Origin of the sequence: Pseudoalteromonas sp. PPB1, from assembly GCF_015356275.1 — a bacterium.
GTDB lineage: Bacteria > Pseudomonadota > Gammaproteobacteria > Enterobacterales > Alteromonadaceae > Pseudoalteromonas > Pseudoalteromonas rubra_D.
Map to the genome: position 1 here is coordinate 403701 of NZ_JACEQV010000001.1, position 115343 is coordinate 519043.

A 115343-nucleotide genomic window follows, 5' to 3' on the forward strand; every position below is an offset into this window, starting at 1 on the left:
GAAGTAGGGCTGGATGCTAGCCGTTTTTCTGCCACCAACGGCAAGCAGCTGCCTGAATCAGAAGTAGCAACCTGGTATGACCAAGAAGCTAATTTGCAACGCTATCACAGACACCTGACACCAGGTGAAATTGGCTGCTACATTAGCCACTATCGTATCTATGAAAAAGTAGTCAACGAAAACCTGCCTTATGCGCTCGTACTTGAAGATGATCTTCATATTGAAGACAGCCTGGCATCATTATTGGCTCTCATACCAGACCTGAAAGGCTGGGATATGATCAAATTATCCGATAATCGCGCCAACCCTTTTATTGATACGCGAGCGCTCAATGAACAATTTACCCTAGGTAACTACAAGAAAGTACCAAACGGCACTCAAGGCTATCTTATCAGCCTGGCTGGCGCTAAGAAATTACTCAACCGCAAGCCTTTTTATCGACCTGTGGATGTCGACCTGCAATTTCACGGTGAAATCGGACTACGCGTAGTCGGTATCAAACCGTATCCCGTCTCAGAAGATATTAGCTTCGAAAGTGAGATTGCCATCCTGAACAAAGGGCAACATTCCGGCAGAAGCACCTTTACTCGGAACGCAAAGCACCGGATCAGATTATTTTTGCAAAGACAATTTCGCTCAGCGACATTGAAGGATATTCTCTGATATCCGCTGAGTAACGACCTGCTTTGGCATCTAGTCACGCCTCTCCCATTAGGCTAGTCCCCTCATTAGGATACTGGCGCTAAGTTTATAAACTTTGCAAACTTAGTTACAGCATCCTACTTTGGCTACCCACTGAACATGTGTCGCAAATCCAACTGCGATACGGATATAAATACGACTATGAACTGGCGGAGTGTGATAACTTATTTGCACTTCGTTATCTGAACTATTTTAGCCCTATGTCATTCTAATGAACGCTAAACTGGGATGTTCAGTTACGACATTGCCAAAATGAGCATTTTCATATCTAATGACAACCTTGTGCAAAGCACAGGTACAATGCAGCAGCATTCACATCAATATCAGGGGAAAACACTTGAAAAAAGCAATATTTACATTGGCCATAGGTAATAACCCTATGTATCGTGCTGCACTTAAAAGCTTCGAAATATATGCTAAAAAGGTAGGTGCTGATCTCATCATTTCAGACTCATTGCGCTACCCCATCAAAATAGATAACCCACGATATAACGCCAGCCCGGCCTGGACTGAGAAGTTAAGAATTGGCGCGCTCCTTGAGGAATATGACAGAGTGCTATACGTTGATGCCGACGTGTTGATCACGCCTCATGCAAGGGATGTGTTTGAACTTTACCCTGATACGAGTAAAGCGTACTGGTTTAACGAAGGGGTAAAACAAGAGCGAGCGCCTGATATTGAGATGATCCAGCAGGAACTCGGCAAGGTTAACTGGCCACAGCAAGACAATCGCCCAGTCTACTACAATGCCGGAATCATTCTTACTTCAAAACAGTGCGAACTTTTCAAAAAAACTGAATTGAATGACTTACAAAAAATCTGTAACAAGATCACTCACTATGACCAAAGCTATTTTAACTACACTTTGCATAGACATAACATTGCTCATGAAACACTCGACAGGTCATTTAATCGTATGGATATGTTCGGTCATGATGACTACCTTGAAGCTGATTTTATTCACTACGCAGGTAAAGGCTACGCAAAAAATAACCGCCGTCGGGATGTACAGTTTATCCGGGACTTCGCTCAGTTCTACAAGGGGATCGTAGATGACGCAGAAATAGCGACACTAAAGGCACACGCCTGGACTCTTTACCTGGAAAAGATCCACAAGAAGTACCCACTTCCAAACTTCATTTTAACTCAACTGTGTCAATGGTATGTACCCAGATAATTGGAAACAAGGCATTTTTATTGCCACTCCCGGTCATAGTGATTAAGCAATTTGGCTCTGATACTTGCGCGTTTTATTTAGTGACGAAAGCATGACTTAGACAGAGCGGACTATGTGGGGTCACTGAGAAAAGTAACTTCACAGTAAAAACAGTGCTGTTGGCGAAAAAGTATAGAGTATCATGCTATAGAGCCACGGTGCCGGCATGTTCACTCTGTTTATGATGTGAGTATATTGATAAAAGGGCAGTTGCGGATCACTAAGTCACAGAGAATACAACAACGCCAGAAAACAATAATGAATACAGGTAGGGCAAGAATGAGTACGGGCAATACGCCCATACTCATTACTTTAAACTCTTGTCGTTACTTACAAGAGCCCGATGTTACTCGAATAGAGGAAGCTTCATCGTTAAAGTTGTATGCGCGCAATGTCGGCGCGTTTTTACCAACCTTTTTACTTGCACCTCTGAAATGATGATCTCTGTACAGTGTAACACATGAGTTAATGCCAACTTTTATAGAAGAAACCACATCATTTGCATGCCACTCTTTGTGCCAGTATGTAGCATCGTGTCCCTTGTCCAAATCACGAATGAAAGAATTTGGTGGTAATGAGAAATGTCCGCCACGTGTATTGTAGTCACCATGGTTGTAGAAGTGAGTCATGATAGCACTGTCACAACGGTGGCTTTTAAACACTTGAATTGACGTGGTTTCATCGTTAAAACGGTAGTCAACCAAATCTGCATACTCTCCGCCAGAAAAGTATTTCGCAGTTGAGCTGTAACCTGCATTCTTATACAGAACAACACAAGTACCGTGATCTACTTTTAAGGATGAGACACTGTCATTCGCGAAGATACGACGCTTATTCAGCTCATCAATCATTTCCCCATTGCCAATGTAACTTGACTTACCTTTAAAGTAACCGTGCTCATAAATTGTTGCGCCTGCGGTCGCACCAAAAGACAGAGTCGCCAACAAAGCTACCAATGAATATTTCATTCCATGTTTCCTTTATTACTACAAATTGGGGGCGCAATTCTAGAGAACGCGTACCCATATTGCAACATCAATATGATTATTTTTATATTAAATAAAAAAACCAAAAAATGTATTTTTATGGATTGAAATTAAAAAAAGGTAAAAACCATCGGATTTTATATCTATATTTTTATCATTTCACTGCGCAATGGTGCCAGCCTTGAGAGGACGTGGTTTTGCGTAGTATGGGCTATTCCGGCTTCGGTCATGGCGTTGATCAGCAACTCAACCACACGGTTAAAATCAGCTTCAGTGATCTGCATGCCGGTATGGATCTGGACCATAGAATCGCCCTGATACTCACAGGGCCCATCAAGGGTATCGCATAAGTGAGTGATAAAACCCTGGCGAAAATGGCTCACATTAGCTTTGGCAAAATAAGGCAGAATGGCTTTATCATGCCCTATCTGCTGAATGAACAAATCGACCAGGCGTTCAAGCCCGGCTTGACCGCCAACCTGCTGATACAGGGTTAGCTTAACGCTGGCCTGACAGCCCATCAGAGATAGACTGGCCAATATGATAACGAGTCCGGACAGAGAGTGACAAGCGTTGCGCTTTACTCCATTCAACATCACGCCTCCTTAAAAGTATCCGGTAACAGACACATACCAACCGGTTTGACCCGGCTGACCTGCGATACTGCCCAAATCCAACCAGGCTGCGGTGATATTGACCTGCTTATTGATAAACCAGGCAACAAACACATCCTGCCACTGTTGCTCGCCCAATCCGAGGTTGTCAGGCTTTTCACGATATTCGTAGCCCAAAGCCAGGTGCTGGCTAAGAAAAATGGCCGTACTGGCTTCAAGGTAAATGCGTTCACTGCCGTGCTGACCACCGAAACCCAGCAGACCCAACTGATTGGCCTTCGTATGACGCGCCGTGATATTCCAAAATGCATTAAAGCCGCCAAGCGCTCCCAGATGCAGCTTGCTGGCAGCCAGATAGACATCGGTGCCGCTGTCTTCCTCGGCGCCCAGCAAAGCGGCAACAGCATCATCTTTGAGTGATTTATGTTGCATCCCCAGACTCAACTGTGGCCAGGCACTGTAGACGATATCCCCATACAGGCGTACTTTAACGCCGCTTACCGACTGCTCGATCTCAGTATTGAGTGCTGGTACGTCAAAAGTTTGCTCAGCATAACTCAGCTCTACGCGGTCAAACAGGTTGGCCTGAATACCGCACACATCCAGTCGGTAATCATCGACGCTGGCGCGGCTGCAAAAGCCGCCAAGACTCCATTGCTCGTCACTGGCATACCCTGCCAGCTGAGCCCAGGGCACAATGCCCCCACCTGCGCTGCCTTCTACCTGAGAAACACCGGGTGTGGCCAGTAACTTACCGGAACCAGCCATGCAGGTGGCACTTATTCCTAATGCGCAACCTGACAAAACCACTAAACACGGATTAACCCGCTTCATGATACTGGCCAAGCCATTGTGTCAACAGCTCCGCCTTCAGTGGTTTACTCAAATAATACCCCTGAGCATAATCACAGCCCATTTCTTTGAGCAGCTCCAAAGACGCTTTATCTTCTACCCCTTCAGCAACCACAGAAAAACCAAGTTGATGACCCAGGCTGATGGTGGAACGCACAATACACTGATCCTGATGCGTTTCGGCCAGCTTCAGAATAAACACCTTATCCAGCTTGAGCTCATCAATCGGTAGCATTTTTAAGCGACCCAATGAAGTCTGACCGACACCGTAATCGTCCAGAGAAATATGTACGCCAATCTCTTTGAGTACTTTAAGCGCAGCAATCCCTTTCTCTTCGTTCTCGATCATATCCCGCTCTGTCAGCTCTATGGTGATCAAGGAAGGCGATATCTGATAGCGATCCAGCATGGCTTCCAGGTGGGGCACAAAATCGGGATCCGCAATATCCTGTGCCGACACATTGATGGCCGCTTTCATGGTGATCCCCTGCTCGACCCAGTTGGCAACCTGCGCCACCACCGTTTTAAGCACCCACTGTGTCAGCTCGACGATCAGACCTGACTGCTCTGCCAAATCAATAAAAAATTCAGGCGAGACCCACTCGCCATTGCGTCGCTGCCAGCGGATCAGTGACTCCACCTTATCGACCTGCTGACTGTGCATGTTGAGCTTAGGCTGATAGGTCATAAACAGCTGGCCGTCGTCACTTTGCAGTGCGGCTTTGAGCTCATCAATGATCAACAAGCGCTCCAGGTAGGCTTCGTCTTCACCGGTTTGGTAAAAATACACCGAATTACTGCCCTGCTGTGCCGCGTTGTCTGCTGCAATCAAAGCACGACGTACCAGATCTTCCGGATCGTCTGCCTGCTCGGGGTAATGGACCACCCCCACACTAAAACGCAGGTTGATCTCCAGTTTCTGTACCTGGTAAGGCTGATTCAGCGCACTCAGAAACCCAGCGACACACCCTTCCATTGAGCTGTCCTCTTTGGCTGCCAGCACAGTTAAAAACTCATCTCCACCGAGCCGGGCATTCAGTCCTTCAAAACTGGCACCGATTTGTTCAATCCGCTGTGCAACGGCCTGAATACAGCTGTCACCCACACGTGGGCCCAGCTTATCGTTAATGTGTCTGAGGCCTTTTATGTCCACAACCAGCAGGTAATAAACGCGACCATCTTGCAACAAGCGGGTAAGCTTCTCCATGGCGGCTGCGCGATTGTAAAAGCGTGTCAGACCATCGTGGCTGGCCTGATAGCGAATTTGTTTTTCCCGCGCCTGGATGTCATCACCCATTTCATGAAAAGCATCCACCAGCTGACAGATCTCTTTAGTCGGTCGTGACTCGTGTACGGTGGCTTCGTAGTCACCCAGAGCAAATCGACGCGCCATCACCGTTAGCTGCTGTAACGGGGTAGCCAGGTTCCGTGCTAAAAAGCCACTGGCCACAAAGCCAAACAACATAGTCACACAGGACGACAAAATAATGGTTAACACCAGCTGATCGAACTCCTGATAGTCTTTGGTCATATCGGCACTTAATACCAGGCTAACCGGAGAAGAGTTTAACGCGGGCAAAGCAACCTCCGCATTAATATAAACCGGAAACTCGCTCAGCCAGCGGGTGATTTTTTGCTCATGCAGATACGCGAACAGATCCTGGGATTCGGGTAAACGCAACGAGCTGGCCTTGATCTGCTCACCATGGCCAATAAAGCTCATTTCCATCCCGGTCAGCTCACGTAGCTGCCCTGCCACTTCCGTATCAACCGCAAAGCCAACAATCGCAAAAGCAATGGTACGCGGTGCCTTCACGGGCAAAATAATCGCCTGATACAATTGCTTATCCAGGCTGACAAAAGCAGACTGTTCGGTATGATTTAACAACTCTCTGAGCAACGGGCGCAGATCTTCAGCCAGCTCAATTTCGGCCTGATTGGCAGAGATCAGCTGACCGCGCACGTCCAGCAGCAACATCAGATCAGCGTCGATACGCTGACTATGATTAAACAGCACACTTTCAATGGTCGGTGCATCGCGTGTTGCAACCGCCTGTTTAAAGCCAAAATCTTGCGTCAGTACCGTGGCGGCGGTCACCAGCAAACGCTCTTTGGCACTGAGATATTGCTGATAGACATTTTGCGCCGTCTGAATATCCTGCTGCACCTTGCGCTCATTGAACTGGCTGGTAGACCACCAGAAGCTGGCTAAGCTGGCGACCGCTGTCAGCAGTACCAACCCGACGCACAAGGCGATAATACGATTTTTAAAACTAGTGCCCATGATGATCCTTAAACATCTCTGAGAATGTGTTTCTGGGTGCCGGTGCCTGTGTTTCTACAATAGCAGACCCGGATTGTTGTAATTCTGTCACCGTCACTATCCTGCGAGTGTCGATATCCTGTGTTTGTAATGCATGCCAGATAGCCACTTGCTGCGCATAAGCAGGTAACTTCACTGTGCCCGATTGATCGCTGGTAAGCACGTCTTTTGATTGAGAAACATAGATATAGCCCACCATTGAATCATGAATATTACATCCTAGAACAACGACACCCGGTTGTTCAAATCGTATCGGTTGAATAGGTGTACCCGCATATAATTTAAGCTCAAAACGCTTGGTCTCAGAAAAAGAATAGACATGATGACGAATATCATCACTGTTGGGAAAGCTCACCGCCTGACCCTGCATTATGGTCAGTAGTCTGGGATGGAATTGCTTATTGACCTGATCCATTACGGCGACTTGCTGCACCTGACCCGCACGTAAGGGGGCAACCACTTCAACCACCACATCGGATAAGGGTTCACCGTGCTGATCACGCAATTGAAGGGTGTATCCGTTACCGGACCCGTTACCGGACCCGTTACCGACACCCTTACCAGCACCATTGTCGAGTGCATTATCAGCCCCATAAACAGGACCACCTAAGCTGGCAAGTATCCAAGCGTACACTGGCCAGGCAAAAATACGCACGCCAACTATCTTTCGTGCACACCCCAGCGCTCGCCTGATCAAGATCAGGTGCCCTTGTGCGATCCTTACCGGGTTATGCCCGCTGACGTTCATGGAAATTTGCCTGAGCCACTTGCTTACCTTAAGTAAAAGTGACGCTGAAAAGAAAAGCAAGGACGAATACACATTCACGCCTGCATCCAGCGGTTAAACAGCCATAAAAAAAGCGGCTTATCGCCGCTTTCTTTATGTTTTTCAGACTACTCAGGCGTCAATCAGGCCATACTCTTTATCCAGTACGGCAATTACCTCATCACGTGGGTTCTGAGGAATACTGAGCTGTTGGCCCACAATTTTACTGGCGATGCCCACGTACGTATCTGACACCGACATCATCACCTGCTCAGGCAACTTATAACTGGCAGCCAGCTGTTCGCGCTCGCTCATGCGGTCTTTGTTCAGCAATACATCGCTATCCGGTACATTGTTGATCAATAACTGACGGAAGCCCTCTTTAGAGTTCTCAACAATTTTACCGTCACGGTATGCCGGGCCATCCCAGATCCGTGATGAATCTGGCGTGCCTACCTCATCAATGTAGATTAGGCGTTCACTGCCATCTTTATCTTCTACGTAACCAAATTCAAATTTGGTGTCCACAAAGATTTGATCCAGCTTGGCCAGCTCTTTAGAGATCAACGCAAAGCCCTCGCTCAGCAGCTGCTCATAACGGGCCACATCGGCGTCTGACTTAAAGTTAAACGCATCCAGGTTATCCGTGATATTGCGGCGTGTGATATTCACATCATCGACTTCCGGCACATCTGGCAGGCCACGAATGATCCCTTTTGTTGACGGCGTGATCAGCACATCATCAAGCTTTTGATGCGCAGTCAGGCCTTCTGGCAAATTGATCCCACAGAACTCACGTACACCTTTGCTGTAATCGCGCCACATGCTGCCGGTGATATATTGGCGGGCGATGGCTTCGACGCGCACGGTGCTGGCTTTGCGCACGATCCACACGTATGGGTGAGGTATATCCACAATGTGATTACCTGCCAGACCCGCTTCATCGAATAGTTTAAACCAATGGGCGGCGACACTGTTCAGTGCGATACCTTTGCCCGGTACACCATTGAGGCCATTTTCGCCCTGCCAGATGCAGTCAAAGGCCGAGATGCGATCCGAGATCACCATGATCGCCAGCTCTGTTCCGGCAGGCACATCATAGCCTTTTTCTTCGATCAAACGGGCACTGTCCTGGTCGGTTAACCAATAAACTGAACGTACTTTACCACTGTGCACAGCACCTTTGGTGCGAATGGGTAGATCGTCATTGACGTCTAGAACTTTGTAGCTACTCATTGTATCTCCATAGAGAACGGCTGCGTCTTGCTAAAGGACGCAAAATACAGAGGGGGTTAGAGCGGTGTATGATAGTCGAGCAGCCAACAAATCACAATTGCTTTACCGCACTGAACGGCGATATGCCGCAGGTGGGTTTAGCTTGCGGCACAAGTATTTTATGATGCGGGCGTGATCCGCCATTGATGTGAGACTATGTTAGAGATTAACGACCTGATTTTTCGCTGGCCCGGTGCAGCCGACGCCACACTCAACATACCCAAACTTGAAGTTGCCGCCGGTGAGCGGGTCTTTTTGCATGGCCCAAGCGGCAGTGGTAAATCAACGCTACTGGGACTGTTGAGCGGAATTAACAAGCCAGAAGCCGGCAGCATCCGCTTGCTTAACAGTGATCTGGCACAGCTCAGCGATGCCGCCAGAGACAAATTCAGAGCCGATCACATCGGCACAATTTTTCAGAACTTCAATTTACTGCCTTACCTGAGTCCGGTTGAAAATGTCATGCTCGGCTGCCATTTTTCCCGCAGCCGTACCGACCGCATTAAGGCGTCGGGTAAAACCCTGGCTCAGCAGGCCGAGCTGTTGTTACAGGAACTTGGTCTGGATGCCAGCATCATGTCACGTTCTGTGGCTCAGCTGAGTATTGGCCAGCAACAACGTGTTGCCGCAGCCCGGGCCTTTATTGGTCAGCCTGAGTTGATCATTGCTGACGAGCCCACCTCCGCACTGGATGCCGACAATCGCAATACCTTTATCGAGTTACTATTTAAAGAGGCCAGCCAATATGGCGCAACCATTTTGTTCGTCAGTCATGACAGCAGCCTGGCCCCTTTGTTTGACAAACATCTGAGTCTGGTTGAATTAAACGGAGCAAGCCAATGAGGTTAATCAGTCTGGCGAACAAAAGTATGCTCAACCGCAAGGCCAGCGTGCTGCTGACCCTGTTCACCATTGCCATCAGTGTGATGCTGCTGCTGACCATTGAAAGGGTGCGTCAGGAAGCGAAAAGCAGCTTTAGCAATACCGTATCAGGTACCGATCTTATCGTCGGTGCCCGAAGTGGCGACATCCAGCTGCTGCTCTCCAGTGTCTTTCGCATTGGTCATGCCAATAATAGTGTAAGCTGGGACAGCTATCAGGATATCAAGGCGCAGCGAGGTGTGAGCTGGACTATTCCCATCAGCCTGGGCGACAGCCACAAAGGTCATGCGGTACTGGGCACCGACAGCGCTTACTTTGAACACTTTCGCTATGGTAAGAAACAAACGCTGGCTTTCACCGCAGGCCGCGCTTTTGTTAATGCACAGGAAGTGGTGCTGGGCAGTGACGTAGCCCAAAAAATGCATTATCAGCTTGGTCAGCAAATTGTGATTTCACACGGTATGGGCAATACCAGCTTCCATCATCACGATGATAATCCGATGACTATAGTTGGGATCCTGGCACGACCGGCACACCGGTCGATAAAACCGTGCATGTGCCACTGGCGGCCATCGAGGCCATGCATAGCCAGCCTAAATCAACTCCCCGCATGCTAGGTAAGCCAAAACAGCCAGCTGGACACAAGCATGACCATCAAGATGAACATGGGCACCATGACAGCCATGACCACGGCCATGCAGATGAACATGGGCACCATGACAGCCATGACCACGGCCATGCAGATGAACATGAGCACCATGACAGCCATGACCACGGCCATGCAGATGAACATGAGCACCATGACAGCCATGACCACGGTCATGGACACGATAAACCCGACACCATCGCAGTTGCGGTACCAGCCCCCGCAGATCTGCATGGCGATCTGATTGGTGAACCCAAACAGATCACGGCATTTTTAATGGGGCTGGACTCCCCGCTATACACCTTGCAGATCCGCCGTAATATCAATAATTACAAAGCAGAGCCGCTGCTGGCCATCATGCCCGGCGTCACCTTACGTGAGCTGTGGCGCATGCTGGGCCTGGTAGAAAAGATCCTGCTGCTATTTTCTGCCGTGGTGGTCTTAATCAGCCTGCTGGGCATGCTAACCACCTTGTTGGCGACGCTGAACCAGCGCCGCCGCGAACTGGCCATTTTGCGCTCTGTGGGCGCGCGACCACGACACATTTTCACTCTAATGAGCAGCGAAGCTATCTTAATTACCGCAGCAGGCTGCACATTAGGCATTGCCTTGTTTTACGCCCTGATTGCACTGGCACAAGGCACGCTGCAAAGTCAGTTCGGAATTAGCCTGATCATTTCACTGCTCAGTCACTATGAACTCATGTTGATCGGGGGTATTATGGCGGCCGGCACACTGATGGGCATATTGCCTGCAACCCGAGCCTATTTCTATTCGCTCAGCGATGGCATGAGCATCAAGCTATAAGAGGTTTTGAATGACACCATTACGCACTATTTTCTGGCTTTGCACAACGCTGATGCTGTTTTGCGTGCAGGCGCAGGCAGCACCGCCTAAAGAAATTTTCTGGGATGATCTGATCCCAAAAGGCCATGTCCAAATCAGCAATCAGGACGCCGCGGCCAGTCATGATGGCGATCAGCAAAACTGGGTACAGCCGGATCTCGATGCCCCGGTTGTTAAAAGCTTAGATGGTAAACAGGTGAGCTTACCCGGGTTTGTAGTCCCGCTTGAAGGAGACAGTGAAGTGATCACTGAGTTCTTACTGGTGCCTTACTTCGGAGCCTGTATTCACGTGCCACCACCGCCGCCCAACCAGATCGTGCATGTCAAAATCAAGAATGGGGTGCCCATCGACAGCCTGTATGATGCGATTACCGTGACGGGTACTATGAAGGTGGCCACCTGGAAAGGCGATCTGGCACAAACCGGTTATAAAATGGAAGCAGTTGGCGTCGCGCCGTTTGAATTATAAACGTCGGTTATTAGTCTGAAAGTGGCTCAATGATGAGCCACAAGATAGTCAGTCCAGCCTTAGCACAGACAGCTTCTGAAATGATAGGTATCGCATATAACAGCAATCGTGTTACACGAGTCACGCTCAGTATAACGCACGCCACCGGCAACCTGCGGTGTTTGTGCACCATCCAGTAAACGCGTCTGGCCACCCAACTGCTTGATCGATTTTTTGTTTAATTGTAATTTCATAGTGTATTTCCTTATTGTTGTCTTTAAAGATGTGCTGTTTAGCACCTTTCCACTTTTGCACACATTTTAGTCAAATGTAAAGTTACCTCTGAGCCAGCTGCTGACAGAGGATATACATCAATGTGGGGTCTTCCTGCATCAATGTTTTCAGTTTATCAACCGGGATCCACACCACTTCACAGGGCGTTTCAGCCAGATAATCCAGAGCAGATGACCCAGTCAGTAAAGCCGTTATGCCAAGTGTCTCGCCCGGCCCTCTGACAACAACCTGGCTATTACCCTGCTTACCGGCAACCACTTCACGTACACTGCCCCGGTAAATCACCCCCAGTTTATTCAGCGCTTTACCTTGCCTTATCAACACCTGACCCACATCATAAATACCGCGCTCCTGGCAGCTGCTGATCTGTTCGCGGGTGCTCTGTGTGACGCCGTGTAACCAGGGGATCTGCTGATCCAATTGTGCCGCCTCCGTCTGGCGAAAAATCGATACCTGTTGCAGCGCCGCCATACGTTTTTCGACATCTTCCAGCAACCGGCTGGCTTCGGGTTTGTCGAGCACCGCCAGCTTGAGCTGCTCTTTAATCACAGCCCGCTCACGGTTCAGCAGTAACCGGATTGCAGCCTGTGACTGAAGCGCCTGTACTATATCCGGAAACGTTTCCTGAAGCTCATTGATCCGCGCGATGGTCTGAGCCATATTATCCTGCACCTGCTGGCGCACCTGTGTCGCTATCTGTGCATTCGGCGACAAAGTATCAATATGACTTTCCAGCGCTTCCTGCGCCTGAATAAAGCCCCTGGCCACATCATACCCCACTACCAGACGCTCAAAATACAACCGTAATAACGTCCGCTCTAACCAGGCGATACCCCGCATTCGCTCTAGCCAGCCGGGTACTTGCCAGGTTGCCAACAAGCTATCACGCTGACCGATGCAGGGCTCACCATCCAGTGCCAGTTCAACCGCTTCAACCAGCAAATTGGTTGCCCGTTTACCCAATGTGCCTTGCTCAAACTGAGTCCAGTAGTGTTTACGTTCGGTTTCCAGTAAACGACGCAAAAAAGCCGTGTCTAAGTCCGACTGATCGATCGGCGCATCTGCATCTGTTTGTGCCATAGCCCCGAGCTTGACCTGGGTTTTCACCTGCTGCCAGTCAGCCCCACGTAAAAATGGGCTGTCCATCATAGTCGGCAGCATGGTTTGCAGGGTATTAGCCACTTGCTGATTGGCTTTGTCAACCGTAGCCTGTTTGGCTGGAGGCAGGCTGTCGAGGCGCAGGAACTTCAGCAACATGCCCATAGTGCCCCCATTGATTAAAATCGTCAGAACCACAATCCCAGCACATAAAAACAACATGCGATCACTGATCTCTTTTGGGATCGCCTCGCTCGCAGCCACCGTCAAAGCCAGCGCCAGTGATACAGCCCCTCGCAACCCGCCCCAACATAAGACACTGGCTTTTTCAAAAGTAATACCGACCCCTATGCGGCTCAACAGCGGTGTAAACACAGTGATGGATGTCGCGCGGATCAGCATGATCCCAACATATAAAATGCCCAGGGTCTGCCACGCCTGTAGATCATCCAGCGGCACCCGAATGGCCACCAGGATCCCCACCAGCAGAAAAATACAGGTATTGGCAATGTGCGCCATCATTTCCCAGAAATGATGTAAAACCCAGCTACTTCCGGGCTGATCCGGGTTCGCCCCACACTGGCCAGTACCAGCGCGAGCGTCACCACAGCCACTACACCGGAGACATGAAACGATTCTGAAATGAAAAACGCTGAATATGCCGCCGCGATGGTTAGCGTGATCTCTATCATAGGATCGTTAAACACCCTATCGATCCATATAATGCATAACCCACCCAGTACCAGACCTATCGCCAAACCGACCAGTACCACACCGGCAAACTGCCCAACAGCTTGCAGCGGTGAAGCCATCATGGCTCCCTCTCCGCCGCTGCTGGCCAGCACCCAGACATAGAACAAACTGAAAAACACGATGGCGGTACCATCATTGAGCAAAGACTCGCCCTCAATCAGGGTTTCGAGGCGTTTACGCGAACTCACTTCCTTCAGTAAAGCCACCACAGCAACCGGGTCGGTAGCACTGATCAGGGCACCGAACATCAGGCACATGGCCCAGCTCCATTGCCAGTGCTCAGGCACGCTCATATGTAATAATTCGGCCGTCAGCCAGATGGCCAGCATCAGGCCAGGCACGGCCAAAATAGCAATCTGGGTAAACATGCGGCGGAATAAGTGCACTTCCATCGCAAAAGCGCTTTCAAAGATAAGCGTAGGCAGGAATAAAAATAAAAACAGGTGCGGGTCAATGTCGGCAACCAGGGCTAAGGTATCGCCGACCATCTGAGTGTCACCACTAAAGACATCGCCGCGCTGTGCCAGACCAATACAGATCCCAATCACCAACAGCGCTACGGTATAGGGGATCTGGGTATTTTTCAGGACATGCCGGGTCAGCGCCCCTATAAACAGGGCCAGGATCAAAAAAACCAGGACCAGAATGCCAGATTCAAACTGCATACCAGCCACCTTAACCGATAGGCTCAGAATGCAGTAAGCTTAGTTCACTCAGGCTGGCCCTGTTAGTTTATGGGCAAAAAACTCAGTCCTCAGCTTTGCCTGGATAGTAAATCGTCACTGGCTGCGAGTAATTAGGCACATCATCATAGCTAAACACCGCATAGTATTTAGCAATATCCGGCGTACCAAAATTATCCAGGGTATAGTTGTCCCGACCGCCATACAGCTTTACGCCATCAAACGGAGAACGTGGCGGATGGAAGCGGTTACGTACCACGAAAAAGCCCACCAGATCCTCATCCTCTTCATTGTCCCAGGTCAGTTTCACCACGCCGTTTTCGACCTGAGTTTGCAGATTATGTGGTGCAGCCACCGGATGTTTGCGTCGTGCGATATAGTCTATTTTCAGCTGCGCGGGTTGCTGATCCTGACAGTTGGTCCAGTTTACCAGTGCATCCGTTGCCTGCGACTCCGCCGTGGCGCGAATAATAAAGTAAAAAGGCGTCTGTGCCTGATGCAAACGCTCCAGCTCCTGCAAGCTGTAGCTATCGAAAATAAAGTGATGTTCGGCACGCTCTCTGAGTTGTTCGTTGCTGACCTCATAGCCGATATACTCTATTTTCTGGCGTTGTTTAACGTGTTGATAATCCACGTCCCGCAATTCCACCAATTCTATGGTAAAACGCACGTCCCGCGCGGACGCGATGGAATTACAAGAACGCACAGTCAGGCAGGCATTGGTGAATACCGTGCGTTCCACAGGTAAATCCACATTTAAGTCAAACGACATCTGTCCGTACACAATATCGCCTTCGGTATCGAACCCGGATGCCAATTTGTCCGCCACTACTTTGTCTTTGTAAATGGTATTACAGGCCAATGGACTCAGGACCAGTTGCTGTTCGGGCAACTGATAAACCAGCTCCAGATTGGGCCGATAATGTAAGCCGCTACCAAATGGCCCATAGCCAATATCGAACTGCATCACCTGAGAGTCTTTACCCAGCGGCAATTTTTTAGGCCCCTGTAACCGCAGTAACAGACGCTGCTGTTTTAAGAGTTTGGCCAACAAGCTACGCTCAACGCCATTAAACTGCCATTTCAGCCAGATCCCCTGAGTCAGTTTGTCAGACTCAATGGTTTGCCCCAGCGTATGCAAAGGCTTAGCCTCTGCAATGGCAGCGTAGTCATAGATGTCTTCAATCTGATCAGCATCAAGGATCGCCACCGACCATTCACCATATTTTTCAATTTTGGCCGCCACCCGGTTCATGGGATAAATAAAGAACTGGGCGCTTAAGATCTGCGATCCTGCGTTGATACTGCTGAGATCAAACTGCACCACGCCCATGCTAACACCACGCTTCTTATCAACCCCGATAAACATAGAGTTATAACCAAAGTGTTCTTTATTTTTGACCTGATTATTTTGCGATAAGTAGCCCACCGACTCACGGGCAGGGAATAAAGTACGGGCGCTTTCGGTTCGTGCCAGACGGGTTTTCAGACGCAGCTCCGGGCTGAATGGCGACTTTATCTTAGTCACCTTGTCCACGGCACGAATGTTGTAAAAATAACTGTGTCCGCTGAGCAGCTGACTGTCCGTAAAGCTCAGCGTTTTAGTAATGGCGACTAAGGTCTCTTCGCCACATGGGTTTTTGTTATGCTGACTGCGATAGACTTCAAAATAGATGTCATCACGATCCTCATATTGCCATTCCAGCTCAACACTGTCATGGGCCACTGATTTGATGGTAAAGCCTTCCACTCGTTTGGGGGCCAGCGGCGAGTAATTGATTGCCTCACTCAGCGCATATTGCACAGCCGGAATATTCTCGGCCACACTCTCGGACATATTTTTCATATAATCCGGAATATTACGCGTGCCCACTTCCACCACGGTGGCAATGATCCCCTTGCGATAATAGTACTCTCGGCCACTGCCGTGGATCAGCTGAGCCGGCGGTTTGCCCCGGTGGATCCCATACTGGCGGCCAGTCACCTTTTTGATCTCGTGATTCATATTGGCGCACAGCACATTCAGATCGGTCCCTTCGATTTCTACTTCATGATTGAATTTATGCGCCGGAAAAAACACATTGCCCTGGGAGTGATAATCCAGTGCGATACGAATGTTCTCGTGGCTTTCTACAAAATCACGAATGGCACACGTTTCTGGCTCAGAAAACGCGTGAGGCCCGCCATAGGTATTCGATCCTGTGTTCTGATTACGCATAAACTTCGCATCAAAATTGCGGTTTAAGTCCACCCCAAACGTCCCATCGCCATTGTTACGCCGATTCTTGCGCCAGAATGAGAAATGGTTACGGGAGTACTCAAAACCATCTGGATTCAGGCACGGCACCATATACAAAGTATTACGGGTCAAAGCATTTTGCAGCTTCGGGTTGAAACGATAGTTATCAATCACATACTGAACAAACTTTACCGCCAGCTCATTGCCAATCCACTCCCGCGCATGGATCGATCCGGTATACAGTAACGCAGGTTTATCATCGGCGTAGGTGACATCCAGCGAAATAGTCACCAGCATGATCGGTCGACCTTCCCAGGTTTCACCTATGCTCTGTAAACGGATCAAATGGGGGTGCGCGCTCATGGCGCTTTGCAGGAACTCTATGGTGTCCTGATAGGACGCGTATTGGATTTTCATAGCGGTTGCTCAGTTGCGGAAAACGAAAAGCTATAACCCGGATCAGGCCAACCTGATCCGGTACAGCAAGAAACACTAATGTGTGGTCATTCCAGACGGCATGACCTGTTGCCAGTGTGCAACGATCTTTTCTAATTTTTTGTCCTTAAGGTTTTTCACCACACAAAGTTGTTGCGGTTCAGTGTTTAGCGCTTCAACGACACCATGTGCACCAAAGGTCGACATGATCTCATCGATCATCTTGTCACCAATGCCTTTCACCTGTGCCAGGATCTCCCGGATCTGAGCATCATCGAACATCGGCGCGGGGTAACTATTCAGCTCCAGACCAGCCTGCTCATCACTGCCAGGAATGGGCTGACAGGCTTTGGCTGCGGCGGACTTAGCGTGCAACACAAAGTTGTCCTGCAAATTCCAGATCTCACTTGGCCACTCTTCAAGACGCTGATACTGGGTATCCAGGATAGGAAAATGTTGCTCATCCATACCATGAAATACCTCGCCACAGTCCTGGCTTGGTGTGTAACTGGAAAACCCGATATGACGCATCGTACGCAGCAGACGTGAATCAATTTTGCCAAGCTCTTCCCAGTTATACAGCGGGATCGTTGGCTTGCGGAAGTGACCATCCGAGAGCAGCCACATCAGATACTGGCCTATCCAATCTCGAATGTAAGGGAATGCAGCAAATGCCGTGGCACACTCCAAAATGCGTAGTTTGCCATCTTTGCCCAGCGCAATATCACAGGCCCAGTACTCCGCGTTAGCTGCCTTTGACGCTGCGGTCGCCAACTTAAGTACCGACTTAGGGACTGCCTGATAATCCATGCTGCCACCCTGGCTGGTGTTGGTTAACCACTCTCCTTCAGGAGGACGACGCCAGAAAGCACATACGGGTTTATGACCCACCAGCATGACACGAATATCTGCTTCCATCGGTACAAAGTCTTGTACATAAGCCGGGTAGTATTTTTTCTCCGTCAGCAATGCCATCGCTTCATCGTAGTTATCCACTTTATGCACAAAGTAGCCGCCGTAATTGGACGGACCATACGAGCGCTTGATGATCTTAGGATACGTGGCCTGACTGAGATAACGCTTTGCTTTTTCAGGTACGTAAAAAATTTCGGTATGCGGTGCCGGTAACTTGTACTTACGGCAAAAGTGCGTCACGTTCTCTTTTGACTTATTGGAAAACTGGCTGTCCAGCGAGGGCAAAAAGCGCACATGCGGCAAGGCACGTGCAATTTCGCGGAACGTTTCATAAGCCGTTGCGGGTATATTGCCAATCAGCACATCAATTTGCTTTTGTTTCACTTCGGCAATAAAGCGCGCTTTGTCATTGCCCCAGTGATATACCACAGTTTCGATTTTATCTGGCCAACCTTTGAAGTTGGATTTATCAAAAAAACGTAACACGTAATCCAGATAGAGAAGTCCAATCTTTGGGAGTTTGGGTTTTGCAGTCATTGCTCGGGCCACCTTGGCAAAATTAATGGGTTAGTAAAATGGGTCAGTAATTTGGCCATCAGGCCACTTTGTGCGTATGCAGGGCATGCTTTTGAGTCGCAGTGCGCTCAATCAAATCCACCATGGCGTCGATCTTGGCCTGGTTAAAATTGATCCCCAGTGCTTCTTGCTCAGGTGTTGCGAAAGCCGGTATGGTATTCACTTCCAGCACCACATATTCCTCCCGCTCCCGATCGTAGATCAGATCAACGCCCGCTATCTCCAGACCTAATGTGTTCGCGGCGCGGATAGCCAGATCGACCACTTCGTCGTCTGGCTCACGGACAAACACAGAGCCACCACTGGTGATATTGGTTTTCCAGTCATCCTTGGGCGCTTTTCGGCCATAACAGCCGACAAACTTGCCATCCACCACATCGATACGGAAGTCGGTATTGTCGTAGTCAATAAACCGCTCAACATAAAAGTAACGTAAGTCGGTACGACTCAGAAATGGCAACAACATGTCCAGCGCCTGCTCACTGTCGATTTTGACAATGCCGACGCCACCCCAGCCATCTGTGGGCTTATAGATCAGCTTGCCACCAAAGTCTCTGAGTGCGTGCTTCAACCCATCCATGTCGTTTTTGTGACACAGACGATAGTCTGCGGTGCAGATCCCCTGGCTGTTGAGTAGGTGCGAGGTGCGAAATTTGTCTTCGGCAAGCGCAAACGCATCATAGTTGTTTAACGTGGGAATGGCCTGGCTCAGCGCCTGATAGAGATACACCTGAAACTGGGTTTGCTGGCCGGCGTTGTAACTCAAAAACGTATCCAGCTGTTCCATCACAACACCATTACAGGTTATCTGGCCATCTTTTGCCCGGGCATCTCGTAAATTGAGCCCGGTACTGATTTGGATCCCACGCTCTGCCAGAGCGTGAACCAGGCGCTGCTCAATCTCGCGCCCTCCACCATTTTCGTACATCCAGATGCCAACGTGCGGCGCCGCAACAGAGCGTGTCATAAAGTGTCTCCTTGGTCCTTGAACAGGTGCATAAAATTTGGTCAGGAAGGCTATTCTACAGGGCACTGTGTGACAGATTTTTGATCGTTCCTCTGTACCTCCCGGGATCCAAAAACTGTTCATAATTCCGTCACCCAACTGTCATCGAAAATCGCCACGATGGGCCCAAAATTACCGCAGGGACCTGTTATGGATAGTCTTGACTTTAATGAGCTCGCGTCTTTAATTCGTTGTAATTCTTACAGTAAACACAAACCCGGTGTCGATGCACACGGCGAGCAGATGATTGAACTGGCCGCCCCTCTGGGCTACACACTGACTCGATATCAAAGGGAGCATATTGGCGATCATCTGTTATTGCGTGCCCCCAGAGGCGCAGGCAAACAGATCCTCTTACTGGGCCATCTGGACACTGTGTATCCGCCAGAAACGTTTGTTGAATTCAGCCAGGACGAAGAATGTGTTTATGGCCCCGGTGTCTGTGATATGAAAGGCGGCAACTGGGTTGCACTGAACGCATTGCGCCAGCTTAAACGCACATATGGCAAGCTCCATAACATTGACTGGTTGCTGGTCAGCGATGAAGAAATTGGCAGCGATGACAGCAAAGCACTGACGACAAAAATCGCCAAGCAGTATGATGCCTGTCTGGTCTTTGAAGCTGCAGGTAAAAATCATGAACTGGTTGTGGCCCGCAAAGGCATTGCGACCTTTACCATCACCATTACTGGCAAAGCTGCTCATGCAGGTAACCATTATCGGGATGGCATTGATGCCAACTTCGCACTGGCAAACATGCTAATGGAAATGTCCGCCCTGACCGACCTGAAACGAGGCAGCACGGTCAATGTGGGCAAAATCCAGGGGGGCATTGGTGCCAACACCATTTCACCTTCTGCCACTATGGTCGTCGAAGCCCGCTTCACCAAAGCTTCTGAACAGCAACGCTTACTCGAAGGCATAGAGAACATTTGTCTGGCCATTGAAGTGACCGGTGTATCGGTTAAGTTAGAGGGCGGGTTGCAACGCGGTGTGATGGCACCAACGGATAAACAATCCGCTTTACTGTCTGAGATCAATGAGATCCTGGGATACGAATTGCCAGTGGAACATCGCGGTGGGGTATCCGACGCAAACACCGCAGCCGCAACAGGGACGCCAACCCTGGATGGTTTTGGGCCCTACGGCGATGGCGATCACACCATCCATGAGCGGGCACTGAAATCCAGCTTTGCACTGCGTATTGAACAAGTAACACAGATCCTGGCCAGCCTGTGCTATCAGGCCGAGCCAGAAGCTGCACTAAGCGACAACGATTAACGCTGGCACTGTGGGCAATATACCGTGCTGCGTTGACCCAGGCGGATCTCCTTCAGGGTTGTTTCGCAGCTGACACAAGGTTCGCCCTTGCGTCCATAGACCAGTAACTCTTGCGCAAAGTAGCCCGGTTTACCGTCACTTTGCGCAAAATCCTTCAGGGTGGTGCCACCTTGTTTTATGGCACTGGCCAGGGTCTCCTTAATGATGGGAGTTAAGCGCTGGTAGCGCTGCAATGACACTTTACCGGCTTCCCGTTTAGGGTGGATCCCGGCCTTAAACAAAGATTCATTGGCGTAGATATTACCCACCCCAACGACGACATGGTTGTCCATAATGAACTGTTTAATTGCCACCTTTTTACCACGACTGGCTGCATACAAGTGATCGGCGGTAAACGCTTCCGTAAGCGGCTCCGGTCCCAGTTTTGCAAATACGCTGTGTTCCTCAGCAGCCCCTTGCCACAGGCAGGCGCCAAAACGCCGCGAGTCATTCAGGCGCAGTGCCAGCCCATTGGTAAAATGAAACTCAATGTGATCGTGCTTTTTTAACGGCGTATCCTGCGCCACAACGCGCAGGTTGCCCGACATGCCGAGGTGTAAGATGGCCGTGCCCAGCGGGCTTTCCAGCAGTAAATATTTTGCCCGGCGTTTCACGGCACTGATGACTTGCCCTTCTAACAGGCTTACCTGCTCAGGGACCGGCCAGCGCAACTGACGCTGATGCACAATAACTTTACTGACACCCTGGCTCAGGATATGGGGTTCAATGCCTAAACGGCTGACTTCGACTTCTGGTAATTCTGGCATTACTTCAACTCAATTGGGGCAAATAGCTGTTGCGCCTGTGCTTTACTGATACTAAACCAACGCTGTGATTGTCTGGCAAAAAGATAATAGCTTTGTTGCTGATGATACAGCTGAAAACCGATCGGCAGTTCACTGCCGGCCAGCCAGAACTGAGCAACACTCAGTGCAGCGCTGGCTGGCAAGCCTGGGTTATCAGTGACAGTCAGCTCGCTTTCCTGCCACTGGGTGATCAACGCCTCTAAGGTACTCGGTTGCGCCTGCCAATCGGCCTGAGCATCGGCACTCAGTCGCCAGGATGTACCTATACGCTCAATCTTATAGCCAGGAAAGCCCAGTGCCAGTACGAAACTTTGCTGTTCAAAAAGCGGCATGCTCCCGCGCTCTTCCGCTGGCGGATTAATTTTCTGGTGTATGCCGTTAAGGAAAAAGATCATGATCAACATAGAGAAGATCACCACATTATTCCATGCTTTACGGCTCAAACGCATAACTACTCCACGGCTTGTTTACCCCGCAATATTGCGGGTTGATGAGGTTCTGGATCATATCCTGCGCTGTCAGTTAAGTACACTCAGATCCGAAAGAAGCCGATGTTTTTACTCAATACACCAGACATTTCCGACAGTTTTCCGGTGGCCTGTTTATTGTCATTCAAAGCGCTCATCGCATCCTGAGCTGCCAGGGTGATCTCTTCCATATTCGATGCCACGTCATTAATGGCCGATGCTTGTTGCTGTGCAACACTGGCCACTTCGCCCACCTGAGACAGTGAATTTTGTGCCTGAGTATCTATCTGTTCAAGTAGCTCAGTGGCTTCAAACGTCAGTGTACGGCCATGCTCTACCTGAGGTTGCGTCTTTTCCATCGCAGCAACCGTGGCAGCGGTCTCGCTTTGCACTTCCCGGATCATGGTTTCTATTTGATCCGTCGCTTCAAAGGTTCTGCGTGCCAGCTGCCGGACTTCATCTGCCACCACCGCAAACCCGCGCCCCGATTCACCGGCTCGTGCCGCTTCTATGGCAGCGTTCAGTGCCAGCAAGTTGGTCTGCTCAGAAATACCACTGATCACATTGGCGATGCCACCTATCTGTTTGGTCTGCTCTGCCAGCTTTTGGATCTGCGATACTGTGCCGTCAACCGTCTGGGCAATGGTATCCATTGCATCAGCTGTATTACGAATGGCCTGGCGCCCCTGATCAGCAAAAGTCACCGTTTGTGTTGAATTTTCTTCCGTTTGCTTAGCAATGTCACTCACCCGCATCATATTTTCCCGCAACGAGTCGAGCATCTGCGCCGTATTACTGGTGGCTTCTGCCTGATGCTGCGCGGCATCATAAATCTCTCCAGATGCGCCTGTCACGGCACTGGCCTGCACAGAAAGCTGCTCAGATACCTCTTTAATGCTGGTGACGATCCGCGTTAATTCACCAGACATTCGACAGACAGAATCCAGCATGCTATCGGGATAGTCGGTGTCAATCTGCATAGTCAGGTCGCCCCCTGCGATCCGCGTAACCGCAGCCGCCGCATCCTGAGGCTCACCACCCAGTGAGCGCTGGAAACTGCGCTCTATCGCCCAGCCCACCAGCACACTGATGGCCACGGCAATAAAGGTAAACCACAACATAAGTTGGGAAAATCCACCCGCTTCTTCACGCGCTGCAGGGGTCAGCGTTTGATTTTGCTGCTCCTGGTAATCAATAAACTCATTGATCACGTTAAGCCAGCTGATAAAGGCCGGGCGCGCTTCATCCAGTACCAGGGCATCGACGCTCTGGCCGGCTTTTTTATTGCTCAGGATGGTGCGGATAAGCGGTAATGTCCGAGCTTCTATGCGCTTTATTCGAGTCAGGATCTCACGCTCCTGAGCACTAAAGTGCCCGCCTGAATTGATCATTTGCGTCATTTTTGCGTCTGAATCCTGATAGAAACGGGCGAGCTGATCGATTTCCCTTTCATATTCAGCTATTTCAGATGCACCTCTGGCAATCGCAACATCCCGAATAGCAATCGCCCTATCGTGCACACTGCCTCGAAAGTTAATTGCATAACGTTGCTTCACCGAATTGACGTCCGTGATCTCTGTGAGCGTCTGATCGATAAATGCCACGCGATTACTGCCAATAATGGTCATCACGACCAATAATGCCAGCGCAATACCAAACCCGACCACCAATCGGCTTTTTACCGACAATCCCATTAACCACTGCACCATATTGTGCCTCCATGATAGCAACATACTGAAAGTTCAAAGTTAGTCGCAGGAAATGAAGCTGTAAAGTGGATAAAACGAATTACTATGATAGAAAAAACAGCTGGTTGCTTTAGCCACAGACATTAAACTGCAAGATCCTGTTGAAACTATATTAGGAACTTAGTTATGAGTTTTACTTATCGCACACGGATGACATGTGTATAATTTTCGCTTCGCGCCTAACCAGCTTATCTGGCGCTATGCTCTGATATGGTTGTCGGAGCAAGAATTTGGAATACGCACAATGAAAAAAGCACTACTTTGCCTGATCACGGGCCTACTCTCTTCACCTACATTTGCCGATGCGCGATTTGTGCCAGCCAAACTGCTTACTCACAACGATTCAGGGCCCCACTCAAGTGCGCTAGAAAACACTCGACGGGAACACTGGGCTTTGGTCGATTATGTCGTAGACGAGCAAGGTCAATCCATACATGTTTTGGTCGAAGGGTCGTCGCCACGCATGGCTCACAGAGCACAGTCAGTTCTCTCTCAACGGGCCTATGAACCAGCCCGTCTCTATGGCAAGGCCGTTGCTTCTTCCAAACAAATACCGATGCACTTTAATAAAGCTTTCAGGCAGTTTACCAACAACAATGTCTCCACTGTGTTTGCTAAGTACTTTGACGAGGCAAAACGCCTGGTGGTCAGTAATCAAATGACCAAAGCCAAGCCCGCGCTAGATAGCCTGTTAGAGGCTCACACCAAGAACCTTACGGAACAAGCCTATACAGCCTGGTTACTGAGTGCGTATTATTACAATGTACAGGACTGGCATCAGTATGAATATCATCTTAGGGAGGCGGTACAGCTGCGCAAGTTACTGACACCAGACATGGCATTGATGTCGACACAAAGCCTGATGAACTTAGAGGTCTATCACAAGCAATACGGTGATGCGTTTCAAACGCTGATCTGTATGGAGCAAATCAAAGGCAAGCAACTGCCTAAACAGACCATCACCGAGTTTAAAGACCAATTACAGGCACAACTCACCGACAACCCGGTCATCACGGTTACAGCCAAACTGACCGAATTACGCACCTGGCGCCATACGCTTAATCGCAGCACCATCACATTCAGTGCAGAAAACGGTAATCTGAGCACTGTCGCTTTGTACTGTCAAAATGGCTATCAGCGCTTTAACGAGCTGCCGGTGAAAAACTATCAAGTTCCTGAAGCTTACGGGAGCTGCTATCTGGCAGTGCAAGGTGAGACAGATACTCAAATCACCTATCGCGAAGAGGGTGATGCCCGCTTTGGACTTTATCTGTAATTTTGACAAAAAAATGAAAAACCAGTGATCCGAATATCCAGGCCGCTCGTTTTATAAGATGAAGGGTTCGCGGTACGGTGTACCAAACTATCCCCTTCGCGACGGCACTGATAAACGCGCACTTTAAGTGCGCGTTTTCTCTTTTATCAAAGCGATAAAAACTTATTTGCTCACCACATCAACCAGATTACCCCGAAGCACAGTTGAGCACTGACCCGCCTGACGCAACAAAGTAATAAACGCCTGCGTAAGCGGGGGCGGTTGCTGCGCGTTGGCCCACAATGCATAAACCGGGCGCATATGTTGCCACTCGCCCACATAGCAAAACGGTTTGTCCAGTTCAGCGACTTCTGTCATCGGCAAGACGGCCGCCCCCAGGCCGGATGCAACCATTTGCCTGGCTAATGTGATGTCTCCCACGTAAGAGAACTGGTCAAAGCGGGATAATAGATCGCGCCACAGTGCAGAATCCGGAATTTGCTCCTTTTTAAATGGCATGAACAAGGTGTTCGTTTCTTTAGCCTGCTCTGGCACCACACACTTTAGTGCAATCTCGCCGATACGCGTGTGATAGCAGTTGGAATCCTGCAATGTGCCTACCCGAATAATCACATCGAAACGCTTCTGGCTCAGCAACACATTGGTATTGTCCGGTTCAATGTGCAACACAAGGTCCGGATGGGTGCGCTGAAAAGACTCAACCACAGGATATAAAGGGCCATTGATCAAATTCTGCGGACACAATAAGTGAAATGCGCTGACTTGCGGGCTTAACAACGCGGTGCAGTCAGCTTGCAGGGCCAGCAGCGACGGGGCCATTTTTTCATAGACGGCCTGGCCATGAGATGTAGCTAACACACCGCGCGCTGAGCGATTCAACAGACTATAACCAAGCCGAGCTTCCAGCGCGGCAATCCGTTTAGAAATGGTTGGTGCGCTGAGACTTAACGCATCAGCTGCTTTCGCAAAACTGCCCCGGCGAGCCACTTCAACAAAGAGCAGCAGATCATCGAGCATGTGGTTTTCCTTAATCTTAGCTTGCTTATTCTGACATTCCGCTTCTGCTCGCGCCCGCTATGATGGGCATGAAACGGAGGAACGCGATGCGAAAACTGATATTCACGACTTTATTTTCATTTTGCCTGTCGACACTGGTGTCAGGTTGGGTCACCTATGTCAATCTGGGTGTAGCACCCGGATTTTTGCAGCACTGGTTCAGGGCGTTTGTTCATGCCTGGCCCGTTGCTTTAGTCACGGCTTATCTGCTCAGCGGACCAATCCACTCCCTCACTCACTTTATTCTGGAGCGAAACCATGTCCAATGACACTGAACACACCCCGAACGACGAGGCAATCAATTTGGTTGCTTATATTAATCCAAAAGCCGCCTACTACCAAAGCTGTAAGTCTGCGATAGAAGAGATCATGGAAATAACACGACAGGAGCCCGGGTGCCAGCGCTTTGAATTGTATGAAAACACAACGCACACTCAGCTGATCCTGATAGAACGATTTGCCCGGCAAAGCGCATTTGATTTCCATCACCGCCAGCCGTATACCCAGGCGATATATCGACTATATCAGGACGCATTAACGTGTCCTCCGGAACTGCACTTTTTGACAGAATCCTAGGTTTAACGCACGGTAAAATGCCCGCAAATCGCGGGCATCATACTTAATTTATTGCGTTTACAGCTTAGTGCATTCGACAAGCGGCATAGGCCGGGTGTGTCCAGCAAATATCAACACTGGCCTGATTACCAGCACCCGCGATAGCTTGTGTCTGCTCTGTATTTAACCCTTTGCTCTGTAAGGTTTTCACTGCTTTTTTATTTAATTTCAGTTTCATATTCTGTCCTTAATCTTAATGTTAGTGCCTCAGAGGGCCATCCAGATTTAACACAGGCCTGAGCAAAATGGTACAAAAAAAGAACACACATACTCTACTCCGCCGGGATCTTATTGAGGCCTGAGCACCTCAATGACCTGAGCATCAACCCAGTAAACATCCCCTTCTTCATCGCCCGTATCACGATTGAAAAAGAGATACTTACCATCCGGGGTCACGCTGGCTGATGCCTCCCGGCCGGACGTATTCACTTTATCCCCCAGGTTAATCGCCTCACCCCAGCTACCGTCTTTTTGACGGAAACTGACATACAAATCACTCTCTCCATAACCGGATTCTCTCTGGCCATCCCAAATAATGTAGGAGTCATCCGGCGCTATAAACGGGTGTGCATTGTATTTACCCGTATTCACCTCGGGACCCAAAGCCTTCGCCGGCTGGCGCTTGCCGTTGACAACTTCAGAGATGCGGATCACATCACCGCTCTTGTAATCATCCAGTATATACGTGCCTTTGCTGGATGATGTCAGACGCATAATCCCCCAGTCATCCCTGTCAAACATTGGGCCCAATACCTGCAACGACCCCCAGCCACAGGCTGTGCGGGTCATATAGTATTTTCCCAAATGCATGGTTTTCCCGTCAGGCGCTAAAAACGGACGCCCCACCCGTGGACCCACCACCTGCTCGTGCCATTGATTGTTACGTTGGATGTAAGATATTAAAGTCCACCTCCCAGTGTGGTTATCCCTGCGGGTAAAATAAAACTCCTTCATGTCGGGTGAAAAGAACGCGTTGTAATCACGATGTTGTGTTGATACGGCACCCGGCGCAAAAACTTGTGGCGTAGTACCTGGCTTTTGTTGACCCAGATAAGGGCCAGTTAGCACATCAGAAACCTGCTCGGCCTGGCTGATGGTACTCGTCAGTGACGCTGAAAACAGCATCACCAGTAATCTGGTTAACTTCATAATAAAATTCCTTTGGCTAAGCCGCCCTAATGTTCTGTCACACAGACCCAGCTTACCGACTGCTCCGGAGATAACTTGAAGTTTTACTGATGTTTCGCTGAAAAGTTAAAAAGCAATTAAATTAGATAGTTATTGATAGACTACAGCAGTATCATAGGCCAGCCACCCAGCTATCAGGTGGCTTAGCCAATCTATACCGAGTTTAGCAATGTCTACTGAAGCGATTTCGTATTCGCAGCACGCCGCGTGCTTCTTCTGCGCTGCCAGCATACAACACTGAGCAATCCAAGCAGATACGCTAACATGCCGCTGCTTCCGTCCGGTCTCGGCGTATCCGGGTTATCTGCTGAATCACCGCCTGAGTCACTACCTGAATCACCATCTGAGTCACTACCTGAATCACCATCTGAATCACCGCCTGAGTCATCATTCGATGTTTCCACTTCAAAAAGCAATGTCAGTTGCTGGCTCAGCTGGCCATCACTCACCTCTATATGTACCGGGTATTCTCCCACGTTCGCAAACTGTCCGGTCAGTTTACCCCAGTCCGTCAGCTCAAAGCCCTCAGGTAGCTCGGGCGCACTGAAGAAGTAGTTGTCACCATTGCGGTCAACCACCAGCTCAATCAGTTCCATGGATATGGCTTCACCAGGCTTAACACTGAGTGCATCAGGCTGTTGACGCCACTGCGGTGCCTGGTTAGCGACATCCAGTGCGATACGATACACGCCACGGCCATAGGTAAAGGCATATAGGTAGTTAACGTGCTCAATCCGTCTTAACACCATGCGGTATACCGCTACATTGGGCAGACCATGAATGAAGGGCTGCCAGCTCACTCCTCCATCATCTGTGTGATATACACCATAATCAGTGCCCACAAATAAGGTGTCCGGATCTTCTCTTAGCTCTACCAGGGTATGCGCCGGTAAATCTGGAAACGCTCCCTCGCCTTCACCATCGAGTGCACGCCAGCTGGACCCTTCGTCCTCACTTTTCCAGATGTGCTTTTCGCCAAACGTTGACACAACCGCATACATGTCCGAACTATCGTGCATGCTGTAGTGTAATTCGCGTACGTAGGCGGTATCGGAGAAACTGATATCTTGTGGTGTGGTTGTACTGTCGGAGCTCAGCGCATTGTTAAGACGTTTCAGCGCGCCATCCGTCTGTGCATAAACCACGGTATTACTGTCGCCTGGTTTCACCACTAACGCCGTGATCCCCCGGCGATACTCTTCAGTAAAGCGTTCTGAAGCACGCTCGAACATCCCGTCTGACAACTCATCCAGCCGCCACAAACTTTGCCCACCCAACCAGATACGGTCGGGGTAATTTGGATCCACGGCATAGGGTGCGATAAAAAGACCACTTTCGTACTCGGCCTTTTCCAGGTAACGATTTTCACCATTTTCCCGCAGGAACAAGCTGCCATTTTGACTTGATACCAGCATTCGCGCCTCATCGATAAAAAAGGCATAACCGCCATCACCAGGCCCAACATCTTGCCAACCCGCATCTGGTGAATATAGCCAGCTACCGTTATCCTGGGCGCCACCGGCTAACCGGCTGCCATCGTGAGAAACATCTCCATGATAAAACTGGGTCACATTGTAGCCTGAATTCAACGAACGCCAGACAATCTCTGCGGGCTCTTCACTACAGGCACTCATGCCTGTCGCAAAAGGATTGCTGGTCAATGCGATACCACCATCATTGACATTATATAAGCGCGTTTCATTCACGCCGTCATACTCTGGATGGAAATATAAGCCATGGTGATCGACATGCGGTGCATCAGCGTCACGGTAATAGAAGGACATCTGTTGCCAATTTTGGCCGCCGTCTTCTGAGCGCATCACTTCAACAGCACCCACCCAGATCACACTGGCATCGGTAGGATCTATGGTGAGTGTGTTATCAAACCACCCCTGACCATAAATGAAGCTTTGTTCCGGATCCGGACAATACAAACCGTTGGGGTTTGAGAGCACATAGCGTCCAAATATGTCCGGGTGTTGTGGTCCGGTCACCAGTGCCCAGTTTTCGCCACCATCCACTGACTTGTAGAGACCTTGCAACGCATGCGGTATATCCCCCTGGGCATTAAAAGCTGCCAGCGCATACACAATAGAGGGATCTGATGGGGCAAAAGCCAGCGTTGTACGGCCCTGATTAGGCTCGGCAATCACGGGCTGCCAGCTTTGCCCGGAATCCTGACTCAGATAAACCGCGCCGCCCTCACCAAAGTTACCACAGCTGGCCAGGACCCGATCCTGCTCAGCACTTAAAGGACTCACAGCCAACTCCAGACATCCACCCAGTACATCACTTTGATCGAGCGCCAACTGCCAGTGCTCTCCTTTGTCATCAGACACCCAGATCCCCGTATTTGTGACTGCATACAGACGACCTTGCGCACCAAAGCGTAGCTTGTTCACATATTGAAAATTGACATTGTTATTGGTACTTTCGAGCTGATACCAGGTTTCACCGCCATCTTCAGACGTCATAATGCCATCACCGGCAAACCCGATGCTGTTAGTAAAACCACGCCCAACATAAACACCTTCACCACTGCCTGCAAACAAGCGTTCACTGTCATCGGGATCAAAGACCAGGGTACCAATCGCCATACTAGGCAATTCACTGGCAACAGGTTGCCAGCTTTCACCGGCGTTCACAGACTTCCATATTCCCCCGGAAATACCTGCCGTAAACAAAATGTCGGGGTTTTGCGGGTGAAATACCAAAGTACGCGTACGCCCACCCACACGCTCAGGACCCAGGCTCTCCCACTGATACTCTGATGACTCACGCGCACGATATGCCTGAACCTGTCTGAATGCTTCATCATACTTAGCCTGCATATCTAACTGATGTGCCGGATTCACCCGAATAAGGCCCTGCATCGACTTATCCGGTTCACGAATATTTTTCTCGTGTACTTTGATTTTTGGGGTTATATCGTTGATAGATGGCTTGTTACTGGCATAAAGTACGGCAACAGCAATCGCCGACAGGGCAATACCACCGAACAAGCCTACTTTTGTTTTATCACTCATATCCACTCCTTTTTATGTGTTGTTATCCTGTTATGACTACCTGACAGACAGGCCACTTGTCACCTTATCAGATACTTAACATTTCTGTATACCGATTAAGCAACGCGTTACCGCCTCTGCGCTCTGGCTCAGACACCACAGCTTTGTTGATCCAAAACAATCCCGCACAAAAAATGTAAAATAAAAGTTTAAAAAGATTCACAAAAAGTAAACAATAGAACTCTGCGGGGTGTTCTGCCTCGCAGTGAAACACACTTTGTAAAAGGATAATTTAATGAACAATCTACGAAATGCAGTATTAGGGTTAGTTGCCGTCATGTCAGGCTCAGCACTGGCAGGTGATATTGAAAATGGCATTATGCAAAATGCAGAGAATTACTACGGCGTCGCGCACCAGGTTGCCGATATTGCTAAACACGCACCTGAGTACAAAACAGCACCTCAGCAATATCCACGCTTTGATGTTCAACCAATGGCTCCTGCCACAGGCATCTCCTACTTTGAATTTGGCCTGGTTCGCTCACAGCTTGGTGGCGATCAGAGGATTCTTGCCGGAGATTTTTCTACGGGCACCAATCACGGTGGTAGCTATTTGTATGTATATGCCTGGCAAGTCGGCTACGGCAATCCAAACAACGCAACCATGAATGGTGTGTCAAAGTCTGCGGCGCTCAGAGAAGCACGATGTGGCTCAGACCTGCACCGTTGCCAGGCTGGTGAAACAGTCACAGGCTGGTTATACGGTTGGGACTTCACCGGCCAGTCTGCAGGCCAGGTGAAAGCCTCTGCCAACTCGGTTGCCTCCCCGTTTGGTTACTGGAGTGACTCTTTGTATATCAACTAATACAGAGTAGCACGGGTGCATAGTGCAGTTATGCACCCATCTGATTAGGCTACTGAGCCATTTCTGGTTTGACCCAGCCTTTGAATTATCTCAATGGACTTCAGATACAACTCGCTCGATTCTTTGCTATGCCCACCCATAGCTGATGACAGCTGATAGGTATGTTTCATATCATTCAGCAGATCGTGTTTCTTGAACGGATCTTCATTCATCGAGGTGGGTGCGCCTATGACCATCATTTCACCCGTACCAATAAATCCACCATCAAATAATTCTCTGGACAAGCTGCGCATTTCACCTGCCGACATGTTATGCACATCATACTTGGCTGCAAGTTCTTGCCACTTATTTTCCGCTTGCCGGGCTTTGTCACTGAGTGTGACCGTGTCACTTGTTGCGCCAGCTTTGTGCGGATTGTCAGATGATTCCTCGGCGGTATAAGTATTACGTGTTGCGTAGACCTGGCTGGCTGCGCTGGCGCCAGCGCTTGCGTTGATTGCATTCATAGATGATATCCTTCCTTTGGGGGAGATTAAGGCGGGTCATCTCTCTACAGCACACTAAGCAGGCCCGCTATTTACATTCTGTTAATGCAATTAGAGTGCCAGAAATATCATACATTCTACCGATCAACGTACCTCCTGATACAAACCTTTTTCACGGCTCGGTGCGGTGTTTATACTGAAAGACAGACTCCAGTGGCTGATCGAAAACCTCAGCAATTTTAAATGCTACTTCCAGTGATGGTGAGTACTTGGCTGCTTCAATCGCCATGATGGTTTGGCGGGTTACCCCAACACGCTCAGCGAGTTCCTTCTGGGTCATCTCACCGGCCATAAATCGCAACATTCTGATCTGGTTAGTGATTACACATTCAGCCATGGAGGGTTCCCATCCGATTTTGGATAAGTTGAGTGCCATAGTTGACCAATTCCGCCAGTAAAAATGCGCCTACCATAATGTGCAAAGTCAGAAACGGCAGCTCCGCACGCTGCGCAGCACCCAGGCCGTTTTGCTCAAATGCATACTGGCCAATTGCAAAACACACCCCAGCCTGGAGGATCCAAAGCGCATACTTATTGCCTACCAGCGACACCTGTTTTTCACGCTCATCCAGCGGTTTTTCGACATCCCCGTCGCTGACCAGCTCCAGCAACAACTGACTGATAATTGACAGGACGATAGAGATCCCTACCACCTTAATCAACAACTGAGATATCCAGGTGCCACTGGCCAGCTGCTCAGCACTGGCCACCATCAGGCTGGTGGCATAGAAATACACCACAGCTCCGGTCACCAGCAGATCTAACGTCAGCGTCAGGTCCCGAAAACTCAGAGAGTCGAGTAATGCTTTCAGCACTTTCAGTTTTTCATTGCTTGTCATGAATACCATCCTTAACTCAAGGTAAAAAATCTTTGACCCATATTGGTTAAAACTTCACCCAATGTCAAATATCTTTTACCTTTGGTTAGAAATACATGACTACATCAGGTGTTCAAAGCGTATTGACTGCGCACGTCCGGCCATTGCAACCCCTATTACCCTATTGAATTGGCTTATTGAGTGGGCCTGAGCGTTTCGATGATATTTGCATCGACCCAGAATAAGTCGGACTGCGCTTGGCTCTGCTTTCCGTCAGCCTTAACCATTCTATTGAAAAACAGGTACTTGCCATCAGGAGTTACCTGTGGCCCACCCTCCTCGGCGGCCGTGTTGACCTGCTCCCCTAGGTTAATCGCCGCGCCCCACGACCCATCAGGCTGGCGAAAACTGATATACAGATCAGCACTGCCAAACCCGGCTTCCCGATGACCATCCCACATCACATAAGATTCATCTGGGGCGATAAAGGGGTGCGCATTCCATTTACCAGTATTGATTACTGTGCTGAGGGCCCTTGGCTCCTGCCACTCACCATTTTCCCATTTAGAGTACCTCAGTACTCCCTTACCATCCCGGGTAAACTCGTCAAACACAATTGTGCCCTTGAGCGACATTTTCAGGCCCATCATCGGAATATCATCAAAGGCCGGACCCAGCTTTTTCATCTCAGACCACCCGTCCGGGGTGCGCGTTTTATATTGCTTGCCGTAAAACACCCGTTGTCCATCCGGCGCATAATAAGGCGCTCTTCCCGTTTGCGTATTAATGACCTTCTGCCAACCACCAGCCACCCGGCTAAAAGTCACAGATGCCGTTTCACGCTGCCCATTGTTCATCCGCCAGCGAGACACATAGAGCACGTCTTTATCAGGCGCGAAATGCACCGCATCCCCCCAGTCGGGTGTAGACACGAGTCCCGGAGCAAACACTTTTGGGGTTAATCCGGGTGGCTCCTGACCCAAGTAAGGGCCGCGCAAATCAGAAAGGACATGTTGTGCATCGCTGTTACTGCATAACAACAAGCTCACGGTGGGCAAAATTAACGTAAGTCGTTGAGGCTTCATTCTGTGTTCTCCTGGTAAATGGATAAATATCCCCCTTACATTACCCACGGCTGAGCCAAACACCGGACCTGACGATGACTTCTCGCTGATTTTGTCCTTCACATAATTAAAATAATATTTATCAAAACCTTATTAAACTACAGAGTGATGCTTCTACAGGAATGAGTTGAGATATGCAGATGCTGTTAGCAAAAAAATCGAGTGGGGAGTAAACAACTGAAAGCAAACACACACCGTGATGTCAGTGGTTTTTTAATCTACGCTTTATGTACAGTAGATAGGGTAACTCTGTTATGAATGCGTCTATTTTCGTTCAAATTGCGGCCTATCGGGATCCTGAATTACTGGCCACCATAAAGAGCGCTGTTGATAATGCGAGCGACCCACAGCGGCTTGTTTTCGGTGTATGCTGGCAGTATATCCCGGGGCTGGATGAATACCTGTTGTTTCCCTCTGAGCTAGATGCCGATGTCAGACTGGTTGCGGTGCCTGTTGAACAAGCGCAAGGCGTTTGCTGGGCGCGCCATGTAGCACAAAATTTATATCGTGACGAAGATTATGTGCTCTCCGTCGACAGCCATACTCGATTCGTCACCAACTGGGACAAGCTCATGATAGAGGAGTTGACACGCTGCCCGAGTGACAACCCCGTACTCACCACCTATCCTGCCCCTTTTCGGGCGCAGGCATCTCTCACATCCACGCCCATTGCCCGGTTAAAAGTGGGACCCGTCATGGATGGCAGTGTTCGTTTCGAGCCATTTTTTGATTCTGACACAACCCAGCATACAACGCCCATTGCCAGTCACTTATGTGCCTGTGGTTTCTACTTCGCACCAGGTCAACTCAATCACGACTTACCGATCGACCCCATCATGTACTTTAACCAGGAAGAGTTTACCCATTCTCTGAAGCTCTGGACCTTAGGGTATGACTGCTTTATCCCGTCTCAGCACCTTGTATTACACCAATATGGTAATGAAAAACCCGTGTTTGCACAGAATGTGCACTGGAACGACGACGCTAAATGGGTGGCGCTGAACACCCGCGCACAGATCCGCCTGCGTGCATTAATTGAACATACATTTGACCCAGCTCATGACAGTTTTCCTATCCAGAACTTCGCGCTAGGGGAAGCCCGGACAACATCACAATACTTGTCTTTGCTGGCACTAGAATACCGGGATGGCGAACTTTACCCTCAAAACACAGAAACTAAGGCCACGCGTTAGAGGAGCACTATGTCATTACCTAAGATTTCCTGCTTTTGCTGCACCTTTGGTCGCCCGCATTTGTTAGAAGAAGCCATTGAATCGTTTCTGCGCCAGGATTATGCCGGTGAGAAAGAGCTGATTGTTCTCAATGACTTCAGCGGGCATCGCTTACTGTTCGAACACCCGCAAGTGACCGTTATCAATCTGCCGGTCCGCGTTGTTCCCCTGGGTAAAAAATTCAATTTGGCGGCAAGTTACTGCACGGGTGACATCTTAATGCCCTGGGAGGACGATGACATTTATCTGCCCTGGCGGCTCAGCGTCAGTGCTGCGCAGATCCGTGATGGCGTTTTCCATACCCGTCAGGCCTGGCTGGAAAACAGCGACCATGAGCTTGAATATTCTGAAAATCTCTATCAGTGTAACCTGGCGATTGAACGCACTGTTTGGCAGCAAATTGGCGGCTATTTAGAGCATGATGTCAGTGCAATTGATTTGGCGCTGATTCGTGCACTGGGAGGTAATGAACACACGCAAACATTGCCGCAAGAGGATATTTTTTATGTGTATCGCTGGCAGTCATCAGGCGCTTTTCATGCATCCGAGGTCGGCGGAAATTGCGCCAGTATCAGCGATCATGCCGGCTATATTGTTAATCAGCTGGCCATCTCGGGGAAACTGCCATTGGGAGACGTACAGCTTAAGCCTCACTGGCAAAGAGATTATGTTGCACTCAGTCGGTGTGCCAGTATTCCAACCCGCTCACCATCGCCGCCATATGTAACCGAGACGCAGCCAAACACGTGCCCTGTCACCCTAGGTTTTCAGATTGACGAACAGGTGTTTATTAACAGCCCACTTCACGACACCTGGTTTTTACTCGACCCCTTAGCGAGCACCATCTGGCAGGGGCTGCAATCGAATCAGTCAGTATCCGACATCGCGCTCACGTTACATCGTCAGTATGGGACCGATGTGGTCCATGCCAAAGCCGATATCCAAGCTATTACGGCAAACTTTAGCCAGGAAGGCTTATTGCGCGACTGGTGCGAACCGCTCTGGCTCGATGTGGCAGGGCAAGCCGTCGTCGTGGTCATCCAGCAGGACAAGCTGCGCAATGACTTTAAGCGTCTCTTTACCCAGCTCAGGTGTGACTGGCCCGTCAACTGGGATCACCTTCTAGAGCTGCGCGAAGAGCGGGAATTTTATAGTGTGTATCTGGATGCTCAACAGGATGCGGAGCTACTCTACGCAGATCAGGCCCTGTACCGTTTAATTGAATTGATGCAGACGCTCCAGGCCTCAACCACGCAACATGCCACTTACCTCCAAGGCCTGTTACTTAGGGTAAACAATCAGGTGATTGCTATCTGCCACTCGGATCTCAGCCACCACGCTGTCAGCCTTGAGACCCTGGATGCACAGCAAGTCGAGGTCCTAAGCTACGGCCGCTTTCAGTTAACCAGTAATGGCGATGTTCAGGCCGTTCGCGCCCCACACATAATCCCTGCGCAACAGCGCAAAGCATTGCACATCCAGCGCGTTACCAGCGCCTATTTTAATGACCAGTTGCATCATATCTGTGAACCCCTGCCCTGCGACGAGCAAACGCGCTATCAGGTTGATCACTGTATTATTGCCACTGAACAACTGCCTTCAGGTCAGTGCGCTGCCGCGCAGGCTTTATCAATACTTTTAAACGAAGGGCTGATCCGAAGCCCTTATTTGAGTCAGACTCAGACAGCGCACCTGCTCAGCTGGTTAGTCTCAGCCCATCCCGTCGCCGTTACGCCCGATGCTCTGACGCTCAGCACGCTGCCACTAGGCCTGGATACAGCCCAAACCGATAGCTCTGCGCTGTCTCCTTTGCAGATCCCCCAGTTTAAGCGCTTTGATAAACAACGCACTCAGCTGACTTTACCCGGCGTTTTGCCCACAAATCAACAAAGAGCAGACAACAGACAGCGGTATGCCCAGGTTAACATCAACCCCTCTGTTGACTTAATTGAATGGGTTAGCCAAAAGCTTGAGGCCGGTGAAAGCAAGGCGCAGGTATACAGAGATCTGATTGAATCTGGCTACGCCATGGAAATGGCCGAAAAAGCCATGTATGGATTCAAACCGAAAATAAAGACCGAGCAAATAGAAGATGCCAGCCTGCGTGAAAGCACACACACCAAACCGAGTCTCTATTTTGCTTTTGCCAACATCGCCATCACGCAAAACCCAAAAAGCATCCGCATTGCAGATGTACGCGCACAAATTTTCCGTTTTGAGGGAGCTTTCTCTGAGCAGGAATGCCAGTCGTTGATTACCCGCCTGGAGGGCCACTTTCAGCCCTCGACCGTCGTTGACCAGCAGGGCGACAGCAATCAGGGTTACCGTACCTCCTGCACCGCCTGCCTGGAACAGATCAGTCACCAGGAAAATATCAAAATAAAAAATAAAATCAGTGCCCTGATGGGTATTGATAGCGCGTATCTGGAGTCTTTACAGATCCAGCGCTATGGCACCGGGCAAGAGTACAAAGTGCACTGCGATTTCTTTCACGAGTCGTCCCCCAGCTACCAAAAATGCATCGACAGTGTCGGCCAGCGTACCTGGACATGCGTTGTCTATTTAAACGATGATTTTAGCGGCGGAAACACGCACTTTACCCAGCTGGATATCACGGTCACGCCCCGCACCGGCATGGCCTTGTGCTGGAACAACTTGTCACCGCTGGGTAAGCCCAACGAATACACCTACCATTGCGGCCAGCCGGTTGAGTCGGGATTCAAGTACATCATTAGCGCCTGGTTTAGAGAAAAACCATTTAGCAAATAGCAATAATAAGAAGGCACCATTTACAACGAATGATGCCTTGCTAAGTTATACCGGTGGAGGTGGTGCCCCACCAAAGGTTGTGGGCGGCGGAGGTGGCGGTATGTTGCCAAATGTGGTTGGCGGTGGTGGTGGCATGGCTGTAGGTGCAGGTGGCACAGCACATACTGTTGAGGGCGGTGCTGGCGGCATGGCTGTGGGTGCAGGTGGCGGCGGCGGTGTCACCACAGGCTGGTCGGTCACATTAGGATCTGTATCATCCAGATCGGTATCGTTGTCGACATACCCATCGACATAATCCGTGCAAGCCTTAATGCTCACCTCGGCATTGCCAAAGCCATCATAATCCTTGTCCTGATATAACACATAGGGCAAAAAAGCTCCGCGATTGCGGATAAGCCTGTTTGCCCTTTTCATTGATACTTCAATTACGCGCACATCGTAACGAGTGTGATGGCATATCTCGATTTTTTTGCCCTTTGCATAGGCATTCATCGACGTAGCCACAAGCACGGCCATTGCAATGCGCGTTAAGTTAGAATTCATGAGTACCTCCCGGGTAATTGGGTACTCATAGAGTATGGCCAATAATCCGCCAACTTCAATGCAAAAAACTGAACAATCGTTTTAATAGTCTATTTACTGAGTCACTTCCCGATTGCAGTTTGAACTGTACACCCGCAATGAGCAGCTATAGTTAGACATATCACTTATCCACCGAGCGATATTTATGGCTGAAACACGTGTCTTAATTACAGGAGGTGCCGGATTTATTGCCCACCATCTAGTGCTGGAGATCCTGCGGAGAACAGACTGGTACATTACAACACTGGACAGACTCGACTACAGCGGTAACCTAAACCGCCTACAGGATGCATTGAACGACCTCCCTCCGGCCGTAACACGCCGGGTAAAAATCGTTTTTCACGATTTAAAAGCGGCATTAAACCCACAAATTATTCAGGAAATTGGTCGGGTAGATTATGTCTTTCATCTGGCTGCAGGGTCTCATGTAGACAGAAGCATTGCCTATCCAATGAGCTTTGTGCTGGATAACGTGGTGGGCACCTGTAACATTTTGGATTTTGCCCGTAGCCAGGATAACCTCAAACGGTTTTTTTACTTCAGTACAGACGAAGTGTTTGGTCCGGCCCCTGCCGATGTGCGCTATAAAGAGAATGACCGCTATAACAGTACCAACCCTTACTCTGCAACCAAAGCAGGGGGCGAGGAACTCGCGGTTGCCTACCACAACACATATAAAGTACCTGTCGTGATCACCCATACCATGAATGTTTTTGGTCAGCGGCAACACCCGGAGAAATTTATTCCGCAAAGCATCAGAAAAATACAACAAGGAGAAACCGTCACGATCCACAGTGACAAAACCTGTACCATCCCAGGCTCTCGCTTTTATATTCATGCGCAGGATGTTGCCGATGCCCTGCTCTTTCTGGTTGATAGCAACTGGTCTGAGAAGACAGACAATGAACAAACCCTTTGCCCTAAATTCAATATCGTTGGCGCAAGGGAGCTAAATAACCTGGAGCTGGCCCAAATCATTGCACAGGTGCAAAACAAACCGCTGCGTTACGAACTCGTCGACTTTCACTCTTCGCGGCCCGGACACGATCTGAGGTACGCCTTATGCGGTGAAAAAATGAAGCAATTAGGCTGGACACCAAAAGTAGACTTACTCAGCCGCTTAGAACAAGTTGTACATTGGACCTTACTTAATCCCAGATGGTGTTAGCTTATGAAAAATGAGACAGGGTAACACTGGTAATTCAACGCCGATGTTATATTCTGCTGTGGTGCGCTTATTCACAACCTGAACAAATAACCGAGTTAGGATAATGGGTGAGCCAAACACACAATAAGAATAAACATAAGAAAATCCGCATTGACCAAACGTCGGTGGGTGAGTAGTAAAAGCGCCAGGCGCATTAGGGATGTTATGACACAGCAATACTGGATAGGTGAGTTTTTTGTAGACTTATCACGTAATCAAATCACCGTCGAAGAAGAGATAAAAACCTTAGCACCCAAGGCACTGTCTGTACTCACGGTGCTGGCACAACATCAGGGGCAAGTGCTCAGTCAGGACATGCTACTGGATCAAGTGTGGCAAGATACAGTGGTCTCGCCTAACACCCTTCAGCGTTGCATTGCGCAGTTAAGAAAAGCATTAGGTGATGATGGCAAAGAACAGCATATTATCAAGACCCATGCCAAGAAGGGCTACAGCCTGGAATGCGAAGTACGCTGGCAAGCACAACCGCAAAGTACGACATCTGAACAGCACACAGAGAGCACTCAACCCGAACCAAACCCCACACCTGCGCCCGCTCAGGTACGCTCCCGCTCTCAATTTGGTTTTGCCCTGTTTGCAGCGGCGTTTTTTATTGTTGGCCTCGCAGCATCGGTCTTATTCGAACCAAGCTCAAGCGCACAGCTTACTATCAGCGAATTCCGGCCACTGACTGCCACAGATAACCGAGAAGTGGCCGGAATATATTCTCCAGACGGTGAATATATTGTATTTCACCGTTATTCCACGGAAGTATGCCGTAATAATATCTGGGCAAAACGCATCGATACCCAGCAGGAGTTTCGTCTCACGGACAACCTGGATATCAACGGACAACATCAGTTTTCGCCCGATGGCAAAACGCTGGCCTTCGTACAAACCTCTAACTGTATTCAGCCCGTAACACAAAAGCTCTGCTATCACCTGATGACGCTGGATTTCGATAAAGCACTGCAAACACCACAAACGCCGACTCGCGTGCTGGAGTGCAAAAACTCGCAGATCAGAGAGCCACAATGGCTGGACAGTGACCACATTGCGCTGCTGCAAAAAACCCATGAGCGCTGGAAATTAATCCGCTACTCACTGCAAGATAACACCAGCACCCCTCTTTATGAGGTCAGCGATGGCGATATCATCAGCTATGATTACTCGCGTAAAGACGGCCTGCTGGCGGTCGTACGCCTCGGCGAAGGGTCACATCATTATCTTGATATGCTCAAGCCCAATGGCGAGCAGGTATCCAGCCACCGCATTCACTACCCCAATACCATTGCCCCCTTTAAGTCTATCTACCCCAACTTTTCGCCCTATGAAAATCAACTCGCCTTCAGCACCGGCCGCCAGTTATACACCCTGACCTATCAGGGGCAGGTTAACCCGGTGACCCTGCCGGTGGATGAACCTATGGGCTCACCGGTGTTTCATCCCAGTGGCAGCCGTATGCTGGTGATCAAAGGACAATACGACAGCGATATTTATGCCATGCCTTTACACCAGGCAACACAGGCACAAACACATCAAATTTTAGAACGCTCGAACCGGGAAGAAAGCAACGCCCTGTTTCAGCCAGGGGGCGATCTGCTCGCCTTTAATTCTGCGCGCTCCGGACAAATGCAGATCTGGCTCAGTGACGGACAAGTCCCCCGTCAGCTTAGCAATTTCCCTATGGACACCTCTTTATATGAAACCCACTGGTCCGCCGATGGGACACAGCTGTTAGCCAATACCGACAAAACACTGGTGCGTTTCAACCTCGATGGCAGCCAACACACTGTGCCACTGGACTACCCGGTGGTGCAGCTGTTTCATTGGGACAGTCGCAACCAGACGGCCTTATCTCTGATCCGGGTCAATGGCATACTCACCTTTGCAGAGCTGGATCTGAACACCGCTGATGTGCGTATTCTCAAAGACCGCGACGTAACCTGGGCACTCAAAACCGCCGACGGGAGCCTGGTTTATACCGATCACATGGATCGTTTCTGGCGATCTGGCCCGGTTGAAGACCAACTGATTGAGCCGCTATTGACGCAAGGCAGCGAGCGACTGTTTACCGCGTTTGGCAATACCTTGTATGGGATCAACGAGGATGCCCAATTGTGGTCTTACGATCTGCACAGCGGTGATTTTGAGATCATCACCACTGTAGCAAACGATATTATCCGCATTTCAGCCGTCAACGATGCGCAAATCCTCCTCATCAAACAACTCACATCGCGTAAGGAAGTGGTTGAGTTACTACTGGCTGATTAACAGCATTGCTCAAGGGGCAGGCTACGATCAGCCCCTTAAGCAACACAATGCACGGGTTAAGGCTCGGCAAGCTGTTGCTTTTCCTGCTCGCTAAGCGTGCGCTGATAATTACTGTGGCTCAGGCCCAGCCACTGCGGTAAAGTTGCACTGACAAAAACGGAAGACCAGGTCCCTACTGCCACCCCAATGAATAAAGCACTCGCAAATCCCTGCAAACTGGCCCCACCGAGCCACCAAAGTGCGGCTATGGTAGTCAGTGTCGTCAGCGAGGTGATGGCGGTTCTGCCCAGTGTGCTGCCCAACGCCACATTAATGGTGTTGCTCACGGTGCTATCCGGACGGGCACGAACCAGCTCTCTGACCTTGTCACCAATGACAATCGAATCATTCAATGAGTAGCCAATGATGGCCAGCAAGGCGGCCAGTACTGTCAGGTCAAATTCCATTCCGGTCGCAGCGAAAAAGCCCAGTGTGATAAACACGTCATGTAGCAAGGCCAGACTTGCCGACACAGCCAGTCGCCATTCAAATCGTACTATCAGATACAGGCCCACTGCCAACAGGCTTACGAGCAATGCCAGCCCGCCCTGATCGATGAGCTCTGCGCCTATCTGCGCACCCACATAGCGGCTGTCAAGGATCTCCATCCCCAGATCACCGGGCAACTGAGTGTGCCAATCGAGCGGTGTCAGGCTGTTATTGTGCGGTGGCTGAAATAATTGCCAATGAAGCGCCCCTTGCTCAGATAATCGAAACTCCCCGGAAACATAGGGCGTCAGCTGGTCGCGTAACTCACTGCTGGAGATATCCTGAGCGAGCTGGAACTCACTAACATAGCCACCCGTAAAGTCCTGTCCAAACACCAGTCCATGCTGGTTAATGAGCACCGCGCTGAGTATGACCGCTATCAGACTGAGTAGTAATCCTGAGGTGCGAAGTGTTTGCCAGAGTTTATGCATATCAGGCTCCTTTTTCCGATTTGGTGCGATAGAACCACTGCGACAATTGGCCGGAGACCACCACACCGCAAAACATACTGGTGATGATCCCCAGTGCCAGGGTGATGGCAAAACCCTTAACCGGGCCATAGCCAATGGACATCAACACCAGCGCGGTGATCATGGTCGTCAAATTGGCATCTATGATGCTGCTTTGCGCTTGCTGATAACCACGTTTTAGCGCCATGCGCATGCTGCTTCCCTGTCGCCTTTCTTCTTTGATCCGCTCAAAGATAATCACATTGGTATCGACCGCCATACCTATCGTCAGGACCAGGCCGGCAATGCCGGGTAAGGTCAGCACAACGCCCGGTAGTAACGACATCAGGCCCACTAAACATACCAGATTCGCCACCAGCGCCATGCAGGCAATGACACCCAGCTTGCGATACCACAACAACATGAACCCCAATGTCAGCGACAGGCCCAGTGCCAGTGCACCAAAACCACTCGCGATGTTTTGCGCACCCAGGTTAGGCCCTATGGTGCGTTCGGTTACTATGGTTAAGGGCGCATCTAAAGATCCTGCCCGCAATAACAGCGCCAGATCCTGTGCCTTTTGCCACGACCCCAGGTTCGTTATGCTGAAGCGTTGTCCCAACACCTGTTGAATGGTGGCGACTGAAATCACCTGACTACTTTGGCGGATCTCACCCCGGCTATCGGCGATATACTCACTGTACATAGTCGCCATAGGCTGACCCACATTGGCACGGGAAAAACGCAACATTTTATCGCCGCCCCGGGATGATAAAAATAACTGCACCAGAGGTTTGCCATACTCGTCACGGCCAGCCTGCGCCGAGTCAATATCAGCCCCGGTAAAAATAGCCAGCGGGTCTAACCCCACCATGCCATGCTCAGCTTTGACGCGCTTGCCACCGAACTCCTGCAACGCATGGAAAGACAGTTGTGCTGTCGCACCGATGATCCGTTTTGCTGCCGCCGGATCCTGAACCCCGGGTAGTTCAATACGAATGTAATTGGCCCCCTGACGTTGGGTCACAGCTTCTGTAATGCCCAACTCTTCGATCCGCGATCTGAGTGTGGTCAGCGCCTGGGTCATGGTTTGTTTTTCAAAGGCTGCTTTGCCAGCCTCATCGTAGCTGAGTGTTGCCCGCAATAAATTACCGTGTTTATGTGTCTGGACGCTCAGGTGCTGAAACTGGGCCAGCAATGCCGTCTGTAACTGCTGCAATGCCGCCGATCCCTGGGGGAGCGCCACCAACTCAAGACCTGCAACCGAACTGCGTTCAATACGCACGCCTTTTAATTTATCGCGGATGCGCTGAGACTTTGCCTCCAGCGCAATATTTTCCATGCGCTTTTCCAGTGCTTTGTCGGTATCGACTTTCAACACGAACAGCACCCCACCATTTAAATCCAGGCCCAGCTTAATGGGTGATAACCCCAGCCGTTGCAACCAATACGGCGCAGTGGCTTGTTCAACCACTTTTACAGACGCCTGATCCCGCAACGCCTCGGCCAACACCGCTTGTGCAGAGGCTGAGGCAGTCTGTGACGTTAACGTCACCAACGTTGGCTCGCCCGAACCTATCTGTGCAACGCTAAAGCCGTGGCTTTGTAGCAGTTGCACGAGCGTGTCGGGACTGGGCAAGGTCTGCGCTTGTGGCAGCGCACTGATACTGAGTTGGGTTTTGTTTTGATATAAATTGGGCATGGCACACAAACCCAATACAAGGATCACCGCAACCACCAACAGCCGTTTGAGCCGCGCCGGCCAGGCCGTACTCGCAGCGTTCGTTCTTCTATTCATAATTAGACTCACTTATCGGTGAGCTGCACCGCTGAGCAGCTCACACTTTAGCTATTTACCTGATAAAACATGTCGCAGCCCAACCAGAGTTCTGGTCGCTGCGTATCGTGAGATCAGGCGCTCAGCTGATAAGTCAGTCTTGCACGGTACGTTAAATTAGCAGGCTGGCAGTCATTAATAAGACCTGTGCGCATACGCGAGGCACACTGATGCCAGGGTCGTGTTAAAGGTTGGTGAATATATTGCTGGCTCACCCGGTACAAGTCGGGATCAGCAAAGACATAGAGCAGATCATAATCTGGCTGTTGGTCCGGATGCAGAAAGTAACTGGGATGCGTTAATCGGCTCTGTGACGGCAGTTGCGCGGGATAGCTTGCCGGTTGTGAATGCGACACCTCAGTATCGGGCGCAGACAAGTGCTTTACCAGCGCAGTGTCGGTGGCTTTATGCCAGAGGTCATTGGTGTCAGGTTCGGTATCAACACTCACAGCCTGTGATAACACTGCCATTGAGACATGCGGGGTTTGCCAATCTGCGGCCACAGCATCACGACTACCCATATTCAGTAGCGTACATAGCAGCAAAAGCGGCACTAAATACCGCAATATTTTGGCAAATGTCTCATAACTCATTGGTCTGAGGTATAGACGACAACACCAGTTTTCAATAGCCATCACAAAAAATGACCGTGATACCGGGCAAAGCATAGCAGCGTAAAATTGACGAGAAATTATGTTGCGCTTAATCTTAGTCAAAACCACCATGCACCATTCGATTACCCCCTGTTCTATCGCACGCATTTAGTACAAAAATATGCCCTACCAACGGCCCTAATAAATCACAGCCTTGAGCGTAACGATCTCATAAATATTATCGAAACAAAAAAGCCGCGACACTTTTTGGTATCGCGGCTTCAAACTTTTTATACGCTATTGAGCTTATTCAAACTCAATGGTGACAATCTGCTTCTGGCTTTGACCATTGCTACTAGTGTAAATGTAATAACTAAATGAGTCGCTTGCACCATTTGCACTGCCATTTGGTGTATAAATAAATTCACCTGAGTATTCACTGATGGCGATCTCGCCGTAAGCTGGCGCATCTGCTAATCCGAATGTGACTCCAGTACCGCCTGGAAGCTTGCCAGCAAAAGTAGCATATTCAGTCGTTGTAAACTTAACATCAAGGCTGTTATCTACTTCAACCGCGCCAAAAATAGTACCGTTGTATCTATCAATCGCTTTATTTTTTCGGACATCTTGTTCGAAGTCGTGATACAAGAGTAAATCTTGTTGACAGCCCAGTTCCATTTCCTCTTTACAAGCATTTATCTCATCTTTAGATAGTGCACGAGTCCATATTGCTACATCGTCAATGTGACCTTTAAAGGTGTTCGTTGTTGTATCTGTCGAACTGTAGGCCCCGATACGAAGTGGTACGTGGTTGTTTAAGTTACGTTTGGTGCCTAAAGCAGTGGTACCAACTTGATTACCGTCTAGGTACATAGTCAAAGCGCTTCCTTCCCAATCAACAACTACTGCAGCATGATACCAACGTCCGGTAGTAAGTTTTTGACCCGTCGCTTCATATCCTTTTTTGCCATTGTTGTACGCATCATGATTCCACGTTAAACGATTTCTTGTGTTAACACTCCACGTCCAGCCTTTATAACCATTGGCACCACCAATTTTTTTATTGAGGATAATGCGAGTTTGGTTGCCAGAACCTGGTTCTAAATAGATCCAAGCTTGTGCTGTGAAGTTGTCACCACCGAAGTCAAGTGAACCATCGGTCGGATCACCAAAGTCAATATAATCACCATTGCCGTCAAACGTTAAGTATGTATTATGCTTTTCAAGCTCTGGCCCGTTCACTAACGTCATCGCACTCTCGCCTGTTAGATCTTCTAATTCACCGTTAACCATACTGTCAAAGTGATAGTAAGAAACTAGGTTTGAGTTACTCAACGAAGCGCCTAAGTAACGATTTGCAGCGATAGACTCTTGTGATTTTGCATAATCCCAAATACGAATCTCGTCAATATTCGCATCTAACTTCTTGCTAATGCCATCGTTGCCAGAACCCCACACAAAGTAAACGTTACTATCTTTTGCAGCATCCACTTCAGAAATGATTAGTTCACCGTCTAAGTATACTGACAACTGCTGAGTCGGCTGATCATAACTCACAGCATAGTGCTGCCACTGACCAACAGTGATTGTCTCAGTCGACTTAAACGTGGTGTTTGTTGCTTTCACACGTAAACGACCATCAGAGAATATTCTCACCGCAGCCTTTGAAGTGTTTGCGTCTTCTGAAAAAGTGAATAAATTAGAGTTTTCTTCTGGATTCAACGAGTTCACTTTTACCCACGCTTCAATCGTGTATGAACTGTTTGGATTAAAACCAGAGTCCATAGTTTGAACCATGCTCTGATCAGTACCGTTGATTACAATAGATTGACCAAAACCGCTCATGATAGATAAGTCTTGATGATATGGGCTTTCAACAGGGCTCCACTCACTACACTCAGGGTTACCAAAATCAGTACCATCATGCGGGGTTACACAGAAAGCAACATAGCTATCAATGTCTTCCAATGCCAAGGTGTATGATTGATAGGATTCACCCTCAATCACTTGCGCATCATCATTACTGCCTGTCGCAGAACGATACCACTGATAACGTGAGCTCTCTTCAATATCACTTTCATGATCAGTATAAGTGTATGACGCTGATACTGTAGATTTACCGATGAAATCGCCAGCTAATGTTACCTCAGAAGCCACTGGGGCATTGTTGCCATATGACAATACCGGTTCACCACATGCTGCACTGTTACTACATAAGTCAAATGATAACGCCGTTGTGAATGAGTTTTGCGCGATAGTGATTTCCGTTGGTCCACCAAAGTCTGTGGTGTCAAACTGGATCTCTTTCTCACTGTCTAACAATGGCCCGTAAGAACCTTTTTCAAACATCAAACCTTGGTTACCCATAGTGTAGATGTTATCTGCGGTACAAACGGCCTCTTGGACATTGTATTCAAACTCAAGCAATTTAAATGGCATTCTAAAGAATGCATTCATTTTTGTGTTGTTAACAAATTTTGATGCAGCATTGACGGTTAATGTCGCGTCAATCATACCGTCGTTATTAACGTCATGCGTAAGCTCTGGCGTAAAGGTAATGTCTTCTTCCGGGTCAAAGTAAACCTCAGTGCCATCTTCAAGAACTAAAATAGCCGTAGATTCAATGTTCAACTCAAAGTCTTGGTGTAAATCAAGCGCTGCACTTACAAAAGTATCAAGTGTACTGAATTTGTATCTGCGATATAAATCTTCACCAGCAGGTGCAAAATAGTTATCAATACATTGTTCAGAGGTGCCTTCCATCGACTCCATGCCAGCTTGTGCGTGCCACTTAGTCCAGTTAGAGCCCCAGTAAATTTCTTCGGATACCCAGTCAGTTAAATCGTGACCAGCTAAGAAACGCAGCTTATCTACTTCTAAACCAATCGCTTTTTCAATCGCCTTTCTTGCGTTTGAAGGCACCTCAGCTAAAGAGTCACGTGTTAGATTCTTAATGAAATAGATGATCTGTTCATTCGTCATGTTTGCAGGAATGAAAGAGATTGTTGTGGCTGTTGGATCTGAGACATCAGTACTGATAATTTCAATACCATCAACTGCACCTTTGTGAGCATATACAACATCAATAATATCAACGCCATTAACAAAACTCGTACCATGAGTGATATTGTCACTAACACCTCTAGCGTGATCTTCCGCTGTAACAACAGATAACTCATAAAAGTTGTTTTCAATTAATGAAGTTATTTTCTCATCAGTCAACTCACGCGTTAAATCGTAAACTTCTACACCGTCTTCCAATTCATAGCAATCGGCACGATTAAGCGCATTGGCACAGTTGTCACCGTATACACCAAACGATTCTGAACCGACGACTTTCTCATAAGAAGCATAATCAATTTTGGTTTGACCATTTAGTTTTTCAAACAGCGCTGATTCATATTTAATTAAATAGTCTTCAAAAATTAACTCAGCAGAGATTTGCACACCAGGAGACGACGCAATGAAGTTTGCGTTTTCACCAACGGTAAACTTGGTTGCTAAATTAACCGGCTGACCTGCTGCAATTTCATCTGGGAATCGTAAATCCATCTCAAGAGGAATGTCAGCTTCAACCCATCCACCGAAAAGGTCCATGCCGCCCACGTAATGGATCTTACCGTGTGATTCAATTCGAATAATCGCAGGATCATCCGGCAGATTTTCTTCTGGCACATTCCAAGTATGCTTCGTTTCAGTTGATGCCCACTGAGGAGAGCTCATACCTAATAATTCAAGTACAGTGTTATCACCCCAATAGCTACCTTCACCACTTACATCACCTTCCAACGTAATTTCCATTGAGTCCATATCTAATACGTCAACAGTAATCTGTGCGGTGTCAGTCGTATTGTATTGGTCATACACAATCACTTGTAATGTGTAAGTTGCGGTTTTTTCAAAATCTAAACGGGAGATAGTCGGGCTAATGCTTAATACACCTGTTTGTGCATCTAATACGAGGTCACCATCTTCATTACCGCTCAAGATTTGGAACGTAACGAAGTCACCAACATCATTTGCATCGGCTGCAAGTATGCCAATTCCTGTACCACTGACAGCAATTTCACTAACAGCAAACGTTTGGTCTTCAATCGTTGGGGCATTATTAACTGTAACTGTTAAACCGTCTTGCACTAACATAGTCGCTGAGCCAGACGTAAATACTTTATAAGTTACATTATCGATAACTTGTGTAGTTTCAGAGTCAACCCATTGGTTATTTGCGGCACCAACATAGTCGTCGTTGTCACCTAAAATACGTAAGTTTGAGTTACTGCTCACGCTCTTATTAAGCGTAATTGAGTTAGCACCTGAACCGCGGATATCAAATACTTCAACGTTACGTACACGTGAGGCTTGAGTTGCAAGGTCTAGGTTAATGCCTGAACCGTCAAATACTAATGTATCTGTGTTACCGCCTGCATCAATACGAGTGAAGGTGTTATCAGAAATGTAAATAGTATCTTCACCTGGACCTGCGTAAACGGCATCAGTGCCACCGTTAGTTCGAATGACGTCGTCACCTGTACCAGTGGCAATATTATCTGCAGAAGCAGTACCTGTGATTGTGTCGTTACCTTCAGTCCCCCAAAGAGTTACTAACTTGCCGTCACCATTTAGAACATACACAGCACCTGTGTTGTTTAAATTGTTTTTGTTCGCAGAAGGCGTACCAAATTGAATGTCTTTGATACCGTCGCCATTAATGTCACCTGCACTTGCAATGAATTGCCCAAGTTGCTCACCACCATTACCTTCAGAGTAAAAACCTTGTTGGGTTTCAATGATCTCACTAAGATAAACAGGCTCTGTACCTGCGCGGCCATAAACAGCGTATACACGACCCTTGTTGTCCTCTGCAAATGGGTCACCGATGATGATGTCATCAAAGCCGTCACCATTTAAGTCGCCTGCACCACCGATTGAACCTAAAATAACTTGTAGGTCACTGTGGTCGATATTTGACGCGTCATTGTGAATTACAAAACCGCCATTGCCATTGGCAATATCCGCAAGATTGATTTCATCAGCAACGTCAACACCGCCAAATAAGATGTATGCACGAGGGTGTTCAATACCAGAGCAACACCCTGTGTCTGTCAATAATAATGCGATATCGTCAACACCATCTGCGTTTACGTCACCTACATGAGAAGTAGTAAATGAAGGAAGTGCATCAAGAGTTGCATCACCAAAATCGAAACCATAATTGCCGCTGCCTTGTGGCGTGATCTTGATGCCGTTGCCTGCGGACTTAATACTATTATATTTAACAGCCTCTCCGCCGATACGGCCATGAACAACATAACTTGTACCAGAGGTATCAACAAATAAACCGTGGCTAACAATAAAATCTGTTAAGCCATCGCTATTAAAGTCGCCCGTTGGTAAAACTTGTGCGCCATAATACCAGTCGCTAAATAACTTTCTGCTTGGACGCGTAATCGCAAAACCTTGCTCGTTGTAGTCAGTCGCAACGTTAGCTAACTGAACAACATTGTTGTCTTTTTTACCGTAAACAACATACGCTAGGTTTGGATCAGCTGTACCATCTTCAAGTAAATCTCTTAATGCAAAAGAGCCTGTACCCGCTAAGAAACGAGTAACCGTTTCACCAATAACAATATCACCCAGACCGTCACCGTTAACGTCACCAACAACTAACGTACCACCTGCATAATCTTCGGTGTATGCACCGTGAATAGCAAAGCCATAGTCGCTCCCGCCAGCATTCATATCAGATAATGGCACATAGTTAGTACCAGCTTTACCAAATACAACATATACTGAACCAGAGTTATCGCCATTAGTTCCCGCATAAGGAGCACCAACTACTACGTCTGATAATCCGTCACCGTTAATATCAACACCACCAGCAACAGCAAAACCTGCGTTGTCGCCAGACTCTGCCCCCATGATACCAAAACCGCGAGTACCACCGATCACTTCTGTTAGTGATGGGAATGTGCCCGTTGCATCACTGAACAGAACGTAAGCAGCACCATTATCTTCGTACATAAAGGTGCCGTCATTTCTATAAACATCTGCTTGTGGAGAGCCTACAATGATATCGTCGAAACCGTCACCGTTTACGTCTCCAGCAGGAGCTACTGACCAACCAGCCCAGTCATCCGCTGCCAGACCATCAATGGATTGCGCATTGTTGTTTAGTGAATCGTTAATGTCAGTAACATTAATCGTAACTGGCGTGTCATAATAATTACCCGCGCCATCTGTAGCTCGAACAGTCAGTGAATACTGGTTATTACCTAGTTCAAAATCTAATTGCGTTTGGTCAGCAACTTTAATTTCACCTTTAACCGGATCAACTGAGAATACCCCTGCGTCGTTACCAGACACGATAGAAAAGGTGTAATGCTCAAGGGGGATATCCCAACGACCAGCTTCGAAGATTTGATAATGCAGTTCAAACTCACCAAAACGATTTGGTACAAGGTTTTCATTATTTGAATGCAAGTAACCTTCTAGCATCATAGGGGCAACGAAATTTAAGCGCACAGCAGCGTCAAAGATCTGTTTGTCTTTACCAACCGCTTGAACGAATACAACCGGATTGTTATACGATTTTGAGAAAGTAATTGAGAATGGATTTTCGATGTCGTTATCATCAACCGTGATAACACCTGTTTCACCAACAATAGCCATCGTCTCAGTAAACAATAAACCTGTACCTTGTAATGCAAATACGTTTACGTTTTCCGCAGCGTGTGAAGCATCATCAAGATTATCAATATGAACTTTTACTTTATTTGCAGACAGTTCATCAATTGCCACGCCACTTTGCGAAGTGCCGTTGTACGTCGATAAAGAAGTTAAAATATTCGGAGTGTCTGTCATCGGCACACTAAACGCGTGACCGTGGGTATTGTGTGTTACCGAAGTGCCTGTGCTTGACACGTCGATAGGCTTGTCGTTCCAAAAAGCTGAAATAGGCTCAGCAAATGCAATCCAACCTAGCGTTTCACCTTCGCCAGTATCAAGGAAGCTTTGTATAACACTCGTGCCTTTTTTATCTAACTCTGATTCAAGCACCGCTTCAAAGCCAAGTGCAGTCACATTGTCTAAACGATGGCGCATTAACAAGCGATTATTGTTCTTGCTTGTTACGCCAGAATAAGAATAAGTACTTACTTCGTACTCTACCTGATAGTCACTGTTTGACTGGATCTGACCAAACACGATTGGTGCTTGTGTAAAGGTTGAAGTAAATGAAATGGGTTCAAACGCTTCACCATTTGTTACCCAGTTTTTTATCTCAGTTTTACCAACTTCTAAACGTACCTTTTTGTCTGATTCGCCATCAAGGAAGCTAACAGTACCAATGATCGTGTTCGCTTTAGTATTTTCATCAACATTTATTGTCAATGGGGCCGGCGTTGCCTGAACAAAGTTGGGAAAACTAGTCCCCACAGTCAGTAATGCCAAGTACAGTTTGTTCCGCATTATAGTATTCATACCCCTCTACCTAGTCGGTAAATACAGCTTAAGATATGAATTTATCTCACAAAAATGAGATTTAAATATGGATAAAATAAGGAAGTGTAGACGTTTCTCATTAGCTCTATGCTTCTTAAACATGTCTAAAAGCTAAAGTTAACCGAAGTAAAATAGTGGCATGTACCAGCACATTTTAACGTAATGTGTTGGCTTGCTAAGGCGTAAAATACCGAGAGGTTTTAAAAGCAGGTTAGCAAACGCTTGCAAGCACAAGCGTTTGCTATTGTAAAAAGGGTGAGTCAGCCTGTAAGCCGGGTTCTGTTCTCTCCCGAGGGAGATCGATAATCATTCGTCTAGGCTTGGGATCGCTCCCAAGCTCGAGCAACCTACCCGGTTCCGATGCGGGCCACACCATAAGGAACCCTATTTGGTCTTGCTCCGGGTGGAGTTTACCTTGCAACCAACTGTTACCAGTGGCCCGGTGCGCTCTTACCGCACCCTTTCACCCTTACCGGTTCCGAAGAACTTAGGCGGTCTTCTCTCTGCTGCACTTGTCGTAGGCTCACGCCCCCCAGCCGTTAGCTGGCACCCTGCCCAATGGAGCCCGGACTTTCCTCCCCCTGATCATTTTCGTCACAGGCAGCGATTATCCGGCTGACTCAGGCGGGCGATTATACGCACCTTTGCCATAAAACGCAGCATTAATTTGCGTTACTTATCATTATTCCCCTTCGCGCTCGGCGATAATGGCTTTATACAGGGCGTTTTTCTTCAATCCGAAGTACTCAGCGGCAATACCGCAGGCTTTTTTCAACGGCATTTCCCCTTCCAGCAAGCCGATCAGTTGTTTGGCTTCCGGCGACATTTCGCTGCTCACCTGGGTTTTACCCGGCAGCATCAGTACCAGCTCGCCCCGCTGACGCTCAGGTTCGTTTTCAAGAAAAGCAATCAGCTCACACACTGGCCCACTGAAAAAGGTTTCATACGTTTTAGTCAGCTCTTTGGCGAACACTACCTGCTGCTGCTCACCCAGTGCTGTTTGCAAGTCAGCCAGACTGGCCATGATACGGTGAGTGCTTTCATACATAATGCTGGTGATGCCGGACTCATGTGCCTCTTTAAAGAAGCTCTGGCGAGCCTGGCTTTTAGCAGGCGTAAAACCAACAAACTGGAAGCGATCCGTTGGCAAACCTGAGCAGCTCACTGCCGCAATTGCAGCACAGGCGCCAGGCACAGGGGTAACCTGAGCGCCGGCTTCACGACATAAGTTCACCACTGCATAGCCAGGGTCGCTGATCAGCGGTGTGCCAGCGTCGGATACCAGCGCGATGTCCATGCCTTGCTCCAGCCAATCCAAAACCTGCTGCGCCTTTTGTTTCTCATTGTGGTCGTGCAATGCAAAGGTTTTTGCTTTTATGCTGAAATGACTCAATAATTTACCTGTGTGACGCGTGTCCTCGGCAGCCACTAAATCGACGTCTGCCAGCACTTTCAGCGCACGTTCACTGATGTCTTCTAAATTGCCTATGGGTGTGGCAACGATATACAGGGTGCCAATTTTGTCTGAGATTTCGGCATTTGTCATTGAGCTCTCCAGGGTCAGTCAGTAAGATATCCACAAACAAAAGGTATGAGTATAGGTTTGCGAGTGAGACTGAAAAATATAAGTCTAGTGATTGCGGTATTGTCAGGGTTATCGGCCTGCGGCACAACCCCTAAAACGGCATCAACGCAAGACAAACAGACATTGGCCACAGCCTCTACCGCACCAGCTGAACAACTGGATGCGCAAGGTCTGTTCGATAAGGCCAGCAGCAAACAAGGCGCTAGTAAAATCCAGTTGCTCTATCTGGCAAGGCAAGCCGCCATTGACGAGCAAAACTGGTCCATTCTGGAACAGGCTTGTAGCGAACTTGAAAGCAAAGCCAGTGTCGATCATGTACAAAACAAACTGTATACCGCGTTGGCCCGACAACAACAGCAGAAATTCAGCAGCGCGCTGGCCTTACTGCAAACGTTGGAGAGCAAATTAAAACTGCCCGAACATCAGGCCTGGCATCAGTATTTAATGGGCAGCGTGTATGCCGCCCAGCAGTTGCCCAAAAAAGCACTGGTCCATTATTTTAAAAGTGCCGACCTGGCCAACAAACACCAATTGTCGATTGCCGGTCTGAATCGGGACATCTGGCAGGCATTGCAGCAGTTGTCCTCCTATGCGCTGGAACGCTTCGATCGCGGCACGGTTATCCAGCAAGGTTGGGTTAAACTGGCCAAATATCATCAGATCTACCTCGGGTCGACGGTGCAACTTCATCAGGCGTTAAATAACTGGCAACGCCGATTTACCAGTCACCCGGGCAGAGAGATCATCCCCACTGAGGTAAAAACCACGCTGGATCTCGCGCCCTATAACGTGACCCGCATCGCGGTTTTATTACCAACCTCTGGCAGCAGTGAACGCCTGGGCAGAGCCCTCAAAAATGGCTTCCTGGCCGCAATGGACAACAACCGGGTTGAAGAAATTTTCTTTATTGATGAAACGCTGGATGTTGCACAAATTGATAAAGAGCTGCAACAAAGTCAGGCTGAATTTGTCATTGGTCCGTTACTCAAAAGCAATGTAGAAAAGCTCACCGCCAGTACATATTTAACAACCACACCTGCCCTGTTTTTAAATACCCTGGATACCGCTTCACAGGCCGGGAATCCAGACCATTATTACTTTGCGCTGGACCCCGAGCATGAGGTTGAGCAGGCCATGGTGCACTTTCTCGCCAAAGGCTATCAAAAGCCGATGCTACTGGCGCCCGATACCGCATCTGGTAAACGCCTGATCAGCCACTTTGAAACCCAGTGGCAGCGTTATAGCGAAACCCGCCCGGAAGTCGGCTTTTACTCAGACAGTGAAAACATGGCCGAAGTGGTTGGCCAACTGCTTGAAGTAGACAGCTCAAAACAGCGGATCAACACCATCAAACGTATGTTTCGCAAAGAGCTGGAAAGCGAGACCCGCTCGCGTCGTGATATAGATGCCATCTATATCTTAGGGGATGCCATTGAAACCCGCTTACTCAAGCCTTATCTGGACGTCAATGTCAGTACCTTTGCCGATCGTATTCCGCTCTATGCCAGCTCGCGGAGTTACAGCAAGCAGATAGACAAAACAGACAAAGGGGATCTTGAAGGGCTATTTTTCACCGAAGTACCCTGGATGCTGCCCGGTGCGGTAAAGTTGCAAAACTTGCGCGAACAACACTCTGTCTTATGGCCGGAACAATCAGACATTGAGCAACGCCTGTTTGCCATGGCCTATGATGCCCTAAACCTGCTCCCTGAAATTAAGCAGCTGAGTAAAATACCAGGCAAAGAATTTGACGGCCTGACTGGCGCACTCACCATCAAAGAAGCGAACCGGATTGATCGTCAGCTGAGCTGGGCACAATATCACAAAAAGCAGATTAGACTGGTGAGCCTGGACCAGCGCCCACCTACGCCGCTGTTTATGAAACAGCTGTATGACAATTATCAGGCACAGCAGTAAACGATGTTTGGCAACCTGTTCAGTCATAGCCGAGAAAAAGGCCAACACTATGAAAAGGTTGCTGAAACTTATCTTAAAAAGCAGGGTCTTAAAGCCATAACGCGTAATTATTTATGCCGCTATGGTGAAATAGACCTGATCATGAAAGAAGGCGATACCTGGGTGTTCGTCGAAGTAAAATTCCGCCGTGGCGGAGGCTTTGGTGGCGCAATACAGGCGCTGAGTCAAAGTAAGTTACAAAAATTGCGTCGCAGTATATATAATTACCTGCAACAATCTGCTTTGCACAATGTCCCTGTCCGAATCGACTTTGTAGCAATTCAAGGCGATAAAAACCCAGATATCCGATGGATTAGAAATATAACTTAGTATGCAAGAATCAATTAAAGAGATCTTTACCGAAAGTATTCAAGCACAAATTGCCGCAGGTGAAGCGCTCCCTGAGGTACTTGAATCAACGGCTTATGCAATTGCACAGTGCCTCATCAACGGCAATAAACTGATCTGTTGTGGCGTACCAAGCTGCCACATGATGGCGGAACACTTCAGCAATCTGTTGGTGAATTACTTTGAGACTGAGCGCCCGTGTCTGCCTGCACTGACCCTGAGCCAGACTCAGATCAACCTCAGCAATAACGACGAGAACCAGGGATCAGATTATTTTGCCCGCCAGGTTCGCGCTATCTCAAATGAAAATGATCTATTGTTTGTTGTGGCCATCGACGGACATGAAAAGAGTGTGATCAGTGCGGTAGAGGCAGCGCTGACCAATGATCTCAATGTCATTGCGCTGATCGGCGATGATGGTGGCGAGCTAACGGGGCTGCTGGGACCCAATGACGTAGAAATACGCGTACCCAGTAAACGTGCCAGCCGCATTCTCGAGACCCATTTATTTACCGTACACTGCCTGAGCCAGTTAATCGACAATATTCTCTTCCCACAGGACGCATAAAAGATGTTAAAACGACCTGCACTGATACTTTGCTCCGTGTTACTGATCCAGGGCTGCGCAGCCGCGGTTGTGGCCGGTACCGCTGGCGCTGTCACGTCAGCCAATGACAGACGAACACTGGGCTCACAAATTGATGATAACAATATCGAGATCAAAGGAACCCTGGCACTTAAGCGCATTCCGGCACTGGCTAACCACGCTAATATTAGCCTGGTGAGTGTCAACGGCCACGTACTGATGGTGGGCCAGGTGAGCACCACAGAAATGAAACAGCAAGCTCACAGCACCCTGCAAGGTGTTCAGGGCATTAAGCAGATTTACAATCAGCTGCGGATCGGCAGCAACATTGGTATCACCACTCAGACAAATGACAGCTGGTTAACCACTAAGGTAAAAACCAAGTTGATTGCCGACGATCACATAGATGGCAGCAATATTAAAGTAGTTACCGAAAACAGCGAAGTCTTTCTGATGGGCCTGGTCAATCAAACAGAAGCCGAACGGGCAGTTGATATTGCACGCAATGTGCACGGGGTGCTGAAAGTCGTGAAGGCTTTTGAAATCTTATAGGAAATAAATAATAAAAAACCTGCCCTATGGCAGGTTTTTTTATGTTTTGACGTGCTACTTTATCACTCTCAGATGCGAGGTTTTCTTCGCCTTTTCAGGCGTTTCTTTATCGACTGAAGTGGCTTCAACTGACTCCTCACGCTCTTCTGTAAGAGTCTGATCATCGCCTTCAGAGAGCATATCATCCTGCGGATGTTCCGGCTCAGAGAATATCGTACCTTCGCCATTCTCACGCGCATAAATTGCCAGCACAGCACCAATTGGTACATAAACCTGCATGGGCTGACCAGAGAAACGCGCATTGAAGCTCAGTGCGTCATTGTCCATTAAAAAGTTAGCAGCTGCTGAAGGGCTAACATTCAGCACTATCTGCCCCTGCTGAACAAACTGACGTGGTACCTCAACCGTCGGAAACTCAGCATCAACCACAATATGGGGTGTACACTGGTTATCGACAATCCAGTCGTAGAAAGCACGTAATAGGTAGGGGCGATTTGAAGTCATTAGCTGCGGATCTCTCGCTCAGCTTCAGTTAAAGAAGCCTGGAATGAATCGCGCTCGAATAAACGCAGCATGTACTCTTTCAGCTCTTTTGCACCAGCACCCGACAGGTCAATGCCAAGCTGTGGCAAACGCCATAATAGAGGTGCCAGGTAACAATCCACCAGGCTGAACTCTTCACTCATGAAGTAAGGTGCTTCACTGAAGATAGGTGCGATTGCAAGTAACGCTTCTGTCAGCTCTTTACGTGCCTGTTCGGCATCTGCGCCACCTAGCGCAATCTTTTCTGCAAGGCTATACCAGTCTGTTTCGATACGGTGCATCATTAGACGGCTGCGACCACGCATAACAGGGTAGACAGGCATTAATGGAGGATGAGGGAAACGCTCATCTAGGTATTCCATTATGATATTTGCCTGATACAGGCCTAATTCTCTGTCGATCAGAGTGGGAACTGTACCATAAGGGTTAATCTCATGTAGTGCCTCTGGCAAGTTGTCCTTTTCGGCCAGATGAATATCGACACTTACCCCTTTCTCGGCCAATACGATACGAACCTGATGGCTGTACATACAGTTTGCACCGGAGAAAAGAGTCATAACAGGGCGCTTATTGGCAGCAACGGCCATGCCTACCTCCATAAATTAATGACAAAGTAATAAAATCACTTTAATACCAATTTTATGTAATAAAATCGATAAAAACAGCAATAGGGGCTTAAGCCCCTATTGCATCAATTGCTGGTAAATGTCCAGATTAATGGACATCTCTCCAGTATTCTTTCTTCAGCAGGAATGCCAGAATGAAGAAGATAACCAGGAAGCCAAGTACTTTAATACCCATTGCTTCTGATTGAAGGCGTGAAGGCTCACCAACATAGGCCATGAAGTTAGTCAGGTCACGAACGGCCTGATCATATTCATCTGAGCTTAGCTCACCTGAACCATCTGTTGAGATGCTTTTCACTTTCTGAACGACTACGCCGTTCTCTTCTACTTCTTCAAATTCCGCAGTAGGCACACCTTGTAACTCTTGCAGTACGTGTGGCATACCAACCAGTGGGAACACTGAGTTGTTCACACCAAACGGACGGCTTTCGTCAACGTAGAATGACTTCAGATAAGTATAGATCCAGTCAGCACCACGTACACGAGCAACCAAAGTGAGATCTGGTGGCGCAGCACCAAACCATTTTGCTGCGTCATCTGTATCCATGGCATTCAGAATGTGACCACCCACTTTTGAACCATCAAAAATTAGGGTCTCTTTACCAATATCAACCGGGATACCGATGTCACGGAAAGTACGCTCATAACGCTGATACTGCATCTGGTGACAACCCAGGCAGTAGTTCATGAACAACTTAGCACCGCGTTGCAAAGACGCATTATCAGTCAGGTCATGGTTCGACTCCAGTAAAGGAACCGACGGACCGGCTGCCATTGCAAAGGTAGGCAGCAATGCGAATAAACCAATTAGTAGCTTTTTCATCATTTCGTCAACCTCGTAGGCAATGGCTTAGTAGTTTCATTCTTCGAGTACACAAACAGCAGTACGAAGAACATGAAGTAAGTTACGGTACAAATTTGCGACAGAATTGTTGAAGTCACTGTCTGCGGTGTTGCACCAGCCCAACCCAAGATGAAGAAGGTAACAACGAACTGAGCAATGTTCAGCTTGTGGATACCACTACGGTAGCGGATTGAACGAACCTTACCACGGTCTAGCCAAGGCAGTAATGCCAGCATCACGATAGACACACCCATCGCAATAACACCCAGCAGCTTATCAGGGATTGCACGCAGGATGGCGTAGAAAGGCGTGAAGTACCAAACTGGGAAAATATGCTCTGGTGTTTTCAGCGGGTTAGCCGCTTCAAAGTTAGGCGCTTCTAAGAAGAAACCGTTCATTTCTGGCATGAAGAATACTACCCAGCAGAACAGAATTAAGAAACCAGCCACACCCAGAATATCTTTAACGGTATAATACGGGTGGAAAGGGATCGCATCAACGATGTCTTTCTTACTTGTATAGTACTCGTGGAACTTGAATTTAGGCTTGTCTTCTTCAGCAACAGTGCCTTTTTTACGCTTGATGTCGATACCGTCAGGGTTATTTGAACCCACTTCGTGTAGCGCAACAATGTGCAGGAATACCAGGATAACCAGTACCAGAGGCAGTGCAATTACGTGCAATGCAAAGAAACGGTTCAGAGTAGCACCTGAGATTACGTAGTCACCACGGATCCACAACGTCAGGTCATCACCAATAACTGGGATTGCACCAAACAGTGAAATAATTACCTGAGCACCCCAGAATGACATCTGGCCCCAAGGTAACAGGTAACCCATGAATGCTTCAGCCATCAACGCCAGGAAGATAAGCATACCGAAGACCCACAGCAACTCACGCGGCTTCTGATAAGAGCCGTAGATCATGCCACGGAACATGTGCAAATAGACAACGACGAAGAATGCCGACGCCCCTGTCGAGTGCAAGTAACGCAGTAACCAACCGTACTCTACATCACGCATGATGTATTCAATTGAAGCAAACGCGCCTTCGCCTGAAGGAACATAGTTCATAGTCAACCAGATACCCGTCAGGATCTGGTTTACCAGTACCAGGATAGCCAGTGAGCCAAACAGATACCAGAAGTTAAAGTTCTTAGGTGCTGGGTATTGCGCGATATGCATATTCCAGACACGAGTCATTGGAATACGATCGTCAATCCAGTTCATCACAGCGCCGATTGCGCCTGGCTTATCAACCTTCGCAGTCATTATGCAACCCCTTCTTCTTCACCTACCAAAATGGTAGTGTCGTCAATAAAGGTATAAGGTGGGATCTCCAGGTTCAGAGGAGCTGGTACAGCCTGGAATACCCGGCCGGCCATATCAAACTTAGAACCGTGACAAGGACAGAAGAAGCCGTGCTCCGTTCCTTCAACCTTCTCACCAAAACCACCATTGAGGAACGACGGAGAACAACCTAAGTGAGTACAAATACCGACTGCGACAAAAATCTCAGGGCGCTTAGAACGATGAGGGTTTTTGGCAGAGTCGAGCTGTTGTGGCTCTTCTGAGTTAGGATCACGAAGGTTTCCTTCGTGTTTTTTCATTTCATCCAACATCGTAGGCGTACGATACACAACCCATACAGGTTTGCCTCGCCACTCAACACGAATCAATTGTCCAGGCTCAAGCTTGCTGATATCTACTTCTACAGGCGCACCTGCAGATTTAGCTCGCTCACTCGGATTCCAAGACGCAATAAAAGGAACAGCAGCTCCAACCGCACCAACGCCACCTACGACAGAGGTAGCGATAGTTAAGAAGCGACGTCGGCTGTTGTCTACAGGCGCATTGCTCATCCACTTATCTCCACTATGAATCTCAACACTTGCTATATTGAGAACATCAGTTACAGCAGGTTAATTTTAAGAAACTACAAAATAGACGCGATCATAAATAAATCCCTTGATTAAAACAAGGTTATTCCAGCACCATGCCCGAATAAACCCACGAATATTAGGGGATTGGTTACTTCGAGCATGAAGCCGATTTACTATGGTAAAACGTCATACGCGACCTTTCACTGACTAAGATCAAGCTCAGCAGGCGAGCTATCAAAATTTAACCAGTGTTTTCGCGACTCATTACTTGCCCCGCAATTGTAGCAAAAAAATGCGCTGAGATATCGTCCGAACTCGACTAATTATTATAATTATTGAACTTTTTTGACCATAAATTTGGCCGAAGGATTAAACGTGGCATTGAGAAGGAAAATGGACAGCAAAAATTGCGAAGATTTATGACTGCAAAAAACAAAAAACCCAGCACGAGGCTGGGTTTTTGCAATTCTGAAACGTAATAAATTAACGTTTTGAGAACTGAGTCTTCTTACGTGCTTTCTTAAGACCAACTTTCTTACGCTCAACTTGACGAGCATCGCGAGTAACAAAGCCAGCTTTACGTAGAGAAGGACGTAGTGACTCGTCAAACTCCATTAGTGCACGAGTGATACCGTGACGGATAGCACCAGCTTGACCAGTTGAACCACCACCTGCAACAGTGATGTATAGGTCAAACTTTTCTGTCATTTCAACTAGCTCTAGAGGCTGACGAACAACCATGCGAGAAGTTTCACGACCGAAGTACTCTTCGATAGAACGCTGATTAATTACGATGTTGCCAGTGCCTGGGCGTAGGAATACGCGAGCACTTGAACTTTTACGACGACCTGTACCGTAGTATTGATTTGCCATGAGTAGTGCTCCTTAAATGTCTAGAACCTGAGGCTGTTGAGCCGCGTGGTTATGCTCGTTACCAGCGTAAACTTTCAGTTTACGGAACATTTCACGACCCAGAGGACCGCGAGGTAACATGCCTTTAACTGCTTTTTCGATGATCATTTCAGGCTTTTTAGCTTGAAGTTTTTCGAAGTTTACAGATTTAAGGCCACCTGGGTAACCAGAGTGTGCATAGTACATTTTGTCCTGAGCTTTGTTACCAGTTACAGTAACTTTCTCAGCGTTGATAACGATGATGTAATCACCAGTGTCAACATGTGGAGTGTACTCAGCTTTATGCTTACCGCGTAGGCGAGAAGCGATTTCAGTAGCAATGCGACCTAAAGTTTTACCTTCAGCGTCAACTACGTACCAGTCACGTTTTACAGTTTCTGGTTTAGCAACAAACGTTTTCATTATAAAAATCCAAAGTTTTCAGTTAAAACCACAGGTAGTCCGAATGACTACCGCTCTACTTTTTGGTGCTTTAACCCCTTCGAGTTTAAGACTTTTTTGCCGCTCAAGTCAGTGGCTAAGCCGACGAGGGCAATAGTAACGCAACGTGGCAGGCCGCGGATTATAGCAAGGGTTTTGTCACGATGCTAGGGGATGGCTGTTTTTTCCACAAAAAACATGCCATTCTCTGAAATATGTGTGAATTGCCAGTTTTAAGGCATTATGCACGCCTTAAGCAAGGTGCTCGCGGGCGAGATACTCCAGCGATTGCATTTCCTGTAAACGGCTGATGCAACGCTTAAACTCAAAGTTCAGTGTTCCGTCGGTGTATAATTCTGTGATGGGTGCCTCTGCAGAAATAATCAGCGTCACGTTGCGCTCATAGAATTCATCCACCAGCGCAATAAAACGCCTTGCCGCATCATCGTTGTTCTGCCCCATCTGTTTAACATCAGACAAAATAACGGTGTTATACAGGCGACTGATCTCCATATAATCCACCTGAGAGCGCGCCGTTTCGCACAGCGCACTAAAATCGAACATCACAATGCAATCAGACACTTTACGGGTCTGGATCAGACGCCCTTCAATCTCAATAGGCTCGTCCAGTTTGCCTGGTTCAGGCGACAATTTATCGAAATACTCAAACAGGTTATCGTCGGCTTCTTTACCCAGCGGACTGTGAAAGATTTCGGCTTGCTCCAGGGTTCGCAAACGGTAATCGATCCCCGAATCCACGTTGACCACTTCCGTATTTTCATTCACCAGCGCAATTGCCGGTAAAAAGCGTGCACGTTGCAAGCCATTGCGGTACAGCTCATCAGGAATGATATTGGACGTCGCAACCAGCACAATACCGCGCTCAAACAGCGCTTCCATTAAGCCACCGAGCAACATCGCATCGGTAATGTCCTGAACAAAAAACTCATCGAAACAGATGATATCGGTTTCAGCTTTAAAAATGTCTGCCACCACTTCAAGTGGGTTTTTCACTTCTTTGAGTTTCTTAAGTTCATCATGAACACGATGCATAAAGCGGTGAAAATGGACCCGCATCTTGCGCTCAGTCGGTAAAGCCTCATAAAACGTATCAACCAGATAGGTTTTCCCGCGCCCTACGCCGCCCCAGAAATATAACCCTTTGACTTTGGGCTGTTGTGTCTTTTTCAGTCCAAACAGGCTGCCCAGCAGGCTTTTTTTGACCGGCACCTGATTGACCAGGTCATCATAAAGTCTTTGCAGGTGCCGCACGGCATTTTCCTGCGCGCTGTCGTGGTGAAAATCATCACGCTGTAAGTCTTGTTGGTACTTTTCCCAGGGCGTCATCATCTTTTTTATTGTCGAAGAGCAGTTTTATTTGCCCGCTATATTAACACGCATCGAAACTCAGCGTATATTTAAGCTATCTAAGTCGATTATTTTTTTGCATTCGGTGCGCCACTTAGTCGCATCATCAACAGGAGTATTTTATGACGACAATCGCCTGGTTCGGGATCCTTGTACTCGTTGCAGTGGCCGCATTTATTGCCGGTACGCAATTGACTAAAAAACGCTTCAAGCACGACGAGCTGGAACAAAAAGCGCAAGAAGCACAGCATGCACTGGAACAGTATCGTCAGGATGTCAGCGATCATCTTGCAGACAGCAAAAAGCTGATGGCTAAACTGGAAGAAAACTACACCCTGCTGAACCGTCACTTTGAAGACGGTAAACAGCTCCTTAGCCAGGAAAAATCAACGCCAAGTGAACCTTTCTTCTCGAAAGAGACCACCGAGCAACTCCACGCTTCATTACACATGCGAGGCGAGAAACGTCGTGCCAATGAGCAAACACACGATGCCCCGCCAAGTGATTATGTTGAAGGAGAAAGCGGCCTGTTCAAAGGAGAAGGGTCACAAAGTGAGCAATTAAAAGCCTCTTGATGAACTTTTTTTTGACCCCATAGTCAGTAGAAATAGCAATTGAATAATGGGAGATGCGCGAAGGCGCATCGCCCAACGGACTAACGCTGTTTCCAGGAGAATTCCACGACTATGAAACTGAAATTATCATTACTTACCGCAGCGCTACTTTCTTCAAGCTTATTTTTATTACCAGAAACCGCTCATGCGCGCCTGCCGGTGGCCGTTGATGGCCAACAGCTGCCAACGCTGGCTCCGATGCTGGAAAAGGTCACCCCTGGGGTGGTCAGCATCCAGGTCTCTGGTGCCAAAGAAGTACGCCGACGCGTTGATCCATTTGATTTCTTTTTTGGTAACCCTGCCCCGCGCTCTCAAAAGCGTCCCTTCAGTGGCCTGGGCTCCGGCGTCATCATAGATGCAGATGAAGGGTATGTGGTTACCAACAACCATGTTATCGACGAAGCAGACAATATCGTGGTCACCCTCAAAGATGGCCGAGAGTTTAAAGCAGAGCTGGTTGGTACAGACAAAGAGTCAGATATTGCATTATTACAGATCGAAGGCGAAGATCTCACCGAAGTGAAGCTGGCAGACTCTGACAAGCTCAGAGTCGGTGACTTCTCTGTGGCTATTGGTAACCCATTTGGCCTCAGCCACACCGTTACCTCAGGCATCGTCAGTGCCCTGGGCCGCAGTGGACTGAACATCGAAGGGTACGAAGACTTTATTCAGACCGATGCCGCCATTAACCAGGGCAACTCAGGTGGCGCACTGGTTAATTTGCGTGGAGAACTCATTGGTATTAATACCGCAATCCTGGGTGCCTCAGGCGGGAATGTCGGCATCGGCTTTGCTATTCCTTCAAATATGATGAAAAACCTGGTCGACCAAATTATTGAATATGGTCAGGTACGTCGTGGCTCACTGGGGATCCGAGGCCGAACCCTGGACGCAGGCCTGGCAAAAGCACAAGGCTTTGATGTCAAACAAGGTGCCTTTGTTCAGGAGGTCGTTAAAGACTCAGCCGCAGATGAAGCGGGCATTAAAGCCAATGACGTGATCATCGCCCTTAATGGCGACAAGATTGAGAGCTTTGAAGAGCTGCGCGGCAAGATTGCCACCCTCGGCGAAGGTAAAAAAGTCAAGATTGACGTCTATCGTGATGGCGATACCCGAACGCTTAAGGTTGAATTAAAAGGTCAGAGTGAACAACGCGCCGAAGCCGACCGTATCCACCCAAGCCTGCAAGGCGCCGTGCTGGAAAGCGGTGAACGTAATGGTAATCAGGGCATAGTCGTTGTCTCTGTCGAAGAGCGCTCACCTGCCGCCCGAGTGGGTCTGCAAGAAGGCGATGTCATTATGCAGGTTAACCGCCAACGTGTTGCCTCAGTGCGGGATATGAAGCGCCTGATTGACGACATTCAGGGCAATATTGTACTGGGCATTAAACGCGGGCGTGATTCAGTATTTTACCTTATTCAGTAATGTACTGATCCCATCCCCTTCACCACATGTAACAAAAAACACAGCGGCACTTGTCGCTGTGTTTTTATTTTTCCAGCGCAGTAAACAATCCACCTTTAGGCGACAAAAGCGTGATGGTAGGTCCCCGGCAATTTTCTATTCGTTTGTTCTGATGAGTGATTTTTATACATTTGATGATCGTCTTAGGCCTCCAATCAACGATTGTATTAATGCAGATTGCTGTTAATTATGCCATTATTACCCTCTACACAGATAACTAGATAAAAAATAACCGTGTTCAAATTACTCAAGCTCATTCTTCCACCTGTCTTGGTCGGTTTAGGCCTGGCATTGATTATCATCTGGTTCACGCCCGAGTTGCGCCAGAATGCTCTGCGCCTTGACCTTAACGGTCATTACACAGCGCAGCATATGAGCTTTGCATCCGGTGTGAATCGCGCAGCCCCGGCCGTGGTATCGATTTTTTCAGAAAGCTTCAGTAATCAACCGAGATTCAAACGGCAAAATACCGTCCAGGAGCTTGGCTCTGGCGTGATCATGAGCCGAGAAGGCTATATCCTGACTAACTATCACGTTGTAAATAATGCTGATCAAATCATTGTGTTGTTGCCGGATGGGCGTTTATTCAACGAGGTACAACTGGTCGGGTATGACACTATTACAGACCTCGCGCTGTTAAAAATTAAGGCTGAGCACTTACCCGTTATCCCGGTTGACGATGCTTTTACCCCGCAAGTCGGAGATGTTGTTTTGGCCATCGGTAACCCGTTAAACCTGGGACAAACTATCACTCAGGGGATCATCAGTGCCACCGGTAAGCAAACCCTGACTGACAGCCAGTACAACAGCCTGCTACAAATGGATGCGGCGGTAAACATGGGCAACTCAGGTGGCGCACTGGTCAACTCCAATGGCGATCTAGTCGGGATCACATCTGCACAATTCAGAGCCCGATACAATATCGATATTCAGGGCATTTCGTTTGCCGTGCCTTACTCGCTGGCCAAAGATGTGATGGCTAAACTGATCAAAGATGGCCGGGTTATCCGTGGCTACCTGGGCTTCAGAGGCACACCAGTCGATAATACAGGTCAGGAAGTAACGAATGTCTACACCACTATTGTGGGTTTACGGATCAGCGACTTGGACCCGCTGGGCCCAGCCTGGCAAGCCGGTATGAAAGAAAATGACATAGTCACAAAAGTGGCAGGTGAGCCCGTTAAAAACCCGCAGCAGACTTTGCGTAAAATAGGTAACACAGCTCCCGGCACACAACTGGAGTTTGAAGTGTATCGGGGCGACCGTCACCTCACCTTCATGGTGGAAGTTGCTGAATTGGAAACTCCGATTTATTAAAGCCTTAAACGAGTTCAAGACAATAAAAAAGCGAGCATAGCTCGCTTTTTTATCATATCTATTCAGCTTAATTATGGCGGCGCTTTATCTTGGCACCCAGCTGGCTGAGTTTATCCTCAATGCGCTGATAACCACGATCAACATGATAAATACGATCGACCACTGTTTCACCCTCAGCTACGATCCCGGTTAAGATCAAACTGGCCGACGCCCGCAGATCGGTCGCCATCACCTGTGCACCAGACAGGAATGCCGTCTCACCACAATACGCTGTGTTACCTTCAAGGCGAATATTGGCCCCCATACGTTGCAGTTCAGGGACATGCATAAAGCGATTTTCAAAGATGGTTTCAGTGATGGTTGCACTGCCATTTGCGACCACATTCAGCGCGGTAAACTGCGCCTGCATATCGGTTGGAAAACCCGGATGAGGCATGGTTTTGATATTCACCCCCTGCAATTCCCGGCCACGCATACTGACAAAAATACTGTCTTGTGATACCTCAACCAATGCATTGGCATCGCGCAATTTATCCAGCACAGGTTCCAGGCTGTGGTAGTCGGTGTTTTTACACAGTACTTCACCCTGACTCATCGCCGCCGCCACCAAAAAGGTACCAGTCTCGATTCTGTCAGGAAGGATCTTGTGTTCACACCCTTGCAGGGCTTCTACCCCTTCGACTTCGATCCGACTCGTACCGGCACCAGAAATCTTGGCCCCCATGGCAACCAGACACTCAGCCAAATTGACAATTTCAGGCTCGCGCGCCGCGTTTTCCAGCACCGTTTTACCCTCAGCCAGTGTTGCTGCCATTAAGAGGTTTTCAGTCGCACCAACTGATACGGTTTCCATGAAGACTTCAGCACCATGCAAGCGCTCACCTTGTGCGATATGCGCATTGATATAGCCATTCTCAACACGAATAGTCGCGCCCATTTTTTCCAGTCCGGCGATGTGTAAATCCACAGGCCGTGCACCAATAGCACACCCCCCCGGTAATGACACTTGCGCTTTCCCAAACCGAGCAAGGAGTGGACCCAGGGCCAGCACGGATGCCCGCATCTGCTTAACTAATTCGTAAGGAGCCAGTACTTTATCGACTTTGGCACCATCAATTTCCAACAACTGACCGCGCCAGTTTACCTCAGCCCCTAAGGTGCGCAGCAAGGCTTCTGTAGTCCCTATATCCCTGAGTCTGGGTACATTACTGAATGTGCTTTTTCCATCGGCCAGAATCGCCGCAAAGAGAATTGGCAGGGCTGCATTTTTAGCCCCGGAAATAGTGACTTCACCGTTTAAAGTGGTGCCACCTTGGATAACAAACTGATCCATTGTGGCTCCAGATTATTGAGGTAAGATAAATTTGCGCTCGCGTTGCCACTCAGTTGGCGTAAAGGCCTTAATACTGACGGCATGAATAGTGCCGTCTTTAATCACTTCCATCAGCGGGGCATAGACCATTTGCTCGCGCTTCACTCGGCGCAAATCTTCAAAGCAGCCGCCAACCGCGATCACTTCATAATGACTGCCTTCTGATTTAACTTTGACTTCGTCAAGTTCCAGCGCTTCTTGTAGTAAAGCTTCAACTTGGTTTGTTTCCATTGGACTCACTCAAATAGGTTGCTGACCTGTCCCAGCGCCATCAGATTTTGTAGCTGGTCAGGCACGTTTTTTAACTCAAGACGCACGTCTTGCTGTTTTAATTTGCCTAAAGAGTGAATTAACCAAGCTAAGCCCGCGGTGTCAACCCTGGATACCTCAGAAAGGTCAAAATACAGGACTGACTGCGCATTTTCTAACAACTGGTTAAGAAGCGATTCATTTGTCAGGCTATCTCGTGTGAGTTCACCGACCACCGCGACTGTGTCAGCCGCGGGTTTATTAAATTGCAAATTAGGCATTGCCGTCGTCACCTCGAAACTGCACAGGCAGCTTGCTTTTCTTGTCCAGTAACTCAATCACACGCTCAATACCCTGCTGGCGCAAAATGCCATGCAGTTCAGATTGCTTTGCGTCAAGCAGACTGATCCCTTCTGCCATCATGTCAAAGGCACGCCACTCTCCATTACTGTCGCGACGCACTTTGAAATCAATTTTAATATCCGGTTTACCCGCTTCAATTATCTTAGTTTTAACTATAGCGATTTTATCACCATGGCATCGCGAGCCGGTTCAAACTCAACCTTCTGATCGGTATACTGAGTAAACACCCCTGCATAAGTCGCAACCAGATAAGACTTAAACACGTCGATAAACGTACGGATGTGCTCGATTGCCTGACGTTTCTCTTCTTTGTCCTCAATGTTGCGGACTTTCTGGATGTGGCTTCCCAGTACGCGATAAGCGGCGTATTTGTAGTCGATATAAGGCAATAGCTCTTCTTCCACAATCACGCGCAGGTGTTCTTTGTCCTGCTCAATCTTATTCTGATCTTTGGTCACGCGTTTAAAGGTATTGTCCGCAACTTGTTGCACCATAGTATAAGGGTTGGTCATATCTACCTCACTGGCAGATACTGTGCTGGCAAGTCCAATTAGAAAAACACTTGCAAAGAAACCCAAAACTTTCGCCATCATGGTCATTACTCACTACTTTGATTAAACAGGAATTGGCCAATCAGTTCTTCCAGAACCAATGCCGACTTAGTATCTGTGATCATGTCACCATTTTTCAGGGCTGCACTTTCAACACCAAACAAGTCGCCCAAATCGAGCTCATCATTGCTTACTACCTCTTCACCCAGGCAAGTCTGTTTCGCAGATTGAGACGCAATCACCGGAGAAATACCCAGATACTGTTCACCCAAAATGCCCGACGTCAGGATCGACACAGACGTGGTATCCGAAAATTGACACTCATAGTGACTATCAATGCTCATGCTTACAACCGGCACAAACTCTTGTGGGTGGATGCTGATCCCCTCAACGCGGCCTATCACCACGCCGCCTACTTTGATTGGCGCACGCGTTTTAAGCGAGCCGATGTTGTCAAATTTGGCCTCTAAGGTATAGGTTTCACCATTGCCGCTAATCCCTGCATTGGCCACTTTTAGTGCCAGCATTACGAAGGCGGCCACACCTAAAGCCACGAACAGGCCGACCAGTATTTCTATTTTCCGTGTATTCATGTTTCTACAAACCCTTAACTTGAAAACATCACTGCTGTCAGAACAAAATCGAAGCCCAGAACAGCAAGAGAAGAATGAACCACCGTTTCTGTGGTGGCTTTACTGATCCCCTCGGACGTTGGGATACAGTCATACCCTTTGTATAGCGCAATCCAGGTCACGATGAGCGCAAATACAAAACTTTTAATCAGCCCATTGACAATATCCTGCTCAAAGGACACCTGAGATTGCATAATGGACCAGAAGCTACCTGAATCGACCCCTAACCAGTCCACACCAACCAGATGTGCACCGAGAATCGCAATAGCTGAGAAAATTAACGCTAACAGCGGCATACTAATAAAGCCTGCCCAAAAACGGGGAGAAATCACGCGTTTCAGTGGATCAATGGCCATCATCTCCAGACTGGAAAGTTGCTCAGTGGCCTTCATCAGACCAATCTCCGCAGTCAACGCACTACCTGCCCGGCCGGCAAACAATAATGCAGTGACCACAGGTCCCAGTTCACGTAACAAACTCAGTGCCACCAGCGGCCCCAGACTATCTTCTGCCCCATAGTCGACCAATACAGTGTAGCCCTGTAGCGCCAGTACCATGCCGATAAAGAGGCCTGATACCATAATAATAAGCAACGACTGATGGCCAACCATATACAGTTGGCGGATCAGTAAAGGGCCACCTTTTCTGAAATTGGGCATGCTGCACAAGGCCCCCAATAACATGCGAGTTGCCCTGCCTAGCGACGCAAAGCGGCTCAGTGTTTTGTGACCTAACTTCTGCAAAAAATCCATCAATGGCTCCCTCCTGCCAGTAACTCATCCTCATACGGTGCGGCATCGAAATGGAACGGCACCGGCCCGTCGGAGTGGCCTTGCAGGAACTGCTGTACCAGTGGCGATTCGTGCGCCAACATTTGTTCAGGCGTACCGCTACCAATAACACCCTGTTCAGCGATAATCACAACGTGATCGGCAATACTGAGTACTTCAGTTACATCGTGGGTAACGATTAAAGACGATAAGCCCAGCACTTCATTGAGTGATTTAATCAAGCGCACCAGGACGCCCATTGAGATAGGATCTTGCCCTGCAAACGGCTCGTCATACATAATCAATTCAGGGTCAAGCGCAATGGCTCTGGCCAAAGCGGCACGACGTGCCATGCCACCCGATAACTCAGATGGCATTAGATCGCGCGCGCCACGCAAACCAACCGCCTGTAACTTCATCAATACCACCAGGCGAATTAATTCTTCACTGAGCTTAGTGTGCTCTCGGAGCGGAAAAGCAATGTTGTCAAATACAGACATGTCCGTGAACAAGGCACCACTTTGAAACAACATGCTCATTCGCTTACGCGCCTGATACAGTGCCTGGCGGGACATAGATGGAATACTGTCACCACAGAAGAGGATTTCCCCACTATCGGGCTTGAGCTGACCACCGATCAGCCTAAGCATAGTGGTTTTACCAATACCACTGGGCCCCATAATGGCCGTAATTTTCCCTTTGGGGACGGAGAAACTCATATTTTTGTAGATTGTCCTTTCACCACGAGAAAAGGTCAAATCCCTGACTTCAACTATTGACTGCGTCAAGTCGCTCTCCACATCATACTTTTTTCAATTGTGGAATAATACGTTGTTTTGCTGCGAGATGGAAAACCCTTAATGGTAAAATTTTGTAATTGATTCGCCATATTTGTTGTGCGAAATAGGCACCTCTCGGGGTTTTTTCCTCTCTCAAAAGCGATGACTTTATTTATACATTTGATGAGCGATTTGATACTATCTGCGCCATTGAATTTAGTAACTTGGCTTAGACTTCATGGTTTTATCGTTTGTCATACTCATTCTTGGATTCATTGCCCTGGTATGGAGTGCCGATCGCTTCGTGTATGGCGCTGCGGCGCTGGCCAAAAACCTCGGGGTACCAACGTTGATTGTGGGTTTGACTATCGTTGCAATGGGCTCCTCAGCACCTGAAATGATGGTCGCTGCGCAAGCTGCGCTGGTCGACAAAACTGACACCGCCGTTGGCAACGCCATTGGCTCCAACATCGCCAATATCCTCATGGTACTTGGTATTACAGCACTATTGCGTCCACTGGCGGTTGGTTCAGGCATTTTAAAGCGTGAGATGCCGCTGTTGGTAGTCGTGTCACTGGCCGCCTGGTTGATCATCAGTGATAACCAGTTTAGCGCGCTGGAAGGTTGGCTGCTGTTAATTGGCTTTTTTGTGTTTATCGGTGGCCTAATCTATATCTCAAAAACAGGCAAAACCGACCAGGACGATCCACTTATTTCCGAAGCCTGTGATGAAGTTCCAAGTGATGTCCCAATGAGCAAAGCCATATTTTGGCTGGTTGTGGGGATGATTTTATTGCCGGTGAGTGCCGACTACCTGGTCGACGCAGCCGTCGACATTGCAAAATACTTTGGCATGAGCGACCTGCTGATCGGTCTGACTATTATCGCTATCGGAACCAGTTTACCTGAGCTGGCCGCCTGTGTGGCCGGCGTGCTCAAAAATGAAGACGACCTGGTACTGGGTAATATCATCGGCTCAAACATCTTTAATATTCTGGCAGTGTTGTCCATTGCGGGGATCCTGAATCCGGCAACACTGGACAGCAATATTGCAAACAGGGACATCTATGTCATGCTCGGCGCAACAGCCGCATTAGTGCTGATGAGTGTTAGCCTCAAAGGGCGCCGACAAATTAACCGTGTTGAAGGCGGGCTACTCCTTGGTGCATTCTGTGGTTATATGTACTTTATTATTTAAGGATTCAGCATGAGCACGCACAATTTTATTGGTTCTGCCAAACAGGTACTAGAAATCGAACAACAAGCGATTATCGAGATCGCCCAGTATGTTGATGCACGATTTACTGCTGCCTGTGAACTCATGTTGCAATGCCGTGGTCGAATCATAGTGATCGGCATGGGTAAGTCAGGTCATATTGGCAATAAAATCGCGGCGACACTGGCCAGCACGGGCACGCCAGCATTTTTTGTTCACCCGGGTGAGGCTAGCCATGGTGATTTAGGCATGATCACGGCTGATGATGTGGTATTACTGATCTCTAACTCAGGTGAGACGCACGAAGTATTGGCCATCGTGCCGGTAATCAAACGCATTGGCGCGCAAATCATCAGCATGACGGGTAACCCCGAGTCGAACATGGCAAAGCTGGCAGATATCCATTTGTGCATTAAAGTCTCCAAAGAAGCCTGCCCATTAGGGCTCGCACCAACGGCCAGCACCACAGCTACTCTGGTCATGGGAGACGCCTTAGCGGTGGCACTGCTCGAAGCCCGCGGCTTCACGGCAGATGACTTCGCCTTGTCTCACCCTGGAGGCAGCCTGGGTAAGCGCCTGCTGTTAACACTGGCGGATGTAATGCATTCGGGCAAAGCGGTACCCGTTGTATCGCAAGGCTGCACGGTGACCGATGCCCTGTTTGAGATGTCAGGCAAAGGTCTCGGCATGACCACCATTGTCGATGCAAAGGGGCAGCTCCAAGGCTTGTTCACAGATGGCGATTTACGCCGTATTATTGAGCAAAGACTGGATTTACACAGTACCCCGATAGACTCAGTCATGACCAAGCAATGTACCACAGTGACACAGGATATGTTGGCTGCTGAAGCATTACATATCATGGAGAAAAAACGCATCAATGGCCTGATTGTCATTGATGAGCAAAATTGTCCAATCGGCGCGTTAAATATGCAAGATTTGCTGCGAGCAGGAGTATTATAAATGCTGTTTTCCGACCTATATCAACCCATCGATGATACTGTTGTACAAAAAGCGCAGGCGATTAAACTGCTGATCTGCGACATCGATGGGGTATTCTCTGATGGCCGCATATATCTGGGCAATCAGGGCGAAGAGTTAAAAGCATTTAATACCAAAGATGGTTTCGGCATAAAAGCCCTGATCAATGGCGGCGTTGAAGTGGCAGTAATCACGGGGCGTCATTCACACATTGTTCAGCAGCGCATGACTAGCCTCAACGTTAAGTACATCTATCAGGGTATGGAAGACAAGTTGCAAGGCTACGCTGAGTTGAAAGACAAATTGCAGCTGGCAGATCACGAGATTGCCTATATCGGCGATGATGCACCTGACTTACCTGTGATGCTCAAAGTCGGTCTGTCTGCGGCCGTGCAAGATGCTCACCCTATGGTGGTTCGTGCAGCTGATTACAGAACTTTGTTACCCGGCGGGTTTGGTGCGGTTCGGGAGCTGACTGACTTACTGCTGCTCTGTCAGGGCAAATCATTGGGTTATGAAGGCAGTAGCGTATGACCGTACTTCGCGCCTTATTGCTCGTTGTATTCAGCCTCACCATGTTATGGCTGTGGTATCCCTATTTAACGCAATCGGGACAGGTCGCACCGCGATCAGAAGAAGTGCTGGCTAAACCCGATTATGTCGCCATCGATCTGAAGCAAACCAATTACGCAGAAAATGGGCAGCTCAGCTATCAAATTACGGCAGATAGAATGGAACTCTATCAGGAGCTAGGGTTTAGCCACTTTACCGCGCCAATTTTTACATTGCACAACGACCAGCAAAACTGGCAACTCAAGGCCAATGAAGCCACCTTATATGGCAACAATACGCTGATTTTGGAAGGTGAAGTGCAGGCAACAAATCTGACGGCTGATGCCATGATAAAGCACATCAACGCCGATCATGTGCAAGTCGATATTAATGAAAAGCACATGCGCTCTGAGCACCCAGTAGAAATTACCGGGCCAAACTTAACGATTTCAGGTAAAGGCTTAGTGGCCGATCTCAATACCGAAATCATTGAACTCATCAACCACACTGAAACAATTTATTATGAGCAATAAATTAACCTGTTCCTTGATCTTACTGTGCACTTTGAGTGCCTTTCATCCTGCAGCTTATGCAGAAAATACAGCTGCTGATCAGGTGATTATCAGTTCTGGCACTCAGCTGGCCCAGTTGCAAACCAATATTGGCGTATTCGAGGAAAACGTCGAAATCATTCACGGTAACCGGAAAATTCTGGCCGATCGTCTCGAGGTGCACCGTCGGGAAGAACTGGGTAAAAACAAGCAGCTGCTGGTTGCAACAGGCAGCCCAGCCGTATTTCAAGAGCGTCAGACGGATGGCTCTTTACTCAAGGCAACCGCCAAAGAAGTGCGCTATGACGTCGCAAACCGCATGCTCACCATAAAAGGCGGTGCAGAGATCAGTCAGGCAGGGCAAAAAATTAGCGCGCAAACCATCGTTTATGATATGGAAAAGAAGCTGATCAGCGCACAGCGCGGGGAGCAAGAACAAAACCGTGTGAGAACCATTCTGTTACCTGAAAAAGAGAACCCCCAGCAACCAAAAGAGAAGGGTAATCCGTGAGTAAATTAACCGCCACCGCACTGGCCAAAAGCTATAAGGGCAGACAGGTTGTTAAAAACGTTGAGTTAAGCGTTGAAGCTGGCAGTATTGTTGGCCTCCTTGGCCCAAATGGCGCAGGTAAAACCACCACTTTTTATATGATTGTCGGCCTGGTGCCCAGTGATAAGGGCAGCATACATATTGACGAACAAGACATTACCTTATTGCCAATGCATAGCCGAGCAAGACTTGGTATTGGTTACCTGCCACAAGAGTCCTCTATTTTTCGCAAGCTGACCGTCTATCAGAACCTGATGGCCATTTTAGAAACTCGTAAAGAGCTGAACAAAGAACAACGAGAAGTCATCCTCAATGAGCTGTTAGATGAGTTTAATATCCAGCATATTCGCGATAGCCAGGGTATGGCACTATCGGGCGGTGAACGACGCCGGGTAGAAATTGCCCGCGCCCTTGCGGCAGATCCAAAATTTATCTTATTAGATGAGCCTTTCGCTGGCGTTGATCCTATTTCAGTGTTAGATATAAAGAAAATTATAGAACACCTGAAAAACCGTGGGATAGGCGTACTGATCACTGACCACAACGTGCGTGAAACGCTGGACGTCTGTGAGAAAGCTTATATAGTGTCACATGGTGAACTGATAGCAGCAGGCACCCCGGAGCATGTTCTGGCCGATCAAACCGTGCGGGATGTCTACCTAGGTGAGCAATTCAGGCTATAGTTATAAAATTAGAAGTAAATAACAAAAAGGATTGTTAGAGATACATGAGGCAATCGCTACAGCTGCGCATGGGGCAGCAACTGACAATGACACCACAACTGCAACAGGCTATTCGTCTGTTACAGTTGAGTACGCTAGATCTCCAACAAGAAATCCAAGAAGCGCTTGATAGCAACCCTTTGTTGGAAGTGGAAGAAGGTGAGTCTGAATCACAAGATAATGAAACTCAGTCCAAGTCGGATTCCGATTTGGAACAACCTACAACGAGTGACAACGACAGCTATGAAGAGGCGGCTGTCAGCGACTACGAACAAGACAGCGATGCTGCACTAAACAAAGACACCGTCAGCGACGATTTGGCAATGGACGTAACCTGGGATGAGTACATCAGTGCCGCACCGGCAAGCAGTTCAGGCCCAATGCCGGAAGACGAAACCATTTACCAGGGTAAAACGACTGAGACATTGCAAGAATACCTGATGTGGCAGTTGGAACTGACGCCTTTTAGTCCAACAGACAGAGCCATCGCCCTTGCAATTGTAGAAGCGGTTGATGACGCAGGCCTGTTGACCATCAGCTGCGAAGACATCGTCGAAAGCATGAATCAGGACAACGATGACGAGCTAATTGAGCAGGATGAAGTAGAGGCCGTACTGAAACGGATCCAACTATTTGACCCCGTTGGGATTGCTGCACGCAGCCTGCAAGAATGCCTGTGCATTCAGCTCAACCAGTTTGACCCAAATACCCCCTGGCTTGCACAGACCAAAGAAATTCTGACTGAGCACATAGATCTGTTAGCCAGCCGGGATTACCGCACTTTGATGAAAAAAACCAAACTCAAAGAAGCGGATCTGAAAGAAGTAATGACCCTGATCCACGGCCTAAACCCGAAACCTGCCGCCAGCATAGTGCAAGAAGAAGCAGACTATGTGATCCCGGATGTGTCGGTTAAAAAAGTGAAAGGTCGCTGGGTTGTTGAACTCAACCCCGATTCAATGCCAAAAATTAGAGTGAATGACCACTACGCTGCGATGTCCCGTTCAGTCAAGTCCAGCACAGATAGTCAGTTTATTCGTTCACACTTGCAAGAGGCAAAATGGTTCATCAAGAGCCTGGAAAGCCGCAATGAAACTTTATTAAAAGTTACTAATTGCATTGTGCAGCAACAACAGGCATTCTTTGAACATGGCCCCGAGGCAATGAAGCCGATGGTACTGAATGATGTGGCCGAAATGGTCGACATGCATGAGTCCACGATTTCACGTGTAACAACTCAAAAGTATATGCACACGCCACGCGGTATCTATGAGTTGAAGTATTTCTTCTCAAGCCATGTCAGCACTGAAAACGGAGGAGAATGCTCTTCGACTGCAATCAGAGCATTGATCAAAAAGCTAATTGCCGCAGAAAATACAGCTAAACCTTTGAGTGACAGCAAGATTGCGGACGTATTGGCAGATCAAGGGATCAAAGTGGCTAGACGTACAATTGCCAAATACCGAGAGTCTTTGGCTATCCCACCGTCCAATCAGCGTAAAAGCCTGATTTAGACGTAACTACAGAAGGAAAATGCTTATGCAACTAAATTTAACTGGTCGACATGTAGAAATCACCGATTCGTTAAGAGACTATGTAACAAACAAGTTTGCGAAGCTAGAAAGGCACTTTGATCACATCAATAATGTGCATGTTATCCTAGATGTCGAAAAGCTCATCCAAAAAGCAGAAGCCACATTACATGTGAACGGGGGAGAAATCTTTGCCTCAACCGAACACCGGGATATGTATGCCGCAATAGACGGACTTATCGATAAGCTTGACCGCCAGGTGATCAAGCACAAAGAGAAGCTAACTCGACATTAATCATGAAACTAAGCTCATTGATTTCACAGGACTGCAGCAAAGCTGCGGTCCTTTTTAATAGTAAGAAACGTATTTTAGAGTACATCAGTGAGTTGGCTCAAAGCCAGCTTCCAGACAGTAATGCCCATGACATCCTTGATGCGCTATTGAGCCGCGAAAAACTCGGTAGTACGGGGATCGGAAAAGGGATAGCCCTGCCCCATGGCCGCATGGCAGGCATAGATAAAGTGGTGGCTATGCTGCTTGTTAATCAGCAAGGCATTGCCTTTGATGCCATTGACAATCAACCCGTCGACATTTTTGTGGCACTCATCGTACCCGAGGGAGAAAATCAACAACATTTGCAGACCTTGGCAACGATCGCTGATAAACTTAAAAACAAGGTGTTTTGTAAACGTATCAGACAAGCTCACAATGATCAGGAGTTATTCGCGATAATTGAAGAGTTTGACAACTAACGGAGAGTTTCTGTGCAGTTAATTATTGTCAGTGGTCGTTCTGGCTCAGGAAAATCGGTCGCCCTTCGCGTGCTGGAAGACTTGGGTTATTACTGCGCCGATAATATCCCAGTCAACTTGCTGCCTGCATTGGTGCGCAGTGTGTCAGACAGCTATGATAAAATTGCCGTGAGCGTTGACGTACGTAACCTGCCAAAAGATCAGCAAGAACTCGACGATATTTTGGAATACCTCCCCGGATTTGCAGAACCCAACATATTCTATCTGGACAGTGAAGATCAGATCTTGATCCGTCGCTTTTCAGAAACACGCCGCCTGCACCCGCTGTCATTGGCCGATCTGTCGCTGGACAAAGCAATCAAAAAAGAAAAAGAGCTGCTTGACCCGCTTATCCGCCGCGCCAATATCACCATTGATACCACGGACATGAGTATCCACCAGCTGGCAGAGCGTATCCGGGAAAAGATCCTCGGTAAAAAGGACAAACAATTAATCATCACCTTTGAGTCCTTTGGCTTTAAGCATGGTATTCCGAAAGAAGCCGACTACGTGTTTGATGCCCGCTTTTTACCAAACCCACACTGGGAACCAGACCTTAAACCGTTAACCGGTTTAGATAAACCTGTTATTGATTACCTGTCTAGCCACAGCTTAGTGCAAAAATTTACCTGGCAGATCCAGACCTTTGTGCAAACCTGGTTGCCCCATCTGGAACGCAATAACCGCAGCTACCTGACCATTTCAATTGGCTGTACTGGTGGACAACACCGTTCCGTATATCTTGCCCAAACGTTAGGTGAGCGTTTTGCCCGCACCCACAACAATGTGAAGATCCATCACCGCGAACAAGAAAAATGACACAACGCTTTGAAGATACCTTTCTGATCCAGAATAAGCTGGGGCTACACGCTCGTGCAGCCAGTGTGCTGGCAGAACTCTCCACTCAGTTCGATGCCAACATCACGCTGTTTCAGGGCAGTAAAGAAGCAGAGGGTGACAGTGTACTGGCTTTATTGCTACTTGAAAGTAGTCAGGGCAAAGAAGTCAAAGTCGTCTGCGAAGGGCCAGATGCCGAACGCGCTTTACATGCCATTGGCAATCTCATTGCAGATAAATTTAACGAATCAGAGTAACTCCTCTTCGCTTTTCTCCGATCAGACAGACACAAAACTGCCGCTTCATGACGGCTTTCTTCGCTTTTTTTAGATATACCAATTGATATTAAAACAGCTATAATTATCATAAGCCTATAATCAATGCGCTATATACTCGTTGACAAGCCTACTTGTCGACTATCCAACCTGGGATGCCTATGCCTGAAGCTTTTGAACAAGACTACACACTGGAGCTATTGCAGCAAGTTACGAATGCCCTTAACAGTGGTCAGTTTGTTCAAGTCAGGCGAACCTTAGCCGAAATTCCACCCTGCGACACCGCGCTATTGCTGGAGTCCTCCCCACATAAAATCAGAACCCTGCTTTGGCAATTGGTTGACCCGGATATACAGGGTGACGTGCTTGAAGAGCTGTCTGAAGATGTGAGACTCAGCATCATTGCCAAAATGGAGCCAGAGCTGATCGCTGCGGCGACAGAAGACATGGATGATGATGATCTCGGTGAAGTCCTGAGAAGCTTGCCAGATCCCGTCTATCAGGACGTTATCGGTGCCATGGACTCGCAAGACAGAGCCCGAGCAACCCAGGCACTGTCTTATGTCGAGCACTCCGCAGGCGCATTGATGAACACAGATACGGTGACGATCCGCCCGGATGTGTCACTGGATGTCGTGTTACGTTATCTGCGCCTCAAAGGGGAACTCCCTGATGGCACCGATGACCTGTACGTAGTAGACAAAGACAATTGCTTTTTGGGCTCCCTGCCAATCAGTGTGCTTTTAACCAGCCAGCCTGACAAACTGGTTAATGAGTTAATGAATGAAGAACGTGAAACTATTCCCATTTCAATGGACGAAAGCGATGTCGCCCAGCTGTTTGAACGTCATAATTGGATCTCAGCACCAGTAGTAGACGACAACGCACATTTGCTGGGGCGTATCACCATCGATGACATCGTTGATGTTATCCGAGAGGACGCCGAACACAGCCTCATGAGTATGGCTGGTCTCGACGATGAAGAAGATACCTTTGCGCCGGTCTGGAAAAGTAGCCGTCGCCGTTCAATCTGGCTGGGGATCAACCTGCTTACTGCACTAATGGCCGCTTTCGTTGCCAGCTTTTTCGAAGGCACCTTAGATATTTTACCGATCCTCGCAGTATTGAATGGCATAGTCCCCAGCATGGGTGGTGTGGCTGGCAGTCAAACCCTGACTTTGGTGATCCGTGGTATTGCTCTGGGGCACGTTAACGCCACTAACCAGCGCTTCTTACTGGGTAAAGAGCTCGCCATTGGCGCCTTGAATGGGTTACTCTGGTCTTTGCTGATTGCAGGTGTGATTGCCCTGTGGCAATGGGATTTTGTACTCGGGGGCGTGATTGCCTTTGCAATGTTTATGAATCTGGTTGCTGCGGGCATTGCAGGCGCCAGCATACCTCTGATTCTAAAAAGAATGAATATAGACCCAGCACTGGCGGGCAGTGTTGTACTGACCACAGTCACCGACATCGTAGGCATTTTTGCCTTCCTCGGCACGGCGACCTGGCTGCTTGTCTAAGCAGCCAAACACATACAACTACCGGTTACTGACCCGCAACTTGCATATTTTCTATCAGCACCGAGCCAGTTTGAACAGCGCCACGCGTTTCAATGTCTCCCCCAATTGCCTGAATTGACTTAAACATATCCTTGAGGTTACCTGCAATGGTGATCTCACTGACTGGATATTGGATCTCCCCATTTTCTACCCAGAAACCGGCTGCGCCGCGTGAGTAGTCACCGGTTACCGTATTAACCCCCTGCCCCATAAGTTCAGTCACTAATAAGCCACGCCCCATGGTCCGCAGCAACGCGGCCAGGTCCGGCTCAGTGGCCTGTACCAGCCAGTTGTGAATCCCACCCGCATGGCCCGTACTACGCATACCCAGACGTCTGGCTGCGTAGCTTGGCAACAAATAGGTCTCGAGTACGCCTCCTTTGATGATATCGCGCTCGGTTGTCTGCACACCTTCAGCGTCAAACGGGCTCGATGCGAGTGCCTGCAACAAGTGTGGCTGCTCTTTGATCGACACACAAGACGAAAAAACGTCAGTACCCAAACTATCCAGCAAGAAGCTCGACTTTCGATACAAAGCACCACCGCCAATGGCGGAAACCAGGTGTCCAAACAGGCTATTGGCAATGTCAGCCCGGAATACAACCGGTACCCGCATGGTTTCCAGCTTACGACTGTTTAGCTTAGCCAGCGTCGACTCTGCTGCCTCTATGCCTACCTCTTTGGCATCTCTCAACTGCGAATGCACACGTGTGATGGAGTAAGCATTATCTCGTTGCATCACCCCATTTTCTTCACCGATCACCATAGTGCTTAAGGTGTGTCGGGTACGCGGAAACCCGGCCAGAAAACCATGGCTGTTGCCGTAAACGCGCAGGCCCTGATGACTGGCGACGCTGGCCCCATCCGAGTTAACAATACGCTCGTCGTAATTCAATGCCGCCTGCTCCGCTTCAAGACAGCGCTTCACACCTTCCTCAGGTGTCAGTGACCAGGGATGGAAAAGATCTAAATCAGGCACCACCTCAGGCATTAACTCAGCATCAGCCACACCATTACAGGGATCATCCGATGTAAATTTGGCAATTTCGACCGCTTTTTCAACTACGGAACGCAAAGCTTTGGGACCGAGATCGGCCGTCGAAGCAGACCCTTTATGCTGACCAACGTAAACACTCAGTCCCAGGCCACCATCCTGGTTAAATTCAATCGTTTCAACTTCTCCCATTCGGGTACTAACTGATAAACCTGAAGTACGACTCATCGATGCCTCAGCAGATGTCGCCCCCAGTTGCTTTGCATAGTCCAAAACATCAGACACGGCTTGTTTTACTTCATCAATTTGCGTCCAAATGGGATCGTGTTGCTGGCTCATGTTTTTATTCCACAAATCATAGTACTTCTATAATCCTAACACAGCCTGCGCCGATGCGCTGTGACTCAAGTAAAGATTCTGTATGACACCCTTAGGCAATTTGCGCATTCATGTATGCATTACTGCTTTTTCTGACTTCTGATATAATCTGATCATCAATAACTGAAGTAAGTGCGGTAAAATGGCCAAAAAACCTACCCAAGAGCCAGAAGAAGAGATCATTTACGTCTCAAAGAGCGAATTAAAGCGTGATGCACAGCAATACCATCAACTTGGCGTTGATATCGCGCAATTAGGGAAAAAGCAAAGAGAAAAGCTGCCACTCTCCCCTGAGCTGGTCGCAGCGATGGAACTGGCAGACAAGCTGCGCGGTAAGCACGATGCCTACCGCCGTCATCTGAACTTTATTGCCAAGCAACTGCGTACCACCAGTAATGTAGAAGAATTACAGCAAGGTCTGGATCTGTTACTCAACAGAAACAACCAGGCAGATGTCCTGCTTAATCAGGTAGAACAGCTCAGAGATGAACTGATAGCCAAGGGGGATGAAAAGATCAATACCCTGCTTGAAGCACATCCAACGCTGGAGCGCCAGAAGCTCAGACAACTGGTTCGCCAGGCGAAAAAAGAGCATCAGGCGGAAAAGCCAGGAAAAAGCTCTAAGGAGCTATTTCAGTTACTTAAAGAACTGATCCTGCCATAAGCAAAGTGATAAAGCGGTCCGCAGTATAATACAACTTAGCTAAAATACTGCGGATAGTTTTTTAGGCTGTACCACCTACAGTGAGTTCGTCAATTTTCAGACTGGGCTGACCAACGCCAACAGGCACACTCTGACCATTTTTACCACACACCCCGACACCTGTATCCAGTTCCAGATCGTTACCAACCATAGATACCTTCTGCATAACATCCGGGCCATTGCCGATTAAGGTGGCACCTTTGATAGGCTGCGTCACTTTGCCATCTTCTATCAGGTAAGCTTCTGAAGCTGAAAATACAAATTTACCCGACGTAATATCAACCTGGCCGCCACCAAAGTTAGGCGCAAAGATCCCTTTCTTTACCGAAGCTATGATGTCGTTTTGACTATGCTCACCCGGCAGCATATATGTATTGGTCATTCTTGGCATCGGCAGATGTGCATAAGATTCACGTCTGGCATTGCCAGTGGGTGTCACGCCCATCAATCGGGCATTGAGCTTATCCTGCATATAGCCTTTCAGCACACCCTTTTCGATTAGCACATTGTAGCCTGCCGGGGTGCCTTCATCGTCAATATTCAGTGAACCACGACGGTTATCCAAGGTACCGTCATCCACCACAGTACAGAGGCTGGAAGCCACTTGTTCGCCGACTCGCCCGCTAAATGCAGACGCGCCTTTGCGGTTAAAGTCCCCTTCAAGACCATGTCCCACCGCTTCATGGAGTAATACTCCCGGCCAGCCTGCCCCCAGTACAACTGGCATAGCCCCAGCAGGTGCATCAACCGCTTCCAGATTTACACGTGCCTGGTGAACCGCTTTGGTGACATAATGCTGCCAACGCGGCTTGCCATCGACCAGTTCTCTGAAGTAATTGTAATCCAGACGGGCTCCCCCACCGGCACTGCCTCGCTCACGACGGCCATTTTTCGCTAATAATACAGAGCAATTTAAGCGCACCAAAGGACGAATATCTGTTGCAAAAGTACCATCACTGGCTGCGATCAACACTTCTTCATATACCGCAGACATGGAGCTAACGACTTGCTCCGCTTCAGGGGCTAAATCACGGATCGCCGCTTCAACCTCTCGCAATAACGAAACTTTATCGGTATCGCTCATGCTCAACAGCGGCTGAGTTGCCTCAAATTGGGTCGCGGCTTTAACATCACTGAACACCTGAACCTGTTTATTCTCACCTTGCTGGGCAATACTTCTGGCGGCCATTGCAGCCTGGTTCAATGCTTCCATATTAATGGCATCTGAGTAACTAAACCCCGTTTTCTCGCCACTTACAGCGCGAACCCCAACTCCCCGCTCAATATTATAACTGCCCTCTTTAACGGAGCCATCTTCCAGCACCCAGGTTTCATGATAACTGGACTGGAAATACAGATCGGCATAGTCCACTTTGTGCTGATGAATGTATGCCAATGTTTGTTGCAATTGTTCCCGCGTTAAGTCACTGTCCGTCAGTAAATGTTGTTCGACGTGCTCGCTACCAAAATTACTCATAAAAATCGCTCTTAAATCGGTTATGTGCCGCTACAGGCATTTTCTGTCGGATGGCATGCAGGTCACTCAGATCAAGCTGGGCATGAATCACACCTACCTGAGTTTGCGCTTCGCCAAGGCACACGCCCCAAGGGGAAACCACCAGGCTATGACCATAGGTTTGCCGACCATTCTCATGCTCCCCAACCTGCGCGGCTGCCACCACATAGCATTGTGTTTCTATCGCCCGCGCCTGTAACAAAGGCTGCCAGTGTGCAGCCCCGGTGACGGTTGTGAAAGCACTGGGTACCAGCAGTATCTCCGCGCCCTGTTCACGCATCGCCTGATATAAACCCGGAAAGCGTAAATCATAGCAAACGCTCAATCCCAGACGGCCAAAGGGGCTATCCACGGTGACAATGTCATCACCGGGACTAGTCAGAGTTGACTCCCTATAATGCCCGGCGCTGTCAGCGACATCCGCATCAAACAGATGGATCTTATTATAGCGTGCAACTTCGACCCCTTCATTGTTAAACAGCAGACTGGCTGCATAATAACGACCCAGGCCATCTGTGAGGGCGATGGTACCCGCAGCTAGCCAGATATTAAAGTCCCGGCAAAGCTGCTGAATTTGTGTGATCCAGTAGGCATTATTTTGGGCTTGTGCAAGCGTTTGCTGAGGGGTCTGACAAAATGCCAGCCAGGATTCGGGTAAACACACCAACGCAGGTTGCATCAGTGTTTGCTGGCTAAGTAAAGCTTTTAACTGCTCAAGATTCTCCTCAGGGTGCACCCCTGAACACATCTGTACAACATAGATATGGCCGCTTTTCATGGTTGTTCCTCTTGACCTGTCTCTGAGCTCAGACTGCCGGGACCCTCCCCTGCCTCCACAGACTTGTCCGTCTGTGTATCTGATGCATCTTGCTGTGGCGTCTGTTCGCCTAACCTGGGTATATCAACTTGTGTGTCTGGGGTTTCCTCACCTTGAGGGACAACGGGCTGCGCAGGTTTCTCAGGCTGTGAACCCGGAGGCTTAGGTAACTCGACCTCACGGCTCTTACGATCCAGTTCGGTCACCACAGGCTCTGCCATAGTGCCGGTCACTTTAAATTTAATCTCTGAGATCACCCGTGCCGAATGGATCACTTTATCAAGGGCCAGTGCCGCAAGACCCGTGACCGGATTCACCATCCACCCCACAATCACTGGTAAACTCGACGTAACCTGCGGAGCGACTGACAGCTCGTAGTCAATGGCTTTGCTATTAAGATCGGCATACCCCCTGACCGACAGGTCGGCTGGCACCCCATCCAGTTGGGTATCCCCAGTATATACAACCCCTTTGTCGAGCTGGAAAGTGCCGTCAATGCGGTTGTAGAAAAACCCTTTGGCAAACACATCACGAAAATCCAGTTTGAGTTTACGGACCAGTGAATCGAGACTCAGCAAAGAAAACACCCGTGTGCCCTGATCGCTGATCTCAGCCAGATGCCCTTCACCCAGTTGCCATTTTACTGAACCGTCAAGCGTGGCAACATCAAATTCATAAGGCGCGTCTGCCCAGCTCAGGGCAAATTCAATGTCAGCACTGGAATCCTGAACGCTGGAAGTGATATCAAACTCTTCCATTAACTGACCAAAATCGCTGCTGGTCAGCGTGCCATTAAAGTGTGAGCGACCATTACGCCAACCACCCGTACCTTGCAGCACATGATCCCCTTTATCCACCTGCAAACGTGTGATCTGTAGCGCTTCGCCATTGCCCTGCAAAGCCAGGTCCACCTTATCCAGCTGATACTGGGTTATACGACAATCATCGCAGTTAAATTCTATAGCCGGAATATTCGTTAACCACTGCAATGATGCCTCAGGCGCAGCTTGTGAATCATCGAGAGAAGCCGTTTCAGTCGTGGTACCCGCATCTGTCGGCTCAAGCGGGTTAAGCCGCAAATAGTCCGCTTGTATCTGGATTGGTTGTGCCGCATTATCATTTGGAAACTGTACCTGTGCTCTTAACTCTCTGGCATTCAATCGTGCCAGCAGCCCACTGGATTGTGGGCGAAGGCTTAACTCAAAGTCATTAACACCGAGTTCAAAGACATTTAACTGGCCTATCTGCGCGCGCAGCGTATCAAAAGCGGGTAATATGCCCGGCTGCTCCGACGGCTGTTCTACCTGTTCAATAATGCGGTCAATGAATGGCAGCCAAGGTGCCAGTGTGAGCTGAGGTTGAGTGATAGCCACATTGAATCCAGGCTGACTTAATGCACGATTAGTCTCAGCAAAGACAAGCTGAGCACGTTCAATCAAACCACTGTTATTGTCTAAAATGCCATCGAAGTAAAGCTGCTCACCAAGTGTGACGCTAATCAAATTAGAAATATCGTCACCACGTACCTGCGCCGTTAACTGCATACGCTCATCTGCCGACTTGCCAACCGGTGCAGGTAATTCAATATTGGCACCTTGCAAGTCGGATTTAAAATCTGCCTGATAACTGAAGCCTTGTTCGGTGAAGTCCAACATTACCTGTCCTGCCAATAAGGCATTACCGGTAATAAAATCGTCCATCAAGCCTTGTGTGAGCGGCAGCAACTTGTCGCTGGCTGCACTCAAACGCGTCTCAATGCCGAGCTGATAGCGGGCACTGTCACCTTGCCCTGACAAGCTGAAAAGTAACGGCATCCCTCGCCACAGCGCCCGGGTATTTTCCAGTTCAATGTTGTCATCAATAAATTTCAGTGTGCCACTTAGCTTATCAAGCGCCATGCCCGGTTGCTCTAGATAGAGGGCATTGTCCTTGAATTCAACCGCCCCCAGAACATTGACATCCAGCGACGCCAAATCGATCAGCAGATCGACATTACCTGTAACATCACCCTCAACCTGCGCGACCTGAAGAATATCAGCTAACGGGTCGGCGATTGGTGTGGCGTTGAAAAATGGTGCCAGCGTGCTGGCTTCCGTCGTGTGTACGATGTTGACGGTCAGCAAATTGGTTTGTTCAAGATCAGCCAGACTAACCACAACCCCACTGCTCAATGTCTGGTTCAACAGCTCACCGCTATTAACCGTAATATCCATTCGCTCATCGGCAAAATGCAATGTCACATCACCATTATGCAGGGCAGCCCAATCCGGCGCAAAGGCAAACTTAGCCTGATCAATCCGAGCCAGGACTTCAAAGCGACCATGATGTCCGCGGTACGGAAATTGTGTCAGCGGCCCTGACAACAATACTTGAGTGTGTCTGAGTCGCCCGCCCTGGATCCCGTTGTTAAGATAACTGACCAGGTTTTCATTCATCAGCTGTAGCGGGAAATAACGGCCCGCGATACTGGCATCGCCGCCAAATACATCGGCATATAAATCCAGCACAGGTTCTTCAAGCAAGCGTAAGTGCATTTCCAACGCAACACTTAAATCCTCATTGCTGAGCCACAGGTTATCCGACTGCACATGCCATTTATGTCCGTCATCCCGGTAAAAGTGAATGTCTCCGTTGAGTTCTTTGACGGCGATTGGGGCTATAAATTGCTCTTCTACCAACAGAGCCCGATCTTGTGCACTGAGACTGAGCACACCACGCTCTGGCGTGAGCATTAGCTCGGCATTGAGCCCTGAAAACCCCGGAATCCCACCGAGTTGTCGCCAACCGGCTTCCTCTAAAGCGAGCCACAACGACACGGGTGAATCACTTCCCATTGACACTCTGGCGGCGGTTATCAGGCCAGCAGGAGACAAAGCTTCTACTTGCTTCGCCCAGTCGAAGTGTGTGAGTGACAGCAACTGAGTGACATACGCCAGGTCCAGGCCCTGCATCCACAGCGTACGTTCACTATTGCTAAAATATCCCTCAATACTAAGCGCTGTGGGATTTTGTTCATTTTGAGATAGCTGCAACTCAGAGCTACTTAATGCCCAGCCATTTTGCGCTGGTTGCAAATGCAAAGCCCCACCTTGTACAGCCAATTGTCTGTGGGTTTGCCCTTGTTGCCAGCTAATGCTACTCGGTAACCAGTTGACCAGAATATCGTTGAACTTGCCTTGTTCCAGTCGCGCCCAGAGTTGCATATTCACGCTCGAACTGGCCGTTTGGTATTGCGGGTCAAGATACGCCTGCAACCAACTCATCAGCTCAACTTGCTGTGCATCAATGAAAATATCACCGGCCATTGCACTAAGCTGCTGACCATGAAAACGAAAACGCGCGTTTAGCTGACCTTTGGCAAGACCTGGGAAGGAGATCTGCCCCTCACCATTATGTACATCAGCACTGTTTTGCCAGATCAGATCCGGCACCAGTAGAGTGTGAGATTTATCGTCCGCAACCAGCAAAGTCACCTGGCTATTTTGAACTGCAAAATGGCCCGTATCGCCCAAAAACAGCTCTTCAATCAGCGCCTGTTGTTCAAACTCACCACTACCACCTTCCATGCTTTGCGCCATGGCCTGAATATCAACGGTGGCGTCAAAGCCATCCAGCACAAAATAGTTAGATACCAGTCGCCACTGCCGGACTGATTCGACCAGATTTAGCTGCAAGCTGGTCTGTGCGATATGCAAAGAGATAGGGGAACGGGCGTTGTCTTCAAAACTGACATCACGCAGCACCAGCGCCGGACCATTGCCCTGCCAGCTGGCACTTATGCTGCCAATGTTTAATTCAACTCCGAGCTGCTGGTTAACCAGCGACTCAATATCATGTTTATATTCATTGGCGTAAGGCAGGCTGTATTTGACCACCGAAACCAGGACGGCAAGCAGTACCAATGTGACAGCAAACACTTGCCACATTTTTCGTACACAAAAAAAACAAACCGCCTTAACCTGCATCGTGTCACTACATCATGACGACATCAAACTGCTCCTGGCTGTACAGGCTCTCAGTCTGAATACTGACCTGCTTACCAATAAACAGTTCCAACTCGGCCAGATTATGGTATTCGTCATTGACCAGCGCTTCACTGACCGCTGGTGACGCATAAACCATGAACTTATCGGCATCATAAGCACGATTTACCCGGACAATTTCGCGTAAAATCTCGTAGCAGACGGTTTCAACTGTCTTGAGAGAACCTCGGCCAGAGCAAGCTGGGCACACATCACACAAAATATGTTCCAGACTCTCACGGGTGCGTTTACGGGTCATCTCGACCAGCCCAAGGGCAGACAAACCATTAATATTGGCCTTAGCACGGTCTTTCGCCAGGGCTGTTTCGAGTGAATGCAACACCCGGCGCTTGTGCTCATCAGAAATCATATCGATAAAGTCGATAATGATAATGCCGCCCAGATTACGTAACCTCAGTTGTCTGGCGATGGCCGATGTGGCTTCAACATTGGTATTAAAAATCGTTTCTTCCAGGTTACGGTGACCGACGAACGCGCCTGTATTCACATCCACCGTAGTCATGGCTTCAGTCTGATCAAAAATCAAATAACCGCCTGATTTCAATTCAACCTTACGATGTAATGCTTTTTGAATTTCAATTTCGACATCAAACAGGTCAAAGATTGGCCGTTCCCCGGGGTAGTATTCCAGCGTTTGTGACAACTGAGGCACAAACTCCTCAGTAAAGTCCTTTAGTTGCTGGTAGGTCAATTTGGAATCGACCCGGATACGCTCCATGTCTTCACCGACATAATCTCTGAGTGTACGAAACGCCAGAGTGAGGTCTTCATGGAGGATGCTAGCTTTACTGGTTTTCTGTCGGCGCTTGATGATCTTTTGCCACAGTTTTTTGAGGAATTCAGCATCGTGTTGTAGTTCTGCTTCTGCGGCACCTTCAGCCGCGGTACGGACAATAAAGCCACCATTTTCATCATTGTACTGAGCAACAATTTTTTTCAGACGACTGCGTTCTTCTTCAGTTTCAATACGCTGACTGACGCCCACATGAGTGGCATCCGGCATAAATACCAAATAACGCGAAGGAATGGTGATGTCTGTGGTCAGTCGGGCACCTTTAGTACCGATTGGATCTTTCACCACCTGCACCATAATAAACTGGCCTTGTTTTACCAGCTCCCGGATATCCTGAACTTTCTTGATCGGCTGATCATCGACGCCTTCTTCAATCGATGCACTGTTTACAATGTCTGAAGCATGCAAAAATGCGGCTTTCTCCAGGCCAATATCAACAAACGCAGCCTGCATACCTGGCAGAACCCGGCTAATTTTGCCCAAGTATATATTGCCAACAATCCCCAGATTACCTACCCGCTCAACCTGCACTTCTTGCAGTACACCGTTTTCAATGAGTGCAACCCGGCTTTCGCTCGGGGTCACATTGATCAATAACTCACTACTCATCTACACCCGCCATAAATGCTTTAATCAGTTCATCCGTTTCATATAAAGGTAAGCCGACAACGGCAAATAGCTACCAGATAACTGAGTAACAAATCGTCCTCCCAGTCCCTGAATGCCATAGCCCCCCGCCTTATCTTGCGGCTCGCCACTGTGCCAGTATTGCTCAATTTCCTGATCACTCAAGGGTTTAAATGTAACATCTGTTATCACAGTCTGGCTCAGTACACGTTTTGTATCTGCCACGGCAATCGCCGTCATCACCTGATGCGTTTGTCCGGATAACGCCTGCATCATAGCAATAAAGTCGTTTTGATCTGTGGGTTTGCCCAGCGCCTGTTGCTCAAGTACTACGATTGTATCGCTACCCAGTACTGGCGCATCCTGATAACCCATCGCCACACCACTGGTGGCTTTGAGACGCGCAAGGCGTTCAACATACGTCAGTGGCGCTTCACCGGGCAATCGGCTTTCATCTGCATCTACCGCAAATTGTGAAAAGGTATAACCAAGCTGAGTCAACAATTCACGCCTGCGTGGCGATGCTGATGCCAGATAAAGTGTTGGTGTCATTAACGGATCCTAAAATGCCTGCGATACTTTCGTAATAACAGGAAAACCCAGGGCCAGCACAGCATACCTACCAAAGCAGGCCATAAATATCTGGGATTAAAATAAATATCTAACAGGAAGTGATTCAGCCAAAACTGCAGTAGATGATACAAGGCTAAGAACAAACCAATAAGTACCGCCTGCTGCCAAATTGAGAAGTTTCTGATCTTCTGAAAGTTACTTGTCGTAATATACAAACAGATAGAGTAGGTCAGTGAATTCACGCCCAACGGCGACCCCGTCGCCAGATCCATTATCAACCCGGTACACCACGCCCAGCCTATGTTCACGCGATGCGGCAAAGCAATGGACCAATACATCAACACCAGTAAGACCCAGTCAGGACGGAATGGTTCAATGGAAAACGGCAGCGGCATCAGTGCCATGATTAGAGCAATAAACAGACTTAGGGCGACCAGGGCGTAACTTCGGTTCATGCCTCAGGCTCCTCTTTGGCCATCTTGCCCAAAATCACGAGCAAACGAATACGATCCAGTTGTGCCACGGGCTCAGCATACACTTTAGAGAAAGGCAGACCTTCATCACGATCAATTTCTGTAACCACAGCAACGGGATACCCCTCTGGAAAGGTACCGCCTAACCCCGATGTGACCAAAATATCTCCCAGACGAATATCCAAACTATGTGGCACATGCTGTAACTGCACCAGATTGATCTTGCCTGTGCCTTCAACCACAGTACGCACGTCATTGCGCAGAATGCGTACGGGCGTCGCATGAGTCGTGTCGGTCATGAGTAAAACGCGAGATGTGGTACTACCCACTTGGGTCAGTTGCCCGACAATGCCCATTTCATCAATCACAGGCTGCCCTTCCAGCACCCCATCTATGGCACCTCGATTCACCACCACCTGATGGCTGTATCGACTCGACCGGACCGACAAAACTTCTGCAATCAGACGCTCTCTTTGCTGCCGGGAAGACGCCCCCAGTAACGCACGCAATTGCTGGTTCTCACGTAGCAAGAATTGATACTGCTGAAGCTGCTCGCTTTGTAACAGCTGCTTTTTTCGTAAGGCTTCATTTTCCTGAAACAACCGGTCACGGGTATCCAGACTTTTCGCGCCCAGTGAAAATACTTCATAGGGCACGTTCGCCACGTAGAGCAGCGGACTTACCAGCGTATTAAGACTAGTCCGAACCAAGGTACCGCCTGAGGTGTATCTATCACCAAGGATCAACAGTACGCTAAGCACAACTGCGACAGTAAGTCGCAGTTGTAAAGAAATGGTCCGTCCAAATAACAGGTTCATCAGTCGTAACTAAATACGTCACCACCGTGCATATCTATCATTTCCAGAGCTTTACCACCACCTCGGGCAACACAGGTCAAGGGATCTTCTGCAACAACTACCGGGATCCCAGTTTCTTCCATCAACAGACGATCAAGGTCTTTCAGCAACGCACCACCACCAGTCAGCACCATACCATGCGCTGAGATGTCAGAAGCCAGCTCTGGCGGAGATTGCTCCAGCGCAACCATCACGGCACTGACAATGCCCATCAGAGGCTCTTGCAGCGCTTCCAGAATTTCGTGTGAGTTTAATGTAAAAGAACGCGGTACACCTTCAGCCAGGTTACGGCCACGCACTTCAATCTCAACTGGCACCTCACTCTTAAACGCAGAACCAATTTCGTGTTTGATATGCTCTGCGGTCGCTTCACCAATCAGGCTACCAAAGTTACGACGAACATAGTTGATGATGGCTTCGTCAAATTTGTCACCGCCAATACGAACAGACGATGAATAAACCACACCGTTCAAAGAGATAATTGCCACCTCGGTGGTACCACCACCGATATCGACAACCATAGAACCTGTTGCCTCAGACACTGGTAAACCAGCACCAATTGCTGCGGCCATCGGTTCTTCAATCAGATACACTTCTCTTGCGCCTGCCCCCATTGCAGATTCACGAATGGCGCGCTTTTCAACTTGAGTTGCACCACAAGGCACACAAATTAAAACGCGAGGGCTGGGTCGCATAAAGTTATTGTTGTGCACCTGTTTGATGAAATGCTGAAGCATTTTTTCGGTGACGTAAAAGTCAGCTATCACGCCGTCTTTCATTGGCCTGATGGCTTTAATATTGCCTGGTGTCCGTCCCAACATTTGCTTTGCCGCTGTGCCCACAGAGGCAACGCTCTTTGGTCCACCAGCACGCTCTTGACGGATCGCCACAACAGAAGGCTCGTTTAGCACGATCCCTTCTTCTTTCACATAAATCAGGGTATTGGCAGTACCTAAGTCGATCGACAGGTCGTTTGAAAATAGTCCACGTAGTTTTTTAAACATGAGGCTGGGTAACCTTTAAAGAATTCTTTTTGCAAACCATACAGTGGCTAAGGCCACTGCGTTGAAATATTTCACTCTGTGTCTGTAACACAGCTGCACAGGCATGGATAACGCCGCCTCATTGGCATCATTAAACAGCCTTAGCGTTCTCTAACTAATCTAAATCCAATGTAGTTGGCCCGAAAATCCGGAGCCAGGGCCAAACGTGTAGAAACACGAGCAAGGCTTGGGGCAAAGTTCCAGGCGCCGCCACGTACCGTTACGTCGTCCTGCGAAGCGCGCTTTTGCGTCCACTCCCAGACATTACCCACGGTATCATAGAGCCCATAGGCATTGGCAGAAAACTGACCGACCGGCGCAGGACTTTTGTTTGACCATTCACTGCCACACCAACCACAGTTAGCCTGATTGCGGCCTATTTCATTACCCCAGGGGTATTCCGAGGTAGTATCACCGCGCGCGGCATATTCCCATTCAACTTCATTTGGCAAACGGTATTGCATCCCCTGGTCGCCAGATAACCAGTTTGCATAAGCTTTGGCATCTTCATATGAGACACACACGACCGGAAAGTCATCCGCTTGCTCATAGCCAGGCGAACGCCAGCTAAAGTCAATTTCCCAGACAGGTTCACCATTTTTATAATGTGCACAACCTTTGCCTTTCTCAGCTTCAGTAACATACTGAGAGCTATCAATGAAACGTCGGAACTCAGCAACTGTAACTTCTTTGCTCTGCATCACATATGAATGACTGAGCACTTTTTCTACCACAGGGCGCTCATTCGCCAAGCCATTACCTGTCAAGTCGCCCATTTTGAAGCTACCAGCAGGAATGATCACGGTTTCATTGATGATCCTGTCTGGGTTCACAACTGTAACGGGTTGAGGTTGTGCTATCGCGACTTGTTGTACTGGTTGAGTTTGCTCGCTTTTTGGTGTCGGTGCAGCAATCGACTCAGGCTTTTTTACCAGCCGGGCATTTAGGGTCCGGGCTCGTCGCAAATTTAGGTTAGCCTTATAGGGTTCGTATCCCAGCTTGCGCACCTCAATGTCATGCATACCCGCTGGCAGATTCACCACAAGTTTAGTGGAACCATAGCTGACACCGTTAATAAAGACTTCATCGTCATACACATTAGAGCGTAAGGTCAGCTCTACTTCACGATTTTTGGGTGGTTGAGGGGCAATATCCGCCGTGATATCCGGAGACGCTGGCAGTGTTGCAACACTGACCACAGGCGTACTTTTTGATAACTCATTTGAAAATGTCAGCTGTTCATCGCTGTACGTGGTCGGATAGCTGGCCTGATAACCCAGCGCCAACGGCGAACCGTATTCGCTGCAATAGCGATTATCCAGGTTGAGCAAGCTACACAGACGACTATTATTGACGTCTCCGCGCATCGTCACACTCAGATTAACACTATAATTTCCCTGACCACTGAATGCACTGCCAACCACATGGCTGCTCACTACCTGCACCTGAGCACCCGCCAGATGTCGCTTTGGTTCCACTACTCGCTGCTCGGTCAAATTTGCAAAGATTTGATCGATAAAGTGCTTGGTTGCTTTTTGCAGACCCAATTGCTGACCACGTTGTTCGCATGCCGCTAAGGTTTCGGTGCGTTTACAGTTAATGGTGTGATCCACTTCAAGCGTGCCTTCACGGCTGAACTCGTTGCGTAAACGTTCAATCCGGGCGGTACTCAGTTGATCATTCAAGCCGGCAATGGTGTTCACGAGCGTATGCTTGGTAACGCGGATTTGCTCTATGTCTTTGCGATGTGATGCAATCGCCGCCAACTGCATCACTATGTCTTCTTTATTTTGTTTGTGTTCTGCAACTGCTTGCTGATATCTGCTCTGTGCCGCTGAGATATCCAATGAAGGGTCATCAATCAGACGTCGATAAATGTCGTTCATCGCATCAAGTGCCTGATTCTTTTCTTTATCCAGCTCCGCCGAACGCTGTCGCAACAGGTCAAGCTGTGCTTGTAAACGCGTTTCTTCGCTCAGATGCTTTTCGAGTACCTGAGTATAGTTATCTAATTCAGCTTGCTTTTCAGTGCGCTCAGATTCAATGGCAGTCACAGTTGCAGTATCTTGCGCCGACACACTTAAAGATAAAAGGGTCGCAGAGACAAAAAGAGATAAAGGAGCAATTTGCATAAATTCCATTCCCAACAGCGGCAGTTGTTTGGTCTTTGTTATTTTTTATAATTTAGCGCTTAATGCTATGTACTTAAGAAGCAAAACACAAGCCTAGCACAATTAATATCTGAGTTTACAACTATTAGCCACTTCCTTACCAGTGTTCTACCAAGATTTTCATGAAATAATAGCGGCTATTCGATACGAAACGACACAGACTGAACCTCAGATGGACAAGCTTGATTTTCCTGAATCGCCATTACAACTGATCCGCGCACCAGAGCTCGACGCTGCGGGTGTTTCACTGCACGTCAAACGCGATGATCTACTCCATCCAACAATTCAGGGAAACAAGTGGCGTAAGCTCAAATATAACCTCAAGGCAATGAAGCAAGCACGACAATCAGCCTTACTCACTTTTGCCGGTCCCTTCTCCAATCACCTTTATGCCACAGCCATGGCCTGTAAGCAGTTTGGGATTCAGGGAAGTGCCATTATCCGGGGCCCACAACTGGATCAGAACAACCCGACCATCCGCTTCGCCAAAGCCTGTGGCATAACGCTGCATGCCGTTTCTCGCCAGGAATATAGATTACGTAATGACCCCGATTATCTGACACAGTTGCAACACCGATTTCCAGATACTTTTATCGTTCCCGAAGGGGGCAGCAATCAATATGCCCTGCAAGGTTGTCAGGAACTGGCTCAAAGCCTGCCTGAAAGTCATTTTGTATGCTGCGCGGTCGGAAGCGGCGGCACATTAGCAGGAATGCTTGATGGGCTAAGTGACGACAGCCAGTTACTGGGGATCAGTGTGTTAAAAGGGGCTAAGTACCTAAATGATGAAGTGCAGAGGTTAAACCCGCTTGCGGCACAGCGCACCAACTGGCAGATTTTACATGACTATCATGATGGCGGTTACGGTAAATTTTCAGCCGCGCTGTGGCAATTTTGCCTACGTATGCGCCAACAACATGCACTACCGCTGGAGCCGATTTACACGGGTAAACTGATATATGCCTTGTGGAAACTCATTGAGCAAGGGTATTTTCCGCGTGGCAGTCGCATCATTGCTATCCACAGTGGTGGGCTGCAAGGCTTAGACGGCCTGCGCTACCGTAACCTCATCTAGCTCCTTACTCACAGGGCTGATGTTACAGGCTTTGCTCCAGCTGTAACAATGGCGCGCTAAAGTAATAGCCCTGCGCGCCATCCACACCCAGTTTTGTTATGCATTCAAATTCTTCTTTGGTTTCTACACCCACAGCATATACCGGCACGCCGAGTTCTTTAGCCTGAGCGACAATTTGGCGAACAACACTGCGCCGCTTTGCAGAATGGTGCACTTCGTGAATCAGCTCAAATGCCAGTTTAAGCGCTGTTACTTGGCCAAACCGGCGCAGAGCTTCGAGCTTTAACGGCGCGTTGACATGGTCCAGGACAAACCGACACCCGGCTTCAGACACGCCCGTCAGTACCTGACAACAATACTCTTCATGCTGATAGAAGTCCTGGAGTGCCAGCTCAAAAGCAATGTCGCTTGTCCGGCCAGACGTCATCACCTGCTCACGCAGCCAGTCAATGAACTCCACGTTACTCCAGTTGAGGACATGCAAGTTAACACTCACAGAAAAACCGGCAGGTTCTTTAACAAGCGCGTTGAGAGCATGGCGTAAAATGGTCTTATCCAGCAGCATCAGATGCTCTGCCCGATGAATTTTATGAATAAATTGCCCAGCGGACATCAATCCCAATGATCGGTGGCGCACCCGCAACAGCGCTTCGCTTTGGATCACATCTTGTTGCGCAAAGCCAAATAACGGCTGAAAGAACAACATAAATCGCCCGGCTTTTATGTCATCCATAATCTCGCTTTCTGCTCGTCGTAAACTGGTGCTCAGGGTGTGATTCAACGGCATAACATGGACATGCTGCCAGACATTGCTTTGCGCAATGCTCAGTGCCGAACGTACAACCTGATATACCATCGCCTGATCAGCACCTTTTGTATAAAAGCACACGCCACACTTCACCGCACTGCGTGACAGATCAGGTCTGAATGTAAGTAAGGCCTGATACACCACTTCATGGATCCGCCTCGCCAGAGCATCAACATCTACTTTATCAACGGGCGCTAACGTCATCACCAATGCACCAGAAGATAAGTACTTACACGAACAACGCTCGTACTTTGAGAAACAGCGAGCCAGCGTCACACTAAAATGACTTTGCGGATCCAGCTCTTCTGGCAATGTTTGACGCCACTTCAACATCGCGAACACAGATACCTTTCGGCTCGCTTCTACTGCGTTAGCCTGTATATCAGGAGATAACTCAGAGGTAATAGCCCGTGCTTGCGTGGCTGACAGCTCTGCGCGCGAAAGACTGCCCATCCACCTGGAGAGTAAATAGCCTGCCACCAACATCAAACAGTTCATAAACAAGACAACAGGTAAACAATCTTGCACAATGGGTGCGGGAGAGAGGTACAGTTCTGTGTCAGCAAACTGAAACTTGACGCTTTCTATGGCCCAAAGCCAGATACTCGCAGTCTGTGTTTCGGCTGCAAACCCATAATGATGCACCAGCGTAGAAAACTCACCGACCCGACTTCCACTCACGGAGGCGTCTAATTGCCCGAAGTGGCTTTGTAGCTGGCCCGCTTGCTGAACTACCTGTGCATGGGTGAATTGCCAAAGCGCGCCATTGACGAGTAACCAGACAACCACAATCACCGCGCGTACACCCCACCCGGTAAAGACTTCTTTGTCAGCTTTTAATAATCGACGCATGCTGCTACACAAGCCAGTAAACCCTGTATCAAGTTTTGTTCAAGACAGGCTAAAACTCAAGTTGCCTGGAGCAGATTCCTCCGTGGGCGAATATACACTGCCAGGCCCGCGTTATAGCAATAGTGTCTTAATCCATAAACCTGCGTTTCAAGGCCCTACTTCTGCTAACTCGCTCTTACTCCCCCTCTCCGTGCTATCTCTTTGCTCCCAACACACCTCAGTTACACTTCAGTGACAGTGTGATCCACAATAAAACTACATTGTAGTAATAATACCTTGCAGGAAATTACTATTTTGTAGTAAAAATAAGGAAAGTAAATTTTAAGGACTTCCTGTTATGTCTGACAAAGATAAATTCTTGGGTGAATTCGAACAAATGACGATGCTTGCATTACTGCAACTTGACAATGAAGCGTATGGTGCAGCGATTAGACAACTATTGGCAGAGCAAGTGAATCGTAATGTCGCCATTGGCGCACTTTATTCAACACTAGAGCGATTAGAGCGTAAAGGTATGGTGGAATCACGGCTGGGTGAAGCCACAGCGCAGCGAGGTGGACGAGCAAAACGCTATTTCAAAGTAACAGCACAAGGCCACAGTGCACTTAAACGTGCCAGACAGGCCATGGACACTTTATGGCAAGGACTCTCTGTTCGACATTCTTTAAGCCAGGAGGGTTAGCTATGAGCCTCTACTCTGACAAAGAACCAGATGCCAAACCGCCAGTATTGGCAAATAAAGTCCTCTCTATGTTGCTTCCTAATCGACTGCTAGAAAGCGTTCTGGGTGACCTTGAAGAAGAGTTTAATATACTGGCAAAGCAGAATCTTAAACGTGCCAATCAGTGGTATTGGCAACAGACTCTTGAAACAAGCATGATTTATCTAAAAAAGAAATTAGCTTCTGTTGAAATGTTAGGGCGATTGAACTTTTACTTACCACTTATCATGTTCATTACAACTGCAGGTTTAATTGTTTTGCTGTCCATATTGAGCGACCCCACTTCTATTTCTGACACGTTTTGGGATGAACTGTTACAAGGGAAAATTCATATGGCACTATTTAGTACACACTTTTGGCACAATTTTTGGGACATTTTAGCGCTGGCAGAATGGGGAATGTTTATACATTTCGAGTCTTTCATCATCTCATTCTTCAGTATCGCACTGCTCCTCCATTTATATAAAGAACAACAAGCTTCCATCATAAAACTCGCCGTAAGTGGTTATTCACTTGCTTTCATTCCTTACATATGGGGCATCATACACATCGCAAATTATCACTTTGAAGCAAACCAAATAGGACCCATTGTTGCGACAGGTGTGCTTTGCCTTTTATATCTGCTGCCCCCAGTAAGCTACATTATCCATCGCAAACTAAAGCAGTCACAAGCAGAACATCTTTAATTTAGTCAATGAAATAGAACTATAGGGAGAAGTTATGGCTCGCGTGAAATACACACTACTACTGCCTTTGATTGTCTGTAGCTTTGCAAGCATAAGTAATGAAGTACATTTAGAGTCAATAAATAAAATGGCACCCACAGCCAGCGCTGAGGAAGCAATCATACAACACTGGAGACAACCTGACATAAATCGTGAGTTTTGGGATATCTCGGTACTGCCACAGGCGTTCATTGATGTTAAGCCTGCCCCCAGAAACGATGGTTTAGCCGTTGGTGAGCTGGGCATTGATGGCGGTAAAAAAGCCACTATTCTTGCACTGGCTGATGAGCTTGCCAAAGGACAACACGGTAATTTTGACAGCCTCTTAATTCACCACAAAGGCAAGCTGGTATTTGAGTCGTATTACCTCAGAGGGCGCGTAGATTTATCTCACCCCCAATCATCCGTTACTAAAGCTTACACAGGCATGTTGCTTGGTCGTGCCATGCAACTGGGTTACCTCAGCATGGAAGATTTGGACAAACCCGTGGCTGGCTTTCTGAACAAACTGGACGCTGCAAAATTTGTTGATGGTGCAAGTCATATTACATTACACCAGGCTTTAACAATGACAACAGGTCTTAGGATCAGCGATGCAACCCGTAAGTCTTTGCTGGAACGTCCTGAATTAGTCCCAGGTCAGAAGGAAATTCAATTTCTTTTCGAACACAGCGCACCTATAACGCCCGAGTCAAAAGGCTTTTATTACGATATTGGTCCTCAACTGATTATGCAGGTACTTGCGGCTGTAGTCCCCGGCAATATTGAAACATTCATTAAGACAGAATTATTGGGGCAATTAAACATCACAAATTTTGCCTGGAAAACTGCACCGAGCGGCTTACCTGAGTCAATATGGCGGTCGAGCTTAACATCAAGAGACATGATAAAAATGGGCATACTCGCCGCAAATAAGGGCAAATGGAAAGGCAAGCAAATAATTAATCGTGATTTTATGACCAGATCCACCAGTAAACTTATCACCACGGGAGATGATGAGATTTTCGGAGATGGCAAAGACGTCTCTAACCAGGGTTATGGCTATTATTGGTGGAGTTCAGACCTTCAATACAAAGATAAAAAATATTCGAGTGTTTCAGCACAAGGCGGGGGTGGCATATACATCATTCTAATAGAAGAATTAGACCTAATTATTGCCATAACGGCGCATCATGTGGACCATGCCACACAACAAATTGTCGCTGAGCAGATTTTGCCAGCCTTTATCGATTAGCGTCACAGATAACAGATCATTCATTTTCCAATAAACTAAAAAAAGCCGCTTACTAGCGGCTTTTTTTGATTGTTTTTCAACACTGATATTTCAGTCTTTGATTAGAACGGAATATCGTCATCAAAGTCAATGGGCGGTTCCATTGGGTTGCTGGCGCTGCCACTTGCATTGCTGCTGGCATTGCCACCTGCGTTACCACCTGCATTGCCTTGCTGAGGAGCAAACCCACCTTGGGCAGGCGCATTATGCTGCGGTTGCTGTCCCATTGACTGGCCTCCGCCAAAACCACCGCCTTGCTGTTGGTTATGCTGAGGCTGTTGAGACTGCTGAGGCGCGAATCCACCTTGTTGCTGTTGTCCGTACTGAGACTGACCGCCCTGATTCGCATTATTGCCATAGTTGGACTGACCATAGTTTTGGCCGCCCTGTTGACCACCCTGGTACTGACCGCCACCTTGTTCACCGCGGCCGCCCAGCATTTGCATCTGGCCACCCATATCAACAACGATCTCTGTGGTGTAACGTTCCTGACCACCTTGATCTGTCCACTTACGCGTCTGTAAGCGACCTTCAATATAGACTTGTGAGCCTTTACGCAGGTACTCGCCTGCTACCTCTGCCAGCTTACCGAATAGCACAACACGATGCCATTCAGTGCGCTCTTGCATCTGACCTGTGTTTTTGTCTTTCCAACTATCGGTCGTTGCAATACTGATGTTCGCTACGCCGTTTCCGTTAGGCATATAACGTACTTCAGGATCTTGGCCTAAATTACCAACCAAAATAACTTTGTTTACACCGCGTGCCATGGCACCCTCTCCTCACACTATTGCAAGCTAGCGCAAGCCCAGGGCTTGCTTTGCTTGGTTTAAATCAAATTCTTTATCGTTTACTTTCAAGTAAGTACGATTTTCTTCACTGACAACGGTCGCTTCGATGACCCCGGGTAATGCGACCAGCTGATCCGCCAACGCATCGGCTTTTTCAGGCTCATCAACCTCAGTAACAAAACTAAGTGTTTTACTTCGCACCGGGATTTGCATACGCCACGCAATAAATAGCCATATTACCCCAATTGCCGCAGCCGCAGCAAACACAGTTTGAGGATTAAAATGCTGGGCCAGGTAGCCGCCCATCACACCACCCGCAAATGCGCCAAAAAACTGCGAGGAGGAAAAGACCCCCATCGCCGAGCCTTTTTGAGTGGCAGGTGCAATGCGCGATACCAACGCAGGCATCGTTGCTTCCAGAAAGTTAAAAGCAATAAAATATACTGTCATTGCTACTGCAATGCCGATCAACGAGTTTGCCGCCGGGATCAACGCCAGCGTGCTCACCACGAGCAGCGCAATCGACGCTAAAAATACCTGCTTCTCTTTTTGTTTGCGGATCGCCACTATCATCAGCGGGGCCATCAAAACAAACGCAAGTAATAAAACCGGAATATACAATTGCCAGTGATCTTGCGCGACTAAGCCGTCGGCAATCAGCTGGCCCGGAAGCGCAACAAACAAGGTGGTCAATGTTAAGTGTAGCAGCAACACCCCAAGGTCCAGTCTGACCAGCTGTGGATGGCGCACCAGTTTACGAATATCCGCCATGCTGGCGACGGTATCTCCTTTTGGCGCGCGATTTACAGCGCCAGGCACAATAAACAACACGATCCCGATCCCCAATAATGCCAACGCGGCGGTCAGCCAGAAGATCCCCGCAATGCCAAACGCCGCGGCAACCATTGGGCCTAAAAGCATTGCCACAGCAAAGCTCATGCCGATACACATGCCAATCACAGCCATGACTTTTGGCCTTTGCTCATCACGACTCAGATCAGACGCCAAGGCCAGCAAGGCACTTGCAATGGCACCCATCCCCTGAAGAGCACGGCCTGCCGTTACCCAGTAAATTGACTCAGCCAGTGCCGCTATCACAGATCCGATGGCAAACATAATTAAACCGGCAACAATAATAGGCTTACGACCAAACTTATCGGACAGCCAGCCCATAGGTATTTGCAGCAACGCCTGCGTCAGCCCGTAAGCACCAATTGCCAGACCAATCCACAATGGCGACACATCAGTGAGCGACTGACCGTAGATAGCCAACACAGGCATCAACATAAACAGCCCCAGCATCCTAAAGGCAAAGACACTTGCCAGTGAAATGGCTGCACGTTTTTCAAGAGAGTTAAGTGATTGTTTCGACATGACACTTATTTGGCTAAGACAAAAACAGGCGCTAGTCTAGCAAAAAAGTAACCAAGTGTTGACGACCAGATCAGATTTTAGTGAGAAAAGCCGACGTTTAGTCTAATCCATACTTTGCCAGGATCCGCGTTAATCGACCTGAATGTTGTAATCGTTCAAATGCGCTTACAAGCTGCCGTAAGTCCTGAGCCGAGACCGACTGCCTACTCAGCGCGTAATAGACGGGCTCACGGTTGACCACCAGCGAACTCATTGTGATATGAGCAAAGTCAGGATTATGTTGCGACTGATACAGCACGTTGAATTTTTCTTCCAAAAAGCCTGCGATCCTGCCATGTTTAAGTAAGCTAAGCTTGCGTTGATTATCGGCCACATAAATAAAGCGTTGCGACTCGTCTTTTGTCTGCTCTCGTAACAGTAACTCGTTAAATACATGACCATAAAACGCCCCCTTCTGAATGGCTACGGGCACCGGGAGCTTAAACAGATCAGACAGCGTTTGCACTGGATAAGGGCGCAACTGATTCATTGCAAACACTATGGTTTCCATTCTTTGCGGGCCAATAAAGTAGGCAAACTGCTCCCGCTCTGGTGTACGACTGACACTGAGCACCATATCAAGCTCGCCCTCAGCCAGCATTTTCAGCGCCCGACCCCAGGGCACATTAATAAACTGATAACCGCAGCCAGCCTCATCAAGCAGTGCCTTGGCAAAATCCACATCCAGACCATGCCACTTCAACTTAGTGTCTAAACGCGATTGTGCAGCGTAATTTTCAAACCGGACAATCAGCTCACACCCAACCACGAACGGCGTAAACAGCACCCAGATTAGAGCGAACCAGTACAAATGTGATCCCCGGCTTCAAGGTTTATCGTAAGTTTAGCCAAGATAGCTTAATTTTACAGGCTGGATAGGGTACTCTTGGACTCTGAGAAAAACACTGTAAGTTTGTACAGCAAATAAGGCCACCATGGATAAAATAGAAGTTAGAGGTGCACGCACGCACAACCTCAAAGACATTTCTCTTACAATACCGCGCGACAAGCTCATCGTGATCACAGGCCTGTCGGGGTCTGGCAAATCATCATTGGCATTCGATACCTTGTATGCTGAAGGGCAACGCCGTTATGTCGAATCCCTGTCTGCTTACGCCAGACAGTTTTTGTCACTGATGGAAAAACCCGATGTCGATCACATCGAAGGACTTTCGCCGGCCATTTCTATTGAGCAGAAGTCTACTTCTCACAATCCTCGTTCAACAGTAGGTACCATCACGGAAATTTACGATTACCTGCGCTTGTTGTTCGCACGTGTTGGTGAACCTCGCTGCCCAACTCATGATTTGCCACTGAAAGCGCAGACCATCAGTCAAATGGTCGATACCGTACTGGGTCACCCTGAAGGCAGCAAATTAATGCTGCTGGCCCCGGTGGTCAAAAATCGTAAAGGGGAGCATGTTAAACTCCTTGAACAACTTGCCAGCCAGGGCTTTATTCGTGCCCGCATTGATGGTGAAGTATGCGACTTATCCGATCCGCCGACCCTGGAACTACACAAAAAGCACACCATCGAGGTAGTCGTTGACCGCTTCAAGGTCAAAGAGGGACTGGAGCAAAGGTTGGCCGAATCCTTTGAAACGGCGCTGGAGCTGGCGGATGGCATTGCCGTGGTGGCTGCCATGGACGACAGCCTGGATGAAGAACTGGTGTTTTCCGCTAACTTTGCCTGCCCGACGTGTGGCTATGCCATGACCGAGCTGGAGCCTCGTTTGTTCTCGTTCAATAACCCTGCCGGAGCCTGTCAAAGCTGTGACGGACTGGGTGTCAGGCAGTTCTTTGACCCCAGCCGGGTAGTACAAAACCCCGAGCTGAGTCTGTCCGGTGGCGCCATTAAAGGCTGGGATAAACGCAGCTTTTACTATTATCAGATGCTCAGCTCAGTCGCTGAACACTATGACTTTGACCTCGAAACACCGTTTCAGAACTTATCAAGCGACGCACAAAAGGTGGTGCTGGAAGGCTCGGGGCGAACCAAGATAGCCTTCAACTATCGCAATGACCGCGGAGACTTAATCACCCGAAACCATGAGTTTGAAGGCGTATTAAACAATATGAACCGCCGTTACCGAGAAACGGAATCGGCCTCAGTCCGCGAAGAGCTGGCTAAATACCAAACCAGTCAAGCCTGCCCTAAGTGTAATGGCTCTCGATTGAGAGAAGAAGCTCGTCACGTCTTTATTGGTGCCACCAATCTACCGACGGTCACGACCATGAGTATTGGCGAAGCCTGTGACTTTTTTGATGCACTGACCCTCAGCGGTCAAAAGGCCAAGATCGCAGAAAAGGTACTCAAAGAGATCCGTGACCGTTTGTCCTTTTTGATCAATGTCGGTCTGAACTACCTATCATTGGAACGTAGTGCCGATACGCTCTCAGGTGGTGAAGCCCAAAGGATCCGACTAGCAAGCCAGATAGGTGCGGGCCTTGTGGGCGTCATGTACGTACTTGACGAACCGTCGATCGGGCTACACCAAAGAGACAATGATCGATTACTGAGCACCCTCACCCACCTGCGTGATCTGGGCAATACCGTTATCGTGGTTGAACATGATGAAGATGCTATTCGTGCAGCCGACCACATTATAGATATCGGCCCTGGTGCCGGTGTGCACGGTGGTTATGTGGTCGCAGAAGGCAGCCGCGAAGACATCATGGCAAACCCAAAATCACTGACTGGCCAATACCTCAGTGGGCAGCAAGCCATAGCCGTACCTGCTGAGCGTCATCAAACTAGTGAGCAATGGCTGGCACTGAATGGCGCCAGTGGAAACAACCTTAAAAACGTGAATCTCAAGATCCCATTTGGCTTGATGACCTGCGTCACCGGCGTGTCTGGTTCTGGCAAGTCAACTCTGATCAACGACACCCTATTCAAACTGGCACACAGAGAACTTAACGGAGCAACGGTTGCTGAGCCTTCACCTTACCAGTCCATCGAAGGCCTGGAGCATTTTGACAAGGTGATCGACATAGATCAAAGTCCAATCGGACGCACACCACGCTCAAACCCGGCCACCTATACCGGGATCTTTACAGCGATCCGGGAGTTATTCGCAGGTACCCAGGAAGCGCGCTCGCGGGGTTACAAGGTTGGCCGCTTTAGTTTCAATGTGAAAGGCGGCCGCTGTGAAGCCTGTCAGGGCGACGGTGTGATCAAAGTCGAAATGCACTTTTTACCCGATGTCTATGTGCCCTGTGATGTCTGTACAGGCAAACGCTACAACCGGGAAACTTTAGAAGTCCTGTATAAAGGCAAGAACATCCATGAAGTGTTGGAAATGACAGTAGAAGATGCCCGTGAGTTCTTTGATAAGATCCCAGCCATCAAACGCAAATTACAAACATTGATGGATGTGGGGCTGTCCTACATTCGACTCGGCCAGGCAGCAACAACGTTGTCTGGTGGTGAAGCGCAGCGGGTCAAACTTGCCCGTGAATTATCTAAACGAGACACTGGTAAAACCCTGTATATCCTTGATGAGCCAACCACAGGTCTGCATTTCCATGATATTCAGCAGCTGCTGGTTGTACTGCACCGATTACGTGACCATGGTAATACCGTAGTGGTGATAGAACACAACCTGGATGTCATTAAAACTGCCGACTGGATAGTCGACCTTGGCCCGGAAGGCGGTGCTGGCGGTGGTCAGATCCTAGTTGCTGGCACCCCGGAAGAGGTTGCTGAGTGTACAGCTTCTCACACTGGTCGATACCTCAAGCCTATGCTATAACGGAGCGAGCAAGGGGAGCCATGCTCCCCACTCACTTTCACGGTCAGGGAATGGAATAATAACAATGAAACTGGCACTTCCCAGCGCAATACAACCTGTTGTAGGCCCTTTTTCAACACTGCAAAAAAAATGGCTGGTATTCTGGCACACCCTGAATGTGGCACAACGCTGCTACTTTTCAGCAACCATGCTGTGTTTGCTTGCCATCTTCAATGAACTGCCTGAAGACAGCTCGCTTTATCTGGGGGCGTCGGTCCTCGCACTGATAGCCATGACCAGAGAATTCTGGCCGAGGTTTATCCACCTTTGGGAAAGCCTGCCAGGCAAAGCCGTGATTTTGCTGTTTTACGCGTTTATTGCCAACTATGCGCTTGCCCAAGCAGCAGGACTGGTAAATGACATCACGGGTGTGAATGCAGATCACCTGCCCTACTCGCACAACTTTAGCATGCTGTTATCTGTTCCGACCTGGTTTGTGACCACCAGCATTTTACTGTTGATCCTGCTGCAACTTATTCAGCCAGTTTATTTATTCGTACTGATGTTGCTGCGCCCATTTGGGCTCCATAAATGGTGGCATAGTCCAGACTACCAGTACCCTGTTACCACCGGACTCGTGCGCTTTTTCTTTGGGTTATTTTTGCTCTACCAAATGGCGGTGTTTATTTCCTCAACGGGCATGTCCCGTGGTGTAAATAGCTTTTTACGCCATATCGTAGAAGGCTTTACCGGTCAGTCGATCCAACTCAATATTACGATGCAAGATGACGCCGACAATACGCTTACACACACCACAATCGACGCCATAGCAGGCTCAGCAGTCAATGACACAGAGCAAGCGAAACTGGCTGAACAACAGGCGGAGCTAAACGAACTCAAAGTCCAGTTATCAGCATTTGAAAAGAATGCTGATAAGTACGAACGCCATCTGCAAAACGCGCTGACTTACTTTATCTACGAGTATGAATCGGACAGCCGTTCCCGGTGTGAAATTGCACCAGGCACGCGGATCATCGAGTTAAACGACTACGAACTGCTGGAAATTACTAAAATTGAGGGCGATCCTGCCCGCTATGAATTTGTTGTTAAACCCTGCATCTCAGCGGCCATCGGCCATCAGTTCCGAAACCGCTAAGTGAATATCCGGCTGGGCGCTATAACGCATACTTGCTTAGCGCAGCCTGCTCTTCTTCACTGAGTGACTGAGATGTTTTACCCGCAAAGTCATAACGCACCATCACAGTGCGCCCTTCGGCACAGCATTCGTCATGCTGCCAGGCCTGCTGTAAGATCACGAAGGAGCTGTTACCAACCTTTTCAATCGCCGTTTTGATTTCGACAGGCTGGCCGTAAAACAGCTCACCTTTAAAGGTTACTTCTACCTTGGCAACAATTAGCTTCCATTGATGTGGATTAAGATCCGGTGTAAAAATTTTGAAAATAGGCATGCGCGCCGCTTCAAACCATACCGGGAGTACGGTATTGTTGATGTGTCCGAGGACATCCGTTTCACTGAAACGCGGCATAATAGTTTCTGACAACATAATAATTCTAACCAATTTTGGATATCAACATGACTGATTTTATTCGCATTTATGAGAATGCACTGAGTCCTGAGTTTTGCCAGCAGTTTATTCAGACCTTTGATAACAGCCCTCATCTGGCACAGGGGACCACCTCAGGAGGCGTCGACCTCAGTAAGAAAATCAGTCAGGATCTGTATTTAAATCAATACCCGGATTATGCTCAGCAATTAACACATATTCAACAAACCACGTCGAAATACCTGTTCGATTATATTGAAGAGCACTTTTTCATGATGATTGGGGCGTTCGGGCTTAGCGTTTATCATCCAAAAACTGGCCAGCCTGTTAATTTAACCGTTGATAACTTTGAGGAAGTGGGTAAACCTCAGCTCCCCATATTAACTCAACAATTATTTCGTTTAGGGTCAATCCAGGCACAGCGCTATCCGACGAATAAAGGCGGTTACCCTTACTGGCACAGTGAAGTTTATCCTCAATTACAGCACAACGAAGCACTCCACCGGGTATTGTTATTTATGTTTTATCTCAATGACGTAGAAGAAGGCGGAGAAACTGAGTTTCATTATCAGGACAAATGCATCAAGCCAAAACAGGGCTCAATGGTGATTGCGCCAGCCTACTTCACACATACACACCGAGGCAACATGCCGCGTTCCAATGACAAATATATTCTCACATCCTGGGTCTTATTTAATCGGGCGGAGCAACTATACGGTGCACCACCCCAGCAAGCCACGAGCTAACGGCGGCGACGAATAAAATCCTGCCAGTCCAGTAACAAGGCTTCGAAATCTTCGAAGCCACACCCTGCGCTCAAGCCATGCTCTTCCATAGCGAGCGCATCATCACTGAACGCAGATAAAGCATCGGTTTGATCGTGATATAAGTCATGGGCTTCAAACAGCGCTTCCTGATGGGAAACTATCAGGCGTACCTCACGTCCTTCCAGACAAAACTCATCCCGGGTTGTTTTGATTTCTTTCAGGCGAGCCAGCAAAGCTGGCAATGCGTCGTGCGCAAGTTCATCATTTAACCAACGTCCTACCAGCTCATGTTCCGCTGACATTTTGACACGAAATCCGGCTATCGGATCGCGAATAAACTGATACTCCATAGTCACTTCAAGGTTATTTAATACAACTCTGTTAGTATACCTGAACCACACGACGCTGCATTGTTTAGAACCGATAAACCCGTATAATACTGCCTGCATTGCCAATAACACCCTTCACAACCAACGAGTAAGCCGTGACTTTCATTGATATCCTGTTTCCATTGATTTTCGTCGTCACCTGTGGGTTTGTGGCGGCGCGGATCCGATTTATCTCGGCCGCACAATTGGATGGGATCCGCGCCTATATTTTTAATCTCGCCATCCCTATGCTGCTTTTTTTAAGTATGTATCGTGCTGACCTGTCACAGGTTGCCTCTGTATCGTTACTGCTGGCATTTTATCTGCCCGTCATTGCGCTTTACTGCCTGGTGCTACTCGTGATGCGGCGACGCTTTAAACTCGCAACCGAAGAAGCCGCATTAAGCGCACTAAACGGTACCTACTCGAATACAGTGGTGGTTGGTCTGCCTGTCATTCTGGCAGCACTGGGTGAACAGGCAGCGGCCATGGTATTTATGATCATCCCACTGCACAGTGCGGTGTTATTTTCTCTTACTTTCATTTTGGCCGGAAAAGGGAAAGGTGGTATTGACTGGCTCAAGCCACTGTTTTTGAACCCCGTTGTACTGAGTATCAGTCTCGGACTGCTCGCCAATTTGCTGCCAGTGACTATCCCGGCTTTGCTCTTGTCAGGAATGGACTGGTTTGCCCAACCAGCCATTGCAGGTGCACTGTTTGTGCTGGGTGCCAGTCTGGTTCAGTACGGGTTTCGCACCGTGTGGTATCCGGCACTTATGATCAGCATCATCAAACTGCTGATACTGCCTCTGTGCGTTTATCTGACAGCAACACTACTGGCACTAGAGCCATTACAACGCCAGGTCGTCACGCTCATGAGTGCCGCGCCACTGGGTGTCAACGCCTACCTCGTTGCCCGCCAGCTATCCGTTCAACAAGCAAACAGTGCTGGCGGCGTTGTGCTATCTACCCTGCTAAGTGTGATCTCACTCAGCCTGTGGCTGGCTGTTTTATCAATCTGATGAGCGATACTTGGCCGCATCAATGATCGACCACAAGTGAAAAATGGCGGCCACTACCGCAGGCACTACTAACCACCATAGTGCATATCCACCAACACAGACGACTGCGAAGATAAGCGCTGCAAGTAAACGTCCCTGCACTAATTGTCCTAAGCCTGGAAAAAAGACATTACATATTGCGGCAATTACATTGCCTCCTGAACCCTGTCCTGCCATAAAGACCTCTCTTTTTTAGTTTTAACTGCGCATTTGTATGATGACGCGCAGACAATTCAATCGTATGATTTAACTGTTACATGTTTTGTGCCAAAATTATAAATACTTAAAAATCAATAAAATAAAAAAATAACGCGACGTTCACAGCTATTAGCATAGCTTAATTGACTAACTTTTAGTGAATTAAGTCACTTTTTACATGAACGCTGTTTGTTGCGCACACTCAATGGGAATCTGTCATGCTAAACCATATCACACAACCACTCAGCCGACTGGTTGAACGATATTTACCCGACCCCTATATTTTCGTTTGCCTGTTGACCCTGCTGGTGCTCGCCCTTGCCAGCGTGTTTACACCCACGACCCCACTGGAGGCCATCACCATCTGGGGACAAGGGTTTTGGAACCTGCTTCAATTTGCCATGCAGATGCTGCTCATTTTAGTGTGCGGATACATGTTAGCCAGTACACAACCCTGTATCATAGCGCTGAACAAACTGGCCACGTTCGCTCGCTCGCCTGCACAGGCTATTATGCTGGTCACCTTAGTTGCAATGCTGGCAAGCTGGTTAAACTGGGGTTTTGGCCTGGTGGTAGGTGCTTTATTTGCTAAAGCCCTAGCTCGCCAGATTGCTGTGGATTATCGCTTATTGGTGGCCAGTGCCTACTCCGGATTTATCGTCTGGCATGGTGGATTAGCAGGCTCCGTGCCACTGACCATTGCCACACCCGGCCATTTTGCCGAAGCTCAGATAGGGGTTTTGGGCACCAGCCAAACGCTGTTCGCCCCATTCAACCTGCTAATCCTGGGTGTATTATTGGTGATCATGCCCCTGCTTAATCGCTTTATGCTCCCGCCGACTCAGTCTCAGGTCGTGGTCGACCCCAGCAAACTGGCTCAACCGGAACCACCCAGCCCACCCGCCTCAATGACTCCGGCAGAGCGCATTGAACACAGCACTTTAATCGGAACGACTATAGGCCTGCTCGGGTGTGGCTACTTGTTTTATTATTTTTTGGCCGCCGGTGGTACGCTCAACCTCAATAGTGTCATTGCATTATTCCTGTTTCTGGCCATCTTGTTACATCGCACACCTGCGAACCTGCTAAACAGCTTACAAGAGGCGATTAGGGGAGGTGCGGGTATTGTGATCCAGTTTCCTTTCTACGCAGGGATCATGGCTGTGATGGTCAAAACCGGGCTCGCACAGCAGATCTCGGGTGGCTTTGTAGAGATCAGTACCAGCACAACACTGCCCTTATGGAGCTTTCTCAGTGCCGGACTGGTGAACATTTTTGTTCCTTCAGGAGGTGGGCAATGGGCTGTGCAGGCGCCCATTGTGATCCCCGCTGCACAAGCGCTTGGGACCGACATTGCTCGTGTTGCTATGGCGGTTGCCTGGGGCGATGCCTGGACCAACCTTATTCAACCCTTCTGGGCTCTGCCGGTACTGGCCATCGCCGGCTTGAAAGCCAAAGATATTATGGGATTTTGTTTGATTCAATTGTTAGTCAGTGGCGTGGTGATCGCTCTTTTACTGACCCTGGCCTAGCCCGTAATGCTTGCCGGTCAGCAACCTGACCGGTTAAAGATTAATTGGATAGTACTTTAATGGGCAGACTCAGCAATACACTATCCGCGTCAGCAAAGTGCCACATCACGCCAATTAAGCCGACGCAGACAACAACATATAGCGCCGTTGAGACGATCTGACCATAGCGATCTAGCGGGATGAGATGAGCCTGATGACGACCCCGCCACTCCAGCAAAATATCGATTGTGCCTATCACCAGGAAGAATACCAGCAGCATCAAACCAAAGGTATAACTGATCACCGCACCCAGCAAAATCCCAGCCAAACAGATCAGCAGACCAACCCAGGAACGCATAGAAAAGCTGATACTTTTCAGTACATGCCCCCCATCGAGCGGCAAAATGGGCAACATATTAAAGAGATTAAGCAATGCACTCAGCACAGCCACACCAGCGAATATCTCCAGCTCAGTCACATAATACAGAACCACCGCTAGCAGCGAGGCAAGTAAACCAAAAGCGGGCCCCATCAAGGAAATAATGACATTTTGCCAACGGGTAGTTAGTTTATCTTCACTTACAGCCAAACCTCCTACAAATGGGATAAGGTAAATCCCTTTGGTTTTCAATCCAAAGTAGCGCATTGCCCGAATATGGCCGTACTCGTGGATCACCAAACACGCTAACAACATCACCGCAAACTGCCAAGAAAACAGCCAGGCATACCCGGCCAAAGAGGCCCCTGCCAGTGCCGCTTTAACCACATTGGCACTCTTTAGCAGCTTAAACCCCAAAGCCGCCAACCCAAGCCAGCTTCCTTTATTGTCATTAT

102 protein-coding genes, 1 other RNA gene and 3 pseudogenes (2 of these 106 cut by a window edge) are annotated in these 115343 nt (G+C 48.5%); 43 read left to right on the forward strand and 63 right to left on the reverse strand.

Features of this window, described 5'->3' with window-relative positions:
- Positions 1-663, forward strand: the 3' portion of a protein-coding gene (locus IY568_RS01775) for a glycosyltransferase family 25 protein (protein ID WP_228553063.1). It extends 78 nt beyond the left edge of the window; 663 of the gene's 741 nt are visible here — the last part of the coding sequence; its start codon lies off the left edge, out of view; its stop codon occupies positions 661-663.
- Positions 664-1039: 376 nt separating this feature from the next.
- A complete protein-coding gene (locus tag IY568_RS01780; RefSeq protein WP_194866633.1) occupies positions 1040-1879 on the forward strand; it encodes a glycosyltransferase in 840 nt (279 codons plus the stop codon).
- 365 nt (positions 1880-2244) lie between these two features.
- On the opposite strand, the gene IY568_RS01785 is transcribed toward IY568_RS01780, so the two are convergent.
- From IY568_RS01785 to IY568_RS01810, 6 genes are all read right to left on the reverse strand, one after another.
- Positions 2245-2886, reverse strand: a complete 642-nt coding sequence (locus tag IY568_RS01785) for a beta/gamma crystallin-related protein (RefSeq protein WP_194866634.1) — start codon at positions 2884-2886, stop codon at positions 2245-2247.
- Positions 2887-3047: 161 nt separating this feature from the next.
- Entirely contained in the window at positions 3048-3500 is a 453-nt protein-coding gene (locus IY568_RS01790) for a group I truncated hemoglobin (RefSeq protein ID WP_416365149.1), read from the reverse strand.
- Positions 3501-3509: 9 nt separating this feature from the next.
- Positions 3510-4352 carry a DUF3034 family protein gene (locus IY568_RS01795; protein WP_194866635.1) on the reverse strand — a complete coding sequence of 281 codons (843 nt, stop codon included), beginning with the start codon at positions 4350-4352 and terminating at the stop codon, positions 3510-3512.
- On the reverse strand, positions 4339-6654 hold the full coding sequence (locus IY568_RS01800; RefSeq protein WP_125558452.1) for a putative bifunctional diguanylate cyclase/phosphodiesterase: 2316 nt from the start codon (positions 6652-6654) through the stop codon (positions 4339-4341). Before IY568_RS01800 ends, IY568_RS01795 begins: the two co-directional genes overlap by 14 nt.
- The gene (locus IY568_RS01805) at positions 6644-7441 is read right to left on the reverse strand and encodes a methylamine utilization protein (protein ID WP_194866636.1); all 798 of its coding nucleotides are present in this window, start codon (positions 7439-7441) and stop codon (positions 6644-6646) included. Before IY568_RS01805 ends, IY568_RS01800 begins: the two co-directional genes overlap by 11 nt.
- Positions 7442-7591: 150 nt before the next feature.
- A complete protein-coding gene (locus IY568_RS01810; RefSeq protein ID WP_194866637.1) occupies positions 7592-8695 on the reverse strand; it encodes a phosphoribosylaminoimidazolesuccinocarboxamide synthase in 1104 nt (367 codons plus the stop codon).
- 195 nt (positions 8696-8890) lie between these two features.
- Between IY568_RS01810 and IY568_RS01815 the strand changes: the two genes are divergently transcribed.
- The 3 genes and pseudogenes from IY568_RS01815 (at position 8891) to IY568_RS01825 (ending at position 11577) form a co-directional block, all read left to right on the forward strand.
- Positions 8891-9577: an ABC transporter ATP-binding protein gene (locus IY568_RS01815; protein ID WP_194866638.1), complete on the forward strand. Its 687-nt coding sequence runs from the start codon at positions 8891-8893 to the stop codon at positions 9575-9577.
- Positions 9574-11069 (forward strand): annotated as a pseudogene (locus tag IY568_RS01820) (ABC transporter permease). Before IY568_RS01815 ends, IY568_RS01820 begins: the two are co-directional and overlap by 4 nt.
- A gap of 52 nt (positions 11070-11121) precedes the next feature.
- Positions 11122-11577, forward strand: a complete 456-nt coding sequence (locus IY568_RS01825) for a DUF3299 domain-containing protein (protein WP_416365151.1) — start codon at positions 11122-11124, stop codon at positions 11575-11577.
- A 59-nt stretch (positions 11578-11636) separates the two neighbouring features.
- Here the strand turns inward: IY568_RS01825 and IY568_RS01830 are convergent, their stop codons facing one another.
- The 6 genes from IY568_RS01830 to IY568_RS01850 form a co-directional block, all read right to left on the reverse strand.
- Positions 11637-11810, reverse strand: coding sequence for a hypothetical protein (locus IY568_RS01830; protein WP_164517486.1), 174 nt, complete (start codon positions 11808-11810; stop codon positions 11637-11639).
- 82 nt (positions 11811-11892) lie between these two features.
- The gene (locus IY568_RS25045) at positions 11893-13470 is read right to left on the reverse strand and encodes a cation:proton antiporter (RefSeq protein ID WP_267250857.1); all 1578 of its coding nucleotides are present in this window, start codon (positions 13468-13470) and stop codon (positions 11893-11895) included.
- A complete protein-coding gene (locus IY568_RS24620) occupies positions 13467-14366 on the reverse strand; it encodes a cation:proton antiporter (RefSeq protein ID WP_267250858.1) in 900 nt (299 codons plus the stop codon). The genes IY568_RS25045 and IY568_RS24620 overlap by 4 nt, the downstream gene beginning before the upstream one ends.
- An 82-nt stretch (positions 14367-14448) precedes the next feature.
- A complete protein-coding gene (locus IY568_RS01840) occupies positions 14449-17040 on the reverse strand; it encodes a M14 family zinc carboxypeptidase (RefSeq protein ID WP_125558467.1) in 2592 nt (863 codons plus the stop codon).
- A gap of 75 nt (positions 17041-17115) precedes the next feature.
- Entirely contained in the window at positions 17116-18510 is a 1395-nt protein-coding gene (locus tag IY568_RS01845; RefSeq protein ID WP_125558469.1) for an ATP-grasp domain-containing protein, read from the reverse strand.
- Positions 18511-18568: 58 nt separating this feature from the next.
- Entirely contained in the window at positions 18569-19516 is a 948-nt protein-coding gene (locus tag IY568_RS01850; RefSeq protein WP_194866639.1) for an ATP-grasp domain-containing protein, read from the reverse strand.
- Between the two features lie 189 nt (positions 19517-19705).
- On the opposite strand from IY568_RS01850, the gene IY568_RS01855 reads away from it, so the two are divergent.
- Entirely contained in the window at positions 19706-20836 is a 1131-nt protein-coding gene (locus IY568_RS01855) for a M20 family metallopeptidase (protein WP_125558471.1), read from the forward strand.
- On the opposite strand, the gene mutM is transcribed toward IY568_RS01855, so the two are convergent.
- From mutM to IY568_RS01870, 3 genes are all read right to left on the reverse strand, one after another.
- Complete coding sequence (gene mutM, locus IY568_RS01860; RefSeq protein WP_194866640.1) at positions 20833-21642, reverse strand: bifunctional DNA-formamidopyrimidine glycosylase/DNA-(apurinic or apyrimidinic site) lyase; 810 nt, start codon at positions 21640-21642, stop codon at positions 20833-20835. The genes IY568_RS01855 and mutM overlap by 4 nt on opposite strands.
- The gene (locus IY568_RS01865) at positions 21642-22130 is read right to left on the reverse strand and encodes a hypothetical protein (RefSeq protein ID WP_125558473.1); all 489 of its coding nucleotides are present in this window, start codon (positions 22128-22130) and stop codon (positions 21642-21644) included. Before IY568_RS01865 ends, mutM begins: the two co-directional genes overlap by 1 nt.
- An 83-nt stretch (positions 22131-22213) precedes the next feature.
- A complete protein-coding gene (locus IY568_RS01870; protein WP_194866641.1) occupies positions 22214-23857 on the reverse strand; it encodes a methyl-accepting chemotaxis protein in 1644 nt (547 codons plus the stop codon).
- A 283-nt stretch (positions 23858-24140) separates the two neighbouring features.
- Between IY568_RS01870 and IY568_RS01875 the strand changes: the two genes are divergently transcribed.
- Positions 24141-25172 (forward strand): energy transducer TonB, encoded by a 1032-nt coding sequence (locus tag IY568_RS01875; protein ID WP_125558477.1) that lies wholly within the window; start codon positions 24141-24143, stop codon positions 25170-25172.
- A 162-nt stretch (positions 25173-25334) separates the two neighbouring features.
- On the opposite strand, the gene IY568_RS01880 is transcribed toward IY568_RS01875, so the two are convergent.
- Positions 25335-26189 (reverse strand): LysR family transcriptional regulator, encoded by an 855-nt coding sequence (locus IY568_RS01880; protein ID WP_194866642.1) that lies wholly within the window; start codon positions 26187-26189, stop codon positions 25335-25337.
- Between the two features lie 86 nt (positions 26190-26275).
- Here IY568_RS01880 and IY568_RS01885 point away from each other — a divergent pair, with 86 nt between their 5' ends.
- A complete protein-coding gene (locus tag IY568_RS01885; protein ID WP_194866643.1) occupies positions 26276-26497 on the forward strand; it encodes a DUF2798 domain-containing protein in 222 nt (73 codons plus the stop codon).
- Positions 26487-26804, forward strand: a complete 318-nt coding sequence (locus IY568_RS01890) for a putative quinol monooxygenase (RefSeq protein WP_194866644.1) — start codon at positions 26487-26489, stop codon at positions 26802-26804. The genes IY568_RS01885 and IY568_RS01890 overlap by 11 nt, the downstream gene beginning before the upstream one ends.
- Before the next feature lie 64 nt (positions 26805-26868).
- Here the strand turns inward: IY568_RS01890 and IY568_RS01895 are convergent, their stop codons facing one another.
- The 3 genes from IY568_RS01895 to IY568_RS01905 all read right to left on the reverse strand — a co-directional run bounded on the left by IY568_RS01895 (position 26869) and on the right by IY568_RS01905 (position 31057).
- The gene (locus tag IY568_RS01895) at positions 26869-27021 is read right to left on the reverse strand and encodes a hypothetical protein (RefSeq protein WP_155946254.1); all 153 of its coding nucleotides are present in this window, start codon (positions 27019-27021) and stop codon (positions 26869-26871) included.
- 110 nt (positions 27022-27131) lie between these two features.
- Positions 27132-27992 (reverse strand): hypothetical protein, encoded by an 861-nt coding sequence (locus tag IY568_RS01900; RefSeq protein ID WP_228553065.1) that lies wholly within the window; start codon positions 27990-27992, stop codon positions 27132-27134.
- A gap of 212 nt (positions 27993-28204) precedes the next feature.
- Positions 28205-31057: a WD40/YVTN/BNR-like repeat-containing protein gene (locus IY568_RS01905; protein ID WP_194866645.1), complete on the reverse strand. Its 2853-nt coding sequence runs from the start codon at positions 31055-31057 to the stop codon at positions 28205-28207.
- Positions 31058-31331: 274 nt separating this feature from the next.
- Between IY568_RS01905 and IY568_RS01910 the strand changes: the two genes are divergently transcribed.
- Entirely contained in the window at positions 31332-31901 is a 570-nt protein-coding gene (locus IY568_RS01910; RefSeq protein WP_228553066.1) for a DUF4879 domain-containing protein, read from the forward strand.
- A 44-nt stretch (positions 31902-31945) separates the two neighbouring features.
- Here the strand turns inward: IY568_RS01910 and IY568_RS01915 are convergent, their stop codons facing one another.
- The 4 genes from IY568_RS01915 to IY568_RS01930 all read right to left on the reverse strand — a co-directional run bounded on the left by IY568_RS01915 (position 31946) and on the right by IY568_RS01930 (position 34349).
- Entirely contained in the window at positions 31946-32407 is a 462-nt protein-coding gene (locus IY568_RS01915; RefSeq protein ID WP_125558489.1) for a hypothetical protein, read from the reverse strand.
- A gap of 151 nt (positions 32408-32558) precedes the next feature.
- Complete coding sequence (locus IY568_RS01920; RefSeq protein WP_125558491.1) at positions 32559-32783, reverse strand: helix-turn-helix transcriptional regulator; 225 nt, start codon at positions 32781-32783, stop codon at positions 32559-32561.
- Positions 32776-33285, reverse strand: a complete 510-nt coding sequence (locus IY568_RS01925; RefSeq protein WP_194866646.1) for a hypothetical protein — start codon at positions 33283-33285, stop codon at positions 32776-32778. The genes IY568_RS01920 and IY568_RS01925 overlap by 8 nt, the downstream gene beginning before the upstream one ends.
- A 173-nt stretch (positions 33286-33458) precedes the next feature.
- Positions 33459-34349, reverse strand: coding sequence for a PD40 domain-containing protein (locus tag IY568_RS01930; protein ID WP_194866647.1), 891 nt, complete (start codon positions 34347-34349; stop codon positions 33459-33461).
- A 293-nt stretch (positions 34350-34642) separates the two neighbouring features.
- Between IY568_RS01930 and IY568_RS01935 the strand changes: the two genes are divergently transcribed.
- Together IY568_RS01935 and IY568_RS01940 are read left to right on the forward strand one after the other, a co-directional pair.
- Complete coding sequence (locus tag IY568_RS01935; RefSeq protein ID WP_125558497.1) at positions 34643-35581, forward strand: GlcNAc-transferase family protein; 939 nt, start codon at positions 34643-34645, stop codon at positions 35579-35581.
- A gap of 9 nt (positions 35582-35590) precedes the next feature.
- Positions 35591-38389, forward strand: a complete 2799-nt coding sequence (locus IY568_RS01940) for a PqqD family peptide modification chaperone (protein ID WP_194866648.1) — start codon at positions 35591-35593, stop codon at positions 38387-38389.
- 45 nt (positions 38390-38434) lie between these two features.
- On the opposite strand, the gene IY568_RS01945 is transcribed toward IY568_RS01940, so the two are convergent.
- A complete protein-coding gene (locus tag IY568_RS01945; RefSeq protein WP_194866649.1) occupies positions 38435-38932 on the reverse strand; it encodes a hypothetical protein in 498 nt (165 codons plus the stop codon).
- Between the two features lie 184 nt (positions 38933-39116).
- Here IY568_RS01945 and IY568_RS01950 point away from each other — a divergent pair, with 184 nt between their 5' ends.
- Together IY568_RS01950 and IY568_RS01955 are read left to right on the forward strand one after the other, a co-directional pair.
- Positions 39117-40139, forward strand: coding sequence for a dTDP-glucose 4,6-dehydratase (locus IY568_RS01950; protein WP_194866650.1), 1023 nt, complete (start codon positions 39117-39119; stop codon positions 40137-40139).
- Between the two features lie 204 nt (positions 40140-40343).
- The gene (locus IY568_RS01955) at positions 40344-42452 is read left to right on the forward strand and encodes a winged helix-turn-helix domain-containing protein (protein WP_194866651.1); all 2109 of its coding nucleotides are present in this window, start codon (positions 40344-40346) and stop codon (positions 42450-42452) included.
- A gap of 56 nt (positions 42453-42508) precedes the next feature.
- Here IY568_RS01955 and secF read toward each other — a convergent pair whose 3' ends face one another.
- The 6 genes from secF to rsmI all read right to left on the reverse strand — a co-directional run bounded on the left by secF (position 42509) and on the right by rsmI (position 54905).
- Positions 42509-43411: a protein translocase subunit SecF gene (secF, locus tag IY568_RS01960; protein ID WP_194866652.1), complete on the reverse strand. Its 903-nt coding sequence runs from the start codon at positions 43409-43411 to the stop codon at positions 42509-42511.
- Between the two features lies 1 nt (position 43412).
- Positions 43413-45227 (reverse strand): protein translocase subunit SecD, encoded by a 1815-nt coding sequence (gene secD / locus IY568_RS01965; RefSeq protein WP_194866653.1) that lies wholly within the window; start codon positions 45225-45227, stop codon positions 43413-43415.
- Positions 45228-45340: 113 nt separating this feature from the next.
- The gene (locus IY568_RS01970; RefSeq protein ID WP_194866654.1) at positions 45341-45904 is read right to left on the reverse strand and encodes a hypothetical protein; all 564 of its coding nucleotides are present in this window, start codon (positions 45902-45904) and stop codon (positions 45341-45343) included.
- 261 nt (positions 45905-46165) lie between these two features.
- Positions 46166-53338 carry a LamG-like jellyroll fold domain-containing protein gene (locus IY568_RS01975; protein ID WP_194866655.1) on the reverse strand — a complete coding sequence of 2391 codons (7173 nt, stop codon included), beginning with the start codon at positions 53336-53338 and terminating at the stop codon, positions 46166-46168.
- 273 nt (positions 53339-53611) lie between these two features.
- Positions 53612-53982, reverse strand: an RNA gene (gene rnpB / locus IY568_RS01980) — RNase P RNA component class A.
- A 59-nt stretch (positions 53983-54041) separates the two neighbouring features.
- Positions 54042-54905: a 16S rRNA (cytidine(1402)-2'-O)-methyltransferase gene (gene rsmI, locus IY568_RS01985; protein ID WP_138538336.1), complete on the reverse strand. Its 864-nt coding sequence runs from the start codon at positions 54903-54905 to the stop codon at positions 54042-54044.
- Between the two features lie 63 nt (positions 54906-54968).
- Between rsmI and IY568_RS01990 the strand changes: the two genes are divergently transcribed.
- Genes IY568_RS01990 through dolP form a run of 4 tightly spaced genes read left to right on the forward strand, consistent with a single transcriptional unit; the run spans position 54969 to position 58386 of the window.
- On the forward strand, positions 54969-56861 hold the full coding sequence (locus tag IY568_RS01990) for a penicillin-binding protein activator (RefSeq protein ID WP_194866656.1): 1893 nt from the start codon (positions 54969-54971) through the stop codon (positions 56859-56861).
- Positions 56862-56864: 3 nt separating this feature from the next.
- Positions 56865-57230, forward strand: coding sequence for a YraN family protein (locus tag IY568_RS01995; protein ID WP_010386592.1), 366 nt, complete (start codon positions 56865-56867; stop codon positions 57228-57230).
- 1 nt (position 57231) lies between these two features.
- Positions 57232-57816 (forward strand): SIS domain-containing protein, encoded by a 585-nt coding sequence (locus tag IY568_RS02000; RefSeq protein WP_010386593.1) that lies wholly within the window; start codon positions 57232-57234, stop codon positions 57814-57816.
- 3 nt (positions 57817-57819) lie between these two features.
- Positions 57820-58386: a division/outer membrane stress-associated lipid-binding lipoprotein gene (dolP, locus tag IY568_RS02005; RefSeq protein ID WP_125558519.1), complete on the forward strand. Its 567-nt coding sequence runs from the start codon at positions 57820-57822 to the stop codon at positions 58384-58386.
- 54 nt (positions 58387-58440) lie between these two features.
- Here the strand turns inward: dolP and IY568_RS02010 are convergent, their stop codons facing one another.
- From IY568_RS02010 to zapE, 8 genes are all read right to left on the reverse strand, one after another.
- A complete protein-coding gene (locus IY568_RS02010) occupies positions 58441-58890 on the reverse strand; it encodes a ClpXP protease specificity-enhancing factor (protein ID WP_194866657.1) in 450 nt (149 codons plus the stop codon).
- On the reverse strand, positions 58890-59516 hold the full coding sequence (gene sspA / locus IY568_RS02015; RefSeq protein WP_125558524.1) for a stringent starvation protein SspA: 627 nt from the start codon (positions 59514-59516) through the stop codon (positions 58890-58892). The genes IY568_RS02010 and sspA overlap by 1 nt, the downstream gene beginning before the upstream one ends.
- 127 nt (positions 59517-59643) lie before the next feature.
- Positions 59644-60381 carry a cytochrome c1 gene (locus IY568_RS02020; protein ID WP_040644677.1) on the reverse strand — a complete coding sequence of 246 codons (738 nt, stop codon included), beginning with the start codon at positions 60379-60381 and terminating at the stop codon, positions 59644-59646.
- Positions 60378-61670: a cytochrome b gene (locus IY568_RS02025; RefSeq protein WP_010386600.1), complete on the reverse strand. Its 1293-nt coding sequence runs from the start codon at positions 61668-61670 to the stop codon at positions 60378-60380. Before IY568_RS02025 ends, IY568_RS02020 begins: the two co-directional genes overlap by 4 nt.
- Positions 61670-62260, reverse strand: coding sequence for a ubiquinol-cytochrome c reductase iron-sulfur subunit (gene petA / locus IY568_RS02030; protein ID WP_010386601.1), 591 nt, complete (start codon positions 62258-62260; stop codon positions 61670-61672). Before petA ends, IY568_RS02025 begins: the two co-directional genes overlap by 1 nt.
- A gap of 504 nt (positions 62261-62764) precedes the next feature.
- The gene (gene rpsI, locus IY568_RS02035) at positions 62765-63154 is read right to left on the reverse strand and encodes a 30S ribosomal protein S9 (protein WP_010386602.1); all 390 of its coding nucleotides are present in this window, start codon (positions 63152-63154) and stop codon (positions 62765-62767) included.
- A gap of 12 nt (positions 63155-63166) precedes the next feature.
- Positions 63167-63595: a 50S ribosomal protein L13 gene (rplM, locus tag IY568_RS02040; RefSeq protein WP_010386604.1), complete on the reverse strand. Its 429-nt coding sequence runs from the start codon at positions 63593-63595 to the stop codon at positions 63167-63169.
- 270 nt (positions 63596-63865) lie between these two features.
- Positions 63866-64960, reverse strand: coding sequence for a cell division protein ZapE (gene zapE, locus IY568_RS02045; protein WP_125558647.1), 1095 nt, complete (start codon positions 64958-64960; stop codon positions 63866-63868).
- A 143-nt stretch (positions 64961-65103) separates the two neighbouring features.
- On the opposite strand from zapE, the gene IY568_RS02050 reads away from it, so the two are divergent.
- The 3 genes from IY568_RS02050 (at position 65104) to IY568_RS02060 (ending at position 68376) form a co-directional block, all read left to right on the forward strand.
- Complete coding sequence (locus IY568_RS02050; RefSeq protein ID WP_049862865.1) at positions 65104-65556, forward strand: YhcB family protein; 453 nt, start codon at positions 65104-65106, stop codon at positions 65554-65556.
- 111 nt (positions 65557-65667) lie between these two features.
- Positions 65668-67020 carry a DegQ family serine endoprotease gene (locus IY568_RS02055; protein ID WP_138538341.1) on the forward strand — a complete coding sequence of 451 codons (1353 nt, stop codon included), beginning with the start codon at positions 65668-65670 and terminating at the stop codon, positions 67018-67020.
- 273 nt (positions 67021-67293) lie between these two features.
- Positions 67294-68376 (forward strand): trypsin-like peptidase domain-containing protein, encoded by a 1083-nt coding sequence (locus tag IY568_RS02060; protein WP_125558527.1) that lies wholly within the window; start codon positions 67294-67296, stop codon positions 68374-68376.
- 67 nt (positions 68377-68443) lie between these two features.
- On the opposite strand, the gene murA is transcribed toward IY568_RS02060, so the two are convergent.
- From murA to IY568_RS02095, 7 genes and pseudogenes are all read right to left on the reverse strand, one after another.
- A complete protein-coding gene (murA, locus tag IY568_RS02065) occupies positions 68444-69709 on the reverse strand; it encodes a UDP-N-acetylglucosamine 1-carboxyvinyltransferase (protein ID WP_125558529.1) in 1266 nt (421 codons plus the stop codon).
- Between the two features lie 12 nt (positions 69710-69721).
- Positions 69722-69979 carry a BolA family protein gene (locus IY568_RS02070; RefSeq protein WP_010386610.1) on the reverse strand — a complete coding sequence of 86 codons (258 nt, stop codon included), beginning with the start codon at positions 69977-69979 and terminating at the stop codon, positions 69722-69724.
- A 5-nt stretch (positions 69980-69984) separates the two neighbouring features.
- The gene (locus tag IY568_RS02075) at positions 69985-70278 is read right to left on the reverse strand and encodes an STAS domain-containing protein (RefSeq protein WP_010386611.1); all 294 of its coding nucleotides are present in this window, start codon (positions 70276-70278) and stop codon (positions 69985-69987) included.
- Positions 70271-70953, reverse strand: a pseudogene (locus tag IY568_RS02080) (MlaC/ttg2D family ABC transporter substrate-binding protein). The gene IY568_RS02075 and the pseudogene IY568_RS02080 overlap by 8 nt, the downstream one beginning before the upstream one ends.
- Positions 70954-70958: 5 nt before the next feature.
- Positions 70959-71504 carry an outer membrane lipid asymmetry maintenance protein MlaD gene (gene mlaD, locus IY568_RS02085; protein ID WP_125558531.1) on the reverse strand — a complete coding sequence of 182 codons (546 nt, stop codon included), beginning with the start codon at positions 71502-71504 and terminating at the stop codon, positions 70959-70961.
- 14 nt (positions 71505-71518) lie between these two features.
- Positions 71519-72298, reverse strand: coding sequence for a lipid asymmetry maintenance ABC transporter permease subunit MlaE (gene mlaE, locus IY568_RS02090; protein ID WP_049862868.1), 780 nt, complete (start codon positions 72296-72298; stop codon positions 71519-71521).
- Positions 72295-73101 carry an ATP-binding cassette domain-containing protein gene (locus tag IY568_RS02095; protein ID WP_125558533.1) on the reverse strand — a complete coding sequence of 269 codons (807 nt, stop codon included), beginning with the start codon at positions 73099-73101 and terminating at the stop codon, positions 72295-72297. The genes mlaE and IY568_RS02095 overlap by 4 nt, the downstream gene beginning before the upstream one ends.
- Before the next feature lie 229 nt (positions 73102-73330).
- Here IY568_RS02095 and IY568_RS02100 point away from each other — a divergent pair, with 229 nt between their 5' ends.
- The 12 genes from IY568_RS02100 to mgtE all read left to right on the forward strand — a co-directional run bounded on the left by IY568_RS02100 (position 73331) and on the right by mgtE (position 82620).
- Positions 73331-74290, forward strand: a complete 960-nt coding sequence (locus IY568_RS02100; protein WP_125558535.1) for a calcium/sodium antiporter — start codon at positions 73331-73333, stop codon at positions 74288-74290.
- 9 nt (positions 74291-74299) lie between these two features.
- A complete protein-coding gene (locus tag IY568_RS02105) occupies positions 74300-75271 on the forward strand; it encodes a KpsF/GutQ family sugar-phosphate isomerase (protein WP_125558537.1) in 972 nt (323 codons plus the stop codon).
- Entirely contained in the window at positions 75272-75823 is a 552-nt protein-coding gene (kdsC, locus tag IY568_RS02110; RefSeq protein WP_194866658.1) for a 3-deoxy-manno-octulosonate-8-phosphatase KdsC, read from the forward strand.
- The gene (lptC, locus tag IY568_RS02115; protein ID WP_125558541.1) at positions 75820-76374 is read left to right on the forward strand and encodes an LPS export ABC transporter periplasmic protein LptC; all 555 of its coding nucleotides are present in this window, start codon (positions 75820-75822) and stop codon (positions 76372-76374) included. Before kdsC ends, lptC begins: the two co-directional genes overlap by 4 nt.
- Positions 76364-76903 (forward strand): lipopolysaccharide transport periplasmic protein LptA, encoded by a 540-nt coding sequence (lptA, locus tag IY568_RS02120; RefSeq protein WP_194866659.1) that lies wholly within the window; start codon positions 76364-76366, stop codon positions 76901-76903. The genes lptC and lptA overlap by 11 nt, the downstream gene beginning before the upstream one ends.
- Complete coding sequence (gene lptB, locus IY568_RS02125) at positions 76900-77625, forward strand: LPS export ABC transporter ATP-binding protein (protein ID WP_010386628.1); 726 nt, start codon at positions 76900-76902, stop codon at positions 77623-77625. The genes lptA and lptB overlap by 4 nt, the downstream gene beginning before the upstream one ends.
- A gap of 44 nt (positions 77626-77669) precedes the next feature.
- A complete protein-coding gene (locus tag IY568_RS02130) occupies positions 77670-79178 on the forward strand; it encodes an RNA polymerase factor sigma-54 (RefSeq protein ID WP_125558545.1) in 1509 nt (502 codons plus the stop codon).
- A 25-nt stretch (positions 79179-79203) separates the two neighbouring features.
- Positions 79204-79491 carry a ribosome hibernation promoting factor gene (gene hpf / locus IY568_RS02135; protein WP_010386630.1) on the forward strand — a complete coding sequence of 96 codons (288 nt, stop codon included), beginning with the start codon at positions 79204-79206 and terminating at the stop codon, positions 79489-79491.
- A gap of 2 nt (positions 79492-79493) precedes the next feature.
- Complete coding sequence (locus tag IY568_RS02140; RefSeq protein WP_125558547.1) at positions 79494-79949, forward strand: PTS sugar transporter subunit IIA; 456 nt, start codon at positions 79494-79496, stop codon at positions 79947-79949.
- Positions 79950-79961: 12 nt separating this feature from the next.
- On the forward strand, positions 79962-80807 hold the full coding sequence (gene rapZ / locus IY568_RS02145) for an RNase adapter RapZ (protein WP_125558549.1): 846 nt from the start codon (positions 79962-79964) through the stop codon (positions 80805-80807).
- Positions 80804-81082 (forward strand): HPr family phosphocarrier protein, encoded by a 279-nt coding sequence (locus IY568_RS02150; RefSeq protein ID WP_125558551.1) that lies wholly within the window; start codon positions 80804-80806, stop codon positions 81080-81082. Before rapZ ends, IY568_RS02150 begins: the two co-directional genes overlap by 4 nt.
- A 179-nt stretch (positions 81083-81261) precedes the next feature.
- The gene (gene mgtE / locus IY568_RS02155; protein ID WP_010386636.1) at positions 81262-82620 is read left to right on the forward strand and encodes a magnesium transporter; all 1359 of its coding nucleotides are present in this window, start codon (positions 81262-81264) and stop codon (positions 82618-82620) included.
- A gap of 25 nt (positions 82621-82645) precedes the next feature.
- Here mgtE and pmbA read toward each other — a convergent pair whose 3' ends face one another.
- Positions 82646-83992, reverse strand: a complete 1347-nt coding sequence (pmbA, locus tag IY568_RS02160; RefSeq protein WP_138538346.1) for a metalloprotease PmbA — start codon at positions 83990-83992, stop codon at positions 82646-82648.
- A gap of 181 nt (positions 83993-84173) precedes the next feature.
- Here pmbA and yjgA point away from each other — a divergent pair, with 181 nt between their 5' ends.
- Positions 84174-84695 (forward strand): ribosome biogenesis factor YjgA, encoded by a 522-nt coding sequence (yjgA, locus tag IY568_RS02165; RefSeq protein ID WP_125558555.1) that lies wholly within the window; start codon positions 84174-84176, stop codon positions 84693-84695.
- A gap of 61 nt (positions 84696-84756) precedes the next feature.
- On the opposite strand, the gene tldD is transcribed toward yjgA, so the two are convergent.
- From tldD to IY568_RS02210, 9 genes and pseudogenes are all read right to left on the reverse strand, one after another.
- The gene (tldD, locus tag IY568_RS02170) at positions 84757-86211 is read right to left on the reverse strand and encodes a metalloprotease TldD (protein ID WP_125558557.1); all 1455 of its coding nucleotides are present in this window, start codon (positions 86209-86211) and stop codon (positions 84757-84759) included.
- The gene (locus IY568_RS02175) at positions 86204-87028 is read right to left on the reverse strand and encodes a carbon-nitrogen hydrolase family protein (protein ID WP_194866660.1); all 825 of its coding nucleotides are present in this window, start codon (positions 87026-87028) and stop codon (positions 86204-86206) included. The genes tldD and IY568_RS02175 overlap by 8 nt, the downstream gene beginning before the upstream one ends.
- Positions 87025-90993 carry a YhdP family protein gene (locus IY568_RS02180; RefSeq protein ID WP_194866661.1) on the reverse strand — a complete coding sequence of 1323 codons (3969 nt, stop codon included), beginning with the start codon at positions 90991-90993 and terminating at the stop codon, positions 87025-87027. Before IY568_RS02180 ends, IY568_RS02175 begins: the two co-directional genes overlap by 4 nt.
- 46 nt (positions 90994-91039) lie before the next feature.
- Positions 91040-92512 (reverse strand): ribonuclease G, encoded by a 1473-nt coding sequence (gene rng / locus IY568_RS02185; protein WP_010386650.1) that lies wholly within the window; start codon positions 92510-92512, stop codon positions 91040-91042.
- Positions 92505-93082, reverse strand: a pseudogene (locus IY568_RS02190) (Maf family protein). Before IY568_RS02190 ends, rng begins: the two are co-directional and overlap by 8 nt.
- On the reverse strand, positions 93082-93558 hold the full coding sequence (gene mreD, locus IY568_RS02195) for a rod shape-determining protein MreD (protein WP_125558565.1): 477 nt from the start codon (positions 93556-93558) through the stop codon (positions 93082-93084). The pseudogene IY568_RS02190 and the gene mreD overlap by 1 nt, the downstream one beginning before the upstream one ends.
- Positions 93555-94394, reverse strand: coding sequence for a rod shape-determining protein MreC (gene mreC / locus IY568_RS02200; RefSeq protein WP_010386655.1), 840 nt, complete (start codon positions 94392-94394; stop codon positions 93555-93557). Before mreC ends, mreD begins: the two co-directional genes overlap by 4 nt.
- Positions 94394-95437 (reverse strand): rod shape-determining protein, encoded by a 1044-nt coding sequence (locus IY568_RS02205; RefSeq protein WP_010386656.1) that lies wholly within the window; start codon positions 95435-95437, stop codon positions 94394-94396. Before IY568_RS02205 ends, mreC begins: the two co-directional genes overlap by 1 nt.
- Before the next feature lie 140 nt (positions 95438-95577).
- Positions 95578-97608, reverse strand: coding sequence for an SUMF1/EgtB/PvdO family nonheme iron enzyme (locus tag IY568_RS02210; protein ID WP_194866662.1), 2031 nt, complete (start codon positions 97606-97608; stop codon positions 95578-95580).
- Positions 97609-97819: 211 nt separating this feature from the next.
- Here IY568_RS02210 and IY568_RS02215 point away from each other — a divergent pair, with 211 nt between their 5' ends.
- Positions 97820-98722 (forward strand): 1-aminocyclopropane-1-carboxylate deaminase/D-cysteine desulfhydrase, encoded by a 903-nt coding sequence (locus tag IY568_RS02215; RefSeq protein WP_194866663.1) that lies wholly within the window; start codon positions 97820-97822, stop codon positions 98720-98722.
- A 22-nt stretch (positions 98723-98744) separates the two neighbouring features.
- On the opposite strand, the gene IY568_RS02220 is transcribed toward IY568_RS02215, so the two are convergent.
- Positions 98745-100382, reverse strand: coding sequence for an EAL domain-containing protein (locus tag IY568_RS02220; protein ID WP_125558571.1), 1638 nt, complete (start codon positions 100380-100382; stop codon positions 98745-98747).
- Positions 100383-100719: 337 nt separating this feature from the next.
- On the opposite strand from IY568_RS02220, the gene IY568_RS02225 reads away from it, so the two are divergent.
- The 3 genes from IY568_RS02225 to IY568_RS02235 are packed head-to-tail and all read left to right on the forward strand — an operon-like array spanning position 100720 to position 103062.
- On the forward strand, positions 100720-101064 hold the full coding sequence (locus IY568_RS02225) for a PadR family transcriptional regulator (protein WP_125558573.1): 345 nt from the start codon (positions 100720-100722) through the stop codon (positions 101062-101064).
- A 2-nt stretch (positions 101065-101066) separates the two neighbouring features.
- Entirely contained in the window at positions 101067-101789 is a 723-nt protein-coding gene (locus IY568_RS02230; protein ID WP_194866664.1) for a hypothetical protein, read from the forward strand.
- A gap of 34 nt (positions 101790-101823) precedes the next feature.
- Positions 101824-103062, forward strand: coding sequence for a serine hydrolase domain-containing protein (locus IY568_RS02235; protein WP_138538355.1), 1239 nt, complete (start codon positions 101824-101826; stop codon positions 103060-103062).
- 101 nt (positions 103063-103163) lie between these two features.
- Here the strand turns inward: IY568_RS02235 and ssb are convergent, their stop codons facing one another.
- The 3 genes from ssb to IY568_RS02250 form a co-directional block, all read right to left on the reverse strand.
- Positions 103164-103871, reverse strand: coding sequence for a single-stranded DNA-binding protein (ssb, locus tag IY568_RS02240; RefSeq protein WP_138538356.1), 708 nt, complete (start codon positions 103869-103871; stop codon positions 103164-103166).
- Between the two features lie 27 nt (positions 103872-103898).
- Positions 103899-105266 (reverse strand): MFS transporter, encoded by a 1368-nt coding sequence (locus tag IY568_RS02245; protein WP_125558581.1) that lies wholly within the window; start codon positions 105264-105266, stop codon positions 103899-103901.
- A 97-nt stretch (positions 105267-105363) separates the two neighbouring features.
- A complete protein-coding gene (locus IY568_RS02250; protein ID WP_125558583.1) occupies positions 105364-106116 on the reverse strand; it encodes a substrate-binding periplasmic protein in 753 nt (250 codons plus the stop codon).
- Positions 106117-106240: 124 nt separating this feature from the next.
- On the opposite strand from IY568_RS02250, the gene uvrA reads away from it, so the two are divergent.
- Together uvrA and IY568_RS02260 are read left to right on the forward strand one after the other, a co-directional pair.
- Entirely contained in the window at positions 106241-109060 is a 2820-nt protein-coding gene (gene uvrA, locus IY568_RS02255) for an excinuclease ABC subunit UvrA (RefSeq protein WP_194866665.1), read from the forward strand.
- Positions 109061-109124: 64 nt separating this feature from the next.
- On the forward strand, positions 109125-110195 hold the full coding sequence (locus tag IY568_RS02260; protein WP_194866666.1) for a hypothetical protein: 1071 nt from the start codon (positions 109125-109127) through the stop codon (positions 110193-110195).
- A gap of 19 nt (positions 110196-110214) precedes the next feature.
- Here IY568_RS02260 and IY568_RS02265 read toward each other — a convergent pair whose 3' ends face one another.
- A complete protein-coding gene (locus tag IY568_RS02265; protein WP_138538359.1) occupies positions 110215-110604 on the reverse strand; it encodes an acyl-CoA thioesterase in 390 nt (129 codons plus the stop codon).
- Between the two features lie 29 nt (positions 110605-110633).
- On the opposite strand from IY568_RS02265, the gene IY568_RS02270 reads away from it, so the two are divergent.
- Positions 110634-111350, forward strand: a complete 717-nt coding sequence (locus tag IY568_RS02270; RefSeq protein WP_125558593.1) for a 2OG-Fe(II) oxygenase — start codon at positions 110634-110636, stop codon at positions 111348-111350.
- On the opposite strand, the gene IY568_RS02275 is transcribed toward IY568_RS02270, so the two are convergent.
- A complete protein-coding gene (locus IY568_RS02275) occupies positions 111347-111820 on the reverse strand; it encodes a YacL family protein (protein ID WP_228553069.1) in 474 nt (157 codons plus the stop codon). The genes IY568_RS02270 and IY568_RS02275 overlap by 4 nt on opposite strands.
- 35 nt (positions 111821-111855) lie before the next feature.
- Here IY568_RS02275 and IY568_RS02280 point away from each other — a divergent pair, with 35 nt between their 5' ends.
- Positions 111856-112761: an AEC family transporter gene (locus IY568_RS02280; RefSeq protein ID WP_194866667.1), complete on the forward strand. Its 906-nt coding sequence runs from the start codon at positions 111856-111858 to the stop codon at positions 112759-112761.
- Here the strand turns inward: IY568_RS02280 and IY568_RS02285 are convergent.
- The gene (locus IY568_RS02285; protein WP_010386680.1) at positions 112753-112977 is read right to left on the reverse strand and encodes a hypothetical protein; all 225 of its coding nucleotides are present in this window, start codon (positions 112975-112977) and stop codon (positions 112753-112755) included. The genes IY568_RS02280 and IY568_RS02285 overlap by 9 nt on opposite strands.
- A gap of 239 nt (positions 112978-113216) precedes the next feature.
- On the opposite strand from IY568_RS02285, the gene IY568_RS02290 reads away from it, so the two are divergent.
- On the forward strand, positions 113217-114530 hold the full coding sequence (locus IY568_RS02290; RefSeq protein ID WP_194866668.1) for a short-chain fatty acid transporter: 1314 nt from the start codon (positions 113217-113219) through the stop codon (positions 114528-114530).
- Positions 114531-114570: 40 nt separating this feature from the next.
- Here the strand turns inward: IY568_RS02290 and IY568_RS02295 are convergent, their stop codons facing one another.
- Positions 114571-115343 carry the 3' portion of a site-2 protease family protein gene (locus IY568_RS02295; RefSeq protein WP_125558599.1) on the reverse strand. The gene runs 241 nt beyond the window's last position, so 773 of the gene's 1014 nt are visible here — the last part of the coding sequence; its start codon lies beyond the right edge, outside the window; its stop codon occupies positions 114571-114573.

Bases quoted from the DNA above. Each gene is read 5' to 3' on its own strand.
- IY568_RS01785 (WP_194866634.1), bottom strand. From the start codon at position 2,886: ATGAAATATTCATTGGTAGCTTTGTTGGCGACTCTGTCTTTTGGTGCG.
- IY568_RS01790 (WP_416365149.1), bottom strand. From the start codon at position 3,500: ATGTTGAATGGAGTAAAGCGCAACGCTTGTCACTCTCTGTCCGGACTC.
- IY568_RS01795 (WP_194866635.1), bottom strand. From the start codon at position 4,352: ATGAAGCGGGTTAATCCGTGTTTAGTGGTTTTGTCAGGTTGCGCATTA.
- IY568_RS01800 (WP_125558452.1), bottom strand. From the start codon at position 6,654: ATGGGCACTAGTTTTAAAAATCGTATTATCGCCTTGTGCGTCGGGTTG.
- IY568_RS01805 (WP_194866636.1), bottom strand. From the start codon at position 7,441: ATGAACGTCAGCGGGCATAACCCGGTAAGGATCGCACAAGGGCACCTG.
- IY568_RS01810 (WP_194866637.1), bottom strand. From the start codon at position 8,695: ATGAGTAGCTACAAAGTTCTAGACGTCAATGACGATCTACCCATTCGC.
- IY568_RS01815 (WP_194866638.1), top strand. From the start codon at position 8,891: ATGTTAGAGATTAACGACCTGATTTTTCGCTGGCCCGGTGCAGCCGAC.
- IY568_RS01825 (WP_416365151.1), top strand. From the start codon at position 11,122: ATGCTGTTTTGCGTGCAGGCGCAGGCAGCACCGCCTAAAGAAATTTTC.
- IY568_RS01830 (WP_164517486.1), bottom strand. From the start codon at position 11,810: ATGAAATTACAATTAAACAAAAAATCGATCAAGCAGTTGGGTGGCCAG.
- IY568_RS25045 (WP_267250857.1), bottom strand. From the start codon at position 13,470: ATGATGGCGCACATTGCCAATACCTGTATTTTTCTGCTGGTGGGGATC.
- IY568_RS24620 (WP_267250858.1), bottom strand. From the start codon at position 14,366: ATGCAGTTTGAATCTGGCATTCTGGTCCTGGTTTTTTTGATCCTGGCC.
- IY568_RS01840 (WP_125558467.1), bottom strand. From the start codon at position 17,040: ATGAAAATCCAATACGCGTCCTATCAGGACACCATAGAGTTCCTGCAA.
- IY568_RS01845 (WP_125558469.1), bottom strand. From the start codon at position 18,510: ATGACTGCAAAACCCAAACTCCCAAAGATTGGACTTCTCTATCTGGAT.
- IY568_RS01850 (WP_194866639.1), bottom strand. From the start codon at position 19,516: ATGACACGCTCTGTTGCGGCGCCGCACGTTGGCATCTGGATGTACGAA.
- IY568_RS01855 (WP_125558471.1), top strand. From the start codon at position 19,706: ATGGATAGTCTTGACTTTAATGAGCTCGCGTCTTTAATTCGTTGTAAT.
- mutM (WP_194866640.1), bottom strand. From the start codon at position 21,642: ATGCCAGAATTACCAGAAGTCGAAGTCAGCCGTTTAGGCATTGAACCC.
- IY568_RS01865 (WP_125558473.1), bottom strand. From the start codon at position 22,130: ATGCGTTTGAGCCGTAAAGCATGGAATAATGTGGTGATCTTCTCTATG.
- IY568_RS01870 (WP_194866641.1), bottom strand. From the start codon at position 23,857: ATGGTGCAGTGGTTAATGGGATTGTCGGTAAAAAGCCGATTGGTGGTC.
- IY568_RS01875 (WP_125558477.1), top strand. From the start codon at position 24,141: ATGAAAAAAGCACTACTTTGCCTGATCACGGGCCTACTCTCTTCACCT.
- IY568_RS01880 (WP_194866642.1), bottom strand. From the start codon at position 26,189: ATGCTCGATGATCTGCTGCTCTTTGTTGAAGTGGCTCGCCGGGGCAGT.
- IY568_RS01885 (WP_194866643.1), top strand. From the start codon at position 26,276: ATGCGAAAACTGATATTCACGACTTTATTTTCATTTTGCCTGTCGACA.
- IY568_RS01890 (WP_194866644.1), top strand. From the start codon at position 26,487: ATGTCCAATGACACTGAACACACCCCGAACGACGAGGCAATCAATTTG.
- IY568_RS01895 (WP_155946254.1), bottom strand. From the start codon at position 27,021: ATGAAACTGAAATTAAATAAAAAAGCAGTGAAAACCTTACAGAGCAAA.
- IY568_RS01900 (WP_228553065.1), bottom strand. From the start codon at position 27,992: ATGAAGTTAACCAGATTACTGGTGATGCTGTTTTCAGCGTCACTGACG.
- IY568_RS01905 (WP_194866645.1), bottom strand. From the start codon at position 31,057: ATGAGTGATAAAACAAAAGTAGGCTTGTTCGGTGGTATTGCCCTGTCG.
- IY568_RS01910 (WP_228553066.1), top strand. From the start codon at position 31,332: ATGAACAATCTACGAAATGCAGTATTAGGGTTAGTTGCCGTCATGTCA.
- IY568_RS01915 (WP_125558489.1), bottom strand. From the start codon at position 32,407: ATGAATGCAATCAACGCAAGCGCTGGCGCCAGCGCAGCCAGCCAGGTC.
- IY568_RS01920 (WP_125558491.1), bottom strand. From the start codon at position 32,783: ATGGCTGAATGTGTAATCACTAACCAGATCAGAATGTTGCGATTTATG.
- IY568_RS01925 (WP_194866646.1), bottom strand. From the start codon at position 33,285: ATGACAAGCAATGAAAAACTGAAAGTGCTGAAAGCATTACTCGACTCT.
- IY568_RS01930 (WP_194866647.1), bottom strand. From the start codon at position 34,349: ATGAAGCCTCAACGACTTACGTTAATTTTGCCCACCGTGAGCTTGTTG.
- IY568_RS01935 (WP_125558497.1), top strand. From the start codon at position 34,643: ATGAATGCGTCTATTTTCGTTCAAATTGCGGCCTATCGGGATCCTGAA.
- IY568_RS01940 (WP_194866648.1), top strand. From the start codon at position 35,591: ATGTCATTACCTAAGATTTCCTGCTTTTGCTGCACCTTTGGTCGCCCG.
- IY568_RS01945 (WP_194866649.1), bottom strand. From the start codon at position 38,932: ATGAATTCTAACTTAACGCGCATTGCAATGGCCGTGCTTGTGGCTACG.
- IY568_RS01950 (WP_194866650.1), top strand. From the start codon at position 39,117: ATGGCTGAAACACGTGTCTTAATTACAGGAGGTGCCGGATTTATTGCC.
- IY568_RS01955 (WP_194866651.1), top strand. From the start codon at position 40,344: ATGACACAGCAATACTGGATAGGTGAGTTTTTTGTAGACTTATCACGT.
- secF (WP_194866652.1), bottom strand. From the start codon at position 43,411: ATGCATAAACTCTGGCAAACACTTCGCACCTCAGGATTACTACTCAGT.
- secD (WP_194866653.1), bottom strand. From the start codon at position 45,227: ATGAATAGAAGAACGAACGCTGCGAGTACGGCCTGGCCGGCGCGGCTC.
- IY568_RS01975 (WP_194866655.1), bottom strand. From the start codon at position 53,338: ATGAATACTATAATGCGGAACAAACTGTACTTGGCATTACTGACTGTG.
- rsmI (WP_138538336.1), bottom strand. From the start codon at position 54,905: ATGACAAATGCCGAAATCTCAGACAAAATTGGCACCCTGTATATCGTT.
- IY568_RS01995 (WP_010386592.1), top strand. From the start codon at position 56,865: ATGTTTGGCAACCTGTTCAGTCATAGCCGAGAAAAAGGCCAACACTAT.
- IY568_RS02000 (WP_010386593.1), top strand. From the start codon at position 57,232: ATGCAAGAATCAATTAAAGAGATCTTTACCGAAAGTATTCAAGCACAA.
- dolP (WP_125558519.1), top strand. From the start codon at position 57,820: ATGTTAAAACGACCTGCACTGATACTTTGCTCCGTGTTACTGATCCAG.
- IY568_RS02010 (WP_194866657.1), bottom strand. From the start codon at position 58,890: ATGACTTCAAATCGCCCCTACCTATTACGTGCTTTCTACGACTGGATT.
- sspA (WP_125558524.1), bottom strand. From the start codon at position 59,516: ATGGCCGTTGCTGCCAATAAGCGCCCTGTTATGACTCTTTTCTCCGGT.
- IY568_RS02020 (WP_040644677.1), bottom strand. From the start codon at position 60,381: ATGATGAAAAAGCTACTAATTGGTTTATTCGCATTGCTGCCTACCTTT.
- IY568_RS02025 (WP_010386600.1), bottom strand. From the start codon at position 61,670: ATGACTGCGAAGGTTGATAAGCCAGGCGCAATCGGCGCTGTGATGAAC.
- petA (WP_010386601.1), bottom strand. From the start codon at position 62,260: ATGAGCAATGCGCCTGTAGACAACAGCCGACGTCGCTTCTTAACTATC.
- rpsI (WP_010386602.1), bottom strand. From the start codon at position 63,154: ATGGCAAATCAATACTACGGTACAGGTCGTCGTAAAAGTTCAAGTGCT.
- rplM (WP_010386604.1), bottom strand. From the start codon at position 63,595: ATGAAAACGTTTGTTGCTAAACCAGAAACTGTAAAACGTGACTGGTAC.
- zapE (WP_125558647.1), bottom strand. From the start codon at position 64,960: ATGACGCCCTGGGAAAAGTACCAACAAGACTTACAGCGTGATGATTTT.
- IY568_RS02050 (WP_049862865.1), top strand. From the start codon at position 65,104: ATGACGACAATCGCCTGGTTCGGGATCCTTGTACTCGTTGCAGTGGCC.
- IY568_RS02055 (WP_138538341.1), top strand. From the start codon at position 65,668: ATGAAACTGAAATTATCATTACTTACCGCAGCGCTACTTTCTTCAAGC.
- murA (WP_125558529.1), bottom strand. From the start codon at position 69,709: ATGGATCAGTTTGTTATCCAAGGTGGCACCACTTTAAACGGTGAAGTC.
- IY568_RS02070 (WP_010386610.1), bottom strand. From the start codon at position 69,979: ATGGAAACAAACCAAGTTGAAGCTTTACTACAAGAAGCGCTGGAACTT.
- IY568_RS02075 (WP_010386611.1), bottom strand. From the start codon at position 70,278: ATGCCTAATTTGCAATTTAATAAACCCGCGGCTGACACAGTCGCGGTG.
- mlaD (WP_125558531.1), bottom strand. From the start codon at position 71,504: ATGAATACACGGAAAATAGAAATACTGGTCGGCCTGTTCGTGGCTTTA.
- IY568_RS02100 (WP_125558535.1), top strand. From the start codon at position 73,331: ATGGTTTTATCGTTTGTCATACTCATTCTTGGATTCATTGCCCTGGTA.
- IY568_RS02105 (WP_125558537.1), top strand. From the start codon at position 74,300: ATGAGCACGCACAATTTTATTGGTTCTGCCAAACAGGTACTAGAAATC.
- kdsC (WP_194866658.1), top strand. From the start codon at position 75,272: ATGCTGTTTTCCGACCTATATCAACCCATCGATGATACTGTTGTACAA.
- lptC (WP_125558541.1), top strand. From the start codon at position 75,820: ATGACCGTACTTCGCGCCTTATTGCTCGTTGTATTCAGCCTCACCATG.
- lptA (WP_194866659.1), top strand. From the start codon at position 76,364: ATGAGCAATAAATTAACCTGTTCCTTGATCTTACTGTGCACTTTGAGT.
- IY568_RS02130 (WP_125558545.1), top strand. From the start codon at position 77,670: ATGAGGCAATCGCTACAGCTGCGCATGGGGCAGCAACTGACAATGACA.
- hpf (WP_010386630.1), top strand. From the start codon at position 79,204: ATGCAACTAAATTTAACTGGTCGACATGTAGAAATCACCGATTCGTTA.
- IY568_RS02140 (WP_125558547.1), top strand. From the start codon at position 79,494: ATGAAACTAAGCTCATTGATTTCACAGGACTGCAGCAAAGCTGCGGTC.
- IY568_RS02150 (WP_125558551.1), top strand. From the start codon at position 80,804: ATGACACAACGCTTTGAAGATACCTTTCTGATCCAGAATAAGCTGGGG.
- mgtE (WP_010386636.1), top strand. From the start codon at position 81,262: ATGCCTGAAGCTTTTGAACAAGACTACACACTGGAGCTATTGCAGCAA.
- pmbA (WP_138538346.1), bottom strand. From the start codon at position 83,992: ATGAGCCAGCAACACGATCCCATTTGGACGCAAATTGATGAAGTAAAA.
- yjgA (WP_125558555.1), top strand. From the start codon at position 84,174: ATGGCCAAAAAACCTACCCAAGAGCCAGAAGAAGAGATCATTTACGTC.
- tldD (WP_125558557.1), bottom strand. From the start codon at position 86,211: ATGAGTAATTTTGGTAGCGAGCACGTCGAACAACATTTACTGACGGAC.
- IY568_RS02175 (WP_194866660.1), bottom strand. From the start codon at position 87,028: ATGAAAAGCGGCCATATCTATGTTGTACAGATGTGTTCAGGGGTGCAC.
- IY568_RS02180 (WP_194866661.1), bottom strand. From the start codon at position 90,993: ATGTGGCAAGTGTTTGCTGTCACATTGGTACTGCTTGCCGTCCTGGTT.
- rng (WP_010386650.1), bottom strand. From the start codon at position 92,512: ATGAGTAGTGAGTTATTGATCAATGTGACCCCGAGCGAAAGCCGGGTT.
- mreD (WP_125558565.1), bottom strand. From the start codon at position 93,558: ATGAACCGAAGTTACGCCCTGGTCGCCCTAAGTCTGTTTATTGCTCTA.
- mreC (WP_010386655.1), bottom strand. From the start codon at position 94,394: ATGAACCTGTTATTTGGACGGACCATTTCTTTACAACTGCGACTTACT.
- IY568_RS02205 (WP_010386656.1), bottom strand. From the start codon at position 95,437: ATGTTTAAAAAACTACGTGGACTATTTTCAAACGACCTGTCGATCGAC.
- IY568_RS02210 (WP_194866662.1), bottom strand. From the start codon at position 97,608: ATGCAAATTGCTCCTTTATCTCTTTTTGTCTCTGCGACCCTTTTATCT.
- IY568_RS02215 (WP_194866663.1), top strand. From the start codon at position 97,820: ATGGACAAGCTTGATTTTCCTGAATCGCCATTACAACTGATCCGCGCA.
- IY568_RS02220 (WP_125558571.1), bottom strand. From the start codon at position 100,382: ATGCGTCGATTATTAAAAGCTGACAAAGAAGTCTTTACCGGGTGGGGT.
- IY568_RS02225 (WP_125558573.1), top strand. From the start codon at position 100,720: ATGTCTGACAAAGATAAATTCTTGGGTGAATTCGAACAAATGACGATG.
- IY568_RS02230 (WP_194866664.1), top strand. From the start codon at position 101,067: ATGAGCCTCTACTCTGACAAAGAACCAGATGCCAAACCGCCAGTATTG.
- IY568_RS02235 (WP_138538355.1), top strand. From the start codon at position 101,824: ATGGCTCGCGTGAAATACACACTACTACTGCCTTTGATTGTCTGTAGC.
- ssb (WP_138538356.1), bottom strand. From the start codon at position 103,871: ATGGCACGCGGTGTAAACAAAGTTATTTTGGTTGGTAATTTAGGCCAA.
- IY568_RS02245 (WP_125558581.1), bottom strand. From the start codon at position 105,266: ATGTCGAAACAATCACTTAACTCTCTTGAAAAACGTGCAGCCATTTCA.
- uvrA (WP_194866665.1), top strand. From the start codon at position 106,241: ATGGATAAAATAGAAGTTAGAGGTGCACGCACGCACAACCTCAAAGAC.
- IY568_RS02260 (WP_194866666.1), top strand. From the start codon at position 109,125: ATGAAACTGGCACTTCCCAGCGCAATACAACCTGTTGTAGGCCCTTTT.
- IY568_RS02265 (WP_138538359.1), bottom strand. From the start codon at position 110,604: ATGTTGTCAGAAACTATTATGCCGCGTTTCAGTGAAACGGATGTCCTC.
- IY568_RS02270 (WP_125558593.1), top strand. From the start codon at position 110,634: ATGACTGATTTTATTCGCATTTATGAGAATGCACTGAGTCCTGAGTTT.
- IY568_RS02275 (WP_228553069.1), bottom strand. From the start codon at position 111,820: ATGCAGGCAGTATTATACGGGTTTATCGGTTCTAAACAATGCAGCGTC.
- IY568_RS02285 (WP_010386680.1), bottom strand. From the start codon at position 112,977: ATGGCAGGACAGGGTTCAGGAGGCAATGTAATTGCCGCAATATGTAAT.
- IY568_RS02290 (WP_194866668.1), top strand. From the start codon at position 113,217: ATGCTAAACCATATCACACAACCACTCAGCCGACTGGTTGAACGATAT.